Source organism: Methylobacterium bullatum (genome assembly GCF_014845095.1).
Lineage (GTDB): Bacteria > Pseudomonadota > Alphaproteobacteria > Rhizobiales > Beijerinckiaceae > Methylobacterium > Methylobacterium bullatum.
Genome location: NZ_NKUG01000019.1, coordinates 1 through 101083 on the forward strand (window position 1 = coordinate 1; position 101083 = coordinate 101083).

The window sequence follows — 101083 nt, forward strand, 5'->3', positions numbered from 1 at the left end:
GCGGGCTGGCGGCCGCCATCCTGCTTCCGCTCTACTACCTGGCCGATGCCACGCTGACGCTGCTGCGCCGTGCCACCAAGGGCGAGCCAGTCTGGCAGGCGCATCGCAGCCATTTCTACCAGCGCGCCACCACGAACGGCTTCTCGGTGATGGAGGTCGTCACCCGGGTCTTCCTGCTCGACGTCGCCCTGGCGATCCTTGCGGGGGCGACCTTGCTTTGGCCGTCCCCGCTCGTCACGCTCATTGCAATGAGCGCGGGCACGGCCCTCGTCGCCCTGGTGCTGCGGCAGTTCTCGACGATGCAAAGAGGAAAAGCCCCTTGAGCGGAAACGTCATCGCGCTCACCGGTGCCACCGGCTTCATCGGCCGCCACCTGCTGCGCTCCCTATCCGATCAGGGCTACCGGGTCCGGGTGCTTCTGCGCCGCCCGGTCGAGCTGCCCCCCGGCGCCAGCGGGGCCGTGGTGGGCGATTTGAGCCGTCCCATGAACATGGCGGCGGCGTTGTCCGGCGTCGACGCCATCGTTCATTCCGCTGGCCTCGCCCATGCCATGTCCGGCACGCCGGAGGACGATTATCGCTCTTCGAACATCGAGGCGACGCGACGTCTCGCCGAAGCCGCAGCCAAGGCGCGGGTCGGGCGCTTCGTGTTTCTCTCCTCGATCAGGGCACAGACGGGAATCAGCGCGGCGGGAGCCATCACTGAAAACGATCGGCCAAATCCCACGGATGCCTATGGCCGCTCGAAACTCGCCGCCGAGGCAGCCCTGGCCGAGATCGGGATCGACTGGGTCGCCCTGCGTCCGGTCCTCGTCTACGGCGCGGGGGTGAAGGGCAACATGGCAGCACTCCTGCGGCTCGCACGCACGCCCTATCCCCTGCCGTTCGCGAGTCTGACGGGGCGCCGGTCGCTGATCTCGGTGGAAAACCTGTCGGCCGCCATCGTCACGGTCTTGCGTCACCGAGGGCCGCTCGGCCGTTCCCTGGTGGCGGCCGAACCCGACGCGCTCAGATTGCCCGAGATGATCGCTGCGTTGAGGGCGGGCCTGGGCCGGCGCGCCGGTCTCGTTCCCTGTCCGCCGAGCCTGCTCGGCCTGGCCTGCCGGGTGACGGGTCGGGGAGAGGTCTTCGAGCGCCTGTCGGGGGATCTCGTAGCATGTTCCGACGGGCTGTCGGCGCTGGGGTGGACGCCCGCTCAGACCTCCTCCGAAGGGCTCGCCGCCCTGTCCCGCGGCGATACGGCAGCTTAAGCCGGCACGGTCACCGGGGCCGGCTTCGGCTCGGGGACGCATTTCGGCCGGTTGCGATAATCCGGAATGGCGGTCTCGAACACCAGGTCGGCGGCGGCCCTGTCATGGGTCTCCACCGCCCGCTTCAACGCCGCGATCCAGCTTTCCAACACGGACCTGTCGGCGAAGACGGGCTTGGCTGCCATGACGCCGTCGATCCCGTCGAGGGCGACACGCGGCTCCTCGCGGGCGAACAGGATCTCGTTCAGGCGCTCTCCCGGCCGCGATCCGGTGAAGACCACCTCGATATCCTCGCCGGGCTCGAATCCGGCGAGCCGGATCATGCGCTCGGCGAGATCGAGAATGCGCACGGGCTGGCCCATCTTCAGCACGTAGACCGCCGCACGCTGGTCGGATTCGGGGGTGGTCAGGGAGAAGCAGCGTCCCTCGCGGTCGCCGTGGGAGGCGGCGGTGAGAACGAGGTCGGCGGCCTCGCGCACGGTCATGAAATAGCGCACCATCTCCGCATCGGTGACGGTGACCGGGCCGCCCCGCGCGATCTGCGCCTTGAACACCGGGACCACCGACCCAACGGAGCCCAGCACGTTGCCGAACCGCACCGCGATCAGCCGGGTCGGCTTTTCCTGCGGCGCGACAGCCTGCTCGGCATCGAGAGCCTGAGCCACCATCTCCGCCAGACGCTTGGTAACGCCGAGTTGGGAGACCGGCTCGATGGCCTTGTCGGTGGAGATCATCACCATGGCGCGGGCGCGGGCGGCGACCGTCGCATCCGCCACGTTGATGGAACCGAGGACGTTGGTCTTGATGCCCTCGGGCCAGTCCCGCTCCAGATACGGCACCTGCTTCAGGGCAGCGGCGTGGAACACGTAATCCGGCCGGAAGTCGGCGAAGACGCCGTGCAGACGCTCCCGGTCGCGGATGTCGCACAGAGCGCCGGTCACATCTGCCGCCGCGATGGCTGGCTGGCTCAGGATGCCGTGGAGGGCCGGCTCGGAATTTTCCACGACTAGGACCGAAGCCGCGCCGAAGGCGACGGCCCGGGCGACGATCTCCGAACCGATCGAGCCGCCACCGCCGGTGACGATGACGCGCGTTCCCTTGAGGAATCGCTCCAGGCGCGGCCGGTCGATGGAAACGGTGGGCCGAAGGAGCAGGTCCTCGATCTCCAGGGGCGCCAGTTCGGCATCGCGCATCCCCTCGCCGAGACTCGTGACCCGAGAGAGCGGGACGCCGAGGCGCCGGGCGCGGGCGATCAGGTCGTCGGGGCCGGCCTCGGGCGTCAGGGCGTTGGGCACGGCGACGAGGCGGCGCACGGGAGATCCCTCGGCGGCGAGGTTCGCGACGACGCGTTCGAGGTCCGAAAATCCACCCAGCACGGGGATGCCGCGCATGATCTGTCCGGTCTCGTTGCTGCGCGGCGACAGGATGCCCTTGGGGGACAGGTGTCGCACCGAGCCCGCTTCGATGGCCCGAAGGAGAAGCTCGATATCCCTGCCGCGTCCCAGCAGCAGCGTCGGGGTCGTGGCGCCGCGAGCCTGGCTCTGCCGCGAGCGGGAATATTTCAGGTAGCGGAAGGCGAGCCGGGTGCCGCCCAACAGGAAGATCTGCAGCACCCAATACAGGGCGATGGCGATCTTTCCGAAGAAGTAGAAACCGTACATGCTCGCGGAAACGAGCACGTAATCGACCACGAGAAGAGTCAGGGCAAGCACGCTCGCCGCACGTACGATCCCGGCAAGATCGGGGAGCGAGGCGAAGCGCCACTTGGTTCGGTAGAGCTTGAACCAGCTGTAGACCAGCGCGGCGAAGCCGACGAAAGGCGGCAGAAGAATCGGGAGCGCGTGCAAGCGTTCGGAGAGCAACTCACCGTTGAACCGAAAGACGAAGGTGAGGGTCACGGCCAGGACGGTCGCCACGCAATCGTGGACCACCATCACCGCCGACTTGTAGATGCGCTGCTTCATGGGCTCCGGGCCGGGCGCGGTATCGGCGACGGGATGCCTCTCTGTCAACGCATGGGATCGTCGAGGGTATGAGATGCACGGGCGTTCCGGCTCCGAACGGGTGGCGCCGGGTCCGCTGATGCGCTTCACCCGAAGCTGCGAACCCCGCATTAAAATGCGGCGTCTAAGGCGAACGCGCGTAAGATTAAGACAGCGGATCGGATTCGTTCGGGCACCTTTGTAAGAGCCGAAGAGTCCGCTCGTCGAAAGGATGCGCCAACGAATTCCCAGCGCCGTATGCGTGGAAACAGTCGAATTTGGAGCTCCACCAGGGGTGGCCAGCGACAGTTTGGCCCTCCCCGAAAGTGCGTTCACATCGGACAGCCCGCCGACGTCATGGCTTGCACAGCGCTCCTCCCCGGCCGTTCAAAAATCCATCGACGCCGAGAGCAGGATGGTCCGCGGAGCACCCTGACTGAGGATGCCTCTGCCGGTCGATGCCCAGTAATTCTTGCCTGTCGCGTTGACAACGTTCGCCCTGAATGTGAGCGGCCGGTCTTGGAACGAAGTGGCGTAGCGGAGCCCAAGGTCGAGAGTGGCCCAATCGGGTATCGTCTGGCTGTTGGCGAGGTCGTAGTACTGAGACGCGGTGTAGATCACGCGACCCGTCAGCGTCAGCCCCGGGACGAAGTTCGGCGGAAGGTCGTACTCGCCGTAGAGGTTGAGCTGAACATCAGGCACGCCAACGGCTGTTCGGCCGACGTTGCTCGGGTCCAGCGCTCGTACCTGCTCGCCGTGGAGAAGGCTGACGCCGCCGAGCAAGCGAACGCCTGGAACCGGCTCGCCAAACACGGTCAACTCGATACCGCTGTTCCGCTGGCGTCCATCGATCGAGAATACCTGTGTGCGCGGGTCGAGGAAGCCGAAGGGCTGCTCGATCTCGAAGGCGGCCAAGCCGAGGCCGACTGTGCCGAAATCGTACTTCGCCCCGACTTCCATCTGACGGGAGACGGCGGCCGGGAAGGCGTCCGTAGCGTTGACTGCGTTCAACGGCGGGGCCGGCGACGTCAGACCCTCGACGTAGTTGGCGTAAAGAGAGAGGCGTTCCCATGGCTTCATCACGATCCCGAAGCCCGGCGAGAAGGCACCGCTGTCGCTGACACCCGTGCGCAGGCCGGTGACGGAGCTGTAGGAGCCAACGTCGATACTCTGCCAGCGGCCGCCGACCGTGAGGAGGAGGCGGTCGTCGAGAATCGATACGGTGTCGGCGATCGCGAAGCTGCGGTTGATGCGGGTCGAGGTGCGTGGTGTCAGGCGCGACTGTCCGAAGGCCGAACGCGGCGCGACGTAGACCGGATCGTATAGGTTCGAGACAATGGCCGGACCCACATTCACCGCCGGCTGCTGGGCATTCTCGTACCAGAATCCCACTGCGGCGAGGCCAAGATTATGCTTGAATGGACCCGTATCGAAGGTCGCGCGCAAGCCCGCCTCGCCGGTCTCTCCGAAGGTACGAGACGGGATGAATTGGATTGCGTCGCGGTAGTCACCCCGGGTATTGAAGATCGATAGCAGGCCGCCGAAATATTCCTGCCCGAATTTTGACCGGCCATAGGCGCCATACAAGGTCAGGTCCGGCGTCAGGTCGTACTCGACCCTGGTGGCGAGGTGTCGGCTGGAGCTGTCACGGTACTCCCAAGGCTGCTGTTGGTTGAGGGTCAGGTCTGGCGCGCGGGGTATGCGTACGCCCGCCGCGACGTTCCGGTTACGCAACGGTGCGTTAAAATCGAGCTCTTGGTAGCCGAGGTCGAAACTCGCCCGCAGTCGCTCGCCGCGATAATCAAGCGCGAGTGCGGCAGCGCCGAGATGGACGCTTTGATTGTCGATTGGCGTGTTACCGTTGTTGAAGACGCCGTTAAAGCGGATTCCCCATTCCTTGGCTTCACCGAAGCGTCGGCTGATATCGACCGACTTGTAGACCTGGGAATCGCTCCCGTAGCCGAGGGTGACCCGGTTGAGCGGCTCGTCGAGCGCTCGTTTGGGGATCAGATTAATGATTCCGCCGATATTGCCGAAGGGAGGAATGCCGGAGAGCAGGGTCGAGGGTCCGCGCAGCACCTCGACGCGCTCGATCGGTTCGATGGCCGGATTGAACGCGTCGGCGACGCCGAACAGGCCGTTGAAGGCCATATCCTGGCCAAAAATTGGGAAGCCTCGGATGAAGAAGCCCTGAATACCAGAAAAGGCTGGCACGTTGGTGCGGATCGAGGGGTCGTTGTTGACGACGTCCTGCACGGTGCGGGATTGCTGGTCGCGGACCAGCTTCTCGGTATAGCTGGTCGAACTGAAGGGCTGATCGAAGACGTTTCGGTTGCCGAGCAGGCCGAGCCGAGAGCCCGAGCCAACGACACCGCCTGGATAGGCCGGCGGCGGCGGTCCGACGATAGTCGCAGGGACGCTTGGAGCAGTCCGATTGCTGCTGCGCGCTTCCACGGATAGCTCATCGAGCCGAACTTCTTGCTGTGCGATAGCCTCCGACACCAGGCCGATGGTGGTCAGCAGGGCAAGGGAGACGCTACCATTGCGGATCGTGTGCTTCGGCATCTTGAGCGCAACCTAAGACTTGGTGGCACCGCATATCCGTCGGCGCCCAATGCAATAGACAGGGCCTTCTACTCGACTGAAGCATACCAGTGACAACAGGATATTTATCATTATCAGCTAATCTATCGACCATGTGACCTAAAGAACACTTTCTTAAATTATAATTATACAAATTTTCTAATATAATTTTCGTTTTGGCAAACACAAAAATTCTTTTGCTGATATTATATCATGTAATATTTGTAAATTGAGGTTATATATATTAAATGTATAATTATTCGAATAGAAACACGCCAAACCAGTGGAAATATCTTTGATTGACCGAGATTTTAGTATTCTCATTCGAAGTGTGCCGAGACAGATACTTCGCCAGAATCACGGCTCTCCCCCGACGAATAGGTCGGGTGAGCAAGCTCGAGCCTTCCCTGAAGAGGCGAGCAGGGCGATATGTGGCGATCGGAGGGTGCAGTGTTGGACTGGGTGGGCCCTGCGGCGAAAAATCCGCTCCGCCGCGGCCTACTGGAACGAGCGCGCCGCGCGTAGAACCGCATCGTCGGTTTCGTCGAGGTCGGGTGCGTCGATGTAGCGATACCAGGCTTGGATGAGCCCATACACGCCAAAGGCGAGGTGGCCGGCCGCAACGATGCCGAGAAGGACGGAACCGTAGGGTTGGGACCGCAGGGCCGAGAAGGCGCCGGCCAGACCCTTTACCTCCGAGGAGGCCTGGTACCAGGCAGCGACGATGACGAAGCCGCCGATGATGAGGAACGCGATCCCGCGAGCGCCATAACCGAACTGGCCGAGCGGCTTGACCCATCGGCAATGGGCTTCGTCAAGGGCGAGTCGATCCGTGACATCGCCCTTCCAGGCCTTCACCAGAAAGGCGATCCCGCCGCCGATGATTCCGAGGCCGATCAGGCCGACGAGCCAGGGACCGAACGGCTTCGCCAAGAGCCAGGCGGTCCAGTCCTGCAAGCCGTCGCCGCCACCCGCGCTTCGGCCCAGGCCGAGGGCAAGGCTCGCCGCCGTGATGCCGAGGCCGGCCGCGACGATGCCACTGCCAAAATGGGCCAGACGAACCACGATCCCCTTCGCCGAAGTCCCATGGCGGTCGGCGTCGGTAACGGATTCGACGAGGCGCCAGGTCGCGAAGCCGAACAGACCCAAAGCGATAAGGCCGACGAGGATCACCCCGAACGGGCCGAGGAAGACCCAGCGGATCGCACTCTCGCTGTCGCCCGCTCGACCGCCTTGGCCTAGTGCCGCGAGAAGCGCCAGGCCGCCGACGATGCAGTAGACGATGCCTCGCGCACCGAACCCCATGCGCGCCAGACGCTCGATGGTATTGCGGCCCAGTCGATTCACGAGGTGACCTTCACGATGGCGTGCTTCGGAGACGGCTGGATGTGCCGTACCATTCTCAACGCCGATCGGGCTCGGACCGCTCCGGCATGGCCCTCACTTCATTGCCGGCGCGAGACCCGCTCCTCCTACTCGTTCGAACGCGTCGTCTTCCCGGCGAGGGCCACATAGAATCCGAGGCCGTCTCCGGCCGGAAGGGTCTGGAGCCTGTCGACGATCCCCTTGCGCTTCGCGTCGAGCAACAGCCGCCCAACGGGCTGGAACAGGGTCTCTCCGCCTCCTTCCGGCGGGGGATCGAAGCGGATCGCCACGGTCTTGCCTTTGCCGAAGCGACTGCGCTCCAGCATGTCGTTCAAGGATGCTTCGGCCGTCGGACGATTCGTCCCGCGCAGGTCGAGAACGGATTCCGCATCGGTGACTCCCAGAGAGCCGCGCAGCTTGTCGGCGTAGAAATCTTCAAAGTGGGGCAAGGGCAGGACCTGACGCGGCGAGGGCGAGGAGAGGCTCAGAGGGGCAGTCCGGTATAGAGGGCGCCGACCGGCACGGCGCCACCGAGTTCGGGAAGGACGAGACTGTCGTCGCGATACAGGGCCTCCACCGTCCAGCTCCCCGCCTCGGTCCGGCGCCAGGCCTCGCCTCTGACCTCGTCCTGCGAAACGATGAGGAAGGTCCGCAGGCTCGGCACAGAGCGGTAGAAATCGGTCTTGCGGCCGCGATCGAGACTCGTCGTGCTGGGGGACAGGACCTCGGCCACGAGCAGGGGGTCGCTGGTATAGCCGTCCGGACCCAGCGGGCCGCAGGTCACCACGATGTCGGGAATCGGCGCGAAATCGTCCACCGCCGCGCTGAGGACGCCGAGGCCCGGAAGCGCGTTGCAGCCCCGCCGTTCGGCGAGTTCGTCCAGGCGCCTGATCAGGTTGGAAACGATGCGCTGGTGGCGTGCCGAGGGCGGCGACATCGGCAGGGCTATGCCGTCGATCAGTTCCCAGCGTTCCTCGTCGGGCCGGGGCTCGGCCCAGGGGCGGAACTCGGCGACGGTCATGCGGGTATCGCGGCGCGCGGCGTCGGCCATGGCGGGGGCTCCCGATCGGATACGGGATGGTAGCATCCCGCCGGAACCCTGCAACATCCGTGCAGAGCAAGCCGCTATGCAGTCGTGCTCGGACGGTATCCCGAGGCTCCACAGCGCGGCCTGGGGAAAGACGTGGCGTTGGTCCTCGCCGACCATGGCCTGACCCTCGGCGCCAAGCAGAGGGCACGGAGCGCGGGGAGTACGATCCCGCGCCCCGTTCGTCCGTTCAGCTTTGAACGAGGACGTTCCGGAACTGCCAGGGGTCGGTCTCGTCGATGTTTTCGGGGAACAGGCCCGGACGGCCGGTGAGCGGCGTCCAGTCGGTGTACACGCCGACGACAGGGCCGAGATACGGCATCTGGACTTCGAGGCAGCGGCGGAAATCCATCTCGTCGGCCTCGACGATGCCGGCTTCCGGGTTCTCCAGAGCCCAGACCATGCCCGCGAGCACGGCCGAGGTCACCTGAAGGCCGGTGGCATTCTGGTAGGGCGCGATGCGGCGGGTCTCCTCGATGGAGAGCTGCGAGCCGAACCAATAGGCGTTCTTCTCGTGGCCGTAGAGGAGCACGCCGAGTTCGTCGATCCCATCGACGATCTCGTTCTCGTCGAGAATGTGGTGCTGCTCCTGCACCGCAGCCGCCTTGCCGAACATCTCGTGGAGCGAGAGCACGGCGTCGTTGCAGGGGTGGTAGGCGTAGTGACAGGTCGGGCGGTAGGCGGCGCGCTCGCCCTCCAGAACCGTGTAGTAATCGGAGATCGACACGGCCTCGTTATGCGTCACGAGGAAGCCGAACTGGCTCTGGGCGGTCGGCGTCCACGAGCGAACGCGGGTGTCGGCGCCGGGCTGGAGTAGGTAGATCGCGCAGCGCGAGCCCTTCTCCTGGTCGCGGGCATTGTCCGGGCGCCAGGTCTCGTGGGTGCCCCAGCCGAGCTCGGCCGGCTGGTTGCCCTCGGAGACGAAGCCTTCCACCGACCAGGTGTTGACGAACACGCCCATGGGCTTCGGGCCCTTGGCGCGCTGGGTGTCGCGCTCGGCGATATGGATGCCCTTGACGCCGACCTCGCGCATGAGCGCCGCCCACTCGTCCCGGGTCTTCGGCTCGGGCGTGGTCAGGCCGAGATCGGAGGCGACGTTGAGAAGCCCCTGCTTGACGAACCAGGAGACCATGCCGGGATTGGCGCCGCAGCACGAGACGGCGGTGGTGCCGCCGGGATTGGCGGCGCGCGCATCGAGGATATCCTGGCGCAGGGCGTAGTTGGTGCGGTCGCCCTGGCTCTTGGACTTGTCGAAGTAGAAACCCGGCCAGGGCTCGGCGACGGTGTCGATGTAGAAGGCGCCGAGCTCGCGGCATAATTCCATGATGGCGCGGGAATAGGTGTCCACGGACACGTTCACGCAGAAGCCCTGCCCGCCGCCCTCGGTGAGGAGGGGCGTGAGAACCTCGCGGTAATTGTCCTTGGTCAGCGCCACCTGCTCGAAGCGCAGGCCATGCTGATCGGCCAGGGACTTGTGCGCATCCGAGGGCTCGACGACGGTGAAGCGCGCCTTGTCGTATTCGAAATGACGCTCGATGAGCGGAAGGGTCCCGCGACCGATCGAGCCGAAGCCGATCATCACGATGGGACCGCTGATGCGGCCGTGGACGGGCCAGGAGGTGGCGGCTTCGGTCATGCGGGCAATCCTTCTTCTCGGCCCCGCTCGAACTCACGAGCGAGGCACGTCCTTAGTCGGCGGAAATGACGGTCAGGCGACGGGCTAGTGGCCGGTCGAGGGCGTGCGGTCAACCACGTCGTCGCCTACCGCCTCGTGGACCACGAGAGGCCCAAGCGGGAAGATCATTAACATGACGTTACGTCGACACATGATTCAGACGCGGGTCGCCGTCCCGTTGGATGCCGTTGCGAACGGTCGGCGCCGCACCGATATTGCGATGCAACAAACACGGCATAGACACACCTGAAGGGACGGAAAACGCCAGAACGCCAAATGACGGAGTTCCGATGTTATCCTTGTTTATCGCTAACACCCCCGCGCCGGCCGAAGAGCCGATCGATCGCGATCCCGGCGTCATCACCCTCGCTGCGGCCCTGATCCGCGCCGTGCGCCGCCAGCACGATGCAGCGTTCCGCCGCCGTTGCGACCAGGCGACGACCACCACCGCCATCTAGCGCTCACGCCGCCTGTCGTCGTGCATCCAATCCCTCCGGACAGGCAGCCTCTTCGAGGGTGCCTGAAGCGGAGAGAATGCCGCTCGCCCCGTCGAGTGCGCCCTTGCGGAGATTGAGACCGAGGAACCGTGCCCGTTCGAACGGGCCGGGCATGGACAGCCCGGTCATCAGATCACCGGAAAAACCAAAACGGGCGTAATACGGCGCATCGCCCATGAGGACGATGGCGCTGTGACCGAGGGCGCACGCCCTGCCGATGGAGGCCCACATCAGGGTGCTGCCGAGGCCGTGGCCCCGAAGCGAGGGATCGACGGCGAGCGGCCCCAACAGCAGGGCAGGCCGCTTGAGCCCTGCCTCCACGTGCCACAAACGAACGGTGCCGACGACACGGCCGCTCAGTTCCGCGGTCAGTGCCAGACCGTTGGCAGGCATGCGTCCTTCGCGCAGACGCTCGGACGTCTTGAGGAATCGCGCCGGGCCGAAGCAGGTATCGAGCAGTTGCTCCCGTGCCGATAGATCGGTCGGCCGTTCGTCGCGAATTTCGATCAAGGCCGTGCCCTTTCCCAGGTCCTGCCGGGTAACCCAACTGACGTGACGGCGGGCGGTTCTGCGCCGGAGATGGGCGACGGAACCGTCCGCGTCCGCTACCGAACGACCATGGAGCCGTTCGGCCGACGATGATATCGCGGTCAGATGACGTATTGCTGAAGGGGCGGGAACCCATTGAACGCCACCGCCGCATAGGTGGTGGTGTAGGCCCCGGCTCCTTCGATCAGCACCTTGTCGCCGATGGAAAGCGAGACGGGGAGCGGGTAGGGCACCTTCTCGTAGAGCACATCCGCGGAATCGCAGGTCGGCCCGGCGAGCACGCAGGGAGACATGCGATCCTCGTCGTGCTCGGTGCGGATCGCGTAGCGGATCGACTCGTCCATGGTCTCGGCGAGCCCGCCGAACTTGCCGATGTCGAGATAGACCCAGCGGATCTCGTCCTCGGCATCGGACTTCTTCGAGACCAGGATCACCTCGGCCTCGATCATGCCGGCATTGCCGACCATGCCGCGACCGGGCTCGATGATGGTTTCGGGCAGCTGGTTGCCGAAATGCTTGGTGAGCGCGCGGAAGATCGCGTCTCCGTAGGATTCGACCCCCGGCACGGCCTTGAGATACTTGGTGGGAAAGCCGCCGCCGAGATTGACCATGGACAAGGCGATGCCGCGATCGGCGCATTCGCGGAAGATCGTGGAGGCGGAGGCGAGCGCCCCGTCCCAGGCTTCGATGTTGCCCTGCTGCGAGCCCACATGGAACGACACGCCATAGGCGTGCAGTCCCTGGCGGCAGGCATGCTCGAGCACGTCGACGGCCATCTCCGGCACGCAGCCGAACTTACGCGACAGGGGCCATTCGGCGCCTGCACCGTCGCAGAGGATGCGGCAGAACACCTGGACCTCGCCGGCTTCGATACCGGCCGCATCGGCGGCGCGGGAAATCTTCTCGACCTCGGCCTCGCAATCGACGGCGAACAGGCGCACGCCGAGTTTGAGCGCGCGACCGATGCAGCGCTCCTTCTTGATGGTGTTGCCGAAGGAAATCCGGTCGGCCGTGGCGCCGGAGGCAAGCGCCATCTCCACCTCGACCACGGAGGCCGTGTCGAAGCAGGAGCCCATCTCGGCGAGCAGACGCAGCACTTCCGGAGCCGGGTTCGCCTTCACCGCGTAGAAGACGCGGGTATCGGGCAGCGCGCGGGCGAAGGCCGTGAAGTTGTCGCGCACGACATCGAGGTCGAGCACCATCACCGGGCCTTCGTCCTGGCCCATGTCACGGCGAGCGCGCAGAAAATCGCGGATACGATCGGTCATGGTCGTTCCAACCCACAGGTTCGCGAGCGCCCGTTCGTGGGGCGCGCTGTCGAAATCGGGACGGCAATCAGCCGTCCGGCGTCGGGGGGCGATGCAACGCGATGGGCGGCGTGCTTTGGAGACACGTCGTCGACCGCGGGCGCATCAGCACCCGGAAGCTGCCGTGGATTGGAAGGGAGATCCCCACCGCACGCCGGGCAAAGAGAAACAAGCCTCTTCGGTGCCGGCCTTTGGAGGGCCGACGAGACCAAAAAAGCCCGTTCGTCGTTGCTTTAAGCTGCGTCCCCCGTGGAGAGCGGGGTTCGCCGGTTTCGCCTCCGGCTGCCGGTTGTTGTCGGGGTCCGGTGTTGCCACCTGGATGCCGGCCGGAGGGAATCCACCCTGTCGACCATCGATCCTTTAAGACCCCTGGCGGCTGTCCGGCAGTTGGCCGGATGCCCACCAACCGACACGCGGCCACAGGCACGTGCGAAATTGGGCAAGGCGCATATACGTCTCATGCGACTCCGCAACAAGGAAAAACGGTCCCGAGCCCGCAAAAACACCGCCGTTCCCCGGCATTGTGGCCGCGAAGGCTCACTCCATCGCGCGAGCTCTTTTCAAGGCGCCGCGAACGGGTCATTGAGCAAGCGGTTTTCATGCTGATCGAACCATTCCAATCCACTTCCTCATCCTGAGGTCCCGGAGTGCTGCGGAGGCCTCGAAGGAGGGCTCCAGCACGCATGGCGGCCTCTGGAGGGTTCCTTCGAGGCCCGCCGAGGCGGGCACCTCAGGATGAGGCGGCTGGATGGGACCGTGCGGGGAAGCCCGATCGTCTCTCACCACCGACCAGAGCCGCAGGATCATGACCGAGCCCACCCGCCGCGCGCTTCTCACCGGGATCGCCGCCCTGTCCGTCGCCGGCACCGCGTCGACGGCGCAGGAGGGACGCGCACCCAAACCCTTCGATTTCGAGGAGGTGGAACGGCGCGCCGAGGAACTCGCCAAGGTCGCCTACGATGCCCGCGTACCGCCCCTTCCGGCTCCCATCGCAAAGCTCGATTACGACGCCTGGCGTGACATCCGTTTCAAGCCCGACAAGGCCTTTCTCGGGGGAGAGAACAGCCCATTCCGGCTGCAGCTTTTCCATGTCGGCTTTCTCTACACGCGCCCCGTCACCGTGAACCTCGTGCGGCGTGGCATCGCGACTCCTATCGCCTATCAGTCGAGCCTGTTCGACATGGGTCGGACGAAGCTCGACAAGCCTCTGCCCGTCGATCTCGGCTTTGCCGGCCTCCGCTTCCACAGCTACCTCAACAAGCCGAACCTGCTCGACGAACTCATCGTGTTTCTCGGCGCCAGCTATTACCGCTTCCTCGGGCGCGATCAGCTCTACGGCCTCTCGGCGCGGGGCCTCGCCCTCAATGTGGAGGGGGAGGGCGCCCCGGAGGAATTCCCGGTCTTCCGCGAATTCTGGGTGACGATGCCGGAGACCAACGCCGACGCCCTGCTGGTCCATGCCCTCCTCGATAGCCCCTCGGTGACCGGGGCCTTCGCCTTCACCGTCAAGCCCGGCGACGAGACCAGCGTCGCCGTTCGCTCGACGCTGATCCCAAGGGTTGCGCTCCCATCGGTGGGCGTCGCACCGCTCACCTCGATGTTCTTCATCGGCGAGAACGACCGGCACCACTCCGACGATTACCGGCCCGAACTCCACGATTCCGATGGTCTTCAGATCGCGGCCGGATCGGGCGAATGGCTCTGGCGTCCCCTGGACAATCCGAAGGCGCGACGCATCTCGTCCTTCGTCGATCGCGATCCGAAGGGGTTCGGACTGATGCAGCGGGACCGCGCCTTCGAATCCTACCAGGATCTCGAGGCTTCCTATGGACGGAGGCCGAGCTACTTCGTCGAACCCGAAGGCGGCTGGGGCGAGGGCGCCGTGACCCTGATGGAACTCCCGACCGACACCGAGGTGAACGATAACATCGTCGCCTATTGGCGTCCGAAGCAGCCTTATCCGGCTGGCGAACCGGTCCGCATGTCGTACCGCGTGCGCGCCAGGAGTTCGAACAGCAGGCTGCATACGGGCGGGTATGTGGCGAATACCTTTTTGGCCGCCACCAGCGCCAGCGGTGCTGCCAAGGGGGAGGAGGCGAAAGGGACGCTGAGCCGCCGCTTCCTCATCGATTTCGCCGGAGGCGAACTGCCTTATTATCTCCCCGACCCAAGCAAGGTGGAGGTGGTGGCCAATGCCTCGCGGGGACGGATCACCGCCACTTCGATCACCCCGAATCCTCATATTGGCGGGTTGCGGGCAGCGATCGACATCACCCTCGACGCGGCGGATCAGTCAACCGATCTCCGCGCCTTCCTGCGCGCCGGCGGTCGAGCGTTGTCGGAAACCTGGGTCTATCCCTGGACCGCAGCGTGAGCGTCCAAGCCCATAAACGGCAGACGGTCGCTCCGGTCACCATCCGCCCGGCGACGTTGGGCGATCTCGATGCCCTGGTCGCGCTGGAACACGCGGCGTTTTCCGGAGACCGGGCGGAACGGCGGGCGATCCGCCATGCCATCGGCTCTCCGTCGATGTCGTTGCTGGCGGCGCTTGACGCCGAAGACCGATCGATCTTGGTGGCGGCGGCCACGCTGGAGCGCCGCAAGGGAAGCCGCAGCTGCCGGCTCTCCTCCATCGCGGTGTCCCCCGGACGCGCCGGCCAGGGGCTCGGCGGCATCATGCTGGACGCAGCGGAGGCCGATGCAAAAGCGCATGGCTGCACGATGTTGCGGCTGGAGGTGAGGGCCGATAATGGCGCCGGTATTCGCCTCTATGAGCGCCATGGCTACGCCCGGTTCGCCATCCTCGAAGACTATTACGAGGACGGCATGGAAGCGTGGCGCTACGAGAAGGCCTTGTAGTTAGCCGTCGCGGGCATCGACCTCATGCCTCCCCATACCGTCATCCCGGGCCGCATGGCAGGACCCGGAACGACGGACGGGGTTCGTTGTCCTATCCGGGACAGCGAACGGTTTCGTGGCGGCTCAGTCGCAGGATTCGCGGGTCACCGTCTTGCGGTCACCCTCTTCGTTCTCGCGGGTCACCGATTTGACCCGACAGCCGTCTCGGGTCTCACGGGTCTCGACGGTGCGGGTCTCGGATTCCGGCCGCTCGACGATGACGCGCTCGGGCACCTCACGCTCGATGATGGTGGTCTGGGCCTGGACCGCGGAGGCGCCGAAGAGGGTCAGCAACGCGGCGGTAGTGAGGATCGATTGACGCATGGACATCTCCTTCGAAACCATGCGCCCCAACGACGGGGCGAGCTAGACCGTTCCCGTCTTCGATCCTGAATTGCCGAATTCTCCCGCTTGCGTCTCGCGACGGGCTATCCCTCGATCTTCGAGAAATCGGCGACCTCGCGGGTGGCCGCCCGCAGGGCATTGAGCAGAGCGAGGCGGTTCTCGCGCAGGGCCGGATCGTCCGCGTTGACGATGACCTTCTCGAAGAAGGCATCCACCGGCGCGCGCAGGATCGAGAGCGCGCGCATGGCCCCCGAAAAATCCTCCGCCGCCACGGCCGCCGAGGCTGCGTCACGCGCGGCCACCAGCGCCTCGGACAGGGCCTGTTCCTCCGGCTCGCCGGAAGCCGCGATGGCGGCGCGGTCGGGCTCGGCCTCGTAGACGCGCCCGTCCTTCTTCTCCTCGATCCGGAGGATGTTGGCCGCGCGCTTGTAGCCGGCGAGTAGATTCTTGCCGTCGTCCGTCTCGAGGAACTGGCCAAGCGCCTCGACGCGGCGGACGACCATGAGGAGGTCGTCCTGTCCGGACAGGGCGAAGACGGCGTCGATCAGGTCGTGGCGGGCGCCCTGGTCGCGCAGGTAGACTTTGAGGCGGTCTGCGAAGAAAACGAGGAGATCGGCCGGAAGAGGATCTTCGAGGTTCCCGTGGGCGTCCAGCGCGGCCATATCGCGGTCGTCATCCCCGGAGACGGATATGACGGCGACGTGGCGTTTCTTCTGAACATAGAAAGCGTCCTTCAGCACGTTCTCGCGGAGCTTCAGGCGCAGGCCATTCTCCAAAATGAGCCGGACCACGCCGAGGGCCGCCCGTCGAAGTGCATAGGGGTCTTTGCTCCCGGTGGGCTTCTCATCGATTGACCAGAAGCCGGCAAGAGTATCGAACTTATCGGCCAAAGCGACGGCGACGGAAACAGGATCGGTGGGCACGCGGTCCGACGGACCCACAGGTTTGTAGTGCTCTTCCAACGCCGCACAGACACTGGGATGCTCGCCCTGCAACGTCGCATATTTGCGGCCTATGAGCCCCTGCAGTTCCGGGAACTCGCCGACCATCTCGCTAACGAGATCGGCTTTCGCGAGCTGAGCGCCGCGACTGGCGAGTTGTACATCAGCGCCGATGATCGGTGCTATGCCGCGCGCAAGCGCCGCGATACGCGCCACCCGCTCGCCCTGGGTCCCGAGCTTCTCGTGGAAAACGATGCTGTCGAGTTTCGCCAGCCGGTCTTCGAGGCGGATCGCCTTGTCGGTCTCCCAGAAGAATTTCGCGTCCGAGAGGCGGGCGCGCACCACGCGCTCGTTGCCGCCCGTGATCGCGATGCCGCCGTCGCTGGCCACCAGGTTCGAGACCAGGATGAAAGCGGGGGCCAGGGTGTCGGAGCCGGACTCGCGGAGCACGAAGCATTTCTGGTTGGCCCGGATGGTGGCGCGGATCGCCTCGGCCGGGATGTCGAGGAAGCTCGGATCGAAGGTCCCGAGGAGCACCACCGGCCATTCGACGAGGCCGGCGACCTCGTCGAGCAGACCCTCGTCCTCTACGAGTTCGAGGCCGCGCGCGAAAGCGAGGTCGCGGGCATCGTGCAGGATGATGTCTTTGCGCCGCTCCGGGTCGAGCACGACCTTGGCGCGCTCGAGGGCCTGGATGTAATCGTCGAACCGCCGCACTTCGATGGCGTCCGGGGCCAGGAAGCGGTGTCCGTAGGTGGTGGTACCGGCCGCGATCCCGTCCACGGTGAAAGGCACGATCTCGGGTGTCTCGGTCTCGGGGCCGAAGGTCGCCACGATGGATTGCAGCGGGCGCACCCAGCGTAAGGAGCCCGGCTGCGCCGAGGCCGCGCCCCAGCGCATGGATTTCGGCCAGGGGAAGCTCTTGATGATCGCCGGCAGGATCTCGGCCAGCACGTCGATCGTGTCCCGGCCGGGACGCTCGATCACGGCCACGTAGAACTCGCCCTTCTTGGGGTCGGTGACGGTGGTCGCCTGATCGAGACTCGTCAGGCCCGCACTCTTCAAGAACCCCTGGATCGCCCCGTCCGGCGCGCCGACGCGAGGCCCCTTGCGCTCCTCGCGCACGTCCTTCCCGCGCGGCGGCAGGCCGGCCACGTGCAAGGCGAGGCGGCGCGGCGTGGAGAAGGCCTTGGCGCCCTCGTAGAGGAAGCCGCGCTCCACCAGCGCGTCGGTGACGAGCCTCCGCAGGTCCTCAGCGGCCCGCCGCTGCATGCGGGCGGGAATCTCTTCGGAGCGCAGTTCGAGGAGGAGATCAGGCATGGGTTCAGGTCGCGTCCGAATTGATAGTCAGGATGTCGTTGGCGCGACTGTTGCGGCCATCGATCTGTCAGCTAGGGTATGGAAGTGATTGGGTATCTTTCAGAAAATGACCGATCACTATAAATTACCTATCCTTTCACGCCACGCCGCCACCCGCCGTCTTCAGCCACGCCGCGCCACAGGCCTTGGCCAGTTCCCGCACCCGCAGGATGTAGCTTTGGCGCTCGGTCACCGAGATGACGCCGCGGGCGTCGAGCAAATTGAAGACGTGGCTCGCCTTGATGCACTGGTCGTAGGCCGGCTGCGCCATCCTGTGCCGCCCCGCGTCATCCTCCGGCGCGCCCGCATCCAGATAGGTGCGGCAGGCCTTCTCCGCGTCTGTGAACTGGCGGAACAGCATCGCGGTGTCCGCCGCCTCGAAATTGTGGCGCGAATATTCCTGCTCGGCCTGGAGGAAGACGTCGCCATAGGTGACCTTGTCGTCGCCCGTGCCGCCGTTGAAGTTCAGGTCGTAGACGTTCTCGACGCCCTGGACGTACATGGCGAGTCGCTCGAGACCGTAGGTGAGTTCGCCGGCGACCGGCGCGCACTCGATCCCGGCGACCTGCTGGAAATAGGTGAACTGGCTCACCTCCATGCCGTCACACCAGCATTCCCAGCCGAGCCCCCAGGCCCCCAAGGTCGGGCTCTCCCAATCGTCCTCGACGAAGCGGATGTCGTGGAGCTTGAGGTCGACGCCGATGGCGTCGAGGGAAGCGAGGTAGAGTTCCTGCAGGTTCGGCGGGTTCGGCTTCAGGATCACCTGGAACTGGTAATAGTGCTGCAGCCGATTGGGGTTCTCGCCGTAGCGGCCGTCCTTCGGGCGTCGCGAGGGCTGGACATAGGCCGCCTTCCAGGGCTTGGGGCCGAGCGCCCGCAGGGTGGTGGCGGGATGGAACGTGCCGGCCCCCACTTCCATGTCGTAGGGCTGGAGGATCACGCAGCCCTGCGCGGCCCAGAAATTCTGCAGCGTCAGGATCAGACCCTGGAACGAGGTCCTGGGTGCGAGATCGACGGCGCTCGGCAGGGCTTGTGCGCTCGACATGGGGAAGCTTCCGGTCAGCGGGAAAGGGCGGCAGCGTTTAAGAGGCGGGCTTGCGGAGTCAAGCCGAGCCGTTCCGCGAATGCGGGTGCGCAGCGGCACACATTTTCGCCACGATCGGGTTTATCGCCGGAACTGTCCCGCTTGTCGCTGGTTCTTAGCACAAATCAAGGGATCAGCCGGCTCGCAAAGAGCGGCGAGCATTGCGGAAGTCGGACCATGCGCAAGTCGATCACTGTATTCGCCGCACTCTTCGCAGCATCTTTGGCCGCTACGCCCTTCGTCGTCGGAGCCTCGAACGCCCTGGCGACCACCGACAAGGCCGACATCGTCGCCATGCCGGCGCCCGTGACGGCGATCGAGGTATCCTCCGTGCCGGCCCCCGCTACGACCGAGACCTGCACCCGCAAGGTCCGGGTGGTCTATTCGGGCTACGGTGCACCGTCTTCGGCCTGCACGGTCGCGCTCCGCTGAATTCTCACAGCCCGTAGCGTGCCCAGGCGGCGCGCTCCTCGATCACGGCAAGGGCGTCGGCGGCAAGACCCTTGCCGGTGAGTCCGGTGATGGTCGAGCCCGGCACGGCCCGGCGCAGCAGCCGGCCAATGAACGACCCCTGCTTCTCGGCGACCAGCTTCAGAATGACATCGTCTCCGAATCTGGCCCTGAGCGTGGTTCGCACGTCTCCCAACGAATCGATCAGCCCCAGGGGCAATGCCTGGCGCCCCGTCCAGACGGCACCGGTGAAAAGGTTCTCGCCACCTGCCCTCACGGCGGGCCTGCGCTCGCTGACGAGCGAGGTGAAGAGATCCTGCACGTCGGCCTGGATCGCCTTGAGGCGCACGATGTCCTCGGGATTCTCAGGGCGGAACGGATCGAGCATGGCTTTGGCCTCGCCCTGGGTATGGACGCGACGCTCGATGCCGATCCGTTCGATGAGCTTGTCGAAGCCGAAACCGGCCGAGACCACCCCGATCGATCCGATCAGCGACGTCGGATCGGCGATGATCTCATCCGCCGCGCAAGCGATCATGTACCCGCCGGAGGCGGCCACATCCTCGACGAAGGCATAGACGGGCAGCTTCTTCTCCACGGCGAGCGCGCGGATGCGCCGGTGGATGAGGTGGGATTGCGCCGGCGAGCCGCCGGGCGAGTTGATGACGAGGGCCACTGCGGACACGCCCGCCATTCCGAAGCCGCTTTCCAGGCTGGACGCCACCGTCGCCATGGAGAGGCCGGACCGCAGGGGTGACGCAGCGCCGATGACACCGCTGAGGCGGATGACCGCAACCATGGGCTTGCGGCCACGCCACGCCTTCGGGACGAGCGGGTGAAGGAAGCGCGGTAGGGCCAGAGGCATCGGTCTCGTCTCGGTTGAACGGGGAGGTCGTCGGCATGGAAGCGTGGGACGGCCCTCGCTTCCGGTCCAGACACCACGAAATGGAGACGATCGAACCATTTTACAGGCTTCGCTGTTTCACTCGTCCGGTATCGCAGCACTCGGCCGCAGGCCGACGGCCGACGGCCACCGAGATGCGGACCGCTGAAACAGGGAGACTGACCATCATGCGTATCGTGACGTGGATGATCGTTCTGGTCGGGGTGCTGGGAGGGGCCTACGGGTCCCTGTCCCAGGCACGCGCGGCGCCGCTACCCATCGCTGCCGTCGCGGGAACCGCCGGAACGGAACTCGTGGAGAAGGCGCATTGGCGTCGGCACCGCCGGCATCACTGGCACCGGCGCCATTACTGGCACCGTCCGCATTACGGCTACCGCCGGCACTACTGGCGGCCGCGCTACTACCGCCCGATCTATGGCTACCATCGTCCGGCCTATGGATGGCGCCGGCCTTATTGGCACCGGCGTCATCACTGGCATCGCCATCACTGGCACCGCCGCCATCATCACTGGCGCCGGTTCTACTGAGCAGCTGCTCTGAAACAAATCGGTTCGCGGTGAGGAGGCCCGTCCTCGCCGCGAAGATCATCAGGGTGGCCAGGGCAGCCCGCGGTGAAGTGCATTCGCCTCCGGCGTCATCGCGCCATCGGCTTCCTGCAGGATGAGGGGAGGCGCCAGAGTGAACGGCGCACGGCTTCCCTTGATGCCCGTCACCAACACCCGGATCGCGGGGCGCTCGATTCGAGCCTGGACCGGCCTCGCGACGATCCCTCCGAAGCGCCTCTGCAGGGCGGCGAGGCAATCCGGCAGGGCATCGGCGCGATGCACGAGGCCGAGCGTCCCGCCCGGCTTGAGGAGGTCGAGACAGGCTTTGATCCAGGCTTCGAGATCACCGCCGGAAAACGTATGGGCCGAGGCCCTTCCCGGGATCGGCGATGGCCTGTGGCGCCGCGATTCGAAAAAGGGCGGGTTGGTCAGGACCAGATCCGCCACGTTCGACGATAAGCCGGCTGCCCTCCGGCTCTCGACCGAGAGAATGTCGGCGGCGGTCACCCCGACCCGGCCATCGAGGCCGTTCCCGTCGATGTTCCTCGCCGCGAGGGCGACGAGGTCCAGGTCACGCTCCACCAGGATGACCTTCGCCGCCGCCTCGTAGGTGGCCACCGCCAGCCCCACCGCCCCGGTGGCCGCGCCGACATCGATGACGACCGCCCCCGGTGGCGGTCGCACGATTCGGCTCAGGAGCACGGCGTCGGTACCGGCGCGATGGTCCCCGCGCGGCGGCTGATACAGGCGAAGACGGCCGCCGAGCCACAGATCGGCGGTCACGGCCTCGGGGACCGCTTCCTCGATGCTCACATCACGCATCGCGCAGTTCGTGCGCCAGACCGGCGTCCTCCAGCAGACGTCGCGCTTCGGACGCATGATCGTCGGGCACGAGCAGACGGCGGGCGAACGCGCCGATCGAGCCTTCGAGCAGGCTCATATGTGTGTCGGCGATCAGGACCGGGATATCCGCCCCCTGCAGCAGCGACTCGGCAAAGCCCATGAGGACGATGTCGTTGCTCCGGATCAGCTCTCTCATGCGTCCACCCGCCTCATCGGCGGCTTCCCGCCGCCGCCCTTTGTATACAGGGAGAAACGCGGGATGTTGCAGCGCCTCGGCGCGCATGCGAAGGGGTGCCCGCGTGGATGTTGGTCACGGGAGATTGCCCGGTCGAGCGGATCGGCCCGAGCGGCGGGTACGCCGCCGGAATCTGCCCGGTGTGAAAAGCTCGGGAGGCATCGCGTTTGGGTGTCGTCGTTTCCTTCGATGAGGGCCGCTCCGATCCGGAGTCGAGCCTGAACGATCTTGTGGCTCTGGTCGCCAAGGGCATGGAGCGCGTGAACGCGACCATCCTGTCGCGGACCGGGTCCGACGTCGCGATGATTCCGGAGGTGGCCAATCACCTGATCGCCTCCGGGGGCAAGCGCCTGCGCCCCATCCTCACCCTCGCCACCGCAGATCTCTGCGGATACGGGGCCGGAGATGGCGCGGTGAAGCTCGCCGCCAGCGTCGAGTTCATGCACACGGCGACCCTTCTGCATGACGACGTGGTGGACGAGAGCGACATGCGGCGCGGCCGCGTCGCGGCGCGGATCAAGTGGGGCAACGAGGCGAGCGTGCTCGTCGGTGATTTCCTCCTCGGCCAGGCCTTCCGCATGATGGTGGAGGTCGGTTCGCTGCGCGCCCTCGACATCCTCTCGGCCGCCGCGACCGTCATCGCCGAGGGCGAGGTGATGCAGCTCACTGCCGCCAAGAACACCGAGACCTCCGAGGACGAGTATCTCGCCGTGATCCGGGCCAAGACCGCGGAATTGTTCGCCGCCGCCTGCGAGGTCGGCCCGGTGATCGCCGACCGCCCGCGGGCGGAGCAGGCGGCGTGCCGCTCCTATGGCATGAATCTCGGGATCGCCTTCCAGTTGATCGACGACGTGCTCGATTACGGCGGCACCAGTGCCTCCATGGGCAAGAATGTTGGTGACGATTTCCGCGAGGGGAAGATCACCCTGCCGATCGTCCTGGCCTTCCGGCGGGGCAGCGAGGAGGAGCGGACCTTCTGGCGTCGTACACTCCAGGACGGTCGGGTCGAAGAGTCCGATCTCGACACGGCCCTCGCCATCCTGCGGAAACACCGGGCCCTGGAGGACACGATCGACCGGGCGCGCCATTATGGCGCCATCGCCCGCGATGCCCTGGCGCTGTTCCCCAACGGGCCAATGAAGTCGGCCCTGCTGCAGGTCGTCGATTTCTGCATCGCCCGGGCTCACTGATCCGATCCCGGCCCGTCACGCGAGCCGGGCAGGGAAGGCCGTCACCGTAGTAAGGCGGCTCGGACCCACCAGGATGGCTGCATCGCGCGGATGGCGGCAGCCGCCCAAACCGCATCGGATCGGGTGGCGAACAAGCCGAAAACCGTAGCACCGGAGCCGGACATGCGAGCGAGCCGGCATCCCGGCTGGTCGCGCAGGGCCGTGAGCGTATCGGCGATGACGGGGGCGACCGTGAGCGCCGGTGCTTCCAGATCGTTGCGAGCCGGCGTCACCGCCGCCAGGATCTCGCCGAAGCCGAGACATCGCGCGAGGAGCGGGTGGGCCTCGCCAGCGTGGCGCTGCCCAACCGTCAGACCCAGCGCCTTGAAGACCGGCGCGGTGGCGACCGGCACGCCGGGATTGATCAGCACGGCCGGCAAAGGCGCGAAACCCAGCGCCGGCCCGACATCCTCGCCGGCACCACGCATCATCCGGCCGCGCGGATCGAGGCAGACGGGAACGTCCGACCCGGTGGCGCGGGCGGCCTCGACGACAGCGGGGTGATCGAGGGAAAGGTCGTTGAGGCGCGCCAGCAGCCGCAGGGCTGCGGCCGCATCCGACGAGCCGCCGCCGATCCCTGCCGCCACGGGCAGGCGCTTGATGAGGTGGAAGCCACCGATACGAAGGCCGGGGATCGCCTTGGTCAGCCTTTTGGCGGCACGGATCACGAGGTTGTCGTCGAGGGGACCGGCCGGTCCGGCGGTGGGTCCTGAAACGTCGAGGGTCAGCTCACCGCCGGGCATCAGGCTCAGCGTATCCCCCGAACCGGTGAAGGCCACGAGACTTTCGAGCTCGTGATAGCCATCCCCCTCACGACGGCCGAGGACGTGAAGGGTCAGATTGATCTTCGCCGGAGCGCGGGTGACGAGGCTGGGCACGGCTTGCTCTGTCGGAGAGGGGCGGGTCTGTCGACCGCGGGAATGCGCGGCCGGTCTGGCCCCGCGATCCCCCGCCCGTCAAGCCGGTGTCAGCCGCCGGTCTTCTTGTCGGCCGCGCCAGGGGGCTCGCTCGGAGCCGGAGCGCCCTTCGGCAGATCGGGATTCACCTTCTGCGCCTCGGGAGGATTCTCGGCGGTAGCGGCGGGCTTCTCGAGTTCCGGCAGGCCGTCCTTGAGCTTGGCGTTGATCTTGACGAGATCGTCCGGCTCCGGGTTCAGGTCCTTGGCGTGCTGCCACTGGAACTTGCCTTCGAGCCGCCGTCCCGAACGCCAATAGGCATCGCCGAGATGGTCGTTGATAGTCGGGTCGCCGGGCTTGAGCTCGATGGCCTTCTCCAACTCGCGCACTGCGTCGTCGTAGCGACCGAGGCGGAAATAGGCCCAGCCGAGGCTGTCGATGATCATGCCGTCTCGCGGGCTCGCATCGACGGCCTGCTTCAGCATGGTGAAGGCCTCGTCGATATTCATGTTCTGGTCGACCCAGGAATAGGCGAGGTAGTTGAGCACCTGCGCCCGCGCCGCCGGCTGGTTCGGCGGGACCAGTTCCAGGGCCTTCTTGAGGTCAGCCTCGGCCTTCGGCCATTGCTTGGCCCGCTCGTAGGCGGTGCCGCGGAAGTAGAACGTCGTCCAGTAATTGGAGGCCGGCTGCTTGCCGATGAGTTCGATGGCCCGGCTGTAGGTGGCCGCCGCCTCCTCGTATTTCTTGCGCGAGCGCTGCACGTTGCCAAGGGCGGTCACGACGTCGATGCTGTCGGGATGCTCCTTCATGGCGGCGTCGAGGAGCTGGGTCGCCTCCTCGCCTTTGCCGAGCTGCTCGAGATTGAGGCCGATCTGGATGTCGGCGTTGAGCTTCAGCGGCGAGGTTGCCGGCATCTGCGCATAGGCGTCGTTGGCGCGCTCGGTCTGCTTCATCCGGTCGAGCGTATCGGCGAGGGTGAGGCGGGCGAGGGCGTGTTCGGGGGCGAGATAGAGGGCGAGGCGCAGATAGACCACGGCGGGCAACTCGTCGCCCTGGGTCGATCCGGCCGAGCCGAGCCCGTAGAGCACCTCGCCGGCGCCTTCCTGTGCCGTGTTGACCAGGCGGGTCAGGGGCTTGCCGGCCTTGAGCTTGTCGAGGGCGTCACGCACGATCGGGTGACGCGGCAGCAGTTGATCGAAGGTCGTGTAGGCCTGGATCGCCAGGTCCGTCCGACCGGCCTGCGCTTCGAACCGGGCATAGGCATCGACGATGCGCAGGGTGTTCGGGTCCGCGTCGTACGCAGCCTTGAGCCGGCGCTCCGCCTCCGCCTGATCGCCGACGAGGTTGGCGATCAACCCGGCATGGAAGTCGCGGAAAGTGTTGTAGGAGCGCTCGCCCTTCAGCTTGTTCACCACTTCGAGGGCGCGCTTGCCGTCATTGGCACCGGCATAGGCCCAGGCGGTCAGGAGGGTGCTGGTGAGATCGGCAGCAGCACCCCGTCCGCTGCGAGCGAAGTTCTGACGGGCCTGCGCGAACTGGCCGGCCTTGATCTGGCGTACGCCGAGGCTGAGTTGGGCGAGGCCGTTCGATCCGTCGCGGGCGGTGAGGCGCTCGGCCGCGCGGAAGGCGTCGGGCAGAGCGCCGTCCGCGAGCAGCGACACGAAGGCGCGCTCGAGCAATTCGGCATTGCGCGGGTCGGCCTTCACCGCCTCGCGGTAGAAGCTCGCCGCGGCGGAGGTGTCCTTGGAGGCGCCGGCGATATAAGCGGACAGGAAGTTGCCTTCCAGCGACTCGGCCGGCTCGTATTCCGTCACCGGGGCGGATTCCCGAGGCTGGGCGGCCAGGGCCGTGACCGACGTCGCCACTGAGGCGGCGAGGCACAGGGCGAGAGCCGAGAGGGTCCGGCGGGTCGCGGCGTTTCCGTTCATGGGCACCAGTCGCGTTTGTAGCGCATCGTCCGTCAGGGACCGATGCCGATCGGGCGGGGACACTGAACTCTTCCCGCCATCCTCGCAAGGCGAAAGGATGGCGGGCACTTAGGGTCCGGTGCGTCCTCACATGTTGGGGTAGTTCGGCCCGCCCGGTCCCTCTGGCGTCACCCAGTTGATGTTCTGGTTGGGGTCCTTGATATCGCAGGTCTTGCAGTGGACGCAGTTCTGCGCGTTGATCTGGTAGCGGACGCCATTGCCCTCCTGCACCCATTCGTAGACGCCCGCCGGGCAGTACCGCGCCGAGGGGCCGCCGTAGACGTCGTGCTCCGAGGACTTCTGGAGCGCCGCGTCCTTGACGTTGAGATGCGGCGGCTGGTCCTCTTCGTGATTGGTGTTCGAGAGATAGACCGAGGAGAGCCGGTCGAAGGTCAATTTGCCGTCGGGCTTCGGATAGACGATCGGCGTCACCTCCGAGATTGGCTTCGTGGCGGCATGATCCGGCTTGCCATGTTTCAGCGTGCCGAAGGGTGAGGCGTCGAGGATCGTCTGCGACCACATGTCGAGGCCGCCCAGACCCACACCCACGAGCGTGCCGTATTTCGACCAGAGCGGCTTGACGTTGCGCACGCGCTTGAGATCGCGACCGATGTCGCTGTCGCGCCAACCGGCCTCGTAATCGGTCAGCTCGTCGCCCTGTCGGCCGGCGGCGAGGGCGGCGGCGATGGCCTCGGCCGCCTGCATGCCGGAGAGAACGGCGTTGTGCGACCCCTTGATGCGCGGCACGTTGACGAAGCCGGCCGAGCAGCCGACGAGGCAGCCGCCGGGGAAGACGAGCTTCGGCACCGATTGCCAGCCGCCCTCCATGATGGCGCGTGCGCCGTAGCCGATGCGCTTGGCGCCCTCGAACACGTCGCGGATCATCGGGTGGGTCTTGAAACGTTGGAATTCCTCGAACGGCGACAGGGTCGGGTTCTCGTAGTTCAGGTGCGTGACGAAACCGACCGAGAGCAGGTGGTCGTCGAAATGATAGAGCCAGGAACCGCCGCCGGTCTTGTTGGAGAGCGGCCAGCCCATGGTATGGCGCACGAGACCGGGCTCGAACGTCTCGGGCTTCAGCTGCCAGAGCTCCTTGACGCCCAATCCGTATTTCTGGTGGTCGCTGTCCCGGTTGAGCTGGAAGCGGTCGATCAGCGTCTTGGTGAGCGAGCCGCGCGCTCCCTCGCCGAAGATCGTGTACTTTCCGCGCAACTCCATGCCGCGGGTGTAATCGTCGCGCGGCTCACCAGATTTTCCGATGCCGAGATCGCCGGTGGCCACGCCGATGACCGTGCCGGCATCGTCGTAGAGCACTTCCGAGGCCGGAAAGCCGGGATAGATCTCGACGCCGAGCTCCTCGGCCTTGGCGCCGAGATACTTCGTCACGTTCGAGAGCGAGCCGACGAAATTGCCGTGGTTCGACATGAATTTCGGGAAGGCGAAGTTCGGCAGCGAGATGCCGCTGTTCTTAGTGAGGAACAGGAACTCGTCACGCTCGACCTCGGTCTTGAGCGGCCGGGCTTCGTCCTGGCGCCACTCGGGAAGCAGGCGGTCCAGCCCGAGCGGATCGATCACCGCGCCGGAGAGGATGTGCGCGCCGACTTCGGACCCCTTCTCGACCACCACGACGGCAAGATCGGCGGCGATCTGCTTGAGGCGGATCGCAGCGGCGAGGCCGGCGGGCCCCGCGCCGACGATCACCACGTCGAAATCCATACCCTCGCGTTCCGGCAACGCCATCCTGTGAACTCCTCCTGCCGCCCCAGCCTGGACCGATCGAGACCGGTCAGCGCGTGCGCGATGTTATGATTGCGAACACTCTCAACCGATTCCAAGCTGGGAACGCAAGCCTGCCAATGGTCTCAGCATGGTCTGAGCCGTCTCGCCGCCGTACCAATGGCCGCGTAACGTGTCCGGCGAAGTGTTGTCCACAGGCCCGTCAGGGTCCACATCGAGAACCATGAGCCAAGGTCCCGACCATCAGCGCGACGTGATCGCCGAACTGGACTTCCACGTGGAAGCCGGTGTCGATCTCTGCCTCGACGAACGGCCGCACGACCGCTTCTCCGAAGTCGAGGAGACGTCACCCTGGCGCCCGGCACCGGCGCGGCACGGCTTGCCGACGCACGACCTGCCCCCCCTTGATCGTCCCTCACAAATCTCCGCTCCTCAGGAGCGGCCGCAGGCGGATCCCGTGCCCCCCCGTCGCGAATTGCCGCCACGCGGCGAGGCGCTCGCCACATCGCCGGCACGAACCTACGGGCAATCCGCAGCGTCCAAACCCGGCGAAGCCGCGGGCGATGCGAGGGCGAGGGCGAGGGATGTCGCCACCCTCAAAGAGCTGGAAGCGCTGCTCGCCGATTTCGACGGATGCCCTCTCAAGTTCACCGCCAAGAACCTCGTCTTCGCCGACGGCAACCCGGCGTCGAAACTGATGTTCATCGGCGAGGCCCCTGGCGCCGACGAGGACCGCGTCGGCAAGCCGTTCATGGGCCGCTCGGGCCAGCTTCTCGACCGGATGATGGCGGCGATCGGCCTCGACCGGACGAAAGCCTACGTGACCAACATCGTGCCGTGGCGGCCGCCGGGAAACCGCAATCCGACCCCGCAGGAGGTGTCGATCTGCAAGCCGTTCATCGAACGCCAGATCGAGCTCGCCGATCCGGATGTCATCGTCTGCCTCGGCAGCCCGGCGACGCAGGCGATCACCGGCACGAAGGACGGCATTCTGAAGGCGCGCGGACGGTTCTATCCCTATCGGGTGGGTGACCGGGAGGTGAAGGCGCTGGCCACCCTGCACCCGGCCTATCTCCTGCGTCAGCCCCTGCAGAAGCGCTTGGCCTGGCGCGATTTCCGCCTGTTGCGGGCGACACTGGACGGCAAGGCGTAGGGCGAAAGGCGTGGGCCAAGCGGAACCGTATCTTTCACCGCCGTATTAGTTCGGGCACACGAGGCTCAAGACAGAGATGCGTTGGGCGGCCGGGTTCGGGTTGAGTCCACGCCACGAAGGGTGACGAGATCATGCGCTGGGAAGATTTCCGCTCTTCGGACAATGTCGAGGACCGCCGGGGCGAGGGTGGCGGAGGCGGCGGCGGCTTTCCCGGCGGCGGTGCCGGTGGGCTCGGCATCGGCACGATCGTCATCCTCTGCATCATCGGCTGGGTCACCGGCATCAACCCCGCCATCCTGATCGGCGGCGCCGAGCAGATGAGCGGCGGCGGACAGCCGCGCCAGGAGCGGGTCGACCCGCAGACGCAGGCGCAACGCAACACCAAACCTACGGACGAAAGCGGACGCTTCGCGGCCGCGATCCTCGGCAACACCGAGGATGTGTGGAAGGAGATTCTGCCCAACCAGACCGGCAAGCAGTACCGCCCCACCGGTATGGTTCTCTACAAGGGCGGTACGCGCAGCGGCTGCGGCTCGGCGCAGGCGGCCATGGGGCCGTTCTATTGCCCGCTCGACAAAAAGATTTACCTCGACACGTCGTTCTTCAAGGAGATGGAGCAGAAGTTCGGGGTGAAGGGCGATTTCGCCTATGCTTACGTCATCGCCCATGAGGTCGGCCACCACGTGCAGGACGAACTTGGCATCCTGGGCAAGGTTCAGGGTCGTCAACAGGCCGCATCCAGCAAGGTCGAGTCGAACCAGCTCTCCGTTCGCGTCGAGCTGATGGCCGATTGTCTCGCTGGTGTCTGGGCCAAGAACTCCAACGACAAGTACAACTCCCTGGAGCCGGGCGACATCGAGGAGGCCATGCAGGCGGCCAGCGCCATCGGCGACGACAAACTTCAGAAGCAGTCCCAGGGCTACGCCGTGCCGGATTCCTTCACGCACGGTTCGTCCGACCAGCGGATGCGGTGGTTCATGACAGGTTACAAGAGCGGCCAGACCAAGTCCTGCGACACTTTCAGGGCGGCCCGGAACTGACCCAGCGCCGGTGAAGCAACCAGACGCGGCATCGCGTCCCTCCCGACCGACTTCGGACGGAGGCCATCGCGCGTCAGCCGGAGCGGTGGAGCACCCCAGGGGTGGCGGGATCGACCTGCCGCCCCATTCGCGGCTAGAACCGGTCGGTACCGCCGAGCCGAGAGCCGTCAGCCATGGTCGCCGCAGACAAGACCCGTAGCTTCATCCCGCTCTCCATCGCGGTGCTGACCGTCTCCGACACCCGTGTCGCCGAGGACGATCGTTCCGGCGACACGCTGTGCGAACGGCTCGTCGCGGCCGGGCATAGCCTCGCCGGCCGCGCCATCGTCCCCGACGAGGTCGTCGCGATCCGCGCACAGGTGGAATCCTGGACGCGGGACCCGGCTGTCGACGTGGTGATCACCACGGGCGGCACGGGCTTCACCGGACGCGATGTGACACCCGAAGCGATCGAGCCGCTCTTCGAGAAGCGGATGGACGGATTCTCGGCGGTCTTCCACCGCATCTCCTACGACAAGATCGGGACGTCCACCCTGCAGTCACGAGCCACGGCGGGGCTCGCGAACGCCACCTTCGTGTTCGTCCTGCCCGGTTCACCGGGCGCGTGCCGCGATGCGTGGGACGGCATCCTCGCCGCGCAACTCGACTATCGACACCGGCCCTGCAACTTCGTCGAGATCATGCCGCGCCTGGACGAACACCTGCGGCGCGGCGCCTCGATCCCGGTCTGATTACCCTCGGTTCAGCCGCACGTTCACCCGCCGGGGATGCAGGCGGGTCGAGAAGACGGCGCTCGCGATGAGGCGGTCCCGGCGTACGAGGTCTCCGGCGCGCGGTGTGCGCACGCCGATGACGGACTCGCCCTGTGCCGCAAGGCGCGACGGCAATCCCGCATGGGGTCGGCGCAGGCGCCCGAGGACCATCTCCGGCCGGGCCGTCCCGATGAACCGATCGATGGTGCGGATCCAGCCCTCGGCCGGCACGTCACCGGCCTCGAGGCACAGGACCCATTCCCGCCGCGCGGCCCTCGCCCCCTCCGACCAGGGCGGCGTACCGCCCGAACGGACGACGAAGGTCGCGCCGGTGGCCTCGGCCACGGCATCGATCGCAGCATCATGGGCGGGGGCGATGATGACCGCGTCGCCGACGAGCCCGGCGGCGACGCCCTCGACGAGAGCCCCCAGAGTATCGGCGAGCTGGTCGACCGCATCGGGGCCGACCGGCATCGCTACATGGATCAGAGCCGAAATCATGCGCGCGCATACCGTATTTTCGGCCCGGAGAAAGCCGGATGGCGCCGAAACAACGACGAGAACCCGCGCCTCGCAGGCATAACCCGTCGATTGCTCTAAAAAAGGGCAGGGATGCCGTTCGTGTTCCTGATATGTTCGCGGCCCGAACGGAGGGGCATCGCGCGACGCGCCAGGCGTCCCTTCGTCGAAACGAATGGGGAGCAAGGCATGCGGCAGGATGGCAAGATCGATTACCTCGAGTTGCCGGGCGGCGACATCGACCGGGTGAAAGCCTTCTACGGGAACGCTTTCGGCTGGAGCTTCGTCGATTACGGCCCGCGCTATGCCGCCTTCGATGAGGGTCTCGATGGCGGGTTCGATGCCGACGCGGCGAAGGCGGTGCCCTTGCCCGTACTCTATGCGCAAGATCTCGAAGCGATGCAGGCACGGGTCGAGGCGGCGGGGGGCACGATCGTGGCGCCGATCTTCGCTTTTCCCGGCGGTCGCCGCTTCCATTTCAAGGACCCGGCGGGAACGGAACTGGCTGTGTGGTCCGAGCGGTGAAGGCCGCCGGGGACGAGGGTGACGAGGCGTTCGGCGCGCCCGACCGGCGGCTTGGGGGGAGCACCCTGTCGGCGGATGCGAGAAAGGGGCGTGGGGCCACGGCCAATCCCTGCGGTCGCTATGAACCGGCACGGCGGGAGGCCTTCGACGACGGTTGGGTTTCGGATGATGCCGCCCAGCGCCTGCGTACCGAAGACCGGCCCGAGCACGCACGCACCATCCTGACGCGGAATACGTCACCGGACCTGCCGTTCGATCGCTCGATCAATCCCTATCGCGGCTGCGAGCACGGATGCGTCTACTGTTTCGCCCGGCCCAACCACGCCTATGTCGGCTTGTCCCCCGGCCTCGATTTCGAGACGAAGCTGTTCCACAAGGCCCATGCGGCCGAGTTGCTGGAGCGTGAGCTTTCCGCGAAGGGCTACCTGCCGCAGACGATCGCCCTCGGGACGGCCACGGACCCGTATCAGCCGATCGAGCGAGACCATGGTATCACCCGCGCCGTGCTCGGCGTCTTGGCGCGCTTCCGCCATCCCGTGGGGATCGTCACGAAATCGAACCTCGTCGCCCGGGACATCGACATCCTGGCGCCAATGGCGGAGCTAGGCCTCGTCAAGGTTGCGATGTCGGTGACGACCCTCGACCCTGTCCTGGCCCGCCGGATGGAGCCGCGCGCTCCCCATCCCGACCGGCGCCTCGAAGCGATCCGTCAGCTCAGCCGCGCGGGCATCCCGGTCATGGTGATGATGGCTCCGGTCATTCCATCGCTGAACGACCACGAGATCGAAGCGGTACTGGAGCGGGCGCGGGAATGCGGTGCCGTCGAGGCGCGCCATGTCCTGCTGCGGCTGCCGCTCGAACTCGACGACCTCGTGAACGACTGGTTCGCCGAGCATTATCCGGGGCGCCGGCGGCACGTGATGTCGCTCGTGCGCGAGGCCCGTGGCGGCAAGGCCTACGATGCGACTTTCGGCCGGCGGATGACCGGCAGCGGGGCCTATGCCGATCTCATCGGCCAACGCATGCGGCTGGCAAAGCAACGCTTCGGCTACGCCGATGCGCGCATCTCCCTGCGCACGGATCTCTTCGATCCTACAGCGGCGTCCGGGGCACAGCTGCGCCTGTTGTGACAACAGAGGGCGAGGACGCGAAACGCTTGGTGAAGCTCACCCGGTGATGCGCGGAGCGACCGAGGCTCGCCAAACCGGCGAGATGAGCCGCGGTGCCATAGCCGACATTGCGATCCCAGGCATAGGCCGGATGACGGCCGGCCAGAACCCGCATGAGATCGTCCCGCAAGGTCTTGGCGACGATGGAGGCCGCCGCGATCTGGGGCACCAGCCGATCGCCGCCGATCACCGCCCGGCACGGCAGGGACAGGCCGGGGATGGCATCGCGCCCATCCACGGCCACGGGCGCTTCGAGACCGAGCTTCTCCACCGCTCGCCGCATGGCGTCGAGGGTCGCCGCGCGGACGTTGATCCGGTCCACGAGCTGCCGTGACCCGGCCGCCACCGCCACCTCGGCATGTTCGCGAATGAGTGGCGTCAGGCGCTCGCGCGTCGCCCGGTCGAGCTTCTTGCTGTCGTCGAGGCAGGCCAGCACGGAGGCCGGGAACACGGCGGGATCGAACCAGACCGCCGCCACGACCACGGGGCCGCACAGCGCACCGCGCCCGACCTCGTCGCAGCCGATGAGAGCGGGGAGGGTGCTGGCGACGGGGTCGGCGAACGGTCTGGTCATCGGCCCGATGGATTACACTTCGGCCAAAGACGGGTCACCTTGCTTGGCGCCAGAAATGTGTGGGCGTGTGCCCCCAAGCGAAGAGGCCGGAAGGTCATCCCCACCGTCCCACGCTACACTGCCGGTGCCGTCCTGAACGCCCGGCGCTTCGGCGTGGGAAGGCCGGTGCCGTGAGCCAGCGAAATGTTGGTGAAGAACTGGCGCGCGCTCTCGCCCCAGGTGTAGCGCAAGGCCTCTGCGCGGCAGCGCTCGCGGGGGATCGACAGGGCGGCGAGCGCCGCCTCGCGCAGGTCGGGTCCGAGGATTCCGGCGCCGGTCCCGCCGATGACGTCGAGGGGGCCGGTGACCGGATAGGCCGCCACCGGAACGCCGCAGGCGAGGGCTTCGAGCAGGACGATGCCGAACGTGTCGGTAAGGCTGGGGAACACGAAGACGTCCGCCGCCGCGTAGATGCGGGCGAGCGCCGCGCCGGTCAGGGTGCCGAGGAAGCGGGCCTTCGGATACAGGCCGGCGAGGCGCGCCCGGTCGGGGCCGTCTCCGACCACGATTTTGGTGCCCGGCAGGTCGAGATCGAGGAAGGCCGAGACGTTCTTCTCCACCGCCAGCCGGCCGACGAAGAGAAAGAACGGTCCGGACAATCCGACCAGGGCATCGGGCGGGACGTCATCCGGCCCGGCGGGGCGAAAGAGGTCCGTATCGACCCCCCGCGTCCAGCGCATCAGGTTGCCGAAGCCGCGAGAGGCGAGGTCACGCTCCAGGGAAGGGGTCGAGACCATCGTCCCGCTCGCGGCGCCATGGAAGCGCCGCAGCCAGGCGTAGCTCCAGCTTTCGGGGACGGGGGCGCGGGCGGCGAGGTACTCGGGAAAGCGCGTGTGATAGCTCGTGGTGAAAGGGCGGCCATGGGCGAGACAATAGCGCCGGGTCGCGTAGCCGACGGTCCCCTCGGTGGCCACATGGACATGGGTCGGGGCGAGATCCGACCATAGGCGCGCGACCTTGCCCTTGGTGGCATAGGACAGCCGAATCTCCGGGTATCCCGGAAGCGGCACCGAGGCGAAGTCCTGATGGGTCAGGAACACGGTCTCGAAGCCGAGCTCCTGGCCCGCCGCCGCCATGTTCTCGAGAGAGCGGACGACCCCGTTGACCTGCGGGTGCCACGCATCGGTGGCGATCAGCAGCCTCACGCGACCGCCCGCGCCGGACCGACGGCGACCGCGCTGCGCTCCGCTTCTTCCGCGGCGGCCCGCGCCCGCAACACGCTCGGGTAATGCAGCACCTCCATGGTGCCGTCGTAATGCTCGACGATGGCGGTGCAGGATTCCACCCAATCCCCGGTGTTCAGATAGGTCAGCCCGGCGATCTGCCGGTGCGCGGCATGGTGGATGTGTCCGCAGATGACGCCGTCTGCGCCCACGCGCTTGGCCTCCGCGCTGAGCAGCTCCTCGAACTTTCCGATGAAGTTGACGGCGTTCTTCACCTTCAGCTTCGCCCAGGCCGAGAGCGACCAATAGGCGAGGCCGAGGCGACGCCGGATCGTGTTCAGATGCGTGTTGATGAAGAGCGCGAACGTGTAGGCCCCGTCGCCCAGGAAGGCGATCCATTTGGCATGCCGCACGACCATGTCGAACTGGTCGCCATGGATGACGAGGTAGCGCTTGCCGTCCGCAGCGACGTGGATCCGGTCGTCCACCACCTCGATCCCGCCGAAGGTCATGCCGAGATAATCGCGCAGGAACTCGTCGTGGTTGCCGGGGATGTAGATCAGCGTCGAGCCCTTGCGCACTTTGCGCAGCAGTTTCTGCACCACGTCGTTGTGGCTCTGCGGCCAGAACCAGCCCGATTTGAGCTGCCAGCCGTCCACGATGTCGCCGACGAGGTAGATCTCGTCGGCGTCGTAATCCCGCAGGAATTCCAGCAGCAATCCTGCCTGACAGCCCTTCGTGCCCAGATGCATATCGGACAGGAAGAGCGTCCTCACGCGGATCGTCTTCTCTGTATCTTCGCCCACGATCCACTCCGAACGGCTTCGGTGCGTTGAGCCAAACCGGATTCCCGTATCAGTTTGATGACGCGCGCCGTCTCGCCCCGTGGCTCGCCTCCCAACGCGACTACTTCAACCGCATCGCGCGGATGTTGCACTGCGCGACAAATTTTTTGAGTGGCCGGGAAGTTTTTTGCGTTTTCCTTCGGGGGCGAACCCCGGCATAGTCCCGATCAAGGTGACCCACCGGATCGCGCTGGAAAGCGCGTGTCCGGAGCCCATGCGAGGCGAAATCAAGGTTGCCGACGAGGTGAGAAACGACGTCCAAGGCCTTGGGAGTGTGCGGTATTCGCGCGCCCCGGCCAACGGAGAGAGGCTTGATCCAGTCGAAGGCAGTCACGTCGAGCGCTCCGGAACTCGCAGTCATCGGTGATGGCACGAGGCGGGCCTCGCGCCTTCCGTCGGCGATCGTGGACCCTGCCTACTCCTCCAGACGGACGCGCGGCAGCCGGGGCTCCTGGCAGCGCCGCCGTTTCTTTCCCAAAGCTTAGGAACCGTCCCGGCTGCCCATCAGGCCGGATCGCGACCTCGGACCACCGTATTCGATCCCAGCGTCGCACGATGCGTGCGCGCGAACCGAAGAAGAACCGGAGACACAACATGGCGGCAACGAGACGGCCGGGTCGGAACCATCTGTTCGTTCCGGGCCCGACGAACATCCCCGACCGCGTCCAGCGGGCGATGATCGTTCCCTCCGAGGATCATCGTTCGGTGGATTTCCCGACGCTGACCAAGCCCCTGTTCGAAGAGACCAAGGCCGTGTTCGGCTCGACCGAGGGCACGATCTTCCTGTTCCCGGCCTCGGGTACCGGTATCTGGGAATCGGCGCTGACCAACACCCTGCATCGCGGCGACACGGTGCTGACCTCGCGCTTCGGCCAGTTCAGCCACCTGTGGATCGACATGGCCCAGCGCCTCGGCCTGAACGTGATCGTTCAGGAAGAGGAGTGGGGCACGGGTGCGAACCCGCAGCGGATCGAGGAGGCGCTGCGCGCCGACACGAACCACGAAATCAAGGCCGTCATGACGGTCCATAACGAGACCGCCACCGGCGTCACCAGCGACATCGGTGCCGTGCGCAAGGCGATCGACGCGGCCGGCCACCCGGCACTTCTCTTCGTCGATGGCGTGTCCTCGATCGGCTCGCTGCCGTTCTACGCCGACGAGTGGAAGGTCGATTGCGCCATCGCCGGCTCGCAGAAGGGCCTGATGCTCCCCGCCGGCCTCGGCGTGATCTGCGTCAGCCAGAAGGCGCTCAAGGCCGCCGAGTCCTCGTCGGGCCCGAACGACCGTCTCGCGCATGTCTACTTCGACTGGGCCGACCATCAGAAGCAGAACGGCGCCGGCTACTTCCCCTACACCCCCGCCCTGCCGCTTCTCTACGGCCTGCGCGAGGCACTCGCCTGCCTGCGGGAAGAAGGTCTCGAGAACGTCTACCACCGCCATGCCGTACTCGCCGAGGCGACCCGCCAGGCCGTGGCGGCCTGGGGTCTCAAGACCTGCGCCAAGGAAGCCAAGTGGAACTCGGACACGGTGACGGCCATCCTCGTCCCCGAGGGCATCGACGCCGCCGCGATCATCAAGCACGCCTTCGTGCGCTACAACCTCGCCCTCGGCGCGGGTTTGAGCCAGGTGGCCGGCAAGGTGTTCCGCATCGGCCACGTGGGTGACCTGAACGAGCTCTCGCTTCTCGGCGCCATCGCCGGCGCGGAGATGGCCATGCTCGACAACGGCGTGAAGGTGCAGCCGGGCTCCGGCGTCGCCGCCGCCTCCAGCTACCTGCGTGAGAACCCCCTCGCCAAGTCCTGATCGAAGCTGTTTCCCGGGGCCGGCATCTCGCCGGCCCCGGGGCATCGTCTATAGAAGCGTGTATCGCGTAACGTCGCGCTCGGCGCGGAACGTCGCTTGAGGGTTCCAATGGCGCACAAAATCGTCTTCCTCGATCGTGAATCCCTCGACGCCAAGGTGCGTGAGTTCAATTTCCCGCACGAATATACCGAGTACGACTCCACCTGGACGCCGGAGGAGATCGTCGAGCGCCTGAAGGGGGCCGAGATCGCGCTGATCAACAAGGTGCCCATGCGCGCCGAGACGTTGAAGCAGCTCCCCGACCTCAAGCTCATCGCCGTGGCCGCCACCGGCACCGATGTCGTCGACAAGGCCGTCGCTAAGGAACTCGGCATCACGGTCGTCAATATCCGCAACTACGCCTTCAACACCGTGCCCGAGCACGTGATCGGCCTGATGTTCGCCCTGCGGCGCGCCATCGTGCCCTACGCGAACTCCGTGCGCCGGGGCGATTGGGCGAAGTCCACCCAGTTCTGCTATTTCGACTATCCGATCCACGACATCGCCGGCTCGACGCTGGGCATCGTCGGCTATGGCGCGCTCGGTAAGTCCATCGCCAAGCGGGCGGAAGCGCTCGGCATGAAGGTCATCGCCTACGACGTGTTCCCGCAGGAAGGCCTCGTGGATTTCGAGACGATCCTGACCGAATCCGACGTCATCACCCTGCATGCGCCGCTGACGCCGGAGACCCGGAACATGATCGGCGCCGAGCAGCTGGCCAAGATGAAGAAACACGCCATCCTGATCAACACGGCGCGTGGCGGCCTCGTCGACGAGGAAGCCCTCGCCGAGGCCCTGAAGGCCGGCACGATCGGCGGCGCCGGATTCGACGTGGTGATGACCGAGCCGCCCAAGAACGGCAACATCCTGTGCGAGCTCGACCTGCCCAACCTCATCGTCACGCCGCACGTGGCCTGGGCGAGCAAGGAGGCCATGCAGATCCTGGCCGACCAGCTCGTGGACAACGTCGAGGCCTATGTTGCGGGCAAGCCGCAGAACGTGGTGTGAGGATCGGGCTCCATACGTGGAGACCCGGCTCGGAGACGCAGACGTCCCTCCGGGGCCGTGGAGCGGAGCCCGAAATCCAAATCGCCGGGCGCTGATCGAGGCTGTGCCGACGGGGTGTTCGGATGACGGGCCGCCGACACTGCGGAATGTTGGAGCACACCATCGCGCGGCTCATCGCAGTCTCGCCAATCATACGATAACCGCGCAGCGACGCGGGCAGAGGAAACGACATGACGAAGAAGCTGCTGTTCCAATTGGATACCGATACCGTTCCGAGCGTGTTCGATGTGGTCGTCGGTTACGACGGCGGGGCCGATCGCATCACCGGCTACGGCAACGTGACGCCCGACAATGTCGGCGCGCTGGTGGACGGCACGATTTACACCCGCGGCGGTTCCGAGAAGAAGTCCACGGCGATCTTCGTCGGCGGCGGCAGCATGGCGGCCGGCGAAGCGGTGTTCGAGGCCGTGAAGAAGCGTTTCTTCGGCCCCTTCCGCGTGTCGATCATGCTCGATTCGAACGGCTCGAACACCACCGCAGCCGCCGGCGTCGCGCTGGTTCAGAAGGCCGCCGGATCGCTTCAGGGCAAGAAGGCCGTCGTGCTCGCCGGCACCGGTCCGGTGGGCATGCGCTCGGCAGCGCTCCTTGCGCAGGAAGGCGCCACCGTCGTCCTCTGCGGTCGTTCGCTGGACAAGGCCCAGGCCGCCGCCGATTCCATCAACAAGCGCTTCAACGTTCAGATCAGCGCCGCCGCGACGCCGGACGCCGCCTCGCGCGCCGCCATCGTCAAGGGCCAGAACCTCGTTTTCTCGGCCGGCGCCATCGGCCTCGAGCTTCTTGCCGAAGCCGACTGGAAAGACGAGGCCAGCATCGAGTTCATCGCCGACTACAACGCCCAGCCGCCCCTCGGCTTCGGCGGCATCGACGCCATGGACAAGGGTAAGGAGCGGCACGGCAAGAAGGTGTTCGGGGCCCTCGGCATCGGCGGCCTGAAGCTGAAGCTGCACCGCGCCTGCGTCGGCCAGCTCTTCGACAGCGCCGAGAAGGTCTTCGACGCCGAGGAGATCTATGCCCTCGCCAAGACGATGGCCTGACCCATGAGCGAGAAGACGGCGCCCGCCAACGAAACCATCCAGAGCTTCCTCGACGGGCTCGCGAGCTCGGCCCCGACCCCCGGAGGCGGCGGAGCCGCCGCTATCTCCGGTGCCATGGGCGCCGCGCTCCTCAGCATGGTGTGCAACCTCACCATCGGAAAGAAGAAGTACGTCGAGGTGGAGGGCGAGCTGAAGGAGATCCTCGGCAAGTCCGAAGCGCTCCGGGCCGAACTCACTGGAATGATCGCCGACGATGTCGAGGCTTTCGACGCCGTGATGGGAGCCTACGGCCTGCCGAAGGGCACCGACGAGGAAAAGGCGGCTCGCGCCGCCAGAATCCAAGAGGCGCTCAAGGTCGCCACCGACGTGCCGCTCGCCTGTTGCCGCGCCTGCCGCGAGGTCATCGACCTCGCCGAGGCCGTGGCCGACAAGGGCAACCTCAACGTCATCTCCGATGCAGGGGTCGCGGTTCTCTCCGCTCATGCCGGACTGCGCAGCGCCGCGCTCAACGTCTATGTCAACGCCAAGGGCCTGGACGATCGGGGATTTGCCGATGAGCGACTGAAGCAACTCGAAGAGTTGCTTGGGCCAGCAGGACCATTGAACGAGAAGATCTACGAGGTCGTGAAGGCCAAGGTGAACTAAGACCAACGACAGGCCGGCGAGAGCAAACTCAGCCGGCCTTTTCGTCTAAAAAATACATTCCGTCCGCCGTTAAAGGCGGAGTGAAAGAGAATGTAAAAAAATATTACAACAGAAGCTCTTTCCGTGAAGTGAAATTTACGAGAGTGTCTGTCCCAGGGAAAAACGCCGAGGAGAACGCACATGGACGTGCATGAGTATCAAGCCAAGGAGCTGCTCGCCGGATTCGGCGTCGCGGTTCCCAAAGGCGCGGTGGCCTTCAGCCCCGACCAGGCAGTCTACGCCGCCACCGAGCTCGGTGGCTCGTTCTGGGCGGTGAAGGCTCAGATCCATGCCGGTGCGCGCGGCAAGGCCGGCGGCATCAAGCTGTGCCGGACCTACAACGAGGTCCGCGATGCCGCCAAGGACCTCCTCGGCAAGCGTCTCGTCACCCTTCAGACCGGCCCCGAGGGCAAGCCTGTCCAGCGCGTCTATATCGAGACCGCCGACCCGTTCGAGCGCGAACTCTATCTCGGCTACGTCCTCGACCGTAAGGCCGAGCGCGTCCGCGTCATCGCCTCGCAACGCGGCGGCATGGACATCGAAGAGATCGCCGCCAACGAGCCCGAGGCCCTGATCCAGGTCGTGGTCGAGCCGGCCGTCGGCCTGCAGCAGTTCCAGGCCCGCGAGATCGCGTTCCAGCTCGGCCTGAACATCAAACAGGTCTCGGCGGCCGTGAAGACGATCATGAACGCCTACCGGGCGTTCCGCGATTGCGACGGCACCATGTTGGAGATCAACCCTCTCGTCGTCACCAAGGACGACCGCGTCCTGGCGCTCGACGCCAAGATGTCCTTCGACGACAACGCCATGTTCCGTCGGCGCAACATCGCCGACATGCACGATCCCTCGCAGGGCGACCCGCGCGAGGCCCAGGCTGCCGAGCACAATCTCAGCTATATCGGCCTCGACGGCGAGATCGGCTGCATCGTCAACGGCGCCGGCCTCGCCATGGCCACCATGGACATGATCAAGCACGCGGGCGGCGAGCCGGCGAACTTCCTCGATGTCGGCGGCGGCGCCAGCCCCGACCGTGTGGCGACGGCCTTCCGGCTCGTCCTCTCGGACCGCAACGTCAAGGCGATCCTCGTCAACATCTTCGCCGGCATCAACCGCTGCGACTGGGTCGCCCAGGGCGTGATCCAGGCGGCGAAGGAAGTGAAGATCGACGTGCCGCTCATCGTCCGGCTCGCCGGAACGAATGTCGAGGCGGGCAAGAAGATCCTGGCCGAGAGCGGCCTCGATCTCATCACCGCCGACAGCCTGTCGGATGCCGCCACCAAGGCCGTCGCCGCCTGCGACGCCGCCAAGCGCAACCACTGAGACGAGGGGAGGATACGTCATGAGCATTCTGATCGACGAGAAGACCCCGATCATCGTCCAGGGCATTACCGGCGATAAGGGTACGTTCCACGCCAAGGAGATGATCGAGTACGGCTCGAACATCGTCGGCGGCGTCACCCCGGGCAAGGGCGGCAAGACCCATCTCGGCGTCCCGGTGTTCAACACCGTCAAGGAGGCCGTCGAGGCCACCGGAGCCACCACCTCGATCACCTTCGTCGCCCCGCCCTTCGCGGCCGACGCGATCATGGAAGGGGCCGATGCCGGCCTCGCGCTGATCTGCTCGATCACCGACGGCATCCCGGCCCAGGACATGATGCGGGTGAAGCGGTATCTGCGCCGCTACCCCAAGGACAAGCGCACCATGGTGGTGGGCCCGAACTGCGCCGGCATCATCTCGCCCGGCAAGTCGATGCTCGGCATCATGCCCGGCCATATCTACCTGAAGGGCAATGTCGGCGTGATCTCGCGCTCGGGCACCCTCGGCTATGAGGCGGCGGCGCAGATGAAGGAGAGGGGCATCGGCATCACCACGTCGGTGGGTATCGGCGGCGACCCGATCAACGGGTCGTCCTTCCTCGACCATCTCGCCTTGTTCGAGCAGGACCCCGACACCAAGGCCGTGCTGATGATCGGCGAGATCGGTGGTCCGCAGGAGGCCGAGGCCTCGGCCTGGATCAAGGAGAACATGTCGAAGCCCGTCATCGGCTTCGTCGCCGGTCTCACCGCTCCGAAGGGCCGCCGCATGGGCCATGCCGGCGCCATCATCTCCGCCACCGGCGACAGTGCAGCCGAAAAGGCCGAGATCATGCGCTCCTATGGCCTGACCGTGGCCCCCAGCCCCGGCGATTTCGGCTCGACGGTCGAGCAGGTGATGCGCAAACTCGCCGCCTGAACGCGCAAACCCTCCTCCTCCTCAGCGGGGGAGGGTGGTCGCGGAGCGACCGGGAGAGGGGCAGCGCCGCCCGGCCGCCGACGGACCCAGCCACAGAAACCACCCCTTGATCGCCCCGACGCTGCGTTCCATGCTGCGGGGCGGCCGCTTCATCACCGTTGCCCGCGCGTCCCCGGCGGCCATCGGCTCAACTCTGTTCGAGGTGGCCATCCGATGACCGATACCCTCCACGCCCCGGTTGGAACCCTCGACCATCCCTTCGCGCCGCCGGTCATCACCGGTACGTCGTCGAAGGAGGCGCTCGACATCCTGTTCCACGCCCTGCTCGAAGTCGCCCGCCGGCACGAGCCGGAACTGGAGGCCGTGCTCCTGGGCCAAGCCAACATCTCGGAGTTCTCGCCCGAGCTCCTCGCCCGCGCCCTTCAGGTGCAGGGCATCTGGTTCCAGTTGCTCTCCATCGCCGAGCAGAACGCCGCCATGCGACGGCGCCGGCACCTTGAGCGCACGAAGGGACGGGCGGAGCTCGGCGGCAGCTTCAGCGCGGTCCTGGCGGAAGCGGTGAAGAACGGCATCAAAGCGCCCGAGATCCACGCCCTGCTGAAGGATCTGCGCATCCGCCCGACGATCACGGCGCATCCCACCGAGGGCAAGCGCGTGACGGTGCTGGAGAAGTTCCGACGCATCTACCTCGTCCTGCGCGAGCTCGAGTTGCCGCGCTGGACCGAGCGCGAACGCAACGGCCTGATGAACGAGCTGCGCGACCAGATCGAGCTCGTCTGGATGACCGGCGAACTCCATCTCGAGAAGGCCACCGTAGAGCGGGAGGTCGCCTGGGGCCTGCACTTCTTCGACGAGACCCTGTTCGAGATGCTCCCCGAGGTGCTCTACTCCCTTGAGGAGTCCCTCGCCGAATACTACCCGGACGAGAAGTTCGAGGTGCCGGCCTTCTTCCAGTTCGGCTCCTGGATCGGCGGGGACCGGGACGGCAATCCCTACGTCACCTCGTCGGTGACCCGTGCCACGCTCCAGCGCAACGCGCTGGCCTCCCTGCGGCGCTACCGCGACGGGGTCACGGCGCTTGGCCGCACGCTCTCCCTCACCGAGCGCTCGCTGCCTGTGCCGGCGACGTTCAAGTCCGAACTCGCGCAGCTTCTCGCGGAGAGCGGCGACGGGCGCGCCATCGCCAGCCGCAATCCGGGCGAGGCCTATCGCCAATTCCTCACCTGCATCCTGCGCAAGCTCGAAGCCACTATCGCGCGTAACAAGGGGCAGCGCACCAGCGGCCCCGACTATCCGAGTGCCGACGGGCTCATCAACGATCTGCGCCACCTCGAAGCCGGCCTCACCGAGGCGAATTGCCCGTCGCTGGCCATCGACCTCGTCCGGCCGGTGCGCCGCATGGTCGAGATCTTCCGCTTCTCCACCGTGCGCCTCGACCTGCGCGAGAACACCACGCGCACCACGAAGACGCTCCACGCCCTGTGGCACCAGAGCCACGGCCAGAACAAGACGCCGCCCGCCCTCGAATCGCCCGAGTGGAAGAACTGGCTGCTGTCCGAACTGGCAAAGCCGATGCACGGGGAGCGCTCGTTCGAAAGCCTGCCCGACGATGCCCGCGAAACGCTCGAGACGTTCGCCCTCGTCGGTGAGATGCGCGAGCAGCTCGACCGCGAGGCTTTCGGCTCGTTCATCCTGTCGATGACCCGCTCGGTCCCCGACATCCTCGGCGCCTATCTCCTCGCCAAGGAAGCCGGTAACTTCCTCGATGCCGCCGGCACCGAGATCTGCTGTCTGCCGATCGTGCCGCTGTTCGAGACCATCGACGACCTGCGCGCCGCGCCCGCCATCATGAAGGAGCTGTTCTCGATCCCCGTCGTGCGCCGCTCAACCCGCTGGCAAGGCGGGATGCAGGAGGTGATGATCGGCTACTCGGATTCGAACAAGGATGGTGGCTTCGTCGCCTCGAACTGGGAGCTCTACAAGGCGCAGGACAAGCTGACCCAGCTCGGCAAGTCGTCGGGCGTGCCGATCGCCTTCTTCCACGGTCGCGGCGGTTCGGTGAGCCGTGGCGGGGCGCCCACCGCCCGGGCCATCGCCGCCCAGCCGCCGGGATCGATCAACGGCCGATTCCGCACCACCGAACAGGGAGAAGTCGTCTCCTTCAAATACGCCAACCGCGGCACCGCTGCCTATCAGATGGAGCTCCTGGCCTCGTCGGTGTTCGACCACGCGTTGAAATCGGAGCGCGAGGCGATCAACATCCCGCGCAATGAGTTCGACGACACGCTGGAAGCGCTGTCGGGCGCCTCGCGCGCTGCCTACGTCAACCTGATCCAGCACCCCGATCTCGTGACCTATTTCCAGGCCGCGAGCCCGCTCGACGAGATCGCGCTCCTCAACATCGGCTCCCGTCCGGCGCGGCGCTTCGGCGCCCGCTCGCTGGCGGATCTGCGCGCGATTCCCTGGGTCTTCGCCTGGTCGCAGAACCGCCACGTCATCACCGGCTGGTACGGCGTCGGCTCCGGCCTGAAGAGTTTCCTCGACGTGCGCGGAGCGCAGGGCGAAGCACAGCTGAAGCGGCTCTTTGCCGAATCGAAGCCGTTCCGCCTCATCCTCGACGAGGTCGAGAAGACACTTCTGATGGTCGACCTCGCTATTGCGAAAGATTACGCCGGTCTCGTGCCCGACGAGGCCGCCCGCAACAGCATCTTCCCGCTGATCGAGGCCGAGTACGAGCTGACCCGCGAGATGGCCCTGCGTGTCAGCGGCGACCGCGAACTGGCCGAGCGCTACCCGCAGTTCCGGGACCGCCTCAATGGCCGGCTGCCGACGATCAATCAGGTCAGCCGAGAACAGGTGGAGTTGCTTCGCCGTTTTCGGGGCGAGGAAGACGAGGACAAGCGCGAGGCGGTGAAATCCGCGTTGCTGCTGTCGATCAACTGCATCGCCGTCGGCTTCGGCGCGACGGGCTGAGGCATTTGTAAGGATACCGAGGGTCGGACACGGCCCTGGGGCTGGCGCGCGAGCGCCCCACGACCGGTATGGTGGACCGCGTTTTGCGGCCTCACCACCCGCAACGAAACCAAACAAGGAAGGATTCCCCGATGAGCTTTACCCTGATCCAGCAGGCGACCCCGCGCCTCCATCGCTCGGAACTCGCCGTTCCCGGCTCCAACCCGACCTTCATGGAGAAGTCCGCCTCCTCGAAGGCCGACGTGATCTTCCTCGACCTCGAAGATGCGGTCGCCCCCGACGATAAGGAGCAGGCCCGCAAGAACATCATCCAGGCGCTCAACGACCTGGATTGGGGCACCAAGACCATGATGATCCGCATCAACGGTCTCGACACCCACTACATGTACCGCGACGTGGTCGACATCGTCGAAGCCTGTCCGCGCCTCGACATGATCCTGATCCCCAAGGTCGGCGTGCCGGCCGACGTCTACGCCATCGACGTGCTGACCACCCAGATCGAGCAGGCCAAGAAGCGCGAGAAGAAGATCGGCTTCGAGGTGCTGATCGAGACCGCTCTGGGTATGGCCAACGTGGAGGCGATCGCCACCTCGTCGAAGCGCCTGGAAGCCATGTCCTTCGGTGTGGCCGACTACGCCGCCTCTACCCGCGCCCGTTCCACCGTCATCGGCGGCGTGAACAAGGACTTCTCGGTGCTCACCGACAAGGACGAGGCCGGCAACCGCGAGACCCATTGGCAGGACCCGTGGCTGTTCGCCCAGAACCGCATGCTGATCGCGTGCCGCGCCTACGGCCTGCGTCCGATCGACGGCCCGTTCGGCGACTTCTCCGATCCGGACGGCTACACCTCCGCCGCCCGCCGCTGCGCCGCCCTCGGCTTCGAAGGAAAGTGGGCGATCCACCCCTCGCAGATCGACCTCGCCAACGAGGTGTTCACCCCGTCGGAAGCCGAAGTCACCAAGGCCCGCCGCATCCTCGAAGCCATGGAAGAGGCCGCCAAGGCCGGCAAGGGCGCCGTCTCGCTGGACGGCCGCCTCATCGACATCGCCTCGATCCGTATGGCCGAGGCGCTGATCGAGAAGGCCAACGCGATGTCGGCCAGCTGATCCGCTCGCTTCGTAGACATCGCTGAGCAGGACGGCCGCTTCCGAAAGGGGCGGCCGTCCTCGCTTTAGGCCCGAAATGTCCTATCGTTCACGGTGTGTCGCCGTGAGAACAGGCGCCGGGGCCACTCGCTTCCGCTACGCGAAGACGGCCAAACGGCTCCGATCTCGTCGACCGACAAGGGAGAAACCATCATGCATGTGACCATCGAAGACGCCCACAAGGCCATCGAGGCCGCCCGCGCCAAGGCGGTGGAGCTCGACACCCAGATGTGTATCGCCGTCGTCGATTCCGGCGGTAACCTCAAAGCGTTCTACCGCATGGACGGGGCCTGGGTCGGTTCCATCGATATCGCCCAGAAGAAGGCCAAGACCTCCGTGTTCTTCGGCATGATGACGGGGCAGATCGGCCAGCTGTCGCAGCCGGGCGGCCCGCTCTTCGGCATCGAGCATTCCAACGAGGGCCTGATCACCTTCCCCGGCGGCATCCCGATCGTCGACCAGGACGGCGAGATGTCCGGCGCCATCGGCGTCAGCGGCTCCAGCGTGGAGAACGACCACGCCGTCGCTCTCGCCGGTGCCAGCACGGTCGGCGCCACCGAGCTGCCCGCGCATCCCTGGCGGACGTAAGACCGCATGACGGGCACGGTTCATTGGGTGCGCCGCACCCGATGAACACCGTCGGTTAAGCATGCGGGCCCTATCACGGTCCCATCACCCCGAGCCGTGACAGGAGCGCCGATGACCCGGGACCAACTCGCCGCCGAACTGAAGCGCATGGCCACAGCGCAGGTCGCCGACATCGAGCGTGCGGTCAAGGACGGCCACCGGACCATCGCCCTCAACGAACTGGCGGATCTGAACCGCCAGCTGAAGGCGCTGGCCGCAGCCGTGAAGGCCCGGCCCGTCGTACGGGCCTGATACCTCAAAGCCCGACGCGACCGCCTCAGTAGCGCGGGCCGCGTCCGCGCTCTTCCAACGGCGGCTCGTCGGACAGGCGCTCGTCGCCGGCGAGCCCGTCCGCCGGGCGCTCCTCCAGGCGATCTTCCCCGTGATCGGCTCCCCGCCCGGGGCGAGTTTCATCCACGAATGGAATGTCGCCGGGCGGCAGCGGGGGTCGGAGCAAGGGCCTCGCCTCGCCGTATCCGCGATCCGGCTCGGGCCGGAAGCGGTCCGAACGCTCCTCACAGATCGTCACCCGCTTCACGATCTCTTCCCCATCGGGCGTGATCCGACGCCGGACCACGACCCGGCACGGCTCGATGAGCCGGGCCGCCCCGCGCTCGGGGCCGAAATCCTCCACAGGAGGCGGGAGCCGCCGCTCGGCGGGGAAATCACGGGGCGGTCCATAAGGATCGGGGAAATCGGCGGCGACAGCGGGTAGGCTGCAGAGGCCGACGACCACGAATCCGCACAGGACCGGCGTCATACGAAGCCTAGCGAGGAATGATAGCGGTTTCACGGGCACGGAACGTCTCCGGAGAGAGGACCGCTCCCGCCATGGGGTTGCGGCACGGGATCATCCTGCCATCGAGCCGCTGAACCGGAGCGTGCGCGACCGCTCGGGCATTATTCATCTCCGTGCGCGCGGTCTCGCTGCCGGTGGTCCCGACCTCGATACGGTCATGCCTTGCCGTCGGCGGCCTTCAATTGCGCCACGAGGTCGGCGATCTCGACCCGGGCTCGGGCCACCGCATCCGAATCCTTGCCGCGCACCACGATCCGATTGGCGAAACCCTGTTGCGTCATCGAAGGATAGGACCCGATGGAGACGCCGGGGTGCGCCTTCGCGATCTCACCGAGGCCCGATGCATAGTTGCCTTCAGGCAGGTTTCCGGCCTCGATCGTCTCCGACAGGACGCGCGCTCCCGTCGCGAGGGTGGGGCCGATCTCATCCAGCATGGCCTGCATGATCGCCGGCACACCGGCCATGACGAAGACGTTGCCGATGCGAAAGCCAGGCGCCTTCGAAATCGGGTTGGCGATGAGATCGGCACCGGCCGGAATACGCGCCATGCGGAGCCGGGCCTCGTTGAGGTCTTCCGGCTTGTGCCGCTCGAGCAGCATGGCCTTGGCTCGTGGATCGACATCGATGGTCACGCCGAAGGCGGCCGCCACGCAATCGGCAGTGATGTCGTCATGGGTGGGACCGATGCCCCCGGTGGTGAAGAGATAGGTGTAGCGGGTCCGCAATGCGTTCACCGCATCGACGATCTCCGAGGCCTCGTCGGGGACGATGCGGACTTGGCGCAGGTCGATGCCGATGGCCGTGCAGTAATCGGCGATGGTGCCGATATTCTTGTCCTTGGTCCGCCCGGACAGAATCTCGTCGCCGATGACGAGGATCGCGGCGGTGATGGGGGAAGGAGCGGGGTCTGTCATCGGAATCCGTGGCGGTCGCGTGGCGATGACGACGACGTAGCGCGACGATGCCCACCTGACCATGGCGGCTCCCTGGTCCGGCCGGCAGGCTGCTGATAGGGGCGGGGCACCCGCTCGGATGTGGAGTTCCACCAAATGAAGTTCGCAGCACCGCTGATCGAGGGCCGGCTCGTCCGGCGCTACAAGCGGTTCCTCGCCGATATCGAACTGGCGGATGGCAGCCTCGTCACCGCGCATTGCGCCAATCCGGGCGCCATGCTCGGCCTCGTCGTGCCCGGATCGCGCGTCCTGCTCTCCGCCTCCACCAACCCTGCGCGCAAGCTCGGCTTTTCATGGGAACTGGTGGAGGCGGACCTCCCCGGCGGTCCGCAATGGGTGGGCATCAACACCATGCGGCCCAATGCCCTCGTCGCCGAGGCCTTCGCCGAAGGTCGTCTCCCGCCGTTGGCGGGATACGGTTCGCTACGTCCGGAGGTGCGCTACGGTCGTGCCAGCCGAGTCGATTTCCTGGCCACGGGCGAGGGGCTGCCGCCCTGCCACGTGGAGGTGAAGAATTGTCACCTCCTGCGCGAGCCGGGCCTCGCCGAGTTTCCCGATTGCGTCGCCGCCCGCAGCGCGCGGCACATGGACGAGCTGACGGAGGTCGTCGCTCAGGGCGGCCGGGCGATGCTGATCATCGTGGTGCAGATGCAGGCCGAGCGGTTCGACGTGGCGCGGGACCTCGACCCGGCCTTCGACCGGGCCTTCGCCAGGGCGGCTGCGGGCGGGGTCGAGATCCATGCCCATCGCTGCCGCATCGATCCGACCGGGATCTCCATCGCCGACGCGATCCCGGTAATGCCACCCGGTCGCGGGGGTCTGTGAGCCGCCATCAATGCCGATGCGCGATTTCATGTCGCCTGCCGCCGAATCCGTGGCATGCTCGTGTTCCGACGATCCAAGGAGACGATCATGGCGAGTGAGAAACCACGCGGTGGCCGCGAAGCGAAGAAGCCGAAGAAGCCGGTCGTGAAGACGATCGCCGCGGCCCCCTCGACCAAGGGCACCGTGAGCATCGGCGCGAAGAAGTAGCGCTCCGTCAGGCGGGCGGCGCTGCCTCGACCGACGTCGGCGGCGCCACGCTCCCAAGTTCGAGAAGGACGATTTCCGGCGGCACCCCGATCCGGATCGGGACACGGCTGACGCCGAAGCCGCCGGAGACGATCATATGCCGTCCGCCGTGGACGACATGGCCGTAGGTCAGATCTTTGCCGCGCGCGAATGGGCTCAGCGGCGACAGGCCGAAGATCCGAACCTGGCCACCATGCGTATGCCCGGACAGGGTCAGCGAGACACGCCCCGGAACGGTAGGAAAGATGTAGGGCTCGTGCGCCATAAGGAGGATCGGAGCCTCGTCGGTCACCTGCGCCAGGGTGCCGGGCAGATCGTCGCGGCCGCGCCGATCGCCCCGCGGCAGGAACGGTTCCTGATCTCCGAGCCCGGCAATCCAAAACGGGCGACCGTCCTTCTCCAGCCTGATAACCGTATTCTCCATCACTGGAATGCCGCGTGCCTCCAGCGCGCGTTGCGACTCCACAGGCCCGCGCCGTCTCGCCTGCGCGACCTCGTCATCCCACCAATCATGGTTGCCGAGGACGGCATGGACACCGAGCGGGGCTCGCAGCCCCCCGATCACCCGTGCAAACTCGACGAGCGGCACCTTGCGCGTGGTCACGCTGGGGCCGGACGGATAGTCTCCCAGAAGCAGGATGAGATCGGGTTCGAGCCGGTTCGTCGCATCGACGATCTCGGCGATCCGGTCGAGCGGCATGGTCGGTTCGCCCACGTGGAAATCCGCGAGGACGGCGACTCGTAGCGTCAGTCCCTCTGTCCAGCCGGGGAGGGAGGGAGCGTAGCGCGTCACCACGAGCCGATGGCGCGGCTCGATCACGAAGCCATAAGCGCCCGTGGCGGCCACGAGGCTCGTACTCGCACCGATCCCGGTCAGGAACTGCCGTCTCGTCGGCAGGATCAGCATGTCATCGTCCTCGATCGCAGAGCCGATGCCGCTTCATCGCCCTGGGGTCACGAATCCGGCGCAGCCAAGTTCCGGTGATCGAGCTTCCGATGATCGAACCTGATTGATCAAGCCCGTGAAGGCTTGGTCGCACGATTTGGCCATGAGGCGTTCGGTCGGGAGGAAAAAGCCTCAGACGAGGGGCGCATCCTCGTGCTGGAAGCGGGAGAGCTGCCGGCGGGCGGCAATCTTCCGGGCCGCCTCTTTCGCAGCGGACGCCGAGACGTGAACCGCTGCGGCAAGGGCGGGCAGTGCCACGGGGCGGAAACCTTCGCGATCGGTTACCAGACCGGACGCACGGGGCGTTGACGACATGGCTGCGCGCTGGTTCTGTTCGGGGCGGGACATGGGAACGGGTCCTGTTTCACGGTGTCGGAACGCCACCAGATCCTCGTTTGTCTGGTTGACGATCACGCCAGTCTCTCGGGCACCCGCAAGAGGTTCGACCCGGACCGGCGCTGTGCGGCACGAGATCCATATGCGGCGAAGGATCATGAACGGGAGCTTAAGGATAGGCGAGACTTTACCAGGGTAGAGTTTCATCTCGCCGCGCTGCGTGTCTTGTGACACACACAAGCAATATTGGAAAAATAAAAAATACCATTCCGCAACGCAATCTGACCTTCCTTGCGGCGCGAAAGATCTGGACTTTTCTGTGGCAGCGCCGCTCTGAGTGTCTCTCACAAAACTCCCGCTGCGCTGTCGTGCGTGGAGCGAGAACCGATCGTGATCGGGAGTTTTGTGAGGCACTCTAAAGCGCTGCGTTGAGACCTTCCGACGCGATCCAAGCCTCGGTCCGGTCGAGAGCACGACCGAGGCGGTCGAACAGCGTGTCGATCTCGTCGTGCGAGATGACCAGGGGAGGGCAGACCGCGACCCGGTCACCGGCGAGGAACCGGACGATCAGACCCTCGGCCTGCGCGAAGGCGACGCAGCGGGCCGCGACGCCGGCTTTCGGCTCGTACTGACGCTTGGATGACTTGTCGGCGACGATCTCCAGGCCGCCGATGAGACCGAGTCCGCGCGCCTCCCCGACGATGGGGTGGTCGGCCAGAGCCGAGAGCCTTGCCTGGAAATAAGGAGCCTTCTCGGCGACGCCTTCGACGATGCGGTCGCGCTTGTAGATCTCGATGGTCTTCAGCGCGACGGCGCAGGCGACGGGGTGACCGGAATAGGTTGTGCCGTGGCCGAACGTGCCGAGCTTGGCGCTCTGCGTCACCAGAGCCTTGTAGAGCGGCTCGTCGATGCTGATGCCGCCCAGCGGCATGTAGCCCGATGTCACGGCCTTGGCGAAGGACAGGCTGTCGGGTCGCATTCCAAGTGCCTCGGAGCCGAACCAGGTGCCGAGGCGCCCGAAGCCGCAGATCACTTCGTCGGCGATGAAGCGCACGTCGTAGCGGTCGAGCACGGCCTGGATCTTGGCGAAGTAGCCGGCCGGCGGGGCGATGGCTCCGCCCGCACCCATCACCGGTTCCGCCACGAAGGCGGCGACGGTATCCGGCCCCTCGCGGAGAATCAGGGCCTCGAGTTCGTCGGCGAGGCGCTGCGAGAAGGCCTCCTCCGTCTCGCCGGCCTCGGCGAAGCGGTAATGATGCGGGCAGCCCACATGCAGGAAGCCCGGCAGCGGCAGGTCCCAATCCGCATGGTTGGCCGTGAGGCCGGTCATCGAGGCCGTGGCGACCGTGACGCCGTGATAACCTTTGATCCGCGAGATGATCTTCTTCTTGGCGGGGCGGCCCAACGCGTTGTTGAGATACCAAGTCAGCTTCACCTGGGTGTCGTTGGCCTCGGAGCCCGACGAGGTGAAGAAGATCTTCGATGTCGGGATCGGCATCAGCTCCTTCAGGGTCTCGGCGAGCTCGATCGCCGGATCGTGGCTGCGGCCCGAGAATAGGTGAGTGAAGGGCAGGCGCGACATCTGCTCGCTCGCCGCCTCCACCAGTTCCTCGTTGGAATAGCCCAGCGCCGTGCACCACAGGCCGGCCATGCCTTCGAGATAGGGCCGGCCGTCGCTGTCATAGACCCAGACTCCGTGGCCGCGCTCCAGCACAAGGGGGCCGGTCTCGCGGAAGGTGGAGAGGTTGGTGTAGGGATGGATCAGCGTTTCGACGTCGCGGGTCGCGAGGTTCGAGAGCATGGGCCTGCCGTTACCTGTGGAAGCGGGCCGGTTCGGCCCCGTGTTCATGCGATGCCACATTAGCGACCCGGCGCGCCTTCACAAACCCATCCCGTCACCGCAGCGCCCGCACGGAACGTCAGGACCATGCTCGATCCCGCAACCTTCGTGGCCCATCCGGCGCCCGGCCGCTCCTGCGGAACCTGCACCCTGTGCTGCAAGGTCTACGACGTCCCGGCGGTGGAGAGCGTCGCCGGTCAATGGTGCCGCCACACCAGGCAGGGCAAGGGCTGCGCCATCCATCCGACACGGCCGGACCATTGCCGCGCCTTCCACTGCCTCTGGATGACGGAAGCCTGGCTCGGCGCCGAGTGGAAGCCGGAGAAAGCCAAGATGGTGCTCGCCCTCGACCCGGTGACGAAGAACATGAACGTCCAGGTCGACCCCGGCCAGCCTAACGCCTGGCGGCGCGAGCCGTATTACGGACAGTTGCGGCGCTGGGCCACCGCATCGCTGGCGCAGGACAGGCTCGTCCTCGTCCATCTCAACACATCCACCACCGTCATCCTGCCGGACCGTGACGTGGCCTTGGGCGTGTTCGAGCCCGGCGACAGGATCGTGCGGCGAGATCGCGCCGGCGTCTTCGATGTCGAGAAGGTGAGGGCCGGCGCTTGACCGTGACGACGCCACGCCGTCTCGCCGGCATCCTGTTCGACAAAGACGGCACCCTCATCGATTTCGACCGGACCTGGGGTCCGGCAGCGTATGCGGTCATGGATGACCTTGCCGGGGGCGACCGCGTCCGACTGGAAGACTTGATGGCGGTAAGCCATTACGTCGAAGAGGAGCGCCGCTTCCTGCCGACGTCCCCCCTCATCGCGGGCTCTTCGGCCGCTTATGGCCCGATCTGGGCAAAGGTGCTCGGCCGCCCGGCGGGACCGGACCTCTACGGGGAGATGGACCGGCTGTTCCGCCGCGAAGGGCTGGCGCATCTGTGTCCCATCGGCGATCCGGCGGCGACCGCGCAGCGTCTCGCCGATGCGGGTTACGCCCTCGGAATCGCCACCAACGACGCCGAAGCCTCGGCCCGGGCGCAGGCCGATATTCTCGGCCTGACACCGCATCTAACCTACGTCGCTGGTTACGATTCCGGCCACGGATCGAAGCCGGAACCCGGCATGGTCAGCGCCTTCGCGACGCATCTTAACGTCGCGCCGGGGCGGATCGCGATGGTGGGCGATTCCCCCTATGACCTCGTCGCCGGCCGCTCGGCCGGGGCCGTCACCATCGCGGTCCTGAGCGGCCCCCTGGGGGAGGGAGCACGCGAGATCATGGCACCGCTGGCAGACCATGTGATCGCATCGATCGGCGATCTCGCCGCCCTGCTCGACCGGATCGTCGATTAGGAAGCGCCCTCGGGGGGCGTCCCGAGGCGGATGGAAGGGGAATTTTTACCGGTACACGGCCACATTCCCGACCGCCATCGAGAGGCCCTTGGTTGCGCCATGCGCCGTCCCTAAGGGCCGCGCGATGGCGCGACAACAATGGGGCGATGGCGCATCGAAGATGCCTCGCCATTGCGCCACCTTCCCTGCTTTTCCGGTGAGTACCCGACGATGATCCGTGACGACCGCGCCGGTTTCGAAGCCGGCGGCCCTCTGGCTCCGACGAAGCGCGACATTCTCCGTGGCGTCGCCGGCACGGCCTTCACAGCGGCGCTGCCCTTCGTCGCCTCACCCGCCCTCGGGCAGACCGGCAAGGCCCAAAAACACGTGCTCGTCCTCGGTGCCGGCATGTCCGGGCTGACGGCGGCGCTGGCACTCCTGCGCCGTGGACACCGCGTCACGGTCATCGAGTATCAGGACCGCATCGGCGGCAGGCTCCTCTCCCTTCCGCTCAAGAACGGACAGTTCACGGAGGCCGGCGGCGGGCATTTCCGATCCAACATGCCCTATGTGCTGAGCTACGTCCGGCGCTTCAACCTGCCGCTCCTCAGCCTCAACGACGGTCTTCCCCGCTACATGGTCGGCGGGCAGACCGGCACGGGCGCCGACCTCGCCAACTGGCCCTGGGCCGTTTCACGGGAGGAGCGTAACGTCAGCGTCGCGACGAGCCTCAACCGCTATCTCTACAGGGCGGGGCTCGACACCGATTCTGTGCTCGATTCCCGCTGGCCCGACCCGGATTCCCTGGCCCGCTACGACAACGTGACGGTGGGCGACCTCGTGAAGGGCGTCGGTGCATCGGATGCCTTCTGCCAGCTCCTCGATGCCCATGGCGGCACCTTCACCAGCCGCTCGCAGGCCCTGGGTGCCATTCCCGACCTCGCCTATCATTTCGGCGACCAGAACGTGTTTCGCATCGAAGGCGGCAACAACCGCCTGCCCATGGCCCTGGCGGGGGCCATCGGCCCCGCGAACATCGTCCTGAAGGCGGAGGTGGTCAGCATCGAGCAGACCAGCGGCGGTGTCCGCGTCGGCACCCGCGACGGCCGCGACTTCTCCGGCGACGCCATCGTGTCCACGATCCCCTTCAGCGTCCTCGGCGGCATCGACGTGAAACCCGGCTGGTCGGAGGCCAAGCGGCGCATGTTCGCCGAGATGGAATGGGACAAGACCGTGAAGGTCATCGTCCAGACCAAGACACCCTCGTGGCTCTCGAAGAACGTCCATGGCTGGCCGATGGCCGGCGGTGACCGCCCCTGGGAGCGGGTCATCGACATCACCGGCAACGAGACCGGGTCGCATGGAAACGTCTTCTTTTACCTGAACGGCGCCAATGCGGAGGCCATCCTGGCCCGCCCCCGCGAGACGCGGGCTCAGGTGACCGTCGATCAGTTCCGCGCCGACATGCCCGACCTGTTCGACGAGGTGATCACGGTGAAGGACTTCGCCTGGACCGAGCAGCCCTGGATCAGGGGCTCCTTCGGCTCGCCCCCCCTGGGGGGTGGCTGGATGATCCGCGAATGGACGATGCCGGAGGACCGCATCCATTTCGCCGGCGACTTCACCAGCCTGAAGACCGGCTGGGTCGAAGGCGCGATCGAGGCGGGCCTGCGGGCCGCCCGCCAGATCGACCCGCAGGTCGAGGCCGAAGGACGCCCGGTGATCCGTCAATCACTCTGACCACCCGGGGATTTGGCGCGTGCGGCGAATCTCCGCCATCCTGCGGCCCGACGAGGAGAGGGCGCCTCACACCATCCGGGATCAGGTCTCAGAATCGGCGCGGGCCACGTCGCGCCACTTCAGAACGAGATGCTCGAAGGCCGCGATGTCGTCCTGTGGCAGGGTGCCGAGGGTGCGGGCCACATAGGCCTTCTGCGCGGCGATGCCGCGAGCCGCAATCTCGGTCCCGGCCGGAGTGAGGCGGAGGGCGTGCGAGCGCCGGTCGCCGGGGATGGCGTGGCGCTCGACGAAACCGGCCTGCACGAGGCGGTCGATCAGCCCCGAAACGTTGCCCTTGGTGACGTAGAGGCGCGCGGCGAGATCCTGCTGCGTCAGGCCCTCGCGTTCGGTGAGCGTCGAGAGCACGTCGAATTGCGGAATGGACAGGCCGAGGCCGCGCAACTCGGCCGCCATCGCGGCGGTCACCCTCCGGTTGAGGCGGATAAAGCGGAACCAGACCCTCAACGGGTCTTCCGATCCTCCATCGGGCACGGGGGTGCGGGGCGCTGCGGTGAGACTCATGTGGAGGCCGCTATAGCAGAAGCGGGCGGCATCGAAAGCGCGGCCATCTCGCGGGTGGCGTCGGAAAGCGAGGCCCGGTAAAGCTTTGGGCTCAGGCGCGCGGGCACCATCTCCCGATGGCGCGGCGATCTCCCGGACAGCGATTTCACCCGTATCATGCGTCGTTCGCTTATCGAGGAGCCCATCACCCGCGCCGGTCCGCTCTCGCGCGGGACCGCGATCCTGTCGGTCCTCGTCACCCTGTTCGCCCTCGTTCTGGTGCGCGATCCGAGGGCGGAGGAGGGGCCCGCGCTGGTGACACTGGCATCCGGCCTCGTCCTGGCGGTGATCGCGATCGGCTTTGCGGTCTTCGCTTTCGTCCGGGTCTGGCGCGAGGGAGCGCGCGGTGTGGCAAGCGCTCTCGCCGGCCTGTTCCTCGCCGCGATCACCCTCGGTTATCCGGTCTTCGTCGGGCTGCGCGGCCTGCGGCTTCCCGCCATCACCGACGTGACCACCGATACCGACAACCCGCCCGCCTTCTCACGCTCGCATGCGGCCTTCGCGGCGCGCGAAGGACATTATCCCCCCGATCCCGGCCCCGAGGCACGGATCGCGCAGCGCGCCTCCTATCTGCAGATCGCCCCGCTCACCCTCGACCTCGACGCCAACGCCGCGTTCGAACTCGCCAGGAAGGCCGCGGTGAACCGCAAATGGCAGATCGTGGAGGCGATCCGCCCCGGAGGTCGCGTCGGCAACGGTCGGATCGAGGCGGTGACGCGCGGACTCATCCTGAACCTCGCCAGCGACATCACGGTCCGTGTCCGACCGAGGGCGGACGGAGCCCGGATCGACGTGCGCTCCGCCTCCCGGATCGGCGACCGCGATTTCGGCGCCAATGCCGACACCATCCGGGGCTATCTCGACGAGGTCGCCAACCTCGCCATCGCCGTCAAGTGAGCGGTCGGGCCGACTCTGTCGGTTCGGTCAGGTTCGACTGCAGGGGAAGCGCGCACTTCCACTTCCAGAAGGCTGCAACATTCACCCCCGCTCTTTCCGGCAGAGCGCGTCCCTCTCCCCCTTGTGGGGAGAGGTCAGGAGTGGGGGTGGCTCCGCTTGCCTCCGCAACCTGAGGGTCGCCCAACCACCCCCACCTCCAACTCCTCCCCACAAGGGGGAGGAGAGCCGCGCCTCCTGCGAAACGGATAGATCCAATAGCCGGAAGGCGAGGGGGCCTGAGGCGACAGCTCGATCCGCGGCCGTCATACGATGCCGGTGTCAGGCCGGCCTGTAGACGCTGTCGAGGCGCGGCGGGCCGTCGGTGACGACGAGCCCGCGCTCCACGAGATCCTCCAGATGGGCGAAGACCGAGAGCGCCGCCGCACCCTGAAGGGGGGCGCTCAGGCCCTGATAGATCACCCCGACGATGGAGCGGATATCGCGGTCCCCGGCCTCGATCCGGGTGCGGATCGCGCTCTCGCGCTGGCGCCGGTGGGCGGCGAGGCCACGGACGAAGCGGCGCGGATCGCGCACGGGTCCGCCATGGCCCGGCCAGTAGATCGTCTCGTCGCGCCCGCGCAACGCGTCGAGCGACGCCATGTAGGCGCGCATCGAACCGTCGGGCGGCGCCACGATGGTCGTGGACCACGCCATCACGTGGTCGCCCGAGAACAGGGCCGTTTCCTCCGGCAGGGCGAAGGCGAGGTGGTTCATGGTGTGACCCGGCGTTTCCACTGCCCGCAGGGTCCAGCCCGGCCCCTCCAGCGTGTCGCCCTCGTTCATCTGGCGGTCGGGCCGGTGGTCCCGGTCGGAGCTGGCGTCGAGATGCGGGAATTCGCCCTCCGCCAGGTTTCTGGCGGCGCGATGCGGGCCGCAGCCGACGATGGGCGCGCCCGTCTCCGCCTGCAGCAGCCGGGCGCCCGGCGAGTGGTCGCGGTGGGTGTGGGTGACGACGATGGCGGTGAGCCGCTCGCCGGCAATGGCCGCGACCAGCGCCGCCACGTGAGCGGCATCGGCGGGACCGGGATCGATGATCGCGACCTCGCCCTGGCCGACGATGTAGCTGCAGGTGCCGCTCGAGGTGAACGGACTGGCGTTGGAACAGATCCGCCGGCGCACCAGCGGCGACAGGCTCACCGTCTCGCCGTTGGCCGGCGCCGCCCCGTCGAAGTTCGGATCCACCGCGATGTCGCCGTCGTCGCTGGTCTTGGTCATGCGGTACCTGGAACGATCACACTCGTGTCCGCCCCTAAGCCATCGCGGGGCGAGCCACAACGGAAGCCCCGGTCGGCAGTGATGGCGGCGGGCGACGTCAGCGGGTGAAGGGCGAGGACACCACGACACGGACGATGGCGAAACCCGCATCTGCGTTCTGCCGGCGCCGGACGGTGCCGAAGCCTCCGGTGCCATCGCCGGAGCCCATCTGCGCCACACGGATGCGGGGGGCACGGTCGACCGTTCGGCCGGCCTGACGAACATCCTGCTCGGCGGCGCGGGCATCGGCCTCGCGCCGGACGACGTCGATCTTGCGGTCGATGCTGCGGCGCTCGCGCGGTGAGAGGAGACCGGCCTCGCGGAAATCCACCACCGTGAAACCGCCGGACCGGGTGGAGACCACCACACGGGCGCTCGATGGGGTGGCGACCACGTCGCCCACCCGTGCGGTCGGGTCGCGCTCGATCGGGAGTGGCGCCGCCGCCACGCCTTCGGACTGACAGGAGCACTGCTCGACACGCTTGGTGCGGTACAGGTTCGCGACGAGGAGGGCGCGGTAGGGACGCCCGTCGAGACCGACGGCCCGGTCGAGATCGTTCTGCCTCGCACCCAGCATGTAGAGGCTGGTGGCGGCGTTGGGACAAGCCGCGGCACAGGCCGCCTCGTGCAGGGGAATGTCGGAGCGGGACGCCAGGCGCCCGAGGGGGAACAGGTAGCCGTCGCAGGCCCGGACGCAGACCGTGCGGGCGCCCAGCGCCGAGGCGGTCAGCGCAGCGGATGCGGCGCGGCTCGCTCGGGCGGGGGAGGGGCGCGTGAGACGCGCGAGGCGTGGCGTCTGGCGCGGCGCCTGGACCGCCGTGATACGGCTCGTCGTGGGAAGGGAGGCGTAGCGGGGCCGGGAAGGGCGCGGCATCGAGACTGGCGCGGGCTGCGGCTTCACCGCCGGACCGCGAAACATCTCTTCGAAGAAACTGAAGATGCCTCCCTGCTCGGAGGCCTGAACCAGGCTCGATCCGGCAACGACACCGCCGAGTCCGAGGACCAGCCCGGCTATGACCGGGGCGACGACGCGCGTCTGCGTCGCGAAACTCGTCCGTCTCCTGCCGGGGTTCGTCGACCGCATCGTTTTCTCAACCCTTCGGCAACCATCCGCTAGGACGCCCGTCCTGCCTAAGGCCGAGGCGAGCGCCTTCGCAACGGGGGTAGACCACCGAGTTTCGCCCATCGGCGAAGGGCCGATTCCTCCCCGTGCATCCCGCCGGAGGCCCGACAGGGGAACAGGAGAGCGCACCCGCCCCCCACTCGGCAGCGGGCGTCTCGTGCCCCCTTACGCCACGCACAGGACGGAGGCGCAGGTCCCTATCTTAGCCTTTGTTTTTCATTATAGCCGATGCTATATGCCGTTCCGGGTGCAGTGCGGTACCCACGATTCAGCTCGACGGAAGACGCGGCATGGACAGGCTCGACGAAGACCGGGGGTGGCGCTTCAGCCGCGAGACGAACGAACAGCCGAGCCTCGGGCGCATGAATGCCAGCATTCCCGTGCTGTCCCACGGCTCCTGGCTGCGGCGGCTGCTGGCCTTCATCGGGCCGGGCTACATGATCTCCGTCGGCTACATGGACCCGGGCAACTGGGCCACCGACATCGCGGGCGGATCGCAATTCGGCTACACGCTGCTGGCCGTCATCCTGCTCTCGAACCTCATGGCGATCGTGCTGCAGGCCCTCTCGGCCCGGCTCGGCATCGCCACCGGCCGCGACCTCGCCCAGGCCTGCCGCGATCATTATCCCCGGCCCGTCAGCTTCGTGCTGTGGATCGCCTGCGAGGCGGCGATCATCGCCTGCGACCTCGCCGAGGTCATCGGCACCGCCATCGCCCTCAAGCTGCTCTTCGGCATTCCCCTCGTCATCGGGGCGATCATCACCGCCCTCGACGTGTTCCTGATCCTGCTGCTGATGCGGCGCGGCTTCCGGGCGCTCGAAGCCTTCGTGATCGCGCTGCTGCTGGTGATCTTCGTGTGCTTCGGCATCCAGATCGCGCTCGCCGCGCCTCCGATCCAGGCGGTGCTCGCGGGTTTCATCCCCTCGTCGCAGATCGTCACCAACCCGGCCGCCCTCTACATCGCCATCGGCATCATCGGCGCCACCGTCATGCCGCATAACCTCTACCTGCACTCCTCCATCGTGCAAACGCGAGCCTATCCCCGCACCGAGGAAGGACGCCGGGGCGCCCTGCGCTTCGCGGTGACGGATTCGACCATCGCCCTGATGCTGGCGCTCTTCGTCAATGCCGCGATCCTCATCATGGCCGCATCGGTGTTCCATTCCACCGGGCGCACCGACGTGCAGGAGATCGAGCAGGCCTACGAATTGCTCTCGCCGCTGCTCGGGGCCGGCATCGCCTCCACCCTGTTCGCCGTGGCGCTCCTGGCCTCGGGGCTCAACTCCACCGTCACCGCGACGCTGGCCGGCCAGATCATCATGGAAGGCTTCCTTCGCCTGCGCATTCCCGACTGGGCGCGGCGCCTGATCACGCGCGGCATCGCCATCGTCCCCGTCGTCGTCGTGACGGGGCTCTACGGGGAAGAGGGCACGGCGCGCCTCCTGGTGCTCAGCCAGGTCGTCCTGTCCATGCAACTGCCCTTCGCCGTGATCCCGCTCGTGCGCTTCGTGTCGGACAAGCAGAAGATGGGCGCCCTGGTGATTCCGGCCTGGCTGAAGCTCCTCGCCTGGGTGATCGCCGCCATCATCGTCGTCCTAAACGTCAAGCTCCTGGTGGACACCGTCACGGGCGCCTGACGCATAGGGTCCGACGCCCGCTTCCCTGACGGGCGGCGGGCGCACACCACACAGCCCCCACCGGGCCGCGCCGCGGCACCGGGAGGTGAAGCTTTGCCCAATCATATAGCATAGGCTATACTATCGAGAAGAGGCGTCGATGATCAGCATGAGGATGATCGCACGACGACAGAGGGCGCCGACACGGATGGTCGCCGCCGTTTTCGCATTCCTGTCGGTCGATCCCGCATGGTCGGACCCCGGTGAGACGGGGGCGGTGGACGATCGTCCGGCGCAATCGGCTCCGCTGGAGCCCGACCGTCCCCCCTCCATCCAGACGTCGCTCGGCGCATTCGGGGATCCGAGTGGCTTCCGCAGCCTGTTGGCGGCGCGCGGCATCGACTACAACCTGCTCTATACGAACGAGGTCCTCGGCAATCTGTCCGGCGGGGTGAGGCAGGGCGCGATCCATGCCGGCAAGTTCGAGACCGCCGTCAGGGTCGATTTCGACCGTCTCGCCGGCTGGACCGGATGGAGCGGCTTCGCCAACGTTTTCCAGATCCACGATACCGGCGGCCTGCGCGACCGGAGCTTCCAGCGGCTCATCACGGTCAGCAACATCGAAGCCTATCCCTCGACGCGGCTCTCGGAACTCTGGTTGGAGCGGGCCTCCGGCGACCGAACGCTGAGCCTGCGCTTCGGGCAACTGGTGGCGGATGGAGAGTTCTTCTCGTCCGAGACCGGCAAGATCTTCCTCAGCAACGACTGGCCGACCATCACCGGGGCCAATCTCCCGAGCGGCGGCCCCGCCTATCCGATCTCGACCCCCGGCATGAGGCTGCGCTGGACGCCCGATGCTTCGGTGAGCGGGCTCGTTGCCATCTTCAACGGCGATCCCGGCGATCAGGCGAGCGTCAACCGGACAGGTTTGAATTTTCGACTAAACGACGCCCCCCTGGTGATGGGCGAGGTCCAGTTTCGCGCGGTGCCCGGCGCCGACGGGCTCGGTCGAAGTGTGAAGCTCGGCGCGTACCGGCATTTCGGACGTTTCGACGATGACCGCTACGACCGGACGGGACTTTCCCTGGCAAACCCACGCAGCGGCGGCTCGGCCCGCCGCCACGCCGGCACCAGCGGTGCCTATGCGGTCGTCGATGCGCAGCTGTATCGGCCCATGGGCGGCAACGAGACTGATGGAATCGCCGCCTATGCCCGCCTTTCGACGAGCCCTTCGGACCGGAACCTCATCGATCTCTGGGCTGATGGGGGCATCGTGGTCACGGGCATGACACCCGGTCGTCCGAAGGACGCCTTCGGTCTGAGCTTCATCTACGCGCGGATCGGCGAGAACGCCCGGCGCTACGACCTGGACCGGCTCTCATTCGGCACCGAGTTCCACGTTCCCCGCAGCTACGAAGCCACGATCGAAGCGACCTATCTTTTCGCGGTCACGTCCGGTTGGACGATCCAACCGGACATCCAATACGTCTTCAACCCCGGAGGCGGTGCCGCCGATCCGAACCGCCCGGGCCAGCGCATGAAGGGCGGCGCCGTGTTCGGCCTCCGCTCGACCCTCACCTACTGATCAGCGCCGACGTGCGCCCCGCACCCGAACCGGCACAAGCTGGGGAGTGGGGGACGTGCCCTCGACGACCTGTACGAATCCGCGAGCGGCAGCGGCGACCGCATCGAAGAAGCGTCGTGCGATTGATGCGGCCAGCGACTCTCTCATCAGATTGCATCCGTGTTCGGGAACAGGTGACGAACGCCACATGGGACACTGGGTTCCACTCTGACGTCAACAGCTATGTGGGTCTGTCCTCAGGGCGCCGACAAGAGACCCGTCGATATGACGCATGTCTGCGATGCGCGCGCGGCCGGACGGACATCACATCCACCTCAGACAGACGCAGGAAGGGCGTGAGTCCAAATGGGAGAACCCGGAGTCCCGCAAGCCGCGACCACGACGAGCGACGGCCGAAAATCAATCGTGACCGCTTTGTGTCAAAGTCAGGAACCGGCCGGAGAACTTGGCGTTATTGTTGTCATGAGGTCGCGGCACAGGTCGCGCCAGCTTCAAAAGGATCCGGACCATGCTTGGTTGGGCTGTAACATTCCTCGTCGTCGCTCTCGTGGCCGCTCTGCTTGGCTTTGGTGGTATTGCCGGCACCGCCATGGAAGCCGCAAAGCTCGTCTTCTTCGTCGCCATCGTCCTGTTCGCCATCTCGGCCGTGATCGGCTTGATGCGCGGTCGCTCGCCGACCCTCTAACGGGCGGACGTCTCGGCGCAACGGCGTCGAATAGGCACGGAAACGAGAAAGCCGCCGGATGATCCGGCGGCTTTTCTTCAATCGTCGCCCGGTCTGACGACCGCCATCGTGCCGGTGCACACGTCAGACGAATGATCCGTATTGTAGCCTAAACGTCGTCGAGGGTTTGAACCGAGGATTCGTCCATCCGGGCGATCAGGTCGCGAAAGCGATCCGGGACCGGCTGCTGAACGATGGTGTCGTACATGGCTCGCAAGTGCATGCCGATCCGCTTCTGAGTGAGGTCACTCAAGCGGTGAGAATCGGGGCCTTCTGGTCTCGGCTCATGTACCTGCTCCGATCGCGTCTCCGACACGGAGATGCGGCCCGTCTCGTCATCGTCCATTCGGTTATCCCCTTGATGCCACGCGGTGGCATCGCCGCGATTGTTTTGCGGCTTGACATAAGTCATGGCTGCACCTGCAACGCAGCGCCATACAATCGGTTCCGGGCCTAGCGGAACACAGCCCATCGATCCGCGTTGTGGCGGTGGCGACCATAAAGAACGGCAGAGCCTAAGGGGATCTAATGTCGACAGCTCAACTCGTCGTGCAACATCTGCCGTACTTGCGCCGCTATGCGCGGGCGCTTACCGGCAGCCAGGTCGCCGGCGATGCCTATGTGGCCGCCACCCTGGAAACGCTCGTGAACGAGCCGGATACGTTGGGGCGCAGCACCAACGTCAAGGCCGACCTGTTCCGCGTCTATACGCGCATCTGGAACTCCCTCTCGGTGAACGGCCAGAGCGATCATGTTCAGCATGATCTGCCCGCCGAAGTGCGACTCGGCCAAATCACGCCGCTGCCTCGTCAGGCGTTCCTGCTGTCGTGCCTCGAAGGCTTCTCCGAGGAGGATGCCGCCGTGATCCTCGAGGTCGATGTCAGCCAGGTGCGCGACCTCGTCGACGAAGCGGGGCGGGAGCTGGCGGCCGACATGGCCACGGAGATCCTCATCATCGAGGACGAGCCGCTGATCGCCATGGACCTCGAAGCCCTCGTGGAAGGCCTCGGCCACAACGTGATCGGCGTCGCGCGCACACGGTCCGAGGCGATCAAGATCGCGTCGGAGGGCTCGCGTCCCGGTCTGATCCTGGCGGACATCCAACTCGCGGACGGCTCGTCGGGCCTCGATGCCGTGAACGACCTGTTGAAGACCTTCGAGGTCCCGGTGATCTTCATCACCGCCTATCCCGAGCGGTTCCTCACCGGAGAACGTCCGGAGCCGGCCTTCCTCATCGCCAAGCCGTTCCAGCCCGCCAATGTGTCGGCGGTGATCAGCCAGGCGCTGTTCTTCCAGCAGAGCGCCCGGCGGCGCGAGAAGACGGCCTGACCAAGGCGCCGCGCAACCCGCGGCAAGCCTCGAACGAAGCACGCAGCCCCGGTCTCGCACCGGGGCTTTTCTTTTGGCGATCCAACCCTTCGGCCATGAAAAAACGGGCCGGACTGAGTCCGACCCGTCAAAAAGTTTCCGGCCAATGCACAAGGGGAATGCGGGGGAGGACCAGGCGGCCGGGTGATTCGATAACGAGCCGGATGCCACACGGTTCCAAAAAATGCATAGGCTGCCGCTTTACGGATTGACGTGATTTTTATGCAACGCCGTCCTGTGGACCGTTTGTCATTGGTGGAAAATTTTTAGCAACAAAGAGGGCCCCGTTCACTAGTCATAAAGTTTTTAGACCAGTCGAGGAACCCGGAACGGTCTGGTTCGGTTATCGAGCATCCTGTCAAGCTCCGTTTGGAGATTACGACAATGCTTCGGTCCGGTTTCATCTTGAGTGTCGGTGGACCTGCAGCACTCCTGACGATGCTGGTGCATCCCATCCTGCAGCGCGAGGCCGACCTTCGGTCACCTCCCGGCGCCACTGTCACGCAGCATGCGCCCGCGACCGTCGCTCCGGCGATCTTCCTCGCTCCAATGGGGGCTACGAAGGCCGGGGGTACGACACTCCGTGTCTCCACAGCGCTCTCCGTCCAGCGTCGGGCTCCCGGAACGGCGTCCGATCAGAATTCGGCTCTGACCGACAAGCCGGTGATGAAACCGCGCCGGACGATGCGCGACGGCTGCGAGGGAGCGATCAGTTCGCTGGCAGGTCCCGAAGCGCGCCGCATGATCCCGGGGCGCTGCATCGCCTGAGGTGTCCCTGAGAGCCTGCTCGATCGGGTCTCTCAGCGGATACTCACGCCAAAGTAGACCTTCCCAACAGACGACCTCATCCTGAGGTGCCGGAGCGTAGCGGAGGCCTCGAAAGCGCTCTCCAGTCGCAGAGCGATCCCTGGAAACATCCTTCGAGGCCGCTGCGCGGCACTCAGGATGAGGTTAAGCCTTGGACGAACAAGCTGAGTATTCTTTGGGTCGATAGCAAAAAGCCTTCCGCTCTTCGCGGAGGGCTTTTTGCTATCGACGGTCGCTTTCGCGAAACGGAACAGATGGCCGAAGGGCGCCCGCAACGAAAAAGGCGCGCACCGGCAAACGGCACGCGCCTCATTTCGATATCGATCCGGGCTCTAATCTTCGCCGTGACGCCCGGGGGTTGTCGACTGGCCACCTTTGCGACCGGCCGACGAGGCCAATTCGCGATCCTGGGAAAATGAACGCTTTTCCGCTGGAACGCTCCGCCCACCCTTGCTCGCGATCTCGCGTTGCCGCTCCAGATCCATCGATGCAAAACCTCGCTTTGAGGTAGAATTTCCTGATGCCATCAGCGCCTCCTCAGCATGTGGTTCTCGAACTGAACAACCTTCGCCAATATCGATGGTTCCTCGGCCAACCTTGCCGAAGACAAATGGCCGCTTCGGTCTGGTCGTGCACGGTCCATCACTGTCGTCATCTGCCTCGGCGAAGCCGGAAATTCGCTGCGGAATGCGGCCGGTCACTCCCATGGATCGGCGGCGGCGGACCGCTTCGGCGATCTCCGCGAGGGTGAGGCATGCGGGTAGATCGGGCGGGGCTGGACAATGGATGGGCAAACCGCATGGATGCGCGGGACGTAGAAGCGCCCGGCTCTGGGCGCCTGCGAGCGGAGCGCTCAGAATGGTCCACGCATCATGACCCTCGACACGGAGGTATCCTCACTGCGACAGGTGCCGTTGTTTCGCGGTGTCGAGCCGTCGCGCCTGAAGCTGCTCGCCTTCACGAGCGAGCGCGTTCATTTCGAGGCCGGCCAGCAGCTCTTCGCCCGAGGCGACGTGGCGGACGCCGCCTACCTTCTTCTGGAAGGCTCGGCGGCGGTGACCATCGATGGAACGTTCGGCCCGTTCCGGCTGGCCCTTCTCGGGCCGAATGCCCTCGTCGGCGAGATGGGTATCCTGGCAGACCAGCCGCGCTCGGCCACCGTCCAGGCGGAGACCCCCATCACGGCGCTCCGCATCGATCGGACCGTCTTCCTCGAACTCCTGGCTCAGTTCCCGCAGATCAGCATCGCCGTCATGCGGGAACTCGCGCTGCGGCTCGAGCATACGAACCAGCAGTTGGCGGAACGCCGCGCCTGAGCCGAAACCGTCACTCCGTCGGGTAGGTGATGAATTCCATCAACGACCCGTCCGGATCGCGGAAATAGACGCTGATCCCCGCGCCGGCAGCCCCATTGCGATCCACGGGGCCGAGCTCGACAGGGACGCCCTGCGCCGCCAGATGCGCCACCGCGTCGTCGATCGAACCCGACCAGCGGAAGCACAGATCGCTGCCGCCGGGCATCACCGGACGCTCGGCCAGGGGCGTCGGCGACAGCCCCGGACCATGGACGTTCAATTGAACGCCACCGAACCGGTACGCGACACCCTTCCCGCGGGGGATCACCTCGGCCCCGAGCACGTCGCGATAGAAAGCGGTGGACCGCTCCCAATCCGAGACATGGATCACGCAATGGTCGAGATGGATCGCCGGCCCGAGCTCGGCGAGGGGTTCCTCGATCTCCGCGACCGTGAGCGTCTCAGTATCGGCCATTGCGTCTGCGCCTCGGGTTCCGGCGGCTCGGCCGCGTCGAAGGGAGCATGCCCCGTGCGGACCGGCGGGGCAACGCAGGCCGCGCGGTGGCGCCAGTCGTGTAAACCTGAGATATACCACTAAATCTCAGGTTGCATGGCCCGTCGGCTTTTCCACATGATCGTCCTGCCGCGAATCGCTTGCGGCTCGAGAGGGGGCGGGGATCATGGCGTTCGCGATCAGTGCCAATCAGTTGCGCCGCGATGGCAAACCCGTCACCTCCCTACCATCGCCTTATACCGGCGGAGCACTTCCCTCACCGACGCGCTTTCTGGCGATGCATTTCACCTATGGAGCCAGCGCGAGATCCAGCGCCGAGTGGTTCCAAAGCAAGGACAATCCGGGTTCGTCGGCCCATCTCGTCATCGACCGCGATGGATCGGTCATTCAGTGCGTGCGCTTCGACAAGGTGGCGTGGCATGCCGGCAAATCGACATGGCGCGGCCTGTCCGGCCTGAACCACCATTCCATCGGCATCGAGCTCGCCAATTGGGGGCCACTCCATTTGGCTGGAGGCGAATGGAAGAGCCATACCGGTGTGACCATCGCCCATCCGCACATAGCGAAACACAAGAACGGCAACCCCAACGGAGAGAATTGCCCGATCGGTTGGGAGCCCTATCCCCCGGTTCAGTTCCAGGTGGCTGCCGAGATCGCGAGGCTGCTTGTAAAGACCTATGGCGTCGAGGAGATCGTCGGCCATGACGACATCAGCGCAGGGTGGAAATGGGATACCGGCCCGGCCTTCGACATGGCGCATTTCCGCAGCCTCGTCTTCGGGGGCCGGGCCGACAATGACGGTGTCGGCCTCACGGTCGATGTCGCCGAGGGCCTCAACCTGCGGACCGGACCCGGAACGACGTTTCCCGTGCTCCGGCTGCTTCCGGCCGGGACGCTGGTGGAGCCAATCGAGCGCGACGGCAGATGGCTCGGGGTGAGCGTGCTGAATGCGCAAGGTCAGCCGAGCCAGACGGGCTGGGTCCATGACCACTACCTCTCGTAAATCCGGCCGGACGGGCATGTTCCCTGCTGCTGCGACGTGAAAGACACAACATCAGAGGCCACCGGACGGTAGTCATGAGGGCAATGATCCGCCCGACGACCACTTTCGTGGAGCCCTCCATGCATATCCGCCGCGTCCTTCTCAGCCTGCTCGTCATCGCTCCATTGGCCGCGTGCAATTCCCGTGGCCCGATGACGGTGGCGCAGGATGACGAGGCCGCCTGGTATACGGGCTCGATGCCGGACAAGCCCTACGACGTCCCGCTGGTGGACACGTCGCGGCTCGATCCGAAATATCGTCGGCAGGTCGTGCGCTACACCGGCGCGGAGAAGCCGGGCACCATCGTCGTCGACATCGACAATCGCCAGCTCGCCCTGGTGCAGGAGGACGGCACGGCCCGTCAGTACGGCATCGGCGTCGGCAAGCTCGGCTTCTCCTGGAAGGGCGAGGCGAAGGTCGGCCGCAAGGGCGTGTGGCCGGATTGGAGCCCCACCACCACGATGGTCTCCCTCAACCCCGATCTGCCGCGGACCCGCAAGGGCGGCGTCGACAACCCGCTGGGCGCCCGCGCGCTCTACCTCTACCAGAACAACCGGGACATCCTGTTCCGCATCCACGGCACCAACGAGCCGTGGAGCATCGGCGAGCAGATGTCGTCCGGCTGCGTCCGCATGCTGAACGAAGACATCGTCGACCTGTTCGAGCGGGTTCCCGTCGGCACGCGGGTGCTGGTGCGGCGCAACGGCAAATATCGGGTCTGAGGACGGATCGGGTCCGGGCACGGGGCCGAGACAACGTCATCCGTGAGTGACGGCAACACCGACATCGGCCCTCGATCCTCGATCCTCGGGCGAGGTTCGCCAGGACCGATGATTGCGCGCAAGCGGGCAAAACCGCCGGGTTCCCTCTCGTCGGGGTGACACGCTCTGCATGATGCATATTTGTCACACCGCCGTATGACAAATTTCGTCTCTCGTTACACGCAACGGGCCTCGAACGGCCGTTCATCTTGCGTTGCAGCATGCAATGGTCCAACGCGGCATCTAGGGGTATGCTATCCCGAAGTGTTGCAAGCGGATCAATGACGATGGCGAAGTGGGTCTACTCGTTCGGCGACGGCAAGGCGGAGGGTCAATCCTCCATGCGCAACCTCCTCGGAGGTAAGGGCGCGAACCTTGCCGAGATGTCCAATCTCGGACTCCCAGTCCCTCCGGGCTTCACCATCACCACCGAAGTCTGCACCTGGTACTACGACAACGGTCGCCAATACCCGGCCGAGCTGAAGGCCGAGGTCCAGGCCGCCCTCGATGCGGTGGGTGCGCTCACCGGGCGCGGCTTCGGCGATCCCAAGAACCCGCTCCTCGTCTCCGTCCGTTCCGGTGCCCGCGCCTCCATGCCGGGCATGATGGACACGGTGCTGAACCTCGGCCTGAACGACACCACCGTCGAAGCCCTGGCCGAGGGCGCCGGCGATCCGCGCTTCGCCTACGATTCCTATCGCCGCTTCATCACCATGTACTCGAACGTGGTCCTCGACGTGGAGCACCACGCCTTCGAGGAGGCGCTGGAGCATTACAAGGAGACCAAGGGCTTCAACCTCGACACCGAACTCGGTGCCGAGGACTGGAAGCACATGATCGGTCTCTACAAGAAGATCGTCCGCGACGAGCACGGCTCGGACTTCCCGCAGGACGCGGAAGACCAGCTCTGGGGCGCCATCGGCGCGGTGTTCAGTTCCTGGATGATCCCGCGCGCCAAGAAGTACCGCGAGCTCAACGGCATCCCCGAGAGCTGGGGCACGGCGGTCAACGTCCAGGCCATGGTGTTCGGCAACATGGGCGACACCTCGGCCACCGGCGTCGCCTTCACCCGCAACCCCTCCACCGGCGAGAGGGCGCTCTACGGCGAGTTCCTCATCAACGCCCAGGGCGAAGACGTGGTGGCGGGTATCCGCACGCCGCAGGACATCACCGAGAAGGCGCGGATCGAGGCCAAGTCCGACAAGCCGTCGATGGAGCGGGCGATGCCCGAATCCTATGCCGAACTGGTGCGGATCTATGGGCTGCTCGAGACCCATTACCGCGACATGCAGGACATGGAGTTCACCATCGAGAGCGGAAAGCTCTGGATGCTCCAGACCCGCAACGGCAAGCGCACCGCCAAGGCGGCCCTGCGCATCGCCGTGGATCTCGCCGCCGAAGGCCTGATCACCGAGGAGGAGGCGATCGGCCGGGTCGAGCCCGCCGCCCTCGACCAGCTCCTCCACCCCACCATCGACCCGAAAGCCGAGCGCAAGATCATCGCCTCCGGCCTGCCGGCATCCCCGGGTGCGGCCACCGGCGAGATCGTGTTCAACTCCGAGGATGCCGAGGCCGCCCGCAAGGCCGAGCGCAAGTGTATTCTCGTGCGGATCGAGACCAGCCCCGAGGACATCCACGGGATGCACGCCTCCGAGGGCATCCTCACTACGCGCGGCGGCATGACCTCCCACGCCGCCGTGGTCGCCCGCGGCATGGGCAAGCCCTGCGTCTCGGGCGTGGGCACGATCCGCGTCGACTACAAGGCCGGTACCCTCACGGTAGCGGGCACGACGCTGAAGGCCGGCGACAAGATCACCATCGACGGCTCCACCGGCCAGGTCCTCCTCGGCGAAGTGAAGATGCTCGAGCCGTCGCTCTCCGGTGAATTCGCGACCCTGATGGGCTGGGCCGACAAGGTTCGCACCATGAAGGTGCGCACCAATGCCGACACGCCCACCGATGCCCGCGCCGCCCGCAACTTCGGCGCGGAAGGCATCGGCCTGTGCCGCACCGAACACATGTTCTTCGAAGGGGACCGGATCGTCGCCGTCCGCGAGATGATCCTCGCCGACGACGTCGAGGGCCGCCGCTCGGCCTTGGCGAAGATCCTGCCCTATCAGCGCCAGGACTTCGTCGAGCTGTTCACGATCATGTCCGGCCTGCCGGTGACGATCCGCCTGCTCGATCCGCCGCTGCACGAGTTCCTGCCGCATACCGATGCGGAAGTGCAGGATGTGGCCAAGAGCACCGGCGTGTCCGAGGAGAAGCTCCGCCGCCGGATGACCGAGCTGCACGAGTTCAACCCGATGCTCGGCTTCCGCGGCTGCCGCCTCGCCATCGCCTTCCCGGAGATCGCCGAGATGCAGGCCCGCGCCATCTTCGAGGCCGCCGTCCAGGCCGCCAAGGAGACGGATGCCCCCGTCACCGCCGAGATCATGGTTCCGCTGGTCTTCACCCAGATGGAGTTCGACATCGTCAAGGCGCGCATCGACGCCATGGCGAAGGCCGTCACCGAGGAGACCGGCGCGGCGCTGTCCTACCAGGTCGGCACCATGATCGAGTTGCCGCGCGCGGCCCTTCGCGCCGGGGACATCGCCAAGACCGCCGAGTTCTTCTCCTTCGGCACCAACGACCTGACGCAGACCGCGCTCGGCATCTCGCGCGACGACGCCGCGACGTTCCTCGGGGCCTATACCCAGAAGGGCATCCTATCGGCCGATCCGTTCATCTCGATCGATCAGGAAGGCGTGGGCGAACTGGTCCGCATCGGCGTCGAGCGGGGCAGGGCGGTCCGCCCCGACATCAAGCTCGGCATCTGCGGCGAGCATGGCGGCGATCCGGCCTCGATCCATTTCTGCCAGGAAGTCGGCCTCGATTACGTGTCGTGCTCGCCCTACCGCGTGCCGATCGCGCGTCTCGCCGCCGCTCAGGCAGCGCTCGCGATGCGGGACAAGACCCGCGCCTGAGTGCCGGACCTTGAGACTTTGAAGACTGGAAAGGGCGGCCGATGGCCGCCCTTTTTCGTGGCGCTGCGCCATTCGAAATTTCGTTGAATAAACCTCCGAATACCCCTTGAACCGATGTCGCTTCGGCACGTTGAGTGCTAGTGCCAGACCAAAGCGCGACGACGCTCCCGGCTGGGTGGGATGGCATTGAACGCGCGGGAACGCCGACCATGAGCGACTCGAGCCAACCCCCTGTATTCCTCTCCGAAACCTCGCATGCCGTGCCCGTGCCACGGGTCGTCCAGCAGGCCTATATCTGGGTCGTCTCGGCGCTCGGCGGTGTCGCGACCATCGCTCTTCTCGTCTTCGCGGTCGCGACGCAGAGCAGTGCCGATGCGGAGCGCATTGCCGAGAGCAAGGGACGCTCCAGCGTCAATGCTCTCGTGGGCGCCCTCGCGGTGACACACGGTCGCCCCGGAAACCTCTGATCGCTCTCCAATACGTCCGAACAACTTCGCGACGACCGTCCGAGGTCTTCGCGAGACGCGATCACGTTCATCGTCTTAAGACACTCGCAACCATAACGCCCGATAGTTTGGATCATCCCTTCTGGTCGCCCCTGCGCGTGACCAGCGAGGCCAGGTCCCTAACCGGGTTGTTTGGTCGTGAGTACGAAACGCGTTCGCCGCCCCTGCCAACGGCCCTGGTTTCGCGCCTCCATGGTGCCCTGGACCCTCGCCCTCGGCTTCGTCGTCTCCTTCACGGCAAGCGCCGGAACCGACCCGTCCGCATCCGGCCTCACGGGACAGGGCGGAGCGCGGATCGCCTTGCGGCTGCCCCACGATACGCCGGGGGTTCGTCGCCGCGTCGATGCGAAGGCGACGGAACGGCTCTATCCCAATCATGAGGCCGGTGCCGGCCAGGACACGAAAGCGCCCGTCGTCAGGGTCGGCCTGTCGAGCGCCGATAACGGCCTTCTCGTCCCCGGCTCCGCGATCTGGTCGCCCGACCTCGAACCGGCTTCGGGTTTCACCCCCCCGCACGAAATGGCCGGCGAGGAGGAGACCGATGAGCTGTCGGACGGCGCCACACCCGCCATTCCGCGCGCCATCGCCTTGTCGTCCACGACACCGGCCCCGGCGGATGCCACGCCCATCGAGGTCGCGGCGGCGAGCCTGATGTTTCCCGGCTTCGCGCCGCGAAAGGATCTCGGCGCCGGCATCGCCGAGACCGTCCCCGAGGACGCCCGGCACCGCTATGCCGACCTGATCGTCCCCGATTCCATCGACCGCGAGCAACGCTGCCTCGCCGAGGCGGTCTATTTCGAGGCTCGGAGCGAGCCCGAGGACGGCCAGGCGGCCGTCGCCCAGGTCGTGCTCAACCGCGTGAAAAGCGGTCTCTACCCGTCGAATGTCTGCGGCGTCGTCTACCAGAACCGCCACCGCTACATGGGCTGCCAGTTCTCCTTCGCCTGCGAGGGCAAGTCCCTGCGCATCACCGACGGCCCCTCCTGGCAGAGCGCCACCCGCATCGCCAGCGCGGTGATCGAAGGCCGCACCTATCTCAGCGAGGTCGGAGGCGCCACGCATTACCACGCCGATTACGTGAAGCCGGGCTGGTCGAGGCGCCTGCAGAAGATGGACGTGATCGGACGTCACATCTTCTACCAGTTGAAGCGTGGGCAGACCTGAGACCGGTTTAACGAGCCGTGAATCGAACGGAAGCGCCTTACTTAAGCAAAGTGAAGATTGCGTAGTGTTAAGCCAGGGTTAATTTTACCCTGATCTGCGATAGAGCTTGCTCCGAAGGCAACTTGACCGCCTTTAATGCGTCGAAGGCTGCGCACCAATGCTGGGTGCGCGCCGATCACACCGCATTTCAGTGTCGAGGATTCGAGCATGACCGCGCCGGTCACCCATTTCACGCTGTCCGCCTCCGCCCTCGCCGGCGCCCTTCTCGGTGCCTCGATCCTCGCGACATCGGCTCAGGCCGGGGGCTGCGGCGGGGCCGAATGCTACCGGCATGTCACGACCCCTCCGGTCTACGACACCGTGTCCGAGCGCGTCCTCGTCCGCCCCGCCCGCACCGTCTACCGCTCGCTTCCTCCGGTCTACGAGACCGTCTCCGAACAGGTTCAGGTCTCTCCCGGCGGTCGCGTCTGGCAGACGCGGCGTGATGCCTATGGCGAGATGATCGGCTGCTGGGTCGAGATTCCGCCGCGCTTCGCCGTCCGTCACCGCCGCATCTTGGCCCAGCCCGGCCAGACCATCCCGGAGACGATTCCCGCCGAATACGCCAGCGTCCAGCGCTCCGTCCTGGTCTCGCGCGGCCGGTCCGGCTGGGTGCCGGCCCATTCCGGCCCCGGTTACGCCAGCGCCGGTTATGTCGGCCCCGGTTACGCCGGCTCCCACCGTGCTCCGGTCATCGGCTCGATCCCCGATGCCTTCGGCATCACCGGCGCCAGTTCGGCCGATATCGGGGTCGGCCTCGGCTTCTCCACCGGCAGCATCTACGACGGCTACTGATCGACCGCGAGGCGACGCCTCCCCGGCCCCGGGCGCATCCGCGCTCGGGGCCGGCTTGATTCACGCCCGCCCCGCCACAGGTCATGACCGAGGCGTCAGGAGACCGACGGACATGGCGACGTTCAAGGCATGGGTGATCGAGAAGGGCGAGGCGGGCCAGAACCTTCGCTTCACCGATTTCGACGAAGCGAACCTGATGGACGGCGACGTCACCGTCCGGGTCACCCACTCGACCCTCAATTACAAGGACGGACTGGCGATGACCGGTCGCTCGCCCGTGGTGCGCCGCTTCCCCATGATCCCCGGTATCGATTTCTCCGGCGTGGTCGAAAGCTCCGAGCATCCGGACTACACGCCCGGCGATGCGGTAGTGCTCACCGGCTGGGGCGTGGGTGAGAGCCATCTCGGCGCCTATGCCGAGCGCGCACGGGTGAAGGGCGATTGGCTCGTTCCACTGCCGGACGGTTTGAAGGCCGAAGAGGCGATGGCGGTCGGCACCGCCGGCTATACCGCCATGCTTTGTGTCATGGCGCTCGATGCCCATGGACTGAGCCCCTCCGACGGACCGGCCATCGTCACGGGTGCCTCCGGTGGTGTCGGATCGGTGGCGGTGGCGCTTCTGGCGAAAGCCGGGTGGCACGTCATCGCCGTCACCGGGCGCGCCGGCGAAGCGGATTACCTCACATCCCTCGGCGCCTCCGAGATCCTGGACCGGGCCGAACTCGCCAATCCCGGCAAGCCCCTGGCGAAGGAGCGCTGGGCGGCCGGGATCGACGCGGTGGGCTCGACGACCCTCGCCAATCTCCTCGCCGCCACCAAGGCCGACGGGGCCATCGCGGCCTGCGGCCTCGCCGGCGGCATGGACCTGCCGACATCGGTAGCGCCCTTCATCCTGCGCGGCGTCAGCCTGTTCGGCATCAACAGCGTCACCACGCCCCTGCCGAAGCGCCGGCAAGCCTGGGCGAGGATCGCGAAGGAGCTCGACCGGGACCTCCTCGCCAGGATGACGAGCACCGTGCCCCTCGCGCAAGTCGGGGCACTCGCGGAAGACATCCTCGCGGGACGGATTCGTGGCCGCACCGTCGTCACCATCCGCTGAGGGCAAGCGGAACCGTTTCGATCCCGGAGCATTGCCGTTTCCATGAGCAGTGCATTCGTCAAAGAGCGTGAGGGCGGCGAGGCCTTCGAGGATCTTCCCGACCGTCCGATCTCGCCCCACACCAATTTCGTCACCCCCCAGGGGCTCGCCCAGATGGAGGCAGAGGTGGCGCGGCTGCAGTCGGAGTTCTCCGCGCTGACGCCGGGGGCCAAGGCCGATGAGGCCCGTGTCACCCGCGACCTCGCCTACTGGACGGCCCGGCTCGGCTCGGCCGAACTGGTGGAGCCCATGAGCGGCGACACCGTGCATTTCGGCTCCACCGTCACGATCGTCAAAGAAGACGACACCAGGCAGACGTTCCGCATCGTCGGCGAGGACGAGGCCGATCCCGCAAAAGGGTCGATCTCCTATGTCTCGCCCATGGCCAAGGCGCTTACCGGCAAGAGTGTCGGCGACAGCGTCGAGGTGAATGGGCACGAGGTCGAGATCGAGTCGATCGCCTGAACGGCGGGCAGCCGGATTTTCTCCGGCGACTTCTCTGAACCTAGCCGCCGCGCGCCGAGCGTGACGGCTTTCCGCGTTAGGCCAGATTTCGTCCCGTAAACGCCCGCGCTTTTCACGCGCTGCGACGGAGTCCGTTGGGCCTAAGGCTGCTTTCGTGGCACATGGCGCTTCCATGAACCCTGCGCGGACCGATATACCGCCAAGCTTGGAGCCGCGGCGCGGCTCCTATCGATGGAGTGAGCAGGATGGCGAAGGTACTGGTTCTCTACTACTCGTCATGGGGACACGTTGAGCAGATGGCGAACGCCGTCGCAGAGGGTGCGCAAGAGGCGGGGGCCGAGGTCAGCGTCAAGCGCGTGCCGGAACTCGTCCCCGACGATGTCGCCAAACAGTTTCACTACAAGCTCGACCAGCAGGCGCCCATCGCCACCGTGGACGAGCTGGCCGATTACGACGCGATCATCTTCGGTACGCCCACACGCTACGGCAACATGGCCGCCCAGATGAAGCAGTTCATCGACCAGACCGGTGGTCTCTGGGCGCAGGGCAAGCTGATCGGCAAGGTCGGCTCGGTCTTCACCTCCACCGCCTCCCAGCATGGCGGTCAGGAAACGACGCTCACCAGCTTCCACACCGTGCTCTTCCACCACGGCATGGTCGTTGTCGGGTTGCCCTACGCCTTCGCCGGGCAGAACGGTGTCGAGCAGGTCAAGGGCGGCACGCCCTATGGCGCATCCACGATCGCCGATGGCGACGGCAGCCGCCAACCGGTCGACATCGAACTCGACGGCGCCCGCTTCCAGGGCAGGCACGTGGCCGGCATCGCCGCCAAGCTCGCCGGCTGATTGAGCGTCGGCACATGACAGGCCCCGCGCATCGCGCGGGGCTTTCGACGTCGGGAAGTGCTGCAGCGACCAAGAAAAAAGGCTCGGATAAATCCGAGCCTTGAGGGGGAGAAGGTCATTGGGGGCTGAACCGACCTTCGTGACTGTGAAACGTGCTCACCATGGATGAGTTCCACGGTTTGCAGAAAAAAATTCAGCGGGGTGCCGCGGCTCGGCGCAGCCTGTCGTTGATCGCTTCTCCGAGCCCCGTCCGAGGGATCGGAGCGACGGCGATGGTCCCGGTTCCCACCTCGTCGAGCCGGCGCAGCGACGAGAACAGGGCGGCGGCAGCCTCTCGCAGGTCTCCTGCCGCGCTCAGGTTCAGGCGCGCTGTCGCCGCTTCCGCTCCGGGCGGGTCCACGGGGCCGAAGAGCAGGACCGCCTCGTGCGGTTCGACCCGCGATGCGTCCAGCCGCACGGCGGCCCTCGGCGCGTAATGGGACGCGAGAAGACCGGGGCCGATCGGCGCCTCGGCGGATTCGTGACCGGCATCGAGGGCAAATCCCAGGATCGCCTCGACCGCCTCCCGCGTCACGCCGCCGGGACGCAACAGGCGCGCGCGACCGTCGAGACAGGCGACGACCGTGGATTCCAAGCCGACCGGGGTACTCCCGCCATTGAGGATTGCGGCGATGCGGCCGTCGAGATCGGCGAGGACGTGCTCGGCACGGGTCGGGCTCACACGGCCCGAGCGATTGGCGGAGGGCGCCGCCACCGGCCGTCCGACTTTTTCGAGCAGGGACAGGGCGACGGGATTGGCCGGGACGCGCAGGGCCACGCTGGGGAGACCGGCGCGGGCGAGGTCGCTCACGGTCCCGCCCGACGCCGCCGGGACGACCAGTGTCAGCGGGCCGGGCCAGAACGCCTCTGCGAGACGTAAGGCCAGACCGTCGAACACGCCCTCGCGCCGGGCTGCATCGAGACCGGGCAGATGGGCGATCAACGGGTTGAAGCTCGGCCGCTCCTTGGCCGCATAGATGCGCGCGACGGCCTCGGCGTCGGAGGCATCGGCGCCGAGCCCGTAGACCGTCTCGGTGGGAAACGCGACGAGCCCGCCGCTCCGCAGAAGCCGCGCGGAGCACTCGATCCCGGCCTCGTCGATGTCCAGCCTCAGCGTTTCACCGGGGATTGACCCGAGATCGTTCATATCTAAACTATTCCCTGCCTGAAGGGCGTCGGGCTCGGTGCCGCATCGTCGACGGGGACTGCCTATCCCCGTGAACCCGTCTTGCCTATGCCTGGGAGCACATGGCGCGACGGGCCGTATCGCCGGGTCGGCGCGCGCGTCAAACTCAGGTGAAGCGTCGCTCGAGACGACGCGGGAGGACCATCCATGACCTATCGCACGCCAGTCGCCGAAATCAGCTTCGCCCTGCGCCACGTGGCCGGGCTCGATGCCGCCATCGCCTCGGGAGCCCATGGCGACCTGACGATGGAGGATGCGGACGCGATCCTTCAGGAGGCGGGCCGGGTGGCGGATGCGGTGATCGCGCCGCTCAACCCGGTGGGGGACCGCCAGGGCGCCCGTCTCGCCGACGGCGCCGTGACCACGTCGCCGGGGTGGCGCGAGGCCTATCGCACCTGGATCGAGGGCGGCTGGAACGGCCTCAGCGCCGAGGCCGATCACGGCGGCCAGGGCCTGCCCCTCCTGCTGAATGCGGCCTGCAGCGAGATGTGGAATGCCGGCAGCATCAGCTTCGCCCTGTGTCCGCTCCTCACCGCCGGCGGGATCGAGGCGCTGGCCAAGCACGGCTCCGACGATCTCAAGGAGCGCTATCTCGGAAAACTCATCTCCGGTGAATGGACCGCCACGATGAACCTCACCGAGCCCCAGGCGGGGTCGGATCTGTCGCTGCTGCGCAGCCGGGCGGAGCCCGCCGGCGACGGGACCTACCGGATCGTCGGCTCGAAGATCTACATCACCTATGGCGAGCACGACCTGACCGACAACATCGTCCACCTCGTCCTCGCCCGTCTGAAGGACGCGCCCGCCGGTACGCGCGGCATCTCCCTGTTCCTGGTGCCGAAGTTCCTCCCCGACACCAGCCGCAACGACCTGCGCTGCTCCGGCCTGGAGCACAAACTCGGCATCCACGGCTCGCCCACCTGCTCCATGGCCTTCGGCGACAACGGCGGCGCCACGGGCTGGCTCATCGGCGAGGAGAACCGGGGCCTCGCCTGCATGTTCACGATGATGAACTCGGCCCGGCTCAATGTCGGGCTGCAGGGCGTCGGGGTGGCGGAGCGCTCCTATCAGCAGGCGCTGGCCTATGCCCGCGACCGGCGCCAGGGCAAGGCGGCGGGCTCGTCCGATCCCGTCAGCCCCATCGTCGACCATGCCGACGTGCAGCGCATGCTGCTGACGATGAAGGCCTATACGGCGGCCGCGCGCGGCATCTGCTACCTCACGGCGCAAGCTCTCGACGCGGCGCGCGGGGCCGAGGGCAAGGCCGGGCTCGACCGGGCGTCGCTGCTGACCCCCGTGGCCAAGGCCTTCTCCACCGACATCGCCAACGAGGTGACGTCGCTGGGCGTCCAGGTCCATGGCGGCATGGGCTTCGTGGAGGAGACGGGAGCCGCGCAGCACATGCGCGACGCCCGCATCCTCGCCATCTACGAGGGCACCAACGGCATCCAGGCCATCGACCTCGTGGCGCGCAAGCTGCCGCTGAATGGCGGGGCGACCGTGCGGGCGCAGCTGGCCTCCATGCGTCGCGTGGCAGAGGCCGTGCAGAAGGATGCGACACCGGCCTTCGGCCATCTCGGGCCGCGCCTCCGCGCCGGGATCGAAAGCCTCGACCGGGCGACGAGCTACCTCCTCAAGGCGCTGGCCTCCAACCGGCCGGAGGAGGCCCAAGCCGGCGCGACGCCGTATCTGCGCCTGTTCGGCCTCGCGCAGGGCGCGACCTGCCTCGCCCTTGCGGCTTTGGCCTCGAATGCCGCCCTCAAGACCGGCGAGACCGATCCCGCCCACGGCGCCCGCATCGCGCTGGCGCGGTTCTTCGCCGAGAACCTCCTCACGGCGGCGGGCGGGCTGGAACAGAGCGTCGTCGACGGCGGCGGTTTCACGCAGGACGGTATGCTGGCTTTGGCGGGGTGAGCACGAAGACTCTCCCCCCAACGGATCCAGTGCTTGTCCGTGGTTTTCATCCCAGGCGCCCAACTCGGGACGGCCCGACTTGGGGTTAGAGGGAGCAACTGGAGATGAAAGGGGAGGATGCATCAAGCGGAGCGACGGGTACGCATCCCCTCGCCCCGCCTGCGGGGAGAGGGCCGCGACGACCTTGTCGTCGACGCGGCGAGGCGGCAGCCGACGGTGAGGGGGTGGACCCGAAGGAGTCTCATCCGGAATCGCCCCCTCACCCTCGCTTCGGCTTCGCCTCTCGCTCATCGCGGACACGACAAGGTGCCCGCGATCCTCTCCCCGCACGCGGGGAGAGGGGGCTCCCTCCTCCGTTCGACGAAGCGGCCACATGCGATAGCTCTGCTGCAAAGGGGAGAGGGATCGCCGGAAAGCGAGAACACACATGACCGAGCACATCGCGATCCACGACAGACCGGACGGCGTCCGCCTGATCCGCCTCGACCGGCCGGAGAAGAAGAACGCGCTCACCGGCGCCATGTACGATGCCATGCGCGACGCGCTCGCTGAGGCGGATTCATCTGAGAGTATCGGCGCCATCGTCTTCGCCGGGGCGCCGGGCGCGTTCAGCGCCGGCAACGACCTCGCCGATTTCGTCGCCGGCGCGCGAAAACCCTTCACCGAGGCGCCGGCCCTTCACTTCATCCGCCAGCTCGCCCGGACGACGACACCGATGGTGGCGGCGGTGGACGGGATCGCGGTGGGGATCGGCACGACGCTGACGCTGCATTGCGACCTTGTCTATGCGAGCCCGGCCGCGCGGTTCCGGATGCCGTTCGTGGAACTCGGCCTCGTGCCGGAAGCGGCCTCGTCCTACCTGCTGCCGCGCCGGGTCGGGATCCTGAAGGCCACCGAACTCCTCCTTCTGTCGCAACCGTTCGATGCGGAGGAAGTTCTGCGCCTCGGCCTCGTCAACGCCATCGCGCCGAGCGACCTCCTGCTCGATCACGCCTTGGCCCAGGCGGCGCGCCTCGCCGCGCTTCCGCCCGGTGCCGTCGCCGCGACGCGCAGGCTCATTCGCGGCAATCAAGCCGAGGTCGAGGCGGCGCTCGAAGCGGAGGCCGTGGCCTTCGAAGCACGGCTGCGGGCGCCCGAGGCACAGGAGGCGTTCGCGCGCTTTCTCGGCAAGTCGAAAGCCTCATGAGCGGGCGCGCCGCCGTCCCGGATCTGAGCCGGACGATCTGCCTCGTCGCGGGCGCCTCACGGGGAGTCGGCCGGGGCATCGCCCGCGGGCTGGGAGAGGCCGGGGCCACGGTGATCGTCACGGCCCGGTCGAGCGAGACGGGGCCGCGCACCGAGGGCCGGCCAGAGACCATCGAGGACACCGCCCGCGAGGTCGATGCCGCCGGGGGCGAGGGCCACCACTACCTTTGCGACCACACCAGCGAGCGGGCGGTGGACGGCCTCGTCCATTGGGCGCTGCGTCGCTTCGGCCGGATCGACGTGGCGGTCTCGAGCGTCTGGGGCGGCAACGAAGGCTTCGACGGGGAGAGCTACGCCGACGGGATCGAATGGGGCACGCCGTTCTGGCGTCGCTCCGCCGAGTCGTTCTCGCAGGTCTTCGAGACCGGCCCCTATCCGGCGCTGCTCCTCGCCAGAGCCGTCGCGCCGGCGATGGTCTCGGCCAAACGCGGCCTCATCGCCTTCGTCTCGTTCGACACCGAGACCGGCTACCTCGGCGACGTGTTCTACGATCTCGCCAAGGCCAGCACCAACCGGCTCGCCTTCGCCTGTGCCCGGGAACTCGCCCCACACGGGGTCACCGCGCTCGGCCTATCGCCCGGCTTCGTCCTCACGGAGCGGGCGCGGGACAACGGCCATGCCGACCGGGCGACGGAGAGCCCGCTCTATGCGGGACGGGCGCTGGCGGCCCTCGCCGCCGATCCCGATGTCCAGGCCCGTGCCGGGCGCATCCTGCACGCGGGCGATCTCGCCGCCGAATACGGCTTCACCGACGCCGACGGCACGACGCCGCCGCGTTTTCAACTCGGATCGTGAGAAGACGGCCATGACGGATTCGAAGTCCCTGAAGGGCAAGACCCTCTTCATCACCGGCGCCTCGCGCGGCATCGGCCTCGCCATCGGTCTCCGCGCCGCCCGCGACGGCGCCAACGTCGCCATCGCCGCCAAGACCGACACGCCGCACCCGAAGCTCGACGGCACGATCCACACGGCGGCGGCCGCCATCGAGGCGGCGGGCGGGCGCGCCCTGCCGCTCATCGTCGACGTGCGCGACGAGGAGGGCGTCGCCTCGGCCATCGCGCGGACCGCGGAGACCTTCGGCGGCATCGACATCGTGGTGAACAATGCGAGTGCGATCTCGCTCACCCGCACGCCGCAGACGGAGATGAAGCGCTTCGACCTGATGCACCAGATCAACACGCGCGGAACCTACATGGTCTCGAAACATGCGATCCCCTATCTGGAAAAGGCGCCAAACCCGCATATCCTGATGCTGTCGCCGCCCCTCGACATGGCGGAGAAGTGGTTCGCGCCGCATCTCGCCTACACCATGGCCAAGTTCGGCATGTCCCTCTGCGTCCTCGGGCTTGCCGGCGAGCTGCGCAGGCAGGGCATCGCGGTGAACGCCCTGTGGCCGCGCACCACCATCGCCACGGCGGCGGTGCGCAACCTCCTCGGCGGCGAAGCGCTGATCCAGGCGAGCCGGACGCCGGAGATCGTCGCCGATGCGGCCCATGCCCTGTTCCTGAAACCGTCGCGCGAGGTCACCGGCCGCTTCCTCATCGACGACAGCTTCCTCGCCGAGCAAGGTGTCACGGACTTCACACAATACCGCGTCACACCCGGCATACCCCTTGCGCCGGACTTCTTCGTGCCGGATGCGAACACACCGCCTTCCGGGGCCCTCGCCTGAGACGTAAAGCGTGATTTTCATCCATCAGCCGATCGCCGGCCCCGGGCACATCCTGCTCGACCGCCGTCCCCTCGAACTGCAGGACCCCATTCCCGACGAGACCGTCTGGCTCGACATGATCCGCCCGACGCGGGAGGAAGACCTCAAGGTCGAGGCCTTCATGGGCATCTCGGTGCCGACCCGCGAGGAGATGAAGGACATCGAGCCCTCCGAGCTCCTCTACGTGGAGGACGGTGCGCGCTACATGACCGGCCGGGTGCTGAGCAAAGTCAGCGACGCGGATGAGCCGGGGCTGGCCGGCATCACCTTCATCCTGCGCGGCAACCGCCTCGTGACGGTGCGCTACGAGGAGCCCCAGGCCTTCCGCATGTACACCCAGCGGGCCGGACGCTCGACGGGCAACGGACCCTCGGCCGCTCCGTCGGGCGAGACGATTCTCGCCGGGCTGATCGAGACCGTGATCGACCGGGCGGCGGACGTGCTCCAGCTCCAGGGAGAGCGGATCGACCGGCTCTCGGGCAAGATTTTCGAGGAGAAGGCGGACCCTTCGGCCCGCAACACCGCCCTGCAGGATACGCTGCGGGCGCTCGGACGCCTGGGCGACCTGATCTCGAAGCAGCGCGAGAGCCTGGTCTCCATGGAGCGCATCCTGCTCTCGCTCTCGGCGACCTACCGCACCACCAAGGCGCCGCGGGAACTGCGCGAGGACGTACGCTCGACCCTGCGCGATCTGCAGTCGCTCGAGGAGCACGCGACCTTCCTATCCTCGAAAATCCAGTTCCTCCTCGACGCGACACTGGGCCTCGTGAATCTCGAGCAGAACAACATCATCAAGCTGTTCTCGGTCATGGCGGTGGTGTTCATGCCGCCCACCCTCATCGCCTCGATCTACGGCATGAACTTCAAGGCGATGCCCGAGCTCGACTGGACCTTCGGCTATCCCATGGCCGTGGTGATGATGGTGGTGGCCGCCGTGCTGCCGTATGTGTTCTTTCGCTGGAAGAAATGGCTGTAGGGCAGGATGGATCTCGTGCGTCCCCGGACTTTCGGCACCGCTCATCGGGCTCGTCCTGCAATGGACGGCGGGCGAAGGTAAGCAGATGTGCGGCCGCTTCCTCATTCAGCAAGATCCGAACGTCTTCCGGTCGTTCTACGGCTATCCCGAGCAGCCGAATTTCCCGGCGCGCTACAACGTGGCGCCGACGCAGCCGGTGCCGATCGTGCTGGCGGAACGCGGCGAGCGGCATTTCCGGCTCATGCGCTGGGGCTTCCTGCCGGGCTGGCTGAAGGACCCGAAGGGCTTTCCGCTCATCATCAACGCGCGCGTCGAGACGGTGCTGGAGAAGGCGACGTTCCGGGGGGCCATCCGCCACCGCCGCTGCGTCTTCCTCGCCGACGGGTTCTACGAATGGCGCCGGGAGGGAACCGGCAAGGCCATGACGCGCACGCCCTACATGATCCGCCGGGCGGACGGGGCGCCGATGGCGCTCGCGGGTGTGTGGGAGAACTGGCTCGGGGCCGACGGGTCCGAGATCGACACCGCCGCCATCGTCACCACGGGCGCCAACGGCACCATGGCGGCGATCCACGACCGAATGCCGGCCATCCTATCGCCAGAGGCCATCGAGCCCTGGCTCGACCATCTCGGCACGGAGCCGCGCGATGCGGTCTCATTGTGCCGGCCGTGCCCCGACCAATGGCTGACCCTCGACGTGGTGAGCGCGAGGGTCAACGACGCACGCAACGAAGGCGCGGACCTCGCCGTCCCGGTCGGCCGGGCCAGACCGGAGACGGTCTTCGACATTCCGCCGGACGAGCGCCCGTTATCCAGCGACGAGGACGCTCAGGGGACGTTGTTCTGACCGAAGGGCGCGGGCGTTCAGGGTTGGGGGCGGGACGAGGCTCGCTCGTCGGCTCCGCGACGAAAGTCGTTGTAGACGTCGAGGAGAGCCCAGCCGGCGGTCAGCAGGGAGAAACCGGCGACGGCCGTGACGATGGCTGCGGAAACCAGCAGCTTGGCGGTGAAGACGTCCACGACGAATGGTCCTGATTGGGGGAGCGACTTTGCTCCTCCCAACATGGCGATGGCCATCCACGCCGGCCATGGGATTTCGAGCGCGGCTGCCATGACCTCGCGGAGCCCTGCCGCGTGCCGCAGCGCACCGCGACCCTAAGAACAGGCGGTGTCCGCGACCGTCGGGGCCGGTCCCTACCTCAGCGAGGGCCTGCGCTTGGCGACATCCTTGCGGAACACGCCCACCATTTCGAGATGGCTCGAATACTTGAACTGGTCGACGGGGACGACCCGTTCGAGGCGATAGCCGCCCTCGATCAGCGTCGCCGCATCGCGGGCGAACGAGCCGATGTCGCAGGCGACGCCGATGACCAGGGGCACTTTCGATTCCGCGATGCGCTTGGCCTGGGCCTGGGCTCCGGCGCGCGGCGGATCGAACACCACGGCGTCGAAGGTCTCGAGTTCGATGGGCAGGAGCGGCCGGCGGAAGAGGTCGCGGGTCTCGCTCGTGATCCGGCGCAGGCCGCGCGTGGCACGAAACGCCCGGTCGAGGCTGGCGATCGCCGCCGCCTCGCCCTCTACCGCATGGACATCCCGCGTGCGGGCCATGGCGAGGGTGAACGGGCCGGCTCCGGAAAACAGGTCGACCACGCGCTTCACGCGCTTGTCGAGGGCGGAGACCACGAGTTCGGCAAGCATCGCCTCGCCCGCTTCCGTCGCCTGCAGGAAGCCCCCCGGCGGCGGCACGAGGCGGGTCTCGCCGGTGGTGATCGCGGGCGCGCGGCGCTCCACCACGATGTCGCCGTGCAGGGACAGGCGCGCGAGGTCGAGCTCGCCCGCCAGCCGCACCAGCGTGGCGCGCAGGCCTTCGCTCACCGGGCCGTGCCCGCGCAGGTCCACGTCGAGTCCGGCTTCGGTGGCGGTGAAGGCGACGTCGAGGGGCTTGCGGCCGTGGCCGAGGGGCGCGCTCAGCGCCCGCGCGACGGCCGGCGCCCGGTGGAGCTGCTCGACGGTGATGGGGCAATGGTCGATGGCCACGAGGGCGTGACTGCGCGCCTCCATCAACCCGGCGACGCCCTTGCCGTCGATCTCGCGCACGTGGAGCGTCAGCCGGCGGCGGCCCGATCCATGGGCATCGCGCGCGGGCTCGCATGGCACGTCGATTCCGGCCTGGGCCAAGCCCTGCGCGAGGTTGCCCCGCTTCCAGGCGGCGTAGGGCTCTGGCGCGAGATGCTGGACCGCGCAGCCTCCGCAGGTTCCGAAATAGCCGCAGAACGGGTCGATCCGGTCCGGGGAGGGCGTTTCCACCGCGACGAGGGACACGCGCGCGCCGTCCTTGCGGATCGAGACGCGCTCGCCGGGCAGGGCATAGGGAACGACGGTGCCGTCCGTCGCCATGCCGTCGCCGCGCTGCCCGAGGCGCGCGATCTCGACGGTACGAAGGGTCTGTTGTTCGGTCATGGTCGTGTCCGTCATGGGCGCACCGTCGAGCGTGCCCCGATGAGGAACTCGCGATTGCCGTCGCCACCGGCGACAGGGGAGGGGATGAGGCCGAGGACCGACAGGCCGAGATCGGCGACGAGGTTCGTCACCTCCTCGCAGACCGCCTGGTGGACGGCCTCGTCGCGCACGATGCCGCCGCGCCCGACCCGGTCGCGCCCCGCCTCGAATTGAGGCTTGATCAATGCCGCCAGGGCCGCACCGGGGGCCATGAGCGGCACGATTGCGGGCAGGACAAGGCGAAGGGCAATGAAGCTGACATCGACCGCCACCAGGGACGGCGCTCGCGGGATCGCCGCGGTGTCGAGGCCACGCACGTCCCGGCCCTCGAGGCTGGTCACGCGGGGATCGCCGCGCAGGGAGGCATGCAGCTGGTCGCGGCCGACATCGACGGCATAGACATGCCCGGCACCGGCTTTCAGCAGCACGTCGGTGAAGCCGCCGGTGGACGCGCCCACATCGAGGCAGACGAGCCCGGCCGGATCGAATCCGAACGCCGCCAGCGCGGCCTGCAGCTTAAGCCCGCCGCGCGAGACGAAGGGGTGCGGCGCGCTTGCCACGATCCGCGCCCTGGGGTCGAGCCTGTCGGAGGCGCGGGTCACGGGGCGGTCGTCGGCGGTGACGAGGCCCGCCTCGATCGCAGCCTGGGCCCTCGCCCGACTCTCGAAATGGCCACCCTCGACCAGGAGCCGATCGGCCCTCACCCGGTCCACCGTCATCGAACCCTTACGATCCCGTGTGATCTCTCGCCTAAGATCCGATTCCCCGGATCGAGGCCAGACCAACCGGGCCACCCCGTCTCAGCTACGGGAATTCTCGGGTTTGTCCATCCGGGCAACGACATGGCCCGCTTGCGTGCCCGTCGAAGCCCATGGATGATCCACACCCGGTCCTCGGGCGTTGGCGCCCGTCATACCGGATCACAGAACAGGACGATCGATGGGTACCCCGAGGGAAGTCGAGCTGAAGCTGGATTGCGGCGCCGCGGAACTGGCGGAGCTGGCGCGCCACCCGCTGCTTGCCGTCGAGCAGCCGACGGAGGCCGAGTTCCTGTCCGCCACCTATTACGACACGGCCGACCGGGCGCTTCACCGCAAGGGGATGTCCCTGCGGGTTCGCCGGCATGGGGAGCGTCACGTCCAGACGGTGAAGGCCGCATCTTCGGCGGCCGGCTTGTTCGACCGCTCGGAATGGGAATGGGCCGTGGACGGCCCTACACCGGACCTGTCGCTCCTCGAGGAGACGCCGGTCCCGGAGGTACTCGCCAGCGCGTCCTCGCCCGACCTCGCCGCCGTCGTGACCACCATTATCGAGCGTACCACCCGGGCCGTTGCCCACGGACACTCGCGCATCTCGGCGACCCTCGACCAGGGGCGGGTGGAGACGCCGGTCGGCGACGCGCCCATCTGGGAACTCGAACTCGAACTGATCGAGGGCGATCCGGCGGACCTGTTCTCCCTGGCGCAGAGCCTCGCGGAGACCGTGCCCCTGCGTCTCGGCGTCTTGTCGAAGAGCGAGCGCGGCTTCAGGATCCTCGGCGAGAGCCTGCGGCGTCCGAGCAAGGCCGGAGCGGTCAAGCTCGACCGGGACGCTTCGGCGGCCACGGCATTCCGCACCATCGCCGTCGCCTGCCTGACCCATCTGCGGCTCAACGAGGATGTGTTCCTCAAGACGCGCGACCCGGAAGGGCTGCACCAGATCCGCGTGGCCCTGCGGCGGCTGCGCTCGGCCTTCACCCTGTTCAAGCCGATTCTCGTGAGCGATCCCGCCGCCACGACCCTGCGCGAGGAGATCAAGCGCATCACCGAGCCGTTCGGGCACGCCCGCAACCTCGATGTCTTCCTCAGCGAAACCCTGGCCGACGAGATGGCCCGGAGACCGGAGGAGGTGGGGCTCGACGATCTGCGAATCCGCCTCGAAGCCGAGCGGGATCGCGCCTACGGGACCGTCTTCACGATCCTGGAATCGCAAGCCTGGCGCAGCCTGATCCTCGATCTGTCCGCCTGGATCGAGACCGGGCCGTGGCGCGGCAATGCGAATCGGGAGGCGGTCTCCGCCCGCGACCATGCCGAAGCCATGCTCGATAAGGCTCGCCGGCGCATCCGCAAGCGCGGCCGCCATCTCCAGCGCCTCGATGCGGAGGCGCGCCACGAGGTGCGAATCGAAGCCAAGAAGCTGCGCTACGGCGCGGAATTCTTCGCCTCGCTCTATGCGGAGAAGAAGGCGCAGAAGCACCACAAGGCGTTCGTCTCGGCCCTCTCGGACCTGCAGGACCATCTCGGCGCGCTCAACGACCTCGCCACCGCCCACTCCGTGCTCGCGAGCCTGGCTACCACCGGGACGGGCGAGGCCGCCGATGGCGACGGGCGGGCGCTGTTCGCCGCCGGCCTCACCGCCGCCGACGGAGAAGCCCGCACCAACGATCTGCTCAAGGCGGCGGAGAAGGCACACGAGGAACTGCTCGACGTGAAACCGTTCTGGCGCTGAATCGCGGTCTCAGACCAGACGGTGGTGAGTGAACCTCATCACCGTCTGCCTACGCGGCGGCGGGCGTCCACCGATCGCGCCGAGGAGGACCATCGGTCGGGATCGGCGTCGCTCGGTCTCAATCGCCGCGCACACTCAAGGCATAGAGCGTGATCGCGGCGGCGTTCGACACGTTGATGCTGCGAATCTCGCCGCTGAACGGAATACGGGCGAGGACGTCGCAATTGTCCCGCGTGCGCTGGCGCAGTCCCTTGCCCTCGGCACCGAGCACGATCACTGCAGGCCGCTTCGGCCCGACGGAATCGAGGGTGGCCCCTCCCTCCGAATCGAGACCGATGCGGGTGAAGCCGCGCTTGCCCAGATCGATGAGCGCATCGGACAGGTTGCGCACGATCACGAGGGGCACGTGTTCGAGCCCGCCCGAGGCGGATTTGGCCAGTACGCCCGTGGCGGTGGGCGAATGCCGCGCCGTGGTGATGATGCCCGCGACGCCGAACGCGGCGGCGGTGCGGACGATGGCGCCGACATTGTGCGGGTCGGTGATCTGGTCCAGCGCCAGCAGGAGCGCATCGTCCGGAAGGTCGTCGAGATCCGGGCCGGGGAGGGGATCGGCTTCGAGATAGAGGCCCTGATGCACGGCGTCCGCCCCGAGCAGGGCGTTGATCGCGTTGGGGCGCACCAGTTCGGCGTCGATCCGGAGTTGGCCGAGCTCCTCGGTCAGGCGCGCGAGGGCGTTCTCGGTGGCGAGCAACCGATGCAGGCCGCGCCCCTCGTTCGCAAGCGCCTGCGACACCGGGTGCCACCCATAGAGCACGACGTGATCGCCGCTTGACCCGCGCGGCCCGGAGGAGGGCGGACCATGACGAAACCGGTCGCGTTGGCCACCGGGGCGGCCGGTGCGGGGTCCGCCCGGCCCGTCGCGTCGCGTATTCATGGTGTAATCCACTGTCTGACGGCACGATCGAAACGCCGCGCCGATGCTGAGCAGCGACAAAGCGACCGCCATGCCGTTCGTCAAGCGTGAAACACCGCGAAACACCGGTTGCCCTGCCGGGAGAAGCCGCCTATAGAACCCTCGCTCTCGAGCAAGCGCCCTTCGTCTATCGGTTAGGACGTCAGCCTTTCACGCTGAAAAGGCGGGTTCGACTCCCGCAGGGCGCGCCATTAGGCTTCTCAGCCATTGCCTAGGCTGAAATAGCGCGTAAATCAGTGCCTTAGCAGAATCCGGTGGTGCAAACCACTCATGGCATTTATGTCATAGCCCCTCCGCGACAAGGCTGGGCTCGTACTACTTCCGCCGCGTGATTCCAGGGGGACCTAAGGTCCTTCGTGCCACCCCGTGGTCGGGGAAGGCAGACTGGAAGTTGAGCCTTAGGACTCCCCCCTGGCCATTGCGAAGCAAGTAGGCTCGCGCGTCCCAAGGGACTGTATGGCGCACTTCGCGGCTGTGGAGCGGCTCAAGCGCGGTGAGAGGCCTACCCTCCAGTTGGGCAGTCGGTCATGCCTAAGGATGCGGAGATCGAGGCGGGCGAATTGGCGCGGCTCCTCACCGAGGACGATGCGGTTGCGGCCGGCCGCTGCTCTCCGGCAGGGCCACCGCCTCGCGTTTGAACTCTGGCGTGGCACCGAAGGTGCAGCGAAGCAAACTCGCGTCTCGTCTTGGCCATCAATCACCTTCCCCGCCCGCAAGGAGCGTATCAAAGGTGTCAGCGAAACCGGGGGAGGATCGGTATGCCGATGCTAACCCTTACGAACGGCCTCAAGAACGGTCGCCGAGTTGTACGCCGCGGTATACCCTTGCGGACGACAACGTGTCGCTACTGCCGGGCGAGCGGACACGATCAACGTGGCAATGCCACTGTCGGCCCCTTACGGTAAGAGCATGAGGCTGGATCACAGTTCCGCAATCGGTCAAATATAACAATCGCAAGTGCGACCAAGACCGCAAGGATTAAAATCTGCGTCTTACTATCCATCGCTCAGCTCCTCACGAATAGCGCGGCGATAGCATGGATCACGGTCGCTCCGCCTACCGGTGCTACAAAGAGGAGCAACACGTTCGCCCCGATGATCCAGACCACCGCCCGCTCCTGGGCCTTCGTGAGCGGAGGCTTGCGAGCTGGCGGCTCCCACGATGGTTCTCTCGGCGGCTTCCAACCTTCGTCCACGAACATGAGGCGACCTCATCCGGACCGAGACCGCATGACCTCGCGGCCGGCACGGAGATGGTAGGGCTCGTTGGTGGGCCGGCGCAATCATTCGCATGACGTGAGGGGACAGGGGCCATCAGGTTCGGCCCGAGGGAAACCCGGCGGCGGGCATGGGGGGGGACATGCTGATCCGCCGGTACGAGCAAGGCCTTGCCAAAAGGTATCCGCCGACATCGGCGATGATGTTCAGGGTGAAGTGCCGGTCGACGGCGGCTCATCGATTCGACGTCCAGCCCTATCGACGTCAGGCGCCGAAGCCGACCTGCATGGCGGCGGGTTCGAGACTGTCGGCGGCGATCTGGCCCAGAGGCGCCTTCGGGCGCACCTCCATCCCGAGGAATCCGACCAGGGACGAGCGTGCGCGGCTCACACGGCTCTTCATCGTGCCGACCTGACAGCCGATGAGTTCCGCGGCGGCCTCGTAGGTCATCCCCTGCGCCGCGACGAGAATCAGGGCCTCCCGCTGAGACGGCGGCAGCTTGCCGAGATGCTGCCAGACCCGCTTGAGGTCGCTGCTTGCCTCCTGGGATGCCGGCGCGGCCACCTGCGCCGCCATGGCGCCATCCGCGTCCTCGACCTCCCGTTTCCGCTTGCGACACTCCGTATAGAAGTGGTTTCGCAGGATGGTGCAGAGCCAGGCCATCAGATTGCTGCCAGGCTCGAACCGATGCCGGTTCTGCCAGGCTCTCAGAAGCGTCTCCTGTACGAGATCGTCCGCCATCGCCGGGTTGATGGCGAGCGACAGGGCGAAGGCCCTCAAACCCGGCAGAGCCGTGAGCAGATCGGCGCTGAAGGCGGCATACGCAGCGTCGCCGCGCCCGGCGGATGCGTGCGTGAGCCGGGCAATCAGATCCAACAAAGCCGGCGGCTGATCTTCCGCGACGATGCAAGCGTAAACCGCCCTCAGTTCGGCCCCCAGATGCACGCGCACCGCCTCCGGTATCCCTCCCTTGGCGGGGCGCTCCAACGTCTGACCGTCAGCCTCGGCCGCTTGCGGTGATTGCGCCATTCCCGGTTTGCGAACGTCCATCCATCCCCCCTCGGCAGTCGGCACGCCGTGCGCGCCGGGCTCATTGGGCAATGCCAACGGGAGCTTTTGGCAAAAGAAAGCTGAACGCAGGCTAAAGGAATTCTAAACTGAGGGTGAAATCGTATCGCCCGATGTCGAGGGAGACCCTACCGAGGCTGACTGCCAAGCTTTGCTGTATTCATCCCGGATGCAGGGTGACCAGACACGCTCACTGGGGATCCAGGCGGCCGGGTCCCGCTCTTCCCTCACACGACGCTCGAAATGGCACCGGGCGGGTGTGCCAGCAGGGTCGCCAGAAGGCCGAGGCCGTATCGCAGGGCTTCGCTGTCGGGCGCGGCGCCGAGGGAGACGCGGATCGCGTCGGGGGCCGGACCGACGGCGAAGGCATCGCTCTGGATCACCGACACTCCGAGCTGGCGCGCATGCGCCCCGAACTCGCCGCGCCGCCACGGCGCCGGGAGCGGGAGCCAGAGATGGTGCCCGCAGGGATGAGCGTGGACTTCGAGGCCGACGAGCGCCTCCCGCGCCACGACCTGACGGCGGCCATTCTCGCGCCTGATGGCCCCGACGATCGCGTCGAGGTCTCCGTGGGTGATCCAGTGAGAGGCGAGGGCGGCGGCCAGCGGTGAGGCCATCATGCTGATGGCGCGCAGCTCGGCCGCGACACGGACCGCTTCGTTCGTGCCCGGCACGACGACATAGGCGATGCGCAAGCCCGGAGTGACGCATTTGGACAGGGTCGCCACATGCCAGGTGATGTCGCCGGCCAAAGCCGCGAACGGGGCCGGAGCGTCCGGCGGCAGGGCGCCGTAGGCATCGTCCTCGATGATCGCGACCCCGTGGGAGCGGGCGATCTCGGCGATCCGCTCGCGACGGGCCAGCGGGAGCGTCGCCGTTGTCGGGTTGTCGAGGGTCGGGACCAGATAGAGGGCGCGCGGCCTCTCGGCCCGGCAGCGTTCGAGGAAGGAATCGGGGTCGATGCCGTCGCCGTCGGTCGCGACGGGAAGCAACCGGGCTCCGCGCCGCTCGGCCGCCATACGCAGGCCCGGATAGGTCAGGGCGGGAACGCAGAGCGCGTCGCCGGGCCTGAGCAGCACGGCGAGAATGGCCGAGAGGGCGGCCTGCGCCCCGCCGGCTACGATGACCCGCTGGACCGGCACGGGACCCAGCCGGCGAGCGAGCCAAGTCGCCGCAGCCGCGCGATCCGCCAGATTGCCGGCGCTGTCCTGATACTGCATGCGGTCGAGGAAGCCCGGCGAGGCGGAAAGCCGCGCCAGCCCCGCCTCCATGCGCTCGGCGAGCCGCGCCTCCGCCGGCTGGGGCGGCATGTTCATGCTGAAATCGACGCTCGCCGATGGGTCCGGCGCCCTGACCTTCGCCAGCGGCGACGCGGCGGTGCGAACGAAGCTGCCTCGCCCGGCCGAGGCATCGATCAGCCCGGCCCTCCGCGCTTCGTTGAACGCCCGCGTGACGGTGGTGAGATCGACGTCGAGATGCTTGGCCAAGCTGCGCTGCGGCGGCAGCCGCATGCCGGGGGCGAGCCGCCCGGAGCGAATGTCGTCCGCCAGGACCCGGACGATGGCCAGATATTTCGGCCCGGCCTCGTCCAGGATTGTAGGGCTCCACGATTCCATCATTGACCCTACATCACGCCAAGTTGTATGCATACAAGGAACAGAGCCACAGGCTTCCCCGTCTTAAAAATCGACAGCAGCAACTCGCGCTGCGAGGCAATGTATGGATTTTAATACCATACAATCTTAAGCCCGCAAACCTGAGCCGCTGCCGATCGAGTGCGGGACGTGAGCCAACATCGAGGAACCTCGACCATGGACGGAACGACGGATCGATCCCTGTTGTCGGTGGGCCTGCGCTGCCGATGCCCGCGCTGCGGCGAGGGGCGGCTGTTCGATGGCTTCATCACCTTGAAGCCGGCATGCGAGGCCTGCGGCCTCGATTACGGCTTCGCCGATCCGGCGGACGGCCCCGCCTTCTTCATCATGATGTCGATGGCATTTCCCGTCACCGCCTTCGGGATCTGGCTGGAACTGACCTACGATCCGCCACTCTGGATCCATGCGGTGCTCACGCTCCCGCTGCTTCTCCTGGCCTGCGTGCCGATCATCCGCCCGCTCAAGGGGCTCTTCATCGCGAGCCAGTACATCAACAAGGCCGAGGAAGGCCGCTTCGCGGTCCGGGCCGTGCCGAAGGCCGGGCCGGAAGCCGGGCGTTGAGCGCAGCGACGCAATGGGGCAGGGTTCGTCGACGAGACTGAGCTGCCGAGTCGTTTTCCTGCCCGTTCCCAACGACCATTCAGGTTGATCGACATGCTGTCGGACGTTGACGCCCTCGTGCTCGCGAGAATCCAGTTCGGTTTCACGGTGGCATTCCACATCGTGTTCCCGGCGTTTTCCATCGGGCTCGCCAGCTTTCTCGCCGTGCTGGAGGGACTCTGGCTGGCGACGGGCCGTCAGGTCTTCCTCGATCTGTTCAAATACTGGATCAAGATTTTCGCCATCGCCTTCGCCATGGGCGTCGTGTCCGGGCTGGTCATGTCCTACCAGTTCGGCACGAATTGGTCGGTCTTCTCCGACAAGACCGGGCCGGTGCTCGGCCCGCTGATGGCCTACGAGGTGCTCTCGGCCTTCTTCCTCGAAGCCGGCTTCCTCGGCGTGATGCTGTTCGGCATGTCCAGGGTCGGGCCGAAGCTACATTTCTTCGCCACCCTCATGGTGGCGATCGGCACCTTCTTCTCGGCCTTCTGGATCCTGTCGGTGAATTCCTGGATGCAGACTCCGCAGGGCTACGGCATCAATGAAGCCGGCCAGTTCATCCCGGAGGATTGGTGGGCGATCGTCTTCAATCCCTCCTTCCCATACCGTCTCGTCCACATGGTGCTGGCCGCCTACCTCACGACATCCCTCGTGGTCGGGGCGGTGGGCGCCTGGCACCTGCTGCGCGACCGCTACAATCTCGGGGCGCGGACGATGTTCTCGATGGCCATGTGGATGGCCGCCATCGTCGCGCCGCTGCAGATCCTGGCCGGCGACGCTCATGGGCTGAACACCCTCGAGCACCAGCCCGCCAAGGTCATGGCGATGGAGGGGCATTACGAGAGCCATCCGGACGGGGCGCCGCTGATCCTGTTCGGCCTGCCGAACCAGGCGGAAGGCCGGGTCGATTACCAGATCTCCATCCCGAAACTGTCCTCTCTGATCCTCAAACACGGGTGGAACGAGCCACTGAAGGGGCTCGATACGGTGGACCGGAAGAACTGGCCGCCGGTTCCGGTGGTGTTCTGGTCCTTCCGCGTGATGATCGGCCTTGGCATGCTGATGCTGCTGCTCGGCGTCTCCAGCCTGTATGCGCGCTACAGGAAGGCGCTCTACGAATGGACGCTCCTGCACCGCTTCGCCATCGCCATGGGGCCGGCCGGCTTCGTCGCCGTGGTGGCGGGCTGGATCACCACGGAGGTGGGGCGGCAGCCCTTCACGGTCTACGGCCTGCTGCGCACGGCGGAATCGGCGTCTCCCCTCTCGGCGCCGGCCGTGGGCTCCTCTCTCGTGGCCTTCGTGCTGATCTATTTCGCGGTGTTCGGCATGGGCATCCTCTACATCCTGCGTCTGATGGCGAAATCCCCGCATCTCGGCGAGCACGGGATCGAGCCCGGTGTTCCGATCCGCACCGCGGGCATCACGCCCGCACCCTCGGTCGATCCCGGCCGCTCCCTCCATCCGGCCGAGTGAGGATTCCGCCATGCTCGCGAGCATCGACCTGACCGTCGTCTGGGCCTTCATCATCGCCTTCGCGGTCTTCGCCTATATCGTGATGGACGGCTTCGATCTCGGTCTCGGAATCCTGTTCCCGGCGTTCCGACCGGGGCAGGAGCGGGACACCGCCATGAACTCGGTGGCCCCGGTCTGGGACGGCAACGAGACCTGGCTGGTCCTGGGCGGAGGAGGCCTGTTCGCCGCCTTTCCACTCGCCTACGCGGTGATCATGCCGGCCCTCTATGCGCCGATCATCGCCATGCTGCTGGGCCTGATCTTCCGGGGCGTCGCGTTCGAGTTCCGGTGGCGCGACCCCGGCCACCGGGCCCTGTGGGACATCGCCTTCACCGGCGGATCGGTGGTGGCCACCTTCGCGCAGGGCGTCGCCCTCGGTGCGCTGCTGCAGGGCATCGAGGTCCAAGGCCGTGCCTATGCCGGCGGCTGGTGGGACTGGCTGTCTCCCTTCAGCGTGCTCGTCGGAATCGGCCTGGTCTGCGGCTATGCGCTCCTGGGGGCGACCTGGCTCGTCATGCGCACGGAAGGATCGCTGCAGGAACGCGCCCGCTCGCTGTCCCTGTGGCTCGGCGCGGCGACGATCGCGGCCGTGGCGGCGGTGAGCGCGGCGACGCCGTTCCTGAAGGGACAATACTGGGAGCGCTGGTTCTCGATGCCGAACGTGCTGCTCACGGCGCAGGTGCCGATCCTGGTCGCCGTCGCCTCGTTCCTGTTCTTCCGCCTGCTGCGGAAGGGGGCCGAGACCGCGCCGTTTCTCCTGGCCCTCGGTCTGTTCCTGCTCTCCTTCGCCGGGCTCGGCATCAGCATCTTCCCGGATATCGTGCCCGGCCGCATCACTATCTGGGAAGCCGCCTCGCCGCATGCGAGCCAGGTCTTCCTCCTGGCCGGCGCGTCCGTGCTGATCCCCATCATCCTGGCCTATACCGCCTATTCGTACTGGGTCTTTCGCGGAAAGGTCGATGAGGCGGGGTACCATTGATGGAGCCCGCCGCGTTTCGCCGAAACCCATCGCCGTTGTGGCGGCGTCTGCTCTGGTTCGCGGCGATCTGGGCGGCCAGCATCGTCGCCCTCGGGATCGTCTCATTCGGTCTTCGCGCCTGGCTGAAGGCCGGTTAGTACCGGGCGGCCGAGAGCGTCCCGCCGGGAGTCTCTTTCGTCCCGTCCTACGGAACGGTCTCCCGAACGACGGGTCCTGCGAAGACCTTCGACGCAGTCCGAAGAGCCCCGCAGGTCGAAGCGGTCACGACGAACGGTTCGCGTGCGTCATGAAGAACCGCACCATCTCCCGGCTGGCATCGGGGCCGCGCGGATCGGTGTAGGTTCCGTCGCTGCTTCCGCCGGACCAGGCATGTCCGGCGCCGTGAAGCGCCCAATGTTCGAGCATGGCGCGCCCGGACGCATCCGTCCGGACCGTACGGGTGAAGCCCATCCCACCCTCGGTCGTCCCTTGGGTCGCCGTGCGCGCGAGCGAAACGCCCGGCATCGCGAGGGCGATGACCTGTTCGCCGTTGACCGGCTTCACCGTCTTGTCGGCATCCCCGTGGAAGACGATGGTCGGCACGCCCGGACCGTTCTGCGACGCCTTGAAAGTACCGCCCCCATTCATGGCGGCGAAGGCGGAGGGCATGTCGCTGGCCGCCCCGCACGGCAGCCCGGAATGGACGCCGACCGCCGCGAAGACATCCGGATAAGTCGCCGCCATGATCGCCGCCGCCGCCCCGCCGGCCGACAGGCCCGCCGCATAGACCCGGCTCGAATCGGCGGAGAACTCCTTCACCACCTCCAGGGCGATGCCGGCGATCAGCGAAGGTTCGCCGCGACCTCGCTGCTGGTCACCGGCGTTGAACCAGTTCCAGCACTTCTGCATGTTGGCCGATTGCGGCTGGCCGGGATAGGCCACGAGGAACGTCTGCTCCTCGGCGAGTGCGTTCATGCGGGTTCCGGCGGCGAAATCGTCCGGGTTCTGGGTGCAGCCATGCAGCATGACGACGACGGGAAGGGCCTGGCCCCGGTAGCCGCTGGGGACATAGACCTTGTAGGCCCGGCTGCCCGCCTCGTTGCCGAAGCTCCGCTCCTCGAACCGCGCCCCTTCCGGCACGGCGACGGTGGCGCCCCTCGCCGATCCGATGCCCTGTCCGAGGTCGGGCATCGCGCCCATCTTGGGGAAACGTTCGCGCAGGGTCTGGATCGTCTCCGCGAGTCCCGGCCGTGCGAAGGCGGTTTTCGCCGTGCTCGCCGCCCCATCGGCGGACGTGCGGTCGGTGGCGGGCGCGGTCCAGGCCCCGCCGGACATCGTGGGCGCCACCATGTCGATGGTCCCGGCAGCAGCGTGGGGGCCGGTCGGTGTCGACGGAACAGGCCGTCCCTGGAGCAGGGCCATCGCCTCGCTCAACTGGCCCGCGCGGGTGAGACGGGTCACCTCACCCATGTCGATGGTCGAGAAAGCGGTCATGGTCACGATCCTGGATGGGGTGGCGGCACGGAACGTCGTTCCGCACGGGTCATGGCGAATGGTCAGGCGATGCGGTCGGCCAAGGCCGCCTTGACTTCGGGACTGGCCTGGAAGGCCCCGAGAACCTGCACCGAGGCGATGGCCTGTCGGGCCAGCTCCGGCGTCACATCGAACGCGATGCTGGCAAGGCCGAGCACCTGAATGTGCAGCGGCGTCCCCGCATCCCTGGCGGCTTCGAGATCGCGGACGCTGTAGTGGGACAGCCCGAGACTGAGCTGCTTGCGGGCGACCGATTGCTTCACCGCGTCGCCCTGACGGTCGAGCTGATTGCGCACGGCCGTGCGGATGAAGTCGGCACGGTTGGCATAGAACCCGTCCCGAACCAGGAGGTCGATCTGGCCGAGATCGACGAAGCCGAGATTGAGGGTCAGCTTCTCGCTGTCGGGCGCTTTGGGACGAAGCTCACGAACCGTATCCGACATCGAAAACCATCCCCATACCATCTCGTTGGATGGTCTGTAGATGGTGTGCCGCAGTACGAGCGCAAGTGCCGGCGTGGAATCGGGGTACGCGAATGAGGGAATTGGGGCGAGCGCCACGCGGTGGGCTCGTCACTCACAATGAGGTGGCCCTTCGGATCGCGGGCACCGGGCGTGTTGCGTTGCATTCCAAAGGCGCGCGGTGCTTCGTGCGCCCCTGCGGGTGACGGCGGGCATCGTCGCCCGCAATCTGGAACGACGCATGCGTCCTCGCTCGCGCAGCCCTCATCACGGCCGCCGCCACCGGCCCGGATCACCCATGATGCTCACGTTCTGGCTCGACCAGCCGATCTGGCTGATCTTCGGGACCCTTGCGCTTCTCGTCTCGGCCTGGTGCCTGATCCTGATGCTGCTCACCAACACGAAGCGGACGCGTCCCGTCGTCGTGGCGGTGGCGACCGGGATCGCCCGCGCCTTCGTGGGTGTCCTGTCGGTACTGCTGTCGCTCCTGATGGGATTCGTCGCCAACGATGCGTGGGAGCGCCAGAGGCAAGCCTCCCGCGTCGTCCAGACGGAGAGCGCTCAGACGCGGGCCGTGTTTAACCTGAGCCGGTCCGTGTCGAAGGATCTACCGGATATCCGCATGATGTTGGCGGAGTACATCGAGGCCATCGTGGTCGAGGAATGGCCGGCGATGGCCAATGGCGGAAAGGCATCATCGAAGGCGGATCAGGCCTTCGGCCGGCTGCTCCAGGCCGTGGTGGCGCCGAATTTCGACATCGTCGTGGGCCGAGCCAATCACTCCGCTCTCCTGGCCGCCACCCTCGCCCTGCAGACCGCCCGGAGCGAACGGCTCGCCCTCAGCGAAGTGGAGGGGGACGACAGCAAGTGGGCGACCCTGCTCGCGCTCCTGGCCCTGACCCTGCTGGTCATCGCCGCGATCCACACCGAACGACCCGCGTCGCAGGCAATGACATTGACCGTCTTCGGTCTGGCGATGGTGATCACGCTGGGCGTCGTGGCGATGCACGAACGCCCCTTCGACGGACCACTGGCGATCCGTCCGTCATTGCTGGAACAGGTCCGCACGGTCATCGACCCGGGCAGCTGAGAACCTCGCTCCCCACGATGAGTGCGGACCTACCGCAGGGTCGGGGACTCGCCGGCATGAAGGGCGCGTCCCTCATCGGGACCGCTGACGGCGTTCAGGCGCTCGAGATGCTCGAAGACATGCGCGAAAGCTTGCGTGACGGCTTGCTCGAACGATCCGTCACCCTTGCCCTGTGCGGTTTTCAAGGCGGCCAGGAGAGCCTGATGTTTCTCGGTGTCGCTCGACATGGCGGTCTCCTCGGCCGGGCGGAATGCCGGCTCGTGAGGGCAAGCGCGGGGAGCGGGGTCCGGGTTC

General features: G+C 66.7%; 97 protein-coding genes, 1 tRNA gene and 1 pseudogene. 56 read left to right on the forward strand and 43 right to left on the reverse strand.

The genetic code is table 11. The features are described 5' to 3' along the window. Together MBTS_RS02255 and MBTS_RS02260 are read left to right on the forward strand one after the other, a co-directional pair. Positions 1-323 (forward strand): annotated as a pseudogene (locus MBTS_RS02255) (glycosyl transferase); the annotation flags it as partial. Further along, the gene (locus MBTS_RS02260) at positions 320-1249 is read left to right on the forward strand and encodes an NAD-dependent epimerase/dehydratase family protein (protein ID WP_056145937.1); all 930 of its coding nucleotides are present in this window, start codon (positions 320-322) and stop codon (positions 1247-1249) included. The pseudogene MBTS_RS02255 and the gene MBTS_RS02260, both read left to right, overlap by 4 nt. On the opposite strand, the gene MBTS_RS02265 is transcribed toward MBTS_RS02260, so the two are convergent. From MBTS_RS02265 to MBTS_RS02290, 6 genes are all read right to left on the reverse strand, one after another. Beyond that, positions 1246-3213, reverse strand: coding sequence for an SDR family NAD(P)-dependent oxidoreductase (locus tag MBTS_RS02265; RefSeq protein ID WP_192214999.1), 1968 nt, complete (start codon positions 3211-3213; stop codon positions 1246-1248). The genes MBTS_RS02260 and MBTS_RS02265 overlap by 4 nt on opposite strands. Positions 3214-3618: 405 nt before the next feature. Further along, positions 3619-5796: a TonB-dependent receptor gene (locus MBTS_RS02270; RefSeq protein ID WP_210322620.1), complete on the reverse strand. Its 2178-nt coding sequence runs from the start codon at positions 5794-5796 to the stop codon at positions 3619-3621. 516 nt (positions 5797-6312) lie between these two features. Next, the gene (locus MBTS_RS02275; protein ID WP_373321262.1) at positions 6313-7161 is read right to left on the reverse strand and encodes a DUF1206 domain-containing protein; all 849 of its coding nucleotides are present in this window, start codon (positions 7159-7161) and stop codon (positions 6313-6315) included. Positions 7162-7286: 125 nt separating this feature from the next. Continuing rightward, positions 7287-7628 carry a hypothetical protein gene (locus MBTS_RS02280; RefSeq protein ID WP_056158688.1) on the reverse strand — a complete coding sequence of 114 codons (342 nt, stop codon included), beginning with the start codon at positions 7626-7628 and terminating at the stop codon, positions 7287-7289. A 35-nt stretch (positions 7629-7663) separates the two neighbouring features. Further along, positions 7664-8230, reverse strand: a complete 567-nt coding sequence (locus MBTS_RS02285) for a Uma2 family endonuclease (protein ID WP_192215000.1) — start codon at positions 8228-8230, stop codon at positions 7664-7666. A gap of 226 nt (positions 8231-8456) precedes the next feature. Beyond that, positions 8457-9902 carry a homospermidine synthase gene (locus MBTS_RS02290; protein ID WP_147829214.1) on the reverse strand — a complete coding sequence of 482 codons (1446 nt, stop codon included), beginning with the start codon at positions 9900-9902 and terminating at the stop codon, positions 8457-8459. A 329-nt stretch (positions 9903-10231) separates the two neighbouring features. Here MBTS_RS02290 and MBTS_RS02295 point away from each other — a divergent pair, with 329 nt between their 5' ends. After that, a complete protein-coding gene (locus MBTS_RS02295) occupies positions 10232-10399 on the forward strand; it encodes a hypothetical protein (RefSeq protein WP_187273294.1) in 168 nt (55 codons plus the stop codon). A gap of 3 nt (positions 10400-10402) precedes the next feature. On the opposite strand, the gene MBTS_RS02300 is transcribed toward MBTS_RS02295, so the two are convergent. After that, a complete protein-coding gene (locus MBTS_RS02300; RefSeq protein WP_192215001.1) occupies positions 10403-10948 on the reverse strand; it encodes a GNAT family N-acetyltransferase in 546 nt (181 codons plus the stop codon). 140 nt (positions 10949-11088) lie between these two features. Beyond that, positions 11089-12255 carry a type III PLP-dependent enzyme gene (locus tag MBTS_RS02305; RefSeq protein WP_056145951.1) on the reverse strand — a complete coding sequence of 389 codons (1167 nt, stop codon included), beginning with the start codon at positions 12253-12255 and terminating at the stop codon, positions 11089-11091. An 844-nt stretch (positions 12256-13099) separates the two neighbouring features. On the opposite strand from MBTS_RS02305, the gene MBTS_RS02310 reads away from it, so the two are divergent. Both MBTS_RS02310 and MBTS_RS02315 read left to right on the forward strand, forming a co-directional pair. Further along, positions 13100-14668: an OpgD/OpgG family glucan biosynthesis protein gene (locus tag MBTS_RS02310; protein WP_192215002.1), complete on the forward strand. Its 1569-nt coding sequence runs from the start codon at positions 13100-13102 to the stop codon at positions 14666-14668. Next, positions 14665-15153 (forward strand): GNAT family N-acetyltransferase, encoded by a 489-nt coding sequence (locus MBTS_RS02315; protein ID WP_056145957.1) that lies wholly within the window; start codon positions 14665-14667, stop codon positions 15151-15153. Before MBTS_RS02310 ends, MBTS_RS02315 begins: the two co-directional genes overlap by 4 nt. Positions 15154-15276: 123 nt before the next feature. On the opposite strand, the gene MBTS_RS02320 is transcribed toward MBTS_RS02315, so the two are convergent. From MBTS_RS02320 to MBTS_RS02330, 3 genes are all read right to left on the reverse strand, one after another. After that, positions 15277-15516, reverse strand: coding sequence for a hypothetical protein (locus MBTS_RS02320; RefSeq protein ID WP_026175680.1), 240 nt, complete (start codon positions 15514-15516; stop codon positions 15277-15279). Positions 15517-15620: 104 nt separating this feature from the next. Beyond that, positions 15621-17798 (reverse strand): glycine--tRNA ligase subunit beta, encoded by a 2178-nt coding sequence (gene glyS / locus MBTS_RS02325; protein WP_192215003.1) that lies wholly within the window; start codon positions 17796-17798, stop codon positions 15621-15623. A 136-nt stretch (positions 17799-17934) separates the two neighbouring features. Beyond that, a complete protein-coding gene (locus MBTS_RS02330; RefSeq protein ID WP_018042376.1) occupies positions 17935-18882 on the reverse strand; it encodes a glycine--tRNA ligase subunit alpha in 948 nt (315 codons plus the stop codon). Positions 18883-19098: 216 nt separating this feature from the next. Between MBTS_RS02330 and MBTS_RS02335 the strand changes: the two genes are divergently transcribed. Further along, a complete protein-coding gene (locus tag MBTS_RS02335; protein WP_192215004.1) occupies positions 19099-19353 on the forward strand; it encodes a hypothetical protein in 255 nt (84 codons plus the stop codon). A gap of 4 nt (positions 19354-19357) precedes the next feature. Here the strand turns inward: MBTS_RS02335 and MBTS_RS02340 are convergent, their stop codons facing one another. Continuing rightward, complete coding sequence (locus MBTS_RS02340) at positions 19358-20236, reverse strand: S49 family peptidase (RefSeq protein WP_192215005.1); 879 nt, start codon at positions 20234-20236, stop codon at positions 19358-19360. A gap of 206 nt (positions 20237-20442) precedes the next feature. On the opposite strand from MBTS_RS02340, the gene MBTS_RS02345 reads away from it, so the two are divergent. Beyond that, complete coding sequence (locus MBTS_RS02345; protein WP_192215006.1) at positions 20443-20802, forward strand: hypothetical protein; 360 nt, start codon at positions 20443-20445, stop codon at positions 20800-20802. A gap of 60 nt (positions 20803-20862) precedes the next feature. Here MBTS_RS02345 and MBTS_RS02350 read toward each other — a convergent pair whose 3' ends face one another. Together MBTS_RS02350 and MBTS_RS02355 are read right to left on the reverse strand one after the other, a co-directional pair. Continuing rightward, positions 20863-21642 carry a tRNA1(Val) (adenine(37)-N6)-methyltransferase gene (locus tag MBTS_RS02350; protein WP_192215007.1) on the reverse strand — a complete coding sequence of 260 codons (780 nt, stop codon included), beginning with the start codon at positions 21640-21642 and terminating at the stop codon, positions 20863-20865. After that, positions 21635-21859 (reverse strand): putative signal transducing protein, encoded by a 225-nt coding sequence (locus tag MBTS_RS02355; protein WP_147829262.1) that lies wholly within the window; start codon positions 21857-21859, stop codon positions 21635-21637. Before MBTS_RS02355 ends, MBTS_RS02350 begins: the two co-directional genes overlap by 8 nt. A 206-nt stretch (positions 21860-22065) precedes the next feature. Here MBTS_RS02355 and MBTS_RS02360 point away from each other — a divergent pair, with 206 nt between their 5' ends. Then, entirely contained in the window at positions 22066-23088 is a 1023-nt protein-coding gene (locus tag MBTS_RS02360; protein ID WP_018042382.1) for a polyprenyl synthetase family protein, read from the forward strand. A 41-nt stretch (positions 23089-23129) separates the two neighbouring features. Here MBTS_RS02360 and MBTS_RS02365 read toward each other — a convergent pair whose 3' ends face one another. The 3 genes from MBTS_RS02365 to MBTS_RS02375 form a co-directional block, all read right to left on the reverse strand. Further along, positions 23130-24005 carry a 4-(cytidine 5'-diphospho)-2-C-methyl-D-erythritol kinase gene (locus MBTS_RS02365; RefSeq protein ID WP_192215008.1) on the reverse strand — a complete coding sequence of 292 codons (876 nt, stop codon included), beginning with the start codon at positions 24003-24005 and terminating at the stop codon, positions 23130-23132. 89 nt (positions 24006-24094) lie between these two features. Continuing rightward, a complete protein-coding gene (locus MBTS_RS02370; RefSeq protein WP_192215009.1) occupies positions 24095-25951 on the reverse strand; it encodes a tetratricopeptide repeat protein in 1857 nt (618 codons plus the stop codon). Between the two features lie 126 nt (positions 25952-26077). Beyond that, a complete protein-coding gene (locus tag MBTS_RS02375) occupies positions 26078-27730 on the reverse strand; it encodes an electron transfer flavoprotein-ubiquinone oxidoreductase (protein WP_192215010.1) in 1653 nt (550 codons plus the stop codon). Between the two features lie 220 nt (positions 27731-27950). Between MBTS_RS02375 and MBTS_RS02380 the strand changes: the two genes are divergently transcribed. From MBTS_RS02380 to moaB, 3 genes are all read left to right on the forward strand, one after another. Continuing rightward, positions 27951-28880, forward strand: a complete 930-nt coding sequence (locus MBTS_RS02380) for a uracil-DNA glycosylase (RefSeq protein ID WP_147829236.1) — start codon at positions 27951-27953, stop codon at positions 28878-28880. A gap of 131 nt (positions 28881-29011) precedes the next feature. Continuing rightward, positions 29012-29920 (forward strand): KPN_02809 family neutral zinc metallopeptidase, encoded by a 909-nt coding sequence (gene ypfJ, locus MBTS_RS02385; RefSeq protein WP_018042387.1) that lies wholly within the window; start codon positions 29012-29014, stop codon positions 29918-29920. Between the two features lie 173 nt (positions 29921-30093). Beyond that, positions 30094-30651 carry a molybdenum cofactor biosynthesis protein B gene (gene moaB, locus MBTS_RS02390; protein WP_018042388.1) on the forward strand — a complete coding sequence of 186 codons (558 nt, stop codon included), beginning with the start codon at positions 30094-30096 and terminating at the stop codon, positions 30649-30651. Here moaB and MBTS_RS02395 read toward each other — a convergent pair whose 3' ends face one another. Continuing rightward, positions 30652-31173: a hypothetical protein gene (locus MBTS_RS02395; protein ID WP_018042389.1), complete on the reverse strand. Its 522-nt coding sequence runs from the start codon at positions 31171-31173 to the stop codon at positions 30652-30654. A gap of 207 nt (positions 31174-31380) precedes the next feature. On the opposite strand from MBTS_RS02395, the gene MBTS_RS02400 reads away from it, so the two are divergent. Together MBTS_RS02400 and MBTS_RS02405 are read left to right on the forward strand one after the other, a co-directional pair. After that, entirely contained in the window at positions 31381-31716 is a 336-nt protein-coding gene (locus MBTS_RS02400) for a VOC family protein (RefSeq protein WP_056145987.1), read from the forward strand. Then, entirely contained in the window at positions 31713-32846 is a 1134-nt protein-coding gene (locus MBTS_RS02405) for a PA0069 family radical SAM protein (protein ID WP_147829264.1), read from the forward strand. Before MBTS_RS02400 ends, MBTS_RS02405 begins: the two co-directional genes overlap by 4 nt. On the opposite strand, the gene MBTS_RS02410 is transcribed toward MBTS_RS02405, so the two are convergent. The 4 genes from MBTS_RS02410 to MBTS_RS02425 form a co-directional block, all read right to left on the reverse strand. Next, a complete protein-coding gene (locus MBTS_RS02410) occupies positions 32809-33459 on the reverse strand; it encodes a ribonuclease HII (protein WP_056145990.1) in 651 nt (216 codons plus the stop codon). The genes MBTS_RS02405 and MBTS_RS02410 overlap by 38 nt on opposite strands. A 113-nt stretch (positions 33460-33572) precedes the next feature. Further along, positions 33573-34643, reverse strand: coding sequence for a glycosyltransferase family 4 protein (locus tag MBTS_RS02415; protein ID WP_147829238.1), 1071 nt, complete (start codon positions 34641-34643; stop codon positions 33573-33575). After that, positions 34640-35467, reverse strand: coding sequence for a UDP-2,3-diacylglucosamine diphosphatase (locus tag MBTS_RS02420; RefSeq protein WP_056146553.1), 828 nt, complete (start codon positions 35465-35467; stop codon positions 34640-34642). The genes MBTS_RS02415 and MBTS_RS02420 overlap by 4 nt, the downstream gene beginning before the upstream one ends. A 100-nt stretch (positions 35468-35567) precedes the next feature. Continuing rightward, the gene (locus tag MBTS_RS02425) at positions 35568-35840 is read right to left on the reverse strand and encodes a hypothetical protein (protein ID WP_147829240.1); all 273 of its coding nucleotides are present in this window, start codon (positions 35838-35840) and stop codon (positions 35568-35570) included. A gap of 260 nt (positions 35841-36100) precedes the next feature. Here MBTS_RS02425 and MBTS_RS02430 point away from each other — a divergent pair, with 260 nt between their 5' ends. The 10 genes from MBTS_RS02430 (at position 36101) to MBTS_RS02475 (ending at position 47364) form a co-directional block, all read left to right on the forward strand. Beyond that, positions 36101-37309 carry an aminotransferase class V-fold PLP-dependent enzyme gene (locus MBTS_RS02430; protein ID WP_026175686.1) on the forward strand — a complete coding sequence of 403 codons (1209 nt, stop codon included), beginning with the start codon at positions 36101-36103 and terminating at the stop codon, positions 37307-37309. A gap of 108 nt (positions 37310-37417) precedes the next feature. Continuing rightward, positions 37418-38356 (forward strand): D-2-hydroxyacid dehydrogenase, encoded by a 939-nt coding sequence (locus tag MBTS_RS02435; protein ID WP_018042396.1) that lies wholly within the window; start codon positions 37418-37420, stop codon positions 38354-38356. Positions 38357-38586: 230 nt separating this feature from the next. After that, the gene (locus MBTS_RS02440; RefSeq protein ID WP_147829242.1) at positions 38587-39450 is read left to right on the forward strand and encodes an NADP-dependent methylenetetrahydromethanopterin/methylenetetrahydrofolate dehydrogenase; all 864 of its coding nucleotides are present in this window, start codon (positions 38587-38589) and stop codon (positions 39448-39450) included. A 3-nt stretch (positions 39451-39453) separates the two neighbouring features. Further along, positions 39454-40095: a methenyltetrahydrofolate cyclohydrolase gene (fchA, locus tag MBTS_RS02445; RefSeq protein ID WP_147829244.1), complete on the forward strand. Its 642-nt coding sequence runs from the start codon at positions 39454-39456 to the stop codon at positions 40093-40095. A gap of 180 nt (positions 40096-40275) precedes the next feature. After that, positions 40276-41454 (forward strand): malate--CoA ligase subunit beta, encoded by a 1179-nt coding sequence (locus tag MBTS_RS02450; RefSeq protein ID WP_018042399.1) that lies wholly within the window; start codon positions 40276-40278, stop codon positions 41452-41454. Between the two features lie 19 nt (positions 41455-41473). After that, positions 41474-42367, forward strand: a complete 894-nt coding sequence (gene sucD / locus MBTS_RS02455; RefSeq protein ID WP_192215011.1) for a succinate--CoA ligase subunit alpha — start codon at positions 41474-41476, stop codon at positions 42365-42367. 213 nt (positions 42368-42580) lie between these two features. Continuing rightward, positions 42581-45340, forward strand: a complete 2760-nt coding sequence (locus MBTS_RS02460) for a phosphoenolpyruvate carboxylase (RefSeq protein ID WP_018042402.1) — start codon at positions 42581-42583, stop codon at positions 45338-45340. A gap of 131 nt (positions 45341-45471) precedes the next feature. After that, positions 45472-46446 carry an HpcH/HpaI aldolase/citrate lyase family protein gene (locus tag MBTS_RS02465; protein WP_018042403.1) on the forward strand — a complete coding sequence of 325 codons (975 nt, stop codon included), beginning with the start codon at positions 45472-45474 and terminating at the stop codon, positions 46444-46446. Positions 46447-46638: 192 nt separating this feature from the next. Next, the gene (locus tag MBTS_RS02470; RefSeq protein ID WP_056146002.1) at positions 46639-47073 is read left to right on the forward strand and encodes a GlcG/HbpS family heme-binding protein; all 435 of its coding nucleotides are present in this window, start codon (positions 46639-46641) and stop codon (positions 47071-47073) included. A 111-nt stretch (positions 47074-47184) separates the two neighbouring features. After that, positions 47185-47364, forward strand: a complete 180-nt coding sequence (locus tag MBTS_RS02475; RefSeq protein WP_018042405.1) for a hypothetical protein — start codon at positions 47185-47187, stop codon at positions 47362-47364. Positions 47365-47389: 25 nt separating this feature from the next. Here MBTS_RS02475 and MBTS_RS02480 read toward each other — a convergent pair whose 3' ends face one another. Together MBTS_RS02480 and MBTS_RS02485 are read right to left on the reverse strand one after the other, a co-directional pair. Further along, positions 47390-47872 carry a hypothetical protein gene (locus MBTS_RS02480; RefSeq protein WP_147829246.1) on the reverse strand — a complete coding sequence of 161 codons (483 nt, stop codon included), beginning with the start codon at positions 47870-47872 and terminating at the stop codon, positions 47390-47392. Positions 47873-48066: 194 nt separating this feature from the next. Beyond that, complete coding sequence (locus MBTS_RS02485; protein ID WP_056158627.1) at positions 48067-48825, reverse strand: competence/damage-inducible protein A; 759 nt, start codon at positions 48823-48825, stop codon at positions 48067-48069. A gap of 135 nt (positions 48826-48960) precedes the next feature. Between MBTS_RS02485 and sfsA the strand changes: the two genes are divergently transcribed. Further along, a complete protein-coding gene (sfsA, locus tag MBTS_RS02490; protein WP_056146011.1) occupies positions 48961-49689 on the forward strand; it encodes a DNA/RNA nuclease SfsA in 729 nt (242 codons plus the stop codon). Positions 49690-49903: 214 nt separating this feature from the next. On the opposite strand, the gene MBTS_RS02495 is transcribed toward sfsA, so the two are convergent. The 3 genes from MBTS_RS02495 to MBTS_RS02505 all read right to left on the reverse strand — a co-directional run bounded on the left by MBTS_RS02495 (position 49904) and on the right by MBTS_RS02505 (position 53018). Further along, positions 49904-50842 (reverse strand): metallophosphoesterase, encoded by a 939-nt coding sequence (locus MBTS_RS02495; protein WP_192215012.1) that lies wholly within the window; start codon positions 50840-50842, stop codon positions 49904-49906. Positions 50843-51013: 171 nt separating this feature from the next. Further along, a complete protein-coding gene (locus MBTS_RS02500; RefSeq protein WP_147829250.1) occupies positions 51014-51295 on the reverse strand; it encodes a hypothetical protein in 282 nt (93 codons plus the stop codon). Positions 51296-51632: 337 nt separating this feature from the next. Beyond that, the gene (locus tag MBTS_RS02505) at positions 51633-53018 is read right to left on the reverse strand and encodes an aminotransferase (protein ID WP_192215013.1); all 1386 of its coding nucleotides are present in this window, start codon (positions 53016-53018) and stop codon (positions 51633-51635) included. A 126-nt stretch (positions 53019-53144) separates the two neighbouring features. Here MBTS_RS02505 and MBTS_RS02510 point away from each other — a divergent pair, with 126 nt between their 5' ends. From MBTS_RS02510 to MBTS_RS02520, 3 genes are all read left to right on the forward strand, one after another. After that, positions 53145-53672 carry a hypothetical protein gene (locus MBTS_RS02510; RefSeq protein WP_147829252.1) on the forward strand — a complete coding sequence of 176 codons (528 nt, stop codon included), beginning with the start codon at positions 53145-53147 and terminating at the stop codon, positions 53670-53672. Between the two features lie 2 nt (positions 53673-53674). Then, on the forward strand, positions 53675-54403 hold the full coding sequence (locus MBTS_RS02515) for an HAD family hydrolase (RefSeq protein WP_238253809.1): 729 nt from the start codon (positions 53675-53677) through the stop codon (positions 54401-54403). 210 nt (positions 54404-54613) lie between these two features. Then, the gene (locus tag MBTS_RS02520; RefSeq protein WP_192215015.1) at positions 54614-56122 is read left to right on the forward strand and encodes a flavin monoamine oxidase family protein; all 1509 of its coding nucleotides are present in this window, start codon (positions 54614-54616) and stop codon (positions 56120-56122) included. A gap of 81 nt (positions 56123-56203) precedes the next feature. On the opposite strand, the gene MBTS_RS02525 is transcribed toward MBTS_RS02520, so the two are convergent. Continuing rightward, a complete protein-coding gene (locus MBTS_RS02525) occupies positions 56204-56683 on the reverse strand; it encodes a MarR family winged helix-turn-helix transcriptional regulator (RefSeq protein WP_056146026.1) in 480 nt (159 codons plus the stop codon). A 156-nt stretch (positions 56684-56839) separates the two neighbouring features. On the opposite strand from MBTS_RS02525, the gene MBTS_RS02530 reads away from it, so the two are divergent. Then, positions 56840-57619 carry a DUF1499 domain-containing protein gene (locus tag MBTS_RS02530; RefSeq protein WP_018042417.1) on the forward strand — a complete coding sequence of 260 codons (780 nt, stop codon included), beginning with the start codon at positions 56840-56842 and terminating at the stop codon, positions 57617-57619. Positions 57620-57937: 318 nt separating this feature from the next. Here MBTS_RS02530 and MBTS_RS02535 read toward each other — a convergent pair whose 3' ends face one another. Together MBTS_RS02535 and MBTS_RS02540 are read right to left on the reverse strand one after the other, a co-directional pair. After that, the gene (locus tag MBTS_RS02535) at positions 57938-58873 is read right to left on the reverse strand and encodes an MBL fold metallo-hydrolase (RefSeq protein ID WP_192215016.1); all 936 of its coding nucleotides are present in this window, start codon (positions 58871-58873) and stop codon (positions 57938-57940) included. Between the two features lie 97 nt (positions 58874-58970). Continuing rightward, positions 58971-59996 (reverse strand): DUF2865 domain-containing protein, encoded by a 1026-nt coding sequence (locus MBTS_RS02540; RefSeq protein WP_056146032.1) that lies wholly within the window; start codon positions 59994-59996, stop codon positions 58971-58973. Positions 59997-60325: 329 nt separating this feature from the next. Here MBTS_RS02540 and MBTS_RS02545 point away from each other — a divergent pair, with 329 nt between their 5' ends. The 3 genes from MBTS_RS02545 to MBTS_RS02555 all read left to right on the forward strand — a co-directional run bounded on the left by MBTS_RS02545 (position 60326) and on the right by MBTS_RS02555 (position 63921). Continuing rightward, positions 60326-61672, forward strand: coding sequence for an Nramp family divalent metal transporter (locus MBTS_RS02545; RefSeq protein ID WP_056146035.1), 1347 nt, complete (start codon positions 60326-60328; stop codon positions 61670-61672). Positions 61673-61859: 187 nt separating this feature from the next. Continuing rightward, positions 61860-63236 carry a carbohydrate porin gene (locus tag MBTS_RS02550; protein WP_192215017.1) on the forward strand — a complete coding sequence of 459 codons (1377 nt, stop codon included), beginning with the start codon at positions 61860-61862 and terminating at the stop codon, positions 63234-63236. 508 nt (positions 63237-63744) lie between these two features. Next, positions 63745-63921, forward strand: coding sequence for a DUF1328 domain-containing protein (locus tag MBTS_RS02555; RefSeq protein WP_003599466.1), 177 nt, complete (start codon positions 63745-63747; stop codon positions 63919-63921). 148 nt (positions 63922-64069) lie between these two features. On the opposite strand, the gene MBTS_RS24085 is transcribed toward MBTS_RS02555, so the two are convergent. Continuing rightward, the gene (locus MBTS_RS24085) at positions 64070-64372 is read right to left on the reverse strand and encodes a NepR family anti-sigma factor (protein ID WP_308444982.1); all 303 of its coding nucleotides are present in this window, start codon (positions 64370-64372) and stop codon (positions 64070-64072) included. A 116-nt stretch (positions 64373-64488) separates the two neighbouring features. On the opposite strand from MBTS_RS24085, the gene MBTS_RS02565 reads away from it, so the two are divergent. Continuing rightward, a complete protein-coding gene (locus MBTS_RS02565; RefSeq protein WP_018042423.1) occupies positions 64489-65289 on the forward strand; it encodes a response regulator in 801 nt (266 codons plus the stop codon). Between the two features lie 423 nt (positions 65290-65712). Next, positions 65713-66096, forward strand: a complete 384-nt coding sequence (locus MBTS_RS02570; RefSeq protein ID WP_056146043.1) for a hypothetical protein — start codon at positions 65713-65715, stop codon at positions 66094-66096. 371 nt (positions 66097-66467) lie between these two features. Here the strand turns inward: MBTS_RS02570 and MBTS_RS02575 are convergent, their stop codons facing one another. Then, a complete protein-coding gene (locus tag MBTS_RS02575; RefSeq protein WP_027172650.1) occupies positions 66468-66662 on the reverse strand; it encodes a con-10 family general stress protein in 195 nt (64 codons plus the stop codon). A 345-nt stretch (positions 66663-67007) separates the two neighbouring features. On the opposite strand from MBTS_RS02575, the gene MBTS_RS02580 reads away from it, so the two are divergent. Beyond that, positions 67008-67451, forward strand: a complete 444-nt coding sequence (locus MBTS_RS02580) for a cyclic nucleotide-binding domain-containing protein (RefSeq protein ID WP_018042425.1) — start codon at positions 67008-67010, stop codon at positions 67449-67451. Between the two features lie 10 nt (positions 67452-67461). Here the strand turns inward: MBTS_RS02580 and MBTS_RS02585 are convergent, their stop codons facing one another. Beyond that, on the reverse strand, positions 67462-67905 hold the full coding sequence (locus tag MBTS_RS02585; protein ID WP_018042426.1) for a VOC family protein: 444 nt from the start codon (positions 67903-67905) through the stop codon (positions 67462-67464). Between the two features lie 205 nt (positions 67906-68110). Between MBTS_RS02585 and MBTS_RS02590 the strand changes: the two genes are divergently transcribed. The 9 genes from MBTS_RS02590 (at position 68111) to wrbA (ending at position 77665) form a co-directional block, all read left to right on the forward strand. Further along, positions 68111-68947 (forward strand): N-acetylmuramoyl-L-alanine amidase, encoded by an 837-nt coding sequence (locus MBTS_RS02590; protein ID WP_056146047.1) that lies wholly within the window; start codon positions 68111-68113, stop codon positions 68945-68947. A 119-nt stretch (positions 68948-69066) separates the two neighbouring features. Continuing rightward, positions 69067-69708, forward strand: coding sequence for a L,D-transpeptidase (locus MBTS_RS02595; RefSeq protein ID WP_373321261.1), 642 nt, complete (start codon positions 69067-69069; stop codon positions 69706-69708). Positions 69709-70034: 326 nt separating this feature from the next. Further along, entirely contained in the window at positions 70035-72713 is a 2679-nt protein-coding gene (gene ppdK / locus MBTS_RS02600) for a pyruvate, phosphate dikinase (RefSeq protein ID WP_026175689.1), read from the forward strand. Between the two features lie 209 nt (positions 72714-72922). Then, a complete protein-coding gene (locus MBTS_RS02605) occupies positions 72923-73180 on the forward strand; it encodes a hypothetical protein (RefSeq protein WP_147832246.1) in 258 nt (85 codons plus the stop codon). 177 nt (positions 73181-73357) lie between these two features. Beyond that, on the forward strand, positions 73358-74383 hold the full coding sequence (locus MBTS_RS02610) for a cell wall hydrolase (protein ID WP_373321260.1): 1026 nt from the start codon (positions 73358-73360) through the stop codon (positions 74381-74383). A 207-nt stretch (positions 74384-74590) separates the two neighbouring features. Next, entirely contained in the window at positions 74591-75217 is a 627-nt protein-coding gene (locus tag MBTS_RS02615; RefSeq protein ID WP_056146056.1) for a hypothetical protein, read from the forward strand. 112 nt (positions 75218-75329) lie between these two features. Further along, a complete protein-coding gene (gene acuI, locus MBTS_RS02620; protein ID WP_192215018.1) occupies positions 75330-76316 on the forward strand; it encodes an acrylyl-CoA reductase (NADPH) in 987 nt (328 codons plus the stop codon). A 42-nt stretch (positions 76317-76358) separates the two neighbouring features. Beyond that, positions 76359-76820 (forward strand): transcription elongation factor GreA, encoded by a 462-nt coding sequence (gene greA, locus MBTS_RS02625; protein ID WP_192215019.1) that lies wholly within the window; start codon positions 76359-76361, stop codon positions 76818-76820. Positions 76821-77065: 245 nt separating this feature from the next. Then, the gene (gene wrbA, locus MBTS_RS02630) at positions 77066-77665 is read left to right on the forward strand and encodes an NAD(P)H:quinone oxidoreductase (RefSeq protein WP_192215020.1); all 600 of its coding nucleotides are present in this window, start codon (positions 77066-77068) and stop codon (positions 77663-77665) included. Positions 77666-77858: 193 nt separating this feature from the next. Here wrbA and MBTS_RS02635 read toward each other — a convergent pair whose 3' ends face one another. Continuing rightward, complete coding sequence (locus MBTS_RS02635; RefSeq protein WP_056146068.1) at positions 77859-78851, reverse strand: L-threonylcarbamoyladenylate synthase; 993 nt, start codon at positions 78849-78851, stop codon at positions 77859-77861. A gap of 186 nt (positions 78852-79037) precedes the next feature. Here MBTS_RS02635 and MBTS_RS02640 point away from each other — a divergent pair, with 186 nt between their 5' ends. The 6 genes from MBTS_RS02640 to MBTS_RS02665 all read left to right on the forward strand — a co-directional run bounded on the left by MBTS_RS02640 (position 79038) and on the right by MBTS_RS02665 (position 85583). Then, entirely contained in the window at positions 79038-80804 is a 1767-nt protein-coding gene (locus MBTS_RS02640; protein WP_192215021.1) for an acyl-CoA dehydrogenase family protein, read from the forward strand. Positions 80805-81231: 427 nt separating this feature from the next. Further along, positions 81232-81990, forward strand: a complete 759-nt coding sequence (locus MBTS_RS02645; RefSeq protein WP_192215022.1) for an enoyl-CoA hydratase-related protein — start codon at positions 81232-81234, stop codon at positions 81988-81990. Continuing rightward, positions 81987-82844 (forward strand): SDR family NAD(P)-dependent oxidoreductase, encoded by an 858-nt coding sequence (locus MBTS_RS02650; protein ID WP_056146079.1) that lies wholly within the window; start codon positions 81987-81989, stop codon positions 82842-82844. The genes MBTS_RS02645 and MBTS_RS02650 overlap by 4 nt, the downstream gene beginning before the upstream one ends. 10 nt (positions 82845-82854) lie before the next feature. Next, positions 82855-83721, forward strand: a complete 867-nt coding sequence (locus tag MBTS_RS02655) for an SDR family oxidoreductase (RefSeq protein ID WP_056146081.1) — start codon at positions 82855-82857, stop codon at positions 83719-83721. Positions 83722-83731: 10 nt separating this feature from the next. Further along, complete coding sequence (locus MBTS_RS02660; RefSeq protein WP_018042441.1) at positions 83732-84736, forward strand: magnesium transporter CorA family protein; 1005 nt, start codon at positions 83732-83734, stop codon at positions 84734-84736. A gap of 85 nt (positions 84737-84821) precedes the next feature. Beyond that, positions 84822-85583 (forward strand): SOS response-associated peptidase, encoded by a 762-nt coding sequence (locus MBTS_RS02665; RefSeq protein WP_056146084.1) that lies wholly within the window; start codon positions 84822-84824, stop codon positions 85581-85583. A 17-nt stretch (positions 85584-85600) separates the two neighbouring features. Here the strand turns inward: MBTS_RS02665 and MBTS_RS02670 are convergent, their stop codons facing one another. The 3 genes from MBTS_RS02670 to MBTS_RS02680 form a co-directional block, all read right to left on the reverse strand. Further along, positions 85601-85756, reverse strand: a complete 156-nt coding sequence (locus MBTS_RS02670; RefSeq protein ID WP_187273426.1) for a hypothetical protein — start codon at positions 85754-85756, stop codon at positions 85601-85603. A 174-nt stretch (positions 85757-85930) separates the two neighbouring features. Beyond that, positions 85931-87196 (reverse strand): class I SAM-dependent RNA methyltransferase, encoded by a 1266-nt coding sequence (locus MBTS_RS02675; protein ID WP_026175693.1) that lies wholly within the window; start codon positions 87194-87196, stop codon positions 85931-85933. A gap of 11 nt (positions 87197-87207) precedes the next feature. Continuing rightward, complete coding sequence (locus tag MBTS_RS02680; RefSeq protein WP_192215023.1) at positions 87208-87954, reverse strand: TlyA family RNA methyltransferase; 747 nt, start codon at positions 87952-87954, stop codon at positions 87208-87210. A 220-nt stretch (positions 87955-88174) separates the two neighbouring features. Between MBTS_RS02680 and MBTS_RS02685 the strand changes: the two genes are divergently transcribed. After that, on the forward strand, positions 88175-89722 hold the full coding sequence (locus tag MBTS_RS02685) for a CYTH and CHAD domain-containing protein (RefSeq protein ID WP_192215024.1): 1548 nt from the start codon (positions 88175-88177) through the stop codon (positions 89720-89722). Between the two features lie 118 nt (positions 89723-89840). Here MBTS_RS02685 and rlmB read toward each other — a convergent pair whose 3' ends face one another. Continuing rightward, positions 89841-90656 carry a 23S rRNA (guanosine(2251)-2'-O)-methyltransferase RlmB gene (gene rlmB, locus MBTS_RS02690; RefSeq protein WP_192215025.1) on the reverse strand — a complete coding sequence of 272 codons (816 nt, stop codon included), beginning with the start codon at positions 90654-90656 and terminating at the stop codon, positions 89841-89843. A 155-nt stretch (positions 90657-90811) separates the two neighbouring features. On the opposite strand from rlmB, the gene MBTS_RS02695 reads away from it, so the two are divergent. After that, a tRNA-Glu gene (locus MBTS_RS02695) sits at positions 90812-90886 on the forward strand. Between the two features lie 1290 nt (positions 90887-92176). Here the strand turns inward: MBTS_RS02695 and MBTS_RS02700 are convergent. Together MBTS_RS02700 and MBTS_RS02705 are read right to left on the reverse strand one after the other, a co-directional pair. Continuing rightward, complete coding sequence (locus MBTS_RS02700; RefSeq protein ID WP_238253833.1) at positions 92177-92941, reverse strand: sigma-70 family RNA polymerase sigma factor; 765 nt, start codon at positions 92939-92941, stop codon at positions 92177-92179. A 266-nt stretch (positions 92942-93207) separates the two neighbouring features. Then, positions 93208-94599 (reverse strand): aminotransferase-like domain-containing protein, encoded by a 1392-nt coding sequence (locus MBTS_RS02705; protein WP_192215026.1) that lies wholly within the window; start codon positions 94597-94599, stop codon positions 93208-93210. A 192-nt stretch (positions 94600-94791) separates the two neighbouring features. Here MBTS_RS02705 and MBTS_RS02710 point away from each other — a divergent pair, with 192 nt between their 5' ends. The 4 genes from MBTS_RS02710 to MBTS_RS02725 all read left to right on the forward strand — a co-directional run bounded on the left by MBTS_RS02710 (position 94792) and on the right by MBTS_RS02725 (position 97863). Next, positions 94792-95196, forward strand: coding sequence for a DUF983 domain-containing protein (locus MBTS_RS02710; RefSeq protein ID WP_018042451.1), 405 nt, complete (start codon positions 94792-94794; stop codon positions 95194-95196). Between the two features lie 93 nt (positions 95197-95289). Beyond that, positions 95290-96708: a cytochrome ubiquinol oxidase subunit I gene (locus MBTS_RS02715; protein WP_192215027.1), complete on the forward strand. Its 1419-nt coding sequence runs from the start codon at positions 95290-95292 to the stop codon at positions 96706-96708. A gap of 10 nt (positions 96709-96718) precedes the next feature. Beyond that, positions 96719-97726 (forward strand): cytochrome d ubiquinol oxidase subunit II, encoded by a 1008-nt coding sequence (gene cydB / locus MBTS_RS02720; protein ID WP_018042453.1) that lies wholly within the window; start codon positions 96719-96721, stop codon positions 97724-97726. Between the two features lie 35 nt (positions 97727-97761). Beyond that, entirely contained in the window at positions 97762-97863 is a 102-nt protein-coding gene (locus MBTS_RS02725; protein WP_018042454.1) for a DUF2474 family protein, read from the forward strand. A gap of 124 nt (positions 97864-97987) precedes the next feature. On the opposite strand, the gene MBTS_RS02730 is transcribed toward MBTS_RS02725, so the two are convergent. Beyond that, the gene (locus MBTS_RS02730) at positions 97988-99199 is read right to left on the reverse strand and encodes an extracellular catalytic domain type 1 short-chain-length polyhydroxyalkanoate depolymerase (RefSeq protein WP_018042455.1); all 1212 of its coding nucleotides are present in this window, start codon (positions 99197-99199) and stop codon (positions 97988-97990) included. Between the two features lie 62 nt (positions 99200-99261). After that, positions 99262-99681: a CopG family transcriptional regulator gene (locus MBTS_RS02735; RefSeq protein ID WP_018042456.1), complete on the reverse strand. Its 420-nt coding sequence runs from the start codon at positions 99679-99681 to the stop codon at positions 99262-99264. Positions 99682-99997: 316 nt separating this feature from the next. Between MBTS_RS02735 and MBTS_RS02740 the strand changes: the two genes are divergently transcribed. Next, positions 99998-100789: a bestrophin-like domain gene (locus MBTS_RS02740; protein ID WP_147829823.1), complete on the forward strand. Its 792-nt coding sequence runs from the start codon at positions 99998-100000 to the stop codon at positions 100787-100789. A 29-nt stretch (positions 100790-100818) separates the two neighbouring features. Here MBTS_RS02740 and MBTS_RS02745 read toward each other — a convergent pair. Beyond that, the coding region (locus MBTS_RS02745) for a hypothetical protein (RefSeq protein WP_244973482.1) at positions 100819-101083 on the reverse strand (265 nt) is incomplete at its 5' end.

Bases quoted from the DNA above. Each gene is read 5' to 3' on its own strand.
- MBTS_RS02265 (WP_192214999.1), bottom strand. From the start codon at position 3,213: ATGAAGCAGCGCATCTACAAGTCGGCGGTGATGGTGGTCCACGATTGC.
- MBTS_RS02270 (WP_210322620.1), bottom strand. From the start codon at position 5,796: ATGCCGAAGCACACGATCCGCAATGGTAGCGTCTCCCTTGCCCTGCTG.
- MBTS_RS02285 (WP_192215000.1), bottom strand. From the start codon at position 8,230: ATGGCCGACGCCGCGCGCCGCGATACCCGCATGACCGTCGCCGAGTTC.
- MBTS_RS02290 (WP_147829214.1), bottom strand. From the start codon at position 9,902: ATGACCGAAGCCGCCACCTCCTGGCCCGTCCACGGCCGCATCAGCGGT.
- MBTS_RS02295 (WP_187273294.1), top strand. From the start codon at position 10,232: ATGTTATCCTTGTTTATCGCTAACACCCCCGCGCCGGCCGAAGAGCCG.
- MBTS_RS02305 (WP_056145951.1), bottom strand. From the start codon at position 12,255: ATGACCGATCGTATCCGCGATTTTCTGCGCGCTCGCCGTGACATGGGC.
- MBTS_RS02310 (WP_192215002.1), top strand. From the start codon at position 13,100: ATGACCGAGCCCACCCGCCGCGCGCTTCTCACCGGGATCGCCGCCCTG.
- MBTS_RS02320 (WP_026175680.1), bottom strand. From the start codon at position 15,516: ATGCGTCAATCGATCCTCACTACCGCCGCGTTGCTGACCCTCTTCGGC.
- glyS (WP_192215003.1), bottom strand. From the start codon at position 17,798: ATGCCTGATCTCCTCCTCGAACTGCGCTCCGAAGAGATTCCCGCCCGC.
- MBTS_RS02330 (WP_018042376.1), bottom strand. From the start codon at position 18,882: ATGTCGAGCGCACAAGCCCTGCCGAGCGCCGTCGATCTCGCACCCAGG.
- MBTS_RS02335 (WP_192215004.1), top strand. From the start codon at position 19,099: ATGCGCAAGTCGATCACTGTATTCGCCGCACTCTTCGCAGCATCTTTG.
- MBTS_RS02340 (WP_192215005.1), bottom strand. From the start codon at position 20,236: ATGCCTCTGGCCCTACCGCGCTTCCTTCACCCGCTCGTCCCGAAGGCG.
- MBTS_RS02345 (WP_192215006.1), top strand. From the start codon at position 20,443: ATGCGTATCGTGACGTGGATGATCGTTCTGGTCGGGGTGCTGGGAGGG.
- MBTS_RS02350 (WP_192215007.1), bottom strand. From the start codon at position 21,642: ATGCGTGATGTGAGCATCGAGGAAGCGGTCCCCGAGGCCGTGACCGCC.
- MBTS_RS02355 (WP_147829262.1), bottom strand. From the start codon at position 21,859: ATGAGAGAGCTGATCCGGAGCAACGACATCGTCCTCATGGGCTTTGCC.
- MBTS_RS02370 (WP_192215009.1), bottom strand. From the start codon at position 25,951: ATGAACGGAAACGCCGCGACCCGCCGGACCCTCTCGGCTCTCGCCCTG.
- MBTS_RS02375 (WP_192215010.1), bottom strand. From the start codon at position 27,730: ATGGCGTTGCCGGAACGCGAGGGTATGGATTTCGACGTGGTGATCGTC.
- MBTS_RS02380 (WP_147829236.1), top strand. From the start codon at position 27,951: ATGAGCCAAGGTCCCGACCATCAGCGCGACGTGATCGCCGAACTGGAC.
- ypfJ (WP_018042387.1), top strand. From the start codon at position 29,012: ATGCGCTGGGAAGATTTCCGCTCTTCGGACAATGTCGAGGACCGCCGG.
- moaB (WP_018042388.1), top strand. From the start codon at position 30,094: ATGGTCGCCGCAGACAAGACCCGTAGCTTCATCCCGCTCTCCATCGCG.
- MBTS_RS02395 (WP_018042389.1), bottom strand. From the start codon at position 31,173: ATGATTTCGGCTCTGATCCATGTAGCGATGCCGGTCGGCCCCGATGCG.
- MBTS_RS02400 (WP_056145987.1), top strand. From the start codon at position 31,381: ATGCGGCAGGATGGCAAGATCGATTACCTCGAGTTGCCGGGCGGCGAC.
- MBTS_RS02410 (WP_056145990.1), bottom strand. From the start codon at position 33,459: ATGACCAGACCGTTCGCCGACCCCGTCGCCAGCACCCTCCCCGCTCTC.
- MBTS_RS02430 (WP_026175686.1), top strand. From the start codon at position 36,101: ATGGCGGCAACGAGACGGCCGGGTCGGAACCATCTGTTCGTTCCGGGC.
- MBTS_RS02435 (WP_018042396.1), top strand. From the start codon at position 37,418: ATGGCGCACAAAATCGTCTTCCTCGATCGTGAATCCCTCGACGCCAAG.
- MBTS_RS02440 (WP_147829242.1), top strand. From the start codon at position 38,587: ATGACGAAGAAGCTGCTGTTCCAATTGGATACCGATACCGTTCCGAGC.
- fchA (WP_147829244.1), top strand. From the start codon at position 39,454: ATGAGCGAGAAGACGGCGCCCGCCAACGAAACCATCCAGAGCTTCCTC.
- MBTS_RS02450 (WP_018042399.1), top strand. From the start codon at position 40,276: ATGGACGTGCATGAGTATCAAGCCAAGGAGCTGCTCGCCGGATTCGGC.
- sucD (WP_192215011.1), top strand. From the start codon at position 41,474: ATGAGCATTCTGATCGACGAGAAGACCCCGATCATCGTCCAGGGCATT.
- MBTS_RS02460 (WP_018042402.1), top strand. From the start codon at position 42,581: ATGACCGATACCCTCCACGCCCCGGTTGGAACCCTCGACCATCCCTTC.
- MBTS_RS02465 (WP_018042403.1), top strand. From the start codon at position 45,472: ATGAGCTTTACCCTGATCCAGCAGGCGACCCCGCGCCTCCATCGCTCG.
- MBTS_RS02470 (WP_056146002.1), top strand. From the start codon at position 46,639: ATGCATGTGACCATCGAAGACGCCCACAAGGCCATCGAGGCCGCCCGC.
- MBTS_RS02475 (WP_018042405.1), top strand. From the start codon at position 47,185: ATGACCCGGGACCAACTCGCCGCCGAACTGAAGCGCATGGCCACAGCG.
- MBTS_RS02480 (WP_147829246.1), bottom strand. From the start codon at position 47,872: ATGACGCCGGTCCTGTGCGGATTCGTGGTCGTCGGCCTCTGCAGCCTA.
- MBTS_RS02485 (WP_056158627.1), bottom strand. From the start codon at position 48,825: ATGACAGACCCCGCTCCTTCCCCCATCACCGCCGCGATCCTCGTCATC.
- sfsA (WP_056146011.1), top strand. From the start codon at position 48,961: ATGAAGTTCGCAGCACCGCTGATCGAGGGCCGGCTCGTCCGGCGCTAC.
- MBTS_RS02495 (WP_192215012.1), bottom strand. From the start codon at position 50,842: ATGCTGATCCTGCCGACGAGACGGCAGTTCCTGACCGGGATCGGTGCG.
- MBTS_RS02505 (WP_192215013.1), bottom strand. From the start codon at position 53,018: ATGCTCTCGAACCTCGCGACCCGCGACGTCGAAACGCTGATCCATCCC.
- MBTS_RS02510 (WP_147829252.1), top strand. From the start codon at position 53,145: ATGCTCGATCCCGCAACCTTCGTGGCCCATCCGGCGCCCGGCCGCTCC.
- MBTS_RS02520 (WP_192215015.1), top strand. From the start codon at position 54,614: ATGATCCGTGACGACCGCGCCGGTTTCGAAGCCGGCGGCCCTCTGGCT.
- MBTS_RS02525 (WP_056146026.1), bottom strand. From the start codon at position 56,683: ATGAGTCTCACCGCAGCGCCCCGCACCCCCGTGCCCGATGGAGGATCG.
- MBTS_RS02530 (WP_018042417.1), top strand. From the start codon at position 56,840: ATGCGTCGTTCGCTTATCGAGGAGCCCATCACCCGCGCCGGTCCGCTC.
- MBTS_RS02535 (WP_192215016.1), bottom strand. From the start codon at position 58,873: ATGACCAAGACCAGCGACGACGGCGACATCGCGGTGGATCCGAACTTC.
- MBTS_RS02540 (WP_056146032.1), bottom strand. From the start codon at position 59,996: ATGCGGTCGACGAACCCCGGCAGGAGACGGACGAGTTTCGCGACGCAG.
- MBTS_RS02545 (WP_056146035.1), top strand. From the start codon at position 60,326: ATGGACAGGCTCGACGAAGACCGGGGGTGGCGCTTCAGCCGCGAGACG.
- MBTS_RS02550 (WP_192215017.1), top strand. From the start codon at position 61,860: ATGGTCGCCGCCGTTTTCGCATTCCTGTCGGTCGATCCCGCATGGTCG.
- MBTS_RS02555 (WP_003599466.1), top strand. From the start codon at position 63,745: ATGCTTGGTTGGGCTGTAACATTCCTCGTCGTCGCTCTCGTGGCCGCT.
- MBTS_RS24085 (WP_308444982.1), bottom strand. From the start codon at position 64,372: ATGACTTATGTCAAGCCGCAAAACAATCGCGGCGATGCCACCGCGTGG.
- MBTS_RS02565 (WP_018042423.1), top strand. From the start codon at position 64,489: ATGTCGACAGCTCAACTCGTCGTGCAACATCTGCCGTACTTGCGCCGC.
- MBTS_RS02570 (WP_056146043.1), top strand. From the start codon at position 65,713: ATGCTTCGGTCCGGTTTCATCTTGAGTGTCGGTGGACCTGCAGCACTC.
- MBTS_RS02575 (WP_027172650.1), bottom strand. From the start codon at position 66,662: ATGGCATCAGGAAATTCTACCTCAAAGCGAGGTTTTGCATCGATGGAT.
- MBTS_RS02580 (WP_018042425.1), top strand. From the start codon at position 67,008: ATGACCCTCGACACGGAGGTATCCTCACTGCGACAGGTGCCGTTGTTT.
- MBTS_RS02585 (WP_018042426.1), bottom strand. From the start codon at position 67,905: ATGGCCGATACTGAGACGCTCACGGTCGCGGAGATCGAGGAACCCCTC.
- MBTS_RS02590 (WP_056146047.1), top strand. From the start codon at position 68,111: ATGGCGTTCGCGATCAGTGCCAATCAGTTGCGCCGCGATGGCAAACCC.
- MBTS_RS02595 (WP_373321261.1), top strand. From the start codon at position 69,067: ATGCATATCCGCCGCGTCCTTCTCAGCCTGCTCGTCATCGCTCCATTG.
- ppdK (WP_026175689.1), top strand. From the start codon at position 70,035: ATGGCGAAGTGGGTCTACTCGTTCGGCGACGGCAAGGCGGAGGGTCAA.
- MBTS_RS02605 (WP_147832246.1), top strand. From the start codon at position 72,923: ATGAGCGACTCGAGCCAACCCCCTGTATTCCTCTCCGAAACCTCGCAT.
- MBTS_RS02615 (WP_056146056.1), top strand. From the start codon at position 74,591: ATGACCGCGCCGGTCACCCATTTCACGCTGTCCGCCTCCGCCCTCGCC.
- acuI (WP_192215018.1), top strand. From the start codon at position 75,330: ATGGCGACGTTCAAGGCATGGGTGATCGAGAAGGGCGAGGCGGGCCAG.
- greA (WP_192215019.1), top strand. From the start codon at position 76,359: ATGAGCAGTGCATTCGTCAAAGAGCGTGAGGGCGGCGAGGCCTTCGAG.
- wrbA (WP_192215020.1), top strand. From the start codon at position 77,066: ATGGCGAAGGTACTGGTTCTCTACTACTCGTCATGGGGACACGTTGAG.
- MBTS_RS02635 (WP_056146068.1), bottom strand. From the start codon at position 78,851: ATGAACGATCTCGGGTCAATCCCCGGTGAAACGCTGAGGCTGGACATC.
- MBTS_RS02640 (WP_192215021.1), top strand. From the start codon at position 79,038: ATGACCTATCGCACGCCAGTCGCCGAAATCAGCTTCGCCCTGCGCCAC.
- MBTS_RS02645 (WP_192215022.1), top strand. From the start codon at position 81,232: ATGACCGAGCACATCGCGATCCACGACAGACCGGACGGCGTCCGCCTG.
- MBTS_RS02650 (WP_056146079.1), top strand. From the start codon at position 81,987: ATGAGCGGGCGCGCCGCCGTCCCGGATCTGAGCCGGACGATCTGCCTC.
- MBTS_RS02655 (WP_056146081.1), top strand. From the start codon at position 82,855: ATGACGGATTCGAAGTCCCTGAAGGGCAAGACCCTCTTCATCACCGGC.
- MBTS_RS02665 (WP_056146084.1), top strand. From the start codon at position 84,822: ATGTGCGGCCGCTTCCTCATTCAGCAAGATCCGAACGTCTTCCGGTCG.
- MBTS_RS02675 (WP_026175693.1), bottom strand. From the start codon at position 87,196: ATGACCGAACAACAGACCCTTCGTACCGTCGAGATCGCGCGCCTCGGG.
- MBTS_RS02680 (WP_192215023.1), bottom strand. From the start codon at position 87,954: ATGACGGTGGACCGGGTGAGGGCCGATCGGCTCCTGGTCGAGGGTGGC.
- MBTS_RS02685 (WP_192215024.1), top strand. From the start codon at position 88,175: ATGGGTACCCCGAGGGAAGTCGAGCTGAAGCTGGATTGCGGCGCCGCG.
- rlmB (WP_192215025.1), bottom strand. From the start codon at position 90,656: ATGAATACGCGACGCGACGGGCCGGGCGGACCCCGCACCGGCCGCCCC.
- MBTS_RS02700 (WP_238253833.1), bottom strand. From the start codon at position 92,941: ATGGCGCAATCACCGCAAGCGGCCGAGGCTGACGGTCAGACGTTGGAG.
- MBTS_RS02705 (WP_192215026.1), bottom strand. From the start codon at position 94,599: ATGATGGAATCGTGGAGCCCTACAATCCTGGACGAGGCCGGGCCGAAA.
- MBTS_RS02710 (WP_018042451.1), top strand. From the start codon at position 94,792: ATGGACGGAACGACGGATCGATCCCTGTTGTCGGTGGGCCTGCGCTGC.
- MBTS_RS02715 (WP_192215027.1), top strand. From the start codon at position 95,290: ATGCTGTCGGACGTTGACGCCCTCGTGCTCGCGAGAATCCAGTTCGGT.
- cydB (WP_018042453.1), top strand. From the start codon at position 96,719: ATGCTCGCGAGCATCGACCTGACCGTCGTCTGGGCCTTCATCATCGCC.
- MBTS_RS02730 (WP_018042455.1), bottom strand. From the start codon at position 99,199: ATGACCGCTTTCTCGACCATCGACATGGGTGAGGTGACCCGTCTCACC.
- MBTS_RS02735 (WP_018042456.1), bottom strand. From the start codon at position 99,681: ATGTCGGATACGGTTCGTGAGCTTCGTCCCAAAGCGCCCGACAGCGAG.
- MBTS_RS02740 (WP_147829823.1), top strand. From the start codon at position 99,998: ATGATGCTCACGTTCTGGCTCGACCAGCCGATCTGGCTGATCTTCGGG.